The sequence below is a fragment of the Mucilaginibacter limnophilus genome, from assembly GCF_004005815.1.
In the GTDB taxonomy this organism is placed as follows: Bacteria; Bacteroidota; Bacteroidia; order Sphingobacteriales; family Sphingobacteriaceae; genus Mucilaginibacter; species Mucilaginibacter limnophilus.
In genome coordinates, this window is record NZ_SACK01000008.1 from 1 (window position 1) to 115,343 (window position 115,343).

101 protein-coding genes, 1 tRNA gene and 1 rRNA gene are annotated in these 115,343 nt (G+C 43.5%); 32 read left to right on the forward strand and 71 right to left on the reverse strand.

Annotated elements, in window-relative coordinates:
• Positions 1-61, reverse strand: a 16S ribosomal RNA gene (locus EOD41_RS16040); the annotation flags it as partial.
• Positions 62-992: 931 nt separating this feature from the next.
• On the opposite strand from EOD41_RS16040, the gene EOD41_RS16045 reads away from it, so the two are divergent.
• From EOD41_RS16045 to recN, 7 genes are all read left to right on the forward strand, one after another.
• A complete protein-coding gene (locus tag EOD41_RS16045) occupies positions 993-1,922 on the forward strand; it encodes an outer membrane protein assembly factor BamD (RefSeq protein ID WP_127706778.1) in 930 nt (309 codons plus the stop codon).
• A gap of 7 nt (positions 1,923-1,929) precedes the next feature.
• Entirely contained in the window at positions 1,930-2,256 is a 327-nt protein-coding gene (locus tag EOD41_RS16050) for a DNA-directed RNA polymerase subunit omega (RefSeq protein WP_127706780.1), read from the forward strand.
• Positions 2,257-2,323: 67 nt separating this feature from the next.
• Positions 2,324-3,529 carry a bifunctional phosphopantothenoylcysteine decarboxylase/phosphopantothenate--cysteine ligase CoaBC gene (coaBC, locus tag EOD41_RS16055; protein WP_127706782.1) on the forward strand — a complete coding sequence of 402 codons (1,206 nt, stop codon included), beginning with the start codon at positions 2,324-2,326 and terminating at the stop codon, positions 3,527-3,529.
• Complete coding sequence (gene porD, locus EOD41_RS16060; RefSeq protein ID WP_127706784.1) at positions 3,526-4,422, forward strand: type IX secretion system protein PorD; 897 nt, start codon at positions 3,526-3,528, stop codon at positions 4,420-4,422. Before coaBC ends, porD begins: the two co-directional genes overlap by 4 nt.
• A 227-nt stretch (positions 4,423-4,649) precedes the next feature.
• On the forward strand, positions 4,650-5,036 hold the full coding sequence (locus EOD41_RS16065) for a BlaI/MecI/CopY family transcriptional regulator (RefSeq protein ID WP_127706786.1): 387 nt from the start codon (positions 4,650-4,652) through the stop codon (positions 5,034-5,036).
• 5 nt (positions 5,037-5,041) lie between these two features.
• Positions 5,042-7,075: a M56 family metallopeptidase gene (locus EOD41_RS16070; RefSeq protein WP_127706788.1), complete on the forward strand. Its 2,034-nt coding sequence runs from the start codon at positions 5,042-5,044 to the stop codon at positions 7,073-7,075.
• Positions 7,076-7,149: 74 nt separating this feature from the next.
• The gene (gene recN / locus EOD41_RS16075; RefSeq protein ID WP_127706790.1) at positions 7,150-8,805 is read left to right on the forward strand and encodes a DNA repair protein RecN; all 1,656 of its coding nucleotides are present in this window, start codon (positions 7,150-7,152) and stop codon (positions 8,803-8,805) included.
• Positions 8,806-9,092: 287 nt separating this feature from the next.
• Here the strand turns inward: recN and ahcY are convergent, their stop codons facing one another.
• Positions 9,093-10,409 (reverse strand): adenosylhomocysteinase, encoded by a 1,317-nt coding sequence (gene ahcY / locus EOD41_RS16080; RefSeq protein WP_127706792.1) that lies wholly within the window; start codon positions 10,407-10,409, stop codon positions 9,093-9,095.
• Positions 10,410-10,551: 142 nt separating this feature from the next.
• Between ahcY and EOD41_RS16085 the strand changes: the two genes are divergently transcribed.
• On the forward strand, positions 10,552-10,863 hold the full coding sequence (locus EOD41_RS16085) for a hypothetical protein (protein ID WP_127706794.1): 312 nt from the start codon (positions 10,552-10,554) through the stop codon (positions 10,861-10,863).
• 90 nt (positions 10,864-10,953) lie between these two features.
• Positions 10,954-11,364, forward strand: coding sequence for a BrxA/BrxB family bacilliredoxin (locus EOD41_RS16090; RefSeq protein ID WP_127707214.1), 411 nt, complete (start codon positions 10,954-10,956; stop codon positions 11,362-11,364).
• A gap of 135 nt (positions 11,365-11,499) precedes the next feature.
• Here the strand turns inward: EOD41_RS16090 and EOD41_RS16095 are convergent, their stop codons facing one another.
• Both EOD41_RS16095 and EOD41_RS16100 read right to left on the reverse strand, forming a co-directional pair.
• Positions 11,500-12,870, reverse strand: coding sequence for a 3-keto-disaccharide hydrolase (locus EOD41_RS16095; protein ID WP_127706796.1), 1,371 nt, complete (start codon positions 12,868-12,870; stop codon positions 11,500-11,502).
• 143 nt (positions 12,871-13,013) lie between these two features.
• Positions 13,014-14,333, reverse strand: coding sequence for a Gfo/Idh/MocA family protein (locus EOD41_RS16100; RefSeq protein ID WP_127706798.1), 1,320 nt, complete (start codon positions 14,331-14,333; stop codon positions 13,014-13,016).
• 182 nt (positions 14,334-14,515) lie between these two features.
• Between EOD41_RS16100 and EOD41_RS16105 the strand changes: the two genes are divergently transcribed.
• Both EOD41_RS16105 and EOD41_RS16110 read left to right on the forward strand, forming a co-directional pair.
• Entirely contained in the window at positions 14,516-16,999 is a 2,484-nt protein-coding gene (locus EOD41_RS16105) for a M1 family metallopeptidase (RefSeq protein WP_127706800.1), read from the forward strand.
• A 71-nt stretch (positions 17,000-17,070) separates the two neighbouring features.
• Positions 17,071-17,409 (forward strand): hypothetical protein, encoded by a 339-nt coding sequence (locus EOD41_RS16110; protein WP_127706802.1) that lies wholly within the window; start codon positions 17,071-17,073, stop codon positions 17,407-17,409.
• A gap of 58 nt (positions 17,410-17,467) precedes the next feature.
• Here the strand turns inward: EOD41_RS16110 and cdaA are convergent, their stop codons facing one another.
• The 14 genes from cdaA to EOD41_RS16180 form a co-directional block, all read right to left on the reverse strand.
• Complete coding sequence (gene cdaA, locus EOD41_RS16115; RefSeq protein ID WP_127706804.1) at positions 17,468-18,259, reverse strand: diadenylate cyclase CdaA; 792 nt, start codon at positions 18,257-18,259, stop codon at positions 17,468-17,470.
• A 237-nt stretch (positions 18,260-18,496) separates the two neighbouring features.
• Positions 18,497-19,312 carry an enoyl-ACP reductase FabI gene (locus EOD41_RS16120; RefSeq protein ID WP_127706806.1) on the reverse strand — a complete coding sequence of 272 codons (816 nt, stop codon included), beginning with the start codon at positions 19,310-19,312 and terminating at the stop codon, positions 18,497-18,499.
• A 144-nt stretch (positions 19,313-19,456) separates the two neighbouring features.
• Positions 19,457-20,827, reverse strand: coding sequence for a hypothetical protein (locus EOD41_RS16125; protein ID WP_127706808.1), 1,371 nt, complete (start codon positions 20,825-20,827; stop codon positions 19,457-19,459).
• Between the two features lie 53 nt (positions 20,828-20,880).
• The gene (locus EOD41_RS16130) at positions 20,881-21,627 is read right to left on the reverse strand and encodes a heavy-metal-associated domain-containing protein (protein WP_127706810.1); all 747 of its coding nucleotides are present in this window, start codon (positions 21,625-21,627) and stop codon (positions 20,881-20,883) included.
• A 79-nt stretch (positions 21,628-21,706) separates the two neighbouring features.
• Positions 21,707-22,267: an AraC family transcriptional regulator gene (locus EOD41_RS16135; protein WP_240663458.1), complete on the reverse strand. Its 561-nt coding sequence runs from the start codon at positions 22,265-22,267 to the stop codon at positions 21,707-21,709.
• Positions 22,268-22,390: 123 nt separating this feature from the next.
• Positions 22,391-24,664 carry a beta-glucosidase BglX gene (gene bglX / locus EOD41_RS16140; RefSeq protein WP_127706812.1) on the reverse strand — a complete coding sequence of 758 codons (2,274 nt, stop codon included), beginning with the start codon at positions 24,662-24,664 and terminating at the stop codon, positions 22,391-22,393.
• 20 nt (positions 24,665-24,684) lie between these two features.
• Positions 24,685-26,442 carry a discoidin domain-containing protein gene (locus EOD41_RS16145; protein ID WP_127706814.1) on the reverse strand — a complete coding sequence of 586 codons (1,758 nt, stop codon included), beginning with the start codon at positions 26,440-26,442 and terminating at the stop codon, positions 24,685-24,687.
• Between the two features lie 7 nt (positions 26,443-26,449).
• Complete coding sequence (locus EOD41_RS16150; RefSeq protein ID WP_127706816.1) at positions 26,450-27,802, reverse strand: glucoamylase family protein; 1,353 nt, start codon at positions 27,800-27,802, stop codon at positions 26,450-26,452.
• 17 nt (positions 27,803-27,819) lie between these two features.
• On the reverse strand, positions 27,820-29,502 hold the full coding sequence (locus tag EOD41_RS16155; protein WP_317133205.1) for a glucoamylase family protein: 1,683 nt from the start codon (positions 29,500-29,502) through the stop codon (positions 27,820-27,822).
• Between the two features lie 75 nt (positions 29,503-29,577).
• Positions 29,578-30,408 carry a LamG domain-containing protein gene (locus EOD41_RS16160; RefSeq protein ID WP_240663460.1) on the reverse strand — a complete coding sequence of 277 codons (831 nt, stop codon included), beginning with the start codon at positions 30,406-30,408 and terminating at the stop codon, positions 29,578-29,580.
• A gap of 19 nt (positions 30,409-30,427) precedes the next feature.
• On the reverse strand, positions 30,428-31,897 hold the full coding sequence (locus tag EOD41_RS16165; protein ID WP_240663462.1) for a RagB/SusD family nutrient uptake outer membrane protein: 1,470 nt from the start codon (positions 31,895-31,897) through the stop codon (positions 30,428-30,430).
• 39 nt (positions 31,898-31,936) lie between these two features.
• Positions 31,937-35,002, reverse strand: a complete 3,066-nt coding sequence (locus EOD41_RS16170) for a SusC/RagA family TonB-linked outer membrane protein (protein WP_127706820.1) — start codon at positions 35,000-35,002, stop codon at positions 31,937-31,939.
• Between the two features lie 258 nt (positions 35,003-35,260).
• On the reverse strand, positions 35,261-38,143 hold the full coding sequence (locus tag EOD41_RS16175) for a ligand-binding sensor domain-containing protein (RefSeq protein ID WP_127706822.1): 2,883 nt from the start codon (positions 38,141-38,143) through the stop codon (positions 35,261-35,263).
• A gap of 314 nt (positions 38,144-38,457) precedes the next feature.
• Entirely contained in the window at positions 38,458-38,649 is a 192-nt protein-coding gene (locus EOD41_RS16180) for a hypothetical protein (protein ID WP_127706824.1), read from the reverse strand.
• A 43-nt stretch (positions 38,650-38,692) separates the two neighbouring features.
• Here EOD41_RS16180 and EOD41_RS16185 point away from each other — a divergent pair, with 43 nt between their 5' ends.
• The gene (locus EOD41_RS16185) at positions 38,693-39,637 is read left to right on the forward strand and encodes a TIGR01212 family radical SAM protein (RefSeq protein WP_205780576.1); all 945 of its coding nucleotides are present in this window, start codon (positions 38,693-38,695) and stop codon (positions 39,635-39,637) included.
• Between the two features lie 209 nt (positions 39,638-39,846).
• Positions 39,847-41,076, forward strand: coding sequence for an acyltransferase family protein (locus EOD41_RS16190; RefSeq protein WP_127706826.1), 1,230 nt, complete (start codon positions 39,847-39,849; stop codon positions 41,074-41,076).
• A 3-nt stretch (positions 41,077-41,079) separates the two neighbouring features.
• On the opposite strand, the gene EOD41_RS16195 is transcribed toward EOD41_RS16190, so the two are convergent.
• Positions 41,080-41,550, reverse strand: a complete 471-nt coding sequence (locus tag EOD41_RS16195) for an SRPBCC family protein (RefSeq protein ID WP_127706828.1) — start codon at positions 41,548-41,550, stop codon at positions 41,080-41,082.
• A gap of 187 nt (positions 41,551-41,737) precedes the next feature.
• Positions 41,738-42,211, reverse strand: coding sequence for a ribonuclease H-like YkuK family protein (locus EOD41_RS16200; protein ID WP_127706830.1), 474 nt, complete (start codon positions 42,209-42,211; stop codon positions 41,738-41,740).
• Positions 42,212-42,549: 338 nt separating this feature from the next.
• On the opposite strand from EOD41_RS16200, the gene EOD41_RS16205 reads away from it, so the two are divergent.
• Positions 42,550-44,598 (forward strand): M13 family metallopeptidase, encoded by a 2,049-nt coding sequence (locus EOD41_RS16205; RefSeq protein ID WP_127706832.1) that lies wholly within the window; start codon positions 42,550-42,552, stop codon positions 44,596-44,598.
• Between the two features lie 77 nt (positions 44,599-44,675).
• On the opposite strand, the gene EOD41_RS16210 is transcribed toward EOD41_RS16205, so the two are convergent.
• The 6 genes from EOD41_RS16210 to recJ all read right to left on the reverse strand — a co-directional run bounded on the left by EOD41_RS16210 (position 44,676) and on the right by recJ (position 53,559).
• Positions 44,676-45,194 (reverse strand): hypothetical protein, encoded by a 519-nt coding sequence (locus tag EOD41_RS16210; RefSeq protein WP_127706834.1) that lies wholly within the window; start codon positions 45,192-45,194, stop codon positions 44,676-44,678.
• 384 nt (positions 45,195-45,578) lie between these two features.
• Positions 45,579-47,258: an energy-dependent translational throttle protein EttA gene (ettA, locus tag EOD41_RS16215; protein ID WP_127706836.1), complete on the reverse strand. Its 1,680-nt coding sequence runs from the start codon at positions 47,256-47,258 to the stop codon at positions 45,579-45,581.
• Between the two features lie 323 nt (positions 47,259-47,581).
• Positions 47,582-49,825 (reverse strand): ATP-binding protein, encoded by a 2,244-nt coding sequence (locus EOD41_RS16220; protein WP_127706838.1) that lies wholly within the window; start codon positions 49,823-49,825, stop codon positions 47,582-47,584.
• Between the two features lie 228 nt (positions 49,826-50,053).
• Entirely contained in the window at positions 50,054-50,875 is an 822-nt protein-coding gene (locus EOD41_RS16225) for an N-acetylmuramoyl-L-alanine amidase (protein WP_127706840.1), read from the reverse strand.
• Between the two features lie 25 nt (positions 50,876-50,900).
• Entirely contained in the window at positions 50,901-51,746 is an 846-nt protein-coding gene (gene ypfJ, locus EOD41_RS16230) for a KPN_02809 family neutral zinc metallopeptidase (protein WP_127706842.1), read from the reverse strand.
• A 115-nt stretch (positions 51,747-51,861) separates the two neighbouring features.
• Entirely contained in the window at positions 51,862-53,559 is a 1,698-nt protein-coding gene (recJ, locus tag EOD41_RS16235; RefSeq protein ID WP_127706844.1) for a single-stranded-DNA-specific exonuclease RecJ, read from the reverse strand.
• Between the two features lie 110 nt (positions 53,560-53,669).
• Between recJ and EOD41_RS16240 the strand changes: the two genes are divergently transcribed.
• Positions 53,670-54,440 (forward strand): MBL fold metallo-hydrolase, encoded by a 771-nt coding sequence (locus EOD41_RS16240; RefSeq protein WP_127706846.1) that lies wholly within the window; start codon positions 53,670-53,672, stop codon positions 54,438-54,440.
• On the opposite strand, the gene EOD41_RS16245 is transcribed toward EOD41_RS16240, so the two are convergent.
• The 5 genes from EOD41_RS16245 to EOD41_RS16265 form a co-directional block, all read right to left on the reverse strand.
• Positions 54,437-54,859 (reverse strand): response regulator, encoded by a 423-nt coding sequence (locus EOD41_RS16245; protein WP_127706848.1) that lies wholly within the window; start codon positions 54,857-54,859, stop codon positions 54,437-54,439. The genes EOD41_RS16240 and EOD41_RS16245 overlap by 4 nt on opposite strands.
• 283 nt (positions 54,860-55,142) lie before the next feature.
• Complete coding sequence (gene gcvP / locus EOD41_RS16250) at positions 55,143-58,052, reverse strand: aminomethyl-transferring glycine dehydrogenase (RefSeq protein WP_127706850.1); 2,910 nt, start codon at positions 58,050-58,052, stop codon at positions 55,143-55,145.
• A gap of 272 nt (positions 58,053-58,324) precedes the next feature.
• A complete protein-coding gene (locus EOD41_RS16255) occupies positions 58,325-59,044 on the reverse strand; it encodes a pyridoxine 5'-phosphate synthase (protein ID WP_127707230.1) in 720 nt (239 codons plus the stop codon).
• A gap of 331 nt (positions 59,045-59,375) precedes the next feature.
• On the reverse strand, positions 59,376-62,084 hold the full coding sequence (locus EOD41_RS16260) for a GH92 family glycosyl hydrolase (protein WP_127706852.1): 2,709 nt from the start codon (positions 62,082-62,084) through the stop codon (positions 59,376-59,378).
• Positions 62,081-63,643, reverse strand: a complete 1,563-nt coding sequence (locus EOD41_RS16265; protein ID WP_127706854.1) for a sialate O-acetylesterase — start codon at positions 63,641-63,643, stop codon at positions 62,081-62,083. Before EOD41_RS16265 ends, EOD41_RS16260 begins: the two co-directional genes overlap by 4 nt.
• A 342-nt stretch (positions 63,644-63,985) precedes the next feature.
• Between EOD41_RS16265 and EOD41_RS16270 the strand changes: the two genes are divergently transcribed.
• The 3 genes from EOD41_RS16270 (at position 63,986) to EOD41_RS16280 (ending at position 67,412) form a co-directional block, all read left to right on the forward strand.
• Entirely contained in the window at positions 63,986-64,717 is a 732-nt protein-coding gene (locus tag EOD41_RS16270) for a GntR family transcriptional regulator (protein WP_127706856.1), read from the forward strand.
• Positions 64,718-65,139: 422 nt separating this feature from the next.
• Positions 65,140-66,648: an ArnT family glycosyltransferase gene (locus tag EOD41_RS16275; protein WP_164849954.1), complete on the forward strand. Its 1,509-nt coding sequence runs from the start codon at positions 65,140-65,142 to the stop codon at positions 66,646-66,648.
• Positions 66,649-66,686: 38 nt separating this feature from the next.
• The gene (locus tag EOD41_RS16280) at positions 66,687-67,412 is read left to right on the forward strand and encodes a glycosyltransferase family 2 protein (RefSeq protein ID WP_127706860.1); all 726 of its coding nucleotides are present in this window, start codon (positions 66,687-66,689) and stop codon (positions 67,410-67,412) included.
• Between the two features lies 1 nt (position 67,413).
• On the opposite strand, the gene EOD41_RS16285 is transcribed toward EOD41_RS16280, so the two are convergent.
• From EOD41_RS16285 to EOD41_RS16335, 11 genes are all read right to left on the reverse strand, one after another.
• The gene (locus EOD41_RS16285) at positions 67,414-68,223 is read right to left on the reverse strand and encodes a glycosyltransferase family 2 protein (RefSeq protein ID WP_127706862.1); all 810 of its coding nucleotides are present in this window, start codon (positions 68,221-68,223) and stop codon (positions 67,414-67,416) included.
• On the reverse strand, positions 68,223-68,972 hold the full coding sequence (locus EOD41_RS16290) for a glycosyltransferase family 2 protein (protein ID WP_127706864.1): 750 nt from the start codon (positions 68,970-68,972) through the stop codon (positions 68,223-68,225). The genes EOD41_RS16285 and EOD41_RS16290 overlap by 1 nt, the downstream gene beginning before the upstream one ends.
• On the reverse strand, positions 68,956-69,771 hold the full coding sequence (locus EOD41_RS16295) for a DUF5672 family protein (protein WP_164849955.1): 816 nt from the start codon (positions 69,769-69,771) through the stop codon (positions 68,956-68,958). Before EOD41_RS16295 ends, EOD41_RS16290 begins: the two co-directional genes overlap by 17 nt.
• A complete protein-coding gene (locus tag EOD41_RS16300; protein WP_127706868.1) occupies positions 69,771-70,640 on the reverse strand; it encodes a glycosyltransferase family 2 protein in 870 nt (289 codons plus the stop codon). The genes EOD41_RS16295 and EOD41_RS16300 overlap by 1 nt, the downstream gene beginning before the upstream one ends.
• 11 nt (positions 70,641-70,651) lie before the next feature.
• On the reverse strand, positions 70,652-71,542 hold the full coding sequence (locus tag EOD41_RS16305; protein WP_127706870.1) for a hypothetical protein: 891 nt from the start codon (positions 71,540-71,542) through the stop codon (positions 70,652-70,654).
• Between the two features lie 3 nt (positions 71,543-71,545).
• Entirely contained in the window at positions 71,546-72,967 is a 1,422-nt protein-coding gene (locus tag EOD41_RS16310; protein ID WP_127706872.1) for an MBOAT family O-acyltransferase, read from the reverse strand.
• Positions 72,968-73,145: 178 nt separating this feature from the next.
• Positions 73,146-74,165 (reverse strand): asparaginase, encoded by a 1,020-nt coding sequence (locus EOD41_RS16315; RefSeq protein WP_127706874.1) that lies wholly within the window; start codon positions 74,163-74,165, stop codon positions 73,146-73,148.
• 40 nt (positions 74,166-74,205) lie between these two features.
• Positions 74,206-74,973: a TatD family hydrolase gene (locus EOD41_RS16320; RefSeq protein ID WP_127706876.1), complete on the reverse strand. Its 768-nt coding sequence runs from the start codon at positions 74,971-74,973 to the stop codon at positions 74,206-74,208.
• A 47-nt stretch (positions 74,974-75,020) separates the two neighbouring features.
• Positions 75,021-76,004, reverse strand: a complete 984-nt coding sequence (locus EOD41_RS16325; RefSeq protein WP_127706878.1) for an FKBP-type peptidyl-prolyl cis-trans isomerase — start codon at positions 76,002-76,004, stop codon at positions 75,021-75,023.
• A 57-nt stretch (positions 76,005-76,061) separates the two neighbouring features.
• Positions 76,062-77,030, reverse strand: a complete 969-nt coding sequence (locus tag EOD41_RS16330) for an FKBP-type peptidyl-prolyl cis-trans isomerase (RefSeq protein ID WP_127706880.1) — start codon at positions 77,028-77,030, stop codon at positions 76,062-76,064.
• A 6-nt stretch (positions 77,031-77,036) separates the two neighbouring features.
• The gene (locus EOD41_RS16335; RefSeq protein WP_127706882.1) at positions 77,037-78,047 is read right to left on the reverse strand and encodes a DHH family phosphoesterase; all 1,011 of its coding nucleotides are present in this window, start codon (positions 78,045-78,047) and stop codon (positions 77,037-77,039) included.
• A gap of 191 nt (positions 78,048-78,238) precedes the next feature.
• On the opposite strand from EOD41_RS16335, the gene EOD41_RS16340 reads away from it, so the two are divergent.
• Positions 78,239-78,658 carry a nucleoside-diphosphate kinase gene (locus tag EOD41_RS16340; RefSeq protein ID WP_127706884.1) on the forward strand — a complete coding sequence of 140 codons (420 nt, stop codon included), beginning with the start codon at positions 78,239-78,241 and terminating at the stop codon, positions 78,656-78,658.
• Positions 78,659-78,727: 69 nt separating this feature from the next.
• On the opposite strand, the gene EOD41_RS16345 is transcribed toward EOD41_RS16340, so the two are convergent.
• Positions 78,728-79,018, reverse strand: a complete 291-nt coding sequence (locus EOD41_RS16345; protein WP_127706886.1) for a DUF721 domain-containing protein — start codon at positions 79,016-79,018, stop codon at positions 78,728-78,730.
• Entirely contained in the window at positions 79,005-80,111 is a 1,107-nt protein-coding gene (recF, locus tag EOD41_RS16350) for a DNA replication/repair protein RecF (RefSeq protein ID WP_127706888.1), read from the reverse strand. Before recF ends, EOD41_RS16345 begins: the two co-directional genes overlap by 14 nt.
• 141 nt (positions 80,112-80,252) lie before the next feature.
• On the opposite strand from recF, the gene EOD41_RS16355 reads away from it, so the two are divergent.
• The 5 genes from EOD41_RS16355 (at position 80,253) to EOD41_RS16375 (ending at position 83,619) form a co-directional block, all read left to right on the forward strand.
• Positions 80,253-80,930: a tetratricopeptide repeat protein gene (locus EOD41_RS16355; RefSeq protein ID WP_127706890.1), complete on the forward strand. Its 678-nt coding sequence runs from the start codon at positions 80,253-80,255 to the stop codon at positions 80,928-80,930.
• Positions 80,931-81,053: 123 nt separating this feature from the next.
• On the forward strand, positions 81,054-81,551 hold the full coding sequence (gene ribH, locus EOD41_RS16360) for a 6,7-dimethyl-8-ribityllumazine synthase (RefSeq protein WP_127706892.1): 498 nt from the start codon (positions 81,054-81,056) through the stop codon (positions 81,549-81,551).
• A gap of 227 nt (positions 81,552-81,778) precedes the next feature.
• Complete coding sequence (gene ytxJ, locus EOD41_RS16365; protein ID WP_127706894.1) at positions 81,779-82,111, forward strand: bacillithiol system redox-active protein YtxJ; 333 nt, start codon at positions 81,779-81,781, stop codon at positions 82,109-82,111.
• 119 nt (positions 82,112-82,230) lie between these two features.
• Complete coding sequence (locus tag EOD41_RS16370; RefSeq protein ID WP_127706896.1) at positions 82,231-82,827, forward strand: GDSL-type esterase/lipase family protein; 597 nt, start codon at positions 82,231-82,233, stop codon at positions 82,825-82,827.
• Between the two features lie 66 nt (positions 82,828-82,893).
• Complete coding sequence (locus EOD41_RS16375) at positions 82,894-83,619, forward strand: esterase family protein (protein ID WP_164849956.1); 726 nt, start codon at positions 82,894-82,896, stop codon at positions 83,617-83,619.
• A gap of 9 nt (positions 83,620-83,628) precedes the next feature.
• Here EOD41_RS16375 and EOD41_RS16380 read toward each other — a convergent pair whose 3' ends face one another.
• The 4 genes from EOD41_RS16380 to EOD41_RS16395 form a co-directional block, all read right to left on the reverse strand.
• Complete coding sequence (locus EOD41_RS16380) at positions 83,629-84,213, reverse strand: Crp/Fnr family transcriptional regulator (protein ID WP_127706898.1); 585 nt, start codon at positions 84,211-84,213, stop codon at positions 83,629-83,631.
• Positions 84,214-84,250: 37 nt separating this feature from the next.
• Positions 84,251-84,610 carry a cupin domain-containing protein gene (locus tag EOD41_RS16385; RefSeq protein WP_127706900.1) on the reverse strand — a complete coding sequence of 120 codons (360 nt, stop codon included), beginning with the start codon at positions 84,608-84,610 and terminating at the stop codon, positions 84,251-84,253.
• Positions 84,611-84,702: 92 nt separating this feature from the next.
• Positions 84,703-85,329, reverse strand: a complete 627-nt coding sequence (locus EOD41_RS16390; protein ID WP_127706902.1) for an alpha/beta hydrolase — start codon at positions 85,327-85,329, stop codon at positions 84,703-84,705.
• Positions 85,330-85,331: 2 nt separating this feature from the next.
• Positions 85,332-86,267, reverse strand: coding sequence for a ring-cleaving dioxygenase (locus EOD41_RS16395; protein WP_127706904.1), 936 nt, complete (start codon positions 86,265-86,267; stop codon positions 85,332-85,334).
• 157 nt (positions 86,268-86,424) lie between these two features.
• Between EOD41_RS16395 and EOD41_RS16400 the strand changes: the two genes are divergently transcribed.
• Positions 86,425-87,645, forward strand: a complete 1,221-nt coding sequence (locus EOD41_RS16400; protein ID WP_127706906.1) for an MFS transporter — start codon at positions 86,425-86,427, stop codon at positions 87,643-87,645.
• Here the strand turns inward: EOD41_RS16400 and EOD41_RS16405 are convergent, their stop codons facing one another.
• Both EOD41_RS16405 and EOD41_RS16410 read right to left on the reverse strand, forming a co-directional pair.
• Entirely contained in the window at positions 87,646-88,524 is an 879-nt protein-coding gene (locus tag EOD41_RS16405; RefSeq protein WP_127706908.1) for a polyphosphate kinase 2 family protein, read from the reverse strand.
• Between the two features lie 42 nt (positions 88,525-88,566).
• Positions 88,567-89,883, reverse strand: a complete 1,317-nt coding sequence (locus EOD41_RS16410; protein WP_127706910.1) for a gluconate:H+ symporter — start codon at positions 89,881-89,883, stop codon at positions 88,567-88,569.
• A gap of 214 nt (positions 89,884-90,097) precedes the next feature.
• Here EOD41_RS16410 and EOD41_RS16415 point away from each other — a divergent pair, with 214 nt between their 5' ends.
• From EOD41_RS16415 to EOD41_RS16425, 3 genes are all read left to right on the forward strand, one after another.
• The gene (locus EOD41_RS16415; protein WP_127706912.1) at positions 90,098-93,556 is read left to right on the forward strand and encodes a methylmalonyl-CoA mutase family protein; all 3,459 of its coding nucleotides are present in this window, start codon (positions 90,098-90,100) and stop codon (positions 93,554-93,556) included.
• Between the two features lie 72 nt (positions 93,557-93,628).
• Positions 93,629-94,441 carry a DUF4846 domain-containing protein gene (locus tag EOD41_RS16420; protein ID WP_127706914.1) on the forward strand — a complete coding sequence of 271 codons (813 nt, stop codon included), beginning with the start codon at positions 93,629-93,631 and terminating at the stop codon, positions 94,439-94,441.
• Positions 94,442-94,458: 17 nt separating this feature from the next.
• Positions 94,459-95,031: a pentapeptide repeat-containing protein gene (locus tag EOD41_RS16425; RefSeq protein WP_127706916.1), complete on the forward strand. Its 573-nt coding sequence runs from the start codon at positions 94,459-94,461 to the stop codon at positions 95,029-95,031.
• Position 95,032: 1 nt separating this feature from the next.
• On the opposite strand, the gene EOD41_RS16430 is transcribed toward EOD41_RS16425, so the two are convergent.
• The 19 genes from EOD41_RS16430 to EOD41_RS16520 form a co-directional block, all read right to left on the reverse strand.
• On the reverse strand, positions 95,033-95,299 hold the full coding sequence (locus EOD41_RS16430; RefSeq protein ID WP_127706919.1) for a hypothetical protein: 267 nt from the start codon (positions 95,297-95,299) through the stop codon (positions 95,033-95,035).
• Positions 95,300-95,303: 4 nt separating this feature from the next.
• On the reverse strand, positions 95,304-95,588 hold the full coding sequence (locus EOD41_RS16435) for a hypothetical protein (RefSeq protein WP_127706921.1): 285 nt from the start codon (positions 95,586-95,588) through the stop codon (positions 95,304-95,306).
• A 12-nt stretch (positions 95,589-95,600) separates the two neighbouring features.
• Positions 95,601-95,813, reverse strand: a complete 213-nt coding sequence (locus EOD41_RS16440; protein WP_127706923.1) for a hypothetical protein — start codon at positions 95,811-95,813, stop codon at positions 95,601-95,603.
• A 5-nt stretch (positions 95,814-95,818) separates the two neighbouring features.
• Complete coding sequence (locus EOD41_RS16445; RefSeq protein WP_127706925.1) at positions 95,819-96,061, reverse strand: hypothetical protein; 243 nt, start codon at positions 96,059-96,061, stop codon at positions 95,819-95,821.
• A 58-nt stretch (positions 96,062-96,119) separates the two neighbouring features.
• A complete protein-coding gene (locus tag EOD41_RS16450; RefSeq protein ID WP_127706927.1) occupies positions 96,120-96,458 on the reverse strand; it encodes an MGMT family protein in 339 nt (112 codons plus the stop codon).
• A gap of 3 nt (positions 96,459-96,461) precedes the next feature.
• Positions 96,462-97,109 carry a tRNA (guanosine(46)-N7)-methyltransferase TrmB gene (trmB, locus tag EOD41_RS16455; RefSeq protein WP_127706929.1) on the reverse strand — a complete coding sequence of 216 codons (648 nt, stop codon included), beginning with the start codon at positions 97,107-97,109 and terminating at the stop codon, positions 96,462-96,464.
• 121 nt (positions 97,110-97,230) lie between these two features.
• Positions 97,231-97,692: a hypothetical protein gene (locus tag EOD41_RS16460; protein ID WP_127706931.1), complete on the reverse strand. Its 462-nt coding sequence runs from the start codon at positions 97,690-97,692 to the stop codon at positions 97,231-97,233.
• A gap of 5 nt (positions 97,693-97,697) precedes the next feature.
• On the reverse strand, positions 97,698-98,045 hold the full coding sequence (locus EOD41_RS16465) for a phage holin family protein (RefSeq protein WP_127706933.1): 348 nt from the start codon (positions 98,043-98,045) through the stop codon (positions 97,698-97,700).
• Between the two features lie 52 nt (positions 98,046-98,097).
• Positions 98,098-98,364, reverse strand: coding sequence for a YtxH domain-containing protein (locus tag EOD41_RS16470; RefSeq protein WP_127706935.1), 267 nt, complete (start codon positions 98,362-98,364; stop codon positions 98,098-98,100).
• A 153-nt stretch (positions 98,365-98,517) separates the two neighbouring features.
• Entirely contained in the window at positions 98,518-99,561 is a 1,044-nt protein-coding gene (locus EOD41_RS16475; protein WP_127706936.1) for an AI-2E family transporter, read from the reverse strand.
• Between the two features lie 70 nt (positions 99,562-99,631).
• Positions 99,632-99,838 carry a histidine kinase dimerization/phospho-acceptor domain-containing protein gene (locus EOD41_RS16480; RefSeq protein ID WP_127706938.1) on the reverse strand — a complete coding sequence of 69 codons (207 nt, stop codon included), beginning with the start codon at positions 99,836-99,838 and terminating at the stop codon, positions 99,632-99,634.
• A gap of 2 nt (positions 99,839-99,840) precedes the next feature.
• Positions 99,841-101,268 (reverse strand): sigma-54-dependent transcriptional regulator, encoded by a 1,428-nt coding sequence (locus EOD41_RS16485; RefSeq protein WP_127706940.1) that lies wholly within the window; start codon positions 101,266-101,268, stop codon positions 99,841-99,843.
• 119 nt (positions 101,269-101,387) lie between these two features.
• Positions 101,388-102,164, reverse strand: coding sequence for an enoyl-CoA hydratase-related protein (locus EOD41_RS16490; protein ID WP_127706942.1), 777 nt, complete (start codon positions 102,162-102,164; stop codon positions 101,388-101,390).
• Positions 102,165-102,169: 5 nt separating this feature from the next.
• Complete coding sequence (locus tag EOD41_RS16495) at positions 102,170-102,592, reverse strand: cobalamin B12-binding domain-containing protein (RefSeq protein ID WP_127706944.1); 423 nt, start codon at positions 102,590-102,592, stop codon at positions 102,170-102,172.
• A 138-nt stretch (positions 102,593-102,730) separates the two neighbouring features.
• The gene (locus EOD41_RS16500) at positions 102,731-105,259 is read right to left on the reverse strand and encodes an ATP-dependent Clp protease ATP-binding subunit (protein WP_127706946.1); all 2,529 of its coding nucleotides are present in this window, start codon (positions 105,257-105,259) and stop codon (positions 102,731-102,733) included.
• Between the two features lie 341 nt (positions 105,260-105,600).
• Complete coding sequence (locus EOD41_RS16505) at positions 105,601-106,173, reverse strand: biliverdin-producing heme oxygenase (RefSeq protein ID WP_127706948.1); 573 nt, start codon at positions 106,171-106,173, stop codon at positions 105,601-105,603.
• A gap of 126 nt (positions 106,174-106,299) precedes the next feature.
• On the reverse strand, positions 106,300-106,566 hold the full coding sequence (locus EOD41_RS16510) for a hypothetical protein (RefSeq protein WP_127706950.1): 267 nt from the start codon (positions 106,564-106,566) through the stop codon (positions 106,300-106,302).
• 48 nt (positions 106,567-106,614) lie between these two features.
• A complete protein-coding gene (locus tag EOD41_RS16515; RefSeq protein ID WP_127706952.1) occupies positions 106,615-108,273 on the reverse strand; it encodes a glutamine--tRNA ligase/YqeY domain fusion protein in 1,659 nt (552 codons plus the stop codon).
• Between the two features lie 85 nt (positions 108,274-108,358).
• A complete protein-coding gene (locus tag EOD41_RS16520; RefSeq protein ID WP_127706954.1) occupies positions 108,359-109,453 on the reverse strand; it encodes a carboxypeptidase-like regulatory domain-containing protein in 1,095 nt (364 codons plus the stop codon).
• 125 nt (positions 109,454-109,578) lie between these two features.
• Between EOD41_RS16520 and EOD41_RS16525 the strand changes: the two genes are divergently transcribed.
• Positions 109,579-110,001 carry a hypothetical protein gene (locus EOD41_RS16525; RefSeq protein WP_127706956.1) on the forward strand — a complete coding sequence of 141 codons (423 nt, stop codon included), beginning with the start codon at positions 109,579-109,581 and terminating at the stop codon, positions 109,999-110,001.
• 49 nt (positions 110,002-110,050) lie between these two features.
• Here the strand turns inward: EOD41_RS16525 and EOD41_RS16530 are convergent, their stop codons facing one another.
• Together EOD41_RS16530 and EOD41_RS16535 are read right to left on the reverse strand one after the other, a co-directional pair.
• Entirely contained in the window at positions 110,051-111,103 is a 1,053-nt protein-coding gene (locus tag EOD41_RS16530; RefSeq protein WP_127706958.1) for a TerC family protein, read from the reverse strand.
• A complete protein-coding gene (locus EOD41_RS16535; protein WP_127706960.1) occupies positions 111,103-112,074 on the reverse strand; it encodes a polyprenyl synthetase family protein in 972 nt (323 codons plus the stop codon). The genes EOD41_RS16530 and EOD41_RS16535 overlap by 1 nt, the downstream gene beginning before the upstream one ends.
• A 309-nt stretch (positions 112,075-112,383) precedes the next feature.
• On the opposite strand from EOD41_RS16535, the gene EOD41_RS16540 reads away from it, so the two are divergent.
• The 3 genes from EOD41_RS16540 (at position 112,384) to EOD41_RS16550 (ending at position 115,089) form a co-directional block, all read left to right on the forward strand.
• Positions 112,384-112,471, forward strand: a tRNA-Ser gene (locus EOD41_RS16540).
• Between the two features lie 373 nt (positions 112,472-112,844).
• Complete coding sequence (locus EOD41_RS16545; RefSeq protein WP_127706962.1) at positions 112,845-114,062, forward strand: site-specific integrase; 1,218 nt, start codon at positions 112,845-112,847, stop codon at positions 114,060-114,062.
• A gap of 16 nt (positions 114,063-114,078) precedes the next feature.
• Positions 114,079-115,089: a PDDEXK nuclease domain-containing protein gene (locus EOD41_RS16550; RefSeq protein WP_127706964.1), complete on the forward strand. Its 1,011-nt coding sequence runs from the start codon at positions 114,079-114,081 to the stop codon at positions 115,087-115,089.
• Positions 115,090-115,343 lie beyond the last annotated feature (254 nt).

Consider the following 115,343-nt stretch of genomic DNA (forward strand, 5'->3'; position numbering starts at 1 on the left):
CTTGCATGTATTAGGCCTGCCGCTAGCGTTCATCCTGAGCCAGGATCAAACTCTCCATTGTATAATGTTTTGTTTGTCTCACTGACCCTATTAACTCAATCAATAGAATCTGTAAAAAAATATATCTTTTACAATATCCAACTAACTTTTAAAAATCCTTATTGGCTTTTCTCTGGTTTCTACTCTTCTTAGAGTAGTTTAATTGACAGTACTATGTTACTCTTTGTGCCTCGTCTGCTTTCGCTTTCTCTGCACTTAACATAGCCCGCTACGCTACATGATTATCTTTCCTTTAAAGAACTTTATTTCCTCCCCGTCACGGTTCGGATTTGTATTTTGTTTCCAGTTTTACCTGGTTACTTTTTCAATTTGATTTCGAAAATCGCTTTCGAAATTTTCTCTTTTCAGAGTTCCCTTTGTTTTGGGAATGCAAAGGTAAGAACCTTTTTTTAATCTGCAAATTTTATTTTTTTATTTTTTTTTATTCTTTCAAATTTGCTTGTTTCAGTACCTAAAGAGCGTCCCGCGTTTCTTCGTTTGCGGGCTGCAAAGGTAGGTACATTTTCGGCTTCTGCAAACCCTTGCTAACTTTTTATTACCTACTATATCGCAACATGCTGTTTATCAGCCCGAAAAATTTATAAAAATTTAAAACAAAATCTTAGAAAGTTCATTTACGAGCCGAAACAAGCTTTTTTTATATTAAAGCGGCCATAAACGACAAAATTGCATTTCTATTTATACATCCTATATATACAGTACATGCACTATATATAATATCAAAGCGTTTAAGTGTGGCTGCGGCAAAGCATAGTATATATAATTAAGAAAAGCATTTAAGTGTAATTGCTATCAAGCATAATATATATAATATGACAAGGGTTAAAAGATGTTAAATAACAAACCCCACGCTATATATATAATATAAGCGCATTATATTCGCCGCTAAATAAATAATTGACTGATTTATAAGTATTGATTATCTTTGCAGGATGTTTAAAAAACAACTATCGTTTGTGGCGGGCTTGCTGGCAGTTTTAATAATTGCCCTTGGAAGTTGTAAAAGCAAATTTGAGAAACTAAAAGCGAGTAACGACAACTCGAAAAAATACAAAGAGGCATTGCGGTATTATAATGAAAAGAAATACGGCAGGGCGCTTGAACTTCTTGACGACCTTGTACAAAGGTATCGCGGTCGGGAGGGATATGAGGATCTTTTTTATTATTACGCCTATTCGAACTACAAGTTGCGCGATTATACATCAGCCAGGTATCACTTTAAAACATTTGCAGATACTTACCCATCAAGCAGCCGTGCTGAAGAGTGCCGCTTTATGTCGGCTTATTGTTACTATCTCGATTCGCCGATATACTCGTTAGACCAGGAAAATACCAGCAAGGCTATTGAAGCTTTACAGTATTTTATTACGCTGTACCCAAAAAGCGACCGTGTGGCCGAGGCAGGAAAATTGATACAAAATCTTCGCGATAAACTGGAAGAGAAATCATACCAGAATGCTAAGCTGTATTTAACTATTGAGGATTACCAGGCCGCAGTTATTTCATTTAACAATACCCTGCGTGATTATCCTGATACCAAATACGCCGAAGAGATTGAGTTTTTAACTGTAAAGGCCCAATACCTGTTTGCTAAAAACAGTTTGGAAACTAAACAGGAAGAACGCTATGCCCAGGCTATAACTTATGCTGACGAGTTTTTAGAAAAACATGCCGACAGCAAATATGTTAAAGATGCGGCCGAGTACAAAAAGGACAGCCAAAGCGGTATAGAAAATGCTAAACGCGTACTGGCACAGGTAAGGTTCAATCCTAAAAAGGCAAAAGAACTTGCAGAAAAAGACACAACGGTTCAATCACAACCGCCATCAGTAAAAGATCAACATCCGGAATTAGAAAATTAATAAAGATATGAGCACTAACACAAACAAGCCCGCTGTGGCAAGCAGCACCGTTACCCGCGATCTTCGCGAGCTGGACAAGGGTACCGATAATATATATGAGTCGCTGGTGATCATGGCGAAACGCGCCAACCAGATCTCAAACAATATTAAAGAAGAGCTTCACCAAAAGCTTTCTGAGTTTGCATCGTCAAACGACAACCTTGAGGAAGTTTTTGAAAACCGCGAGCAAATCGAGATCTCTAAATACTACGAAAGACTGCCGAAACCAACGCTGGTAGCTGTTCAGGAATTTTTAGAAGACAAGATTTACTACCGCAACCCAACAAAAGAATAATAAACGCCCCGCAAGGGGCATTTTTATTTTACGGCTTTTCCATTGTAACCTATATTTTTGCAGCAGTATGCTACAGGGTAAAAACATATTGTTGGGCGTGTGCGGAAGCATCGCCGCATATAAATCGGCGTTGTTGGTTAGGCTGCTTGTTAAGGCAGGCGCCAATGTACAGGTGGTGATGACACTTGATGCCGCCAACTTTATTACACCGCTTACCCTTTCTACCCTATCAAAAAACCCGGTACACATTAATTACTTTAATACCGATAACGGTGAGTGGGATAATCATGTGGCTTTAGGCCTTTGGGCGGATATCGTGCTGATAGCTCCCGCAACTGCAAACACCCTGGCAAAAATGGCCAACGGGCTTTGCGATAACCTGCTTACTGCGGTTTACCTTTCGGCTAAGTGCCCGGTATATTTTGCCCCGGCTATGGACCTTGATATGTGGAAGCATCCGTCAACTGTGCAGAACGTTCAGAAGCTTCAGTCGTATGGCAACATACTTATACCGGCAGGTACGGGTGAACTGGCCAGCGGATTGTATGGCGAAGGGCGTATGGCCGAGCCTGAGGAAATAATAGATTTACTCTCCGCAGAAATAAAAAAAAAACTTCCGTTAGCCGATAAAAAGGTGCTTATAACCGCCGGCCCTACTTATGAGGCTATCGATCCGGTTCGTTTTATCGGTAATCATTCATCTGGTAAAATGGGCTTTGCCATTGCCGATGAATTTGCCGCCGCAGGTGCAGATGTCACGCTGATAACCGGACCAACAGCACAAAAACTTCAGCATAATAACATTCAGCGTATTGATGTAACCACCGCTGCAGAGATGCTTGAAGCCTGTACCTTACATTTCCTACAGGCAGACGCGTGTGTAATGAGCGCAGCTGTAGCCGATTATACGCCTATTGAAGTTGCTCCGCAGAAAATCAAGAAACAGAACTCAGGTCTTACCATCGAACTAAAGAAAACTACTGATATTTTAAAAACGCTGGGAGAAAGTAAGCAGTCCGGGCAGGTGTTGGTTGGATTTGCCTTAGAAACCGAGAACGAGGAGGAGTACGCAATACAGAAGCTGCAAAAGAAAAACCTCGACCTCATCATCCTCAACTCACTTAACGATGCCGGTGCCGGTTTTAAAGGCGACACAAATAAAATAACGATGATAGATGCTTCGTTGCAAAAAACTATATTTGAGTTGAAAACAAAAACCGAAGCCGCCCGCGACATTTGCCTGAAAGTTACGGAGCTGATAAACCGCTTATGAAGAAACTGTGCCTGTATATTGTATTCTGTTTAATTAGCTACACCGCCGCCGCACAGGATTTAAACGCCCGGGTGCAGGTGCTGACTCAAAAGATACAGGTAACCAACAAGCGCATATTCGAGGTGATGGAGACCGGGATACGCGATTTTTTGAACGGCCGCAAATGGAGCGCCGACGTGCTTTTACCCAATGAACGTATTGATTGTAATTTTGTGATCACCATTAATTCATGGGATAACAGCAGTAATTTTAGTGGGGAAATACAAGTGCAGGCATCGCGCCCGGTATTTAATTCGGCATATACTTCGAGTTTGGTTAATATTAACGACCGTGATTTCGATTTTACTTATACCGAAGGGCAAACCATTGACTATACCGACCAAAACTTTCAAAGCAACCTGAGTGCCGTACTGGCCTTTTATGCTTATATTATTGTAGGCCTGGATAACGACAGCTTTTCGCGCTTTGGCGGAACCCCATATTTTGCTGCTGCGCAAAACGTGGTGATAAACGCGCAAACAGGCTCGGCACGTGGCTGGAAAGCTTTCGACAGTAACCTTAACCGCTATTGGCTGGCCGAGAACTTAAACAATAAGATATATGCCAACCTGCGCAGCTTTTATTACGATTACCACCGCAACGGGCTCGACCTGATGGCTGATAATGCACTGCGCGGACGACAGGCAATTGCCGCTTTACTACCATCGCTTAGCGATGTCGACCGTAAACGTTTAGGCTCCTACTTCCCTTTGATGTTCTATACAACCAAAAGCAACGAACTGGTATCTATCTTCAGCCAGGCAAGTCCGCAGGAAAAAGCAACAGCTTATAATATATTGATACAGGCCGATCCCTCAAATGGCATGAAGTATCAGACGTTGCAGGGGCGGTAGGAAGAAGTCTCACCCTAAATCCCTCTCCAAGGGTGAGCGACTTTAAAAAATGTCATGCTGAACTTGTTTCAGCATCCCTCATGCAAAGTGCTTTATTAACAGTCCTGTGAGATCCCGAAACAGGTTCCGGATGACCACTAACCCCATACCCTTTACACTTTTTAACAAAATAAATTTGCATATACGAAACTAATCGTATATAATTGTACGAATTAATTCGTAATAAGATGCCGACTGAGATAAAACCAACCGAGAGCGAACTGGAAATTTTGCAAATTATGTGGAACAAGGGCCAATGTACAGTGCGCGATGTGCATGAAGAACTTGAAAAAACAAAAGATGCAGGATATACCACTACGCTTAAGTTGATGCAGATAATGTTTGAAAAAGGGCTGGTTAGCCGCGATAGCAGCGAAAAAACGCATAAGTACACTGCGTTATTTACACGTGAGAAAGCACAAAAAACAGCTTTAGACAAAATTATTGCAACGGTTTTTAAAGGTTCTGCGTCTGATTTGGTAATACAGGCGCTTGGCCAGCATCAAACCTCAAAAGAAGAGATAGACGCCATTAAGCAGTACCTTGAACAATTTGAACAACGCAAAACCAAGTAATCAATATGGAGACCTTGTTAAACAACATCAGTCAGGTTTTAGGCATTACCGTTATCCACTCGCTTTGGCAGGGGCTTTTGGTTTATTTGTTGCTGCAGATTGTGTTAAGTTGTGCGCCTTCGCTGTCGTCGGCCAAAAAGCATAATTTGGGTATGCTGGCACTGCTGGCGATGGCCGGATGGTTTGTTGTTACTTTTTTTAACGAGGTTAGCCATGTTGACTGGCTGGCAAAACAGGCTCTTGATAATGTGGCGCCGTTTAATTTTGTACCGTCGCCGGTGAGCAGAGTAGTAAACCAGCCTGACAGTTACCAGTACATTATTAAGCAGTACCTGCCATATATCACGGTGGTATATCTTATTGGCTTGTTGCTTAACGCGCTTAAACTATGCTTTGCATGGCGGAATATCATTCAGGTTAAACGGTCGCTTACTGTGGTTGACGAGCTGCAGCAAGCGGTTAAAACCTATACCGAACAATTGAATATCAGCAAAAACGTATCGGTAAATATCAGCCGCATGGTTGATGTACCGGGCGTAATCGGCTTCATGAAACCAATCATCCTGCTGCCCGTAACCCTAAGTACATCGCTGAGCAGCGCAGAAGTTGAGGCCATCTTATTACACGAACTTGCACACATAAAACGCAACGACTATCTGTTCAATCTGCTGCAGCAGGTTATCGGTGTGTTGATGTTTTTTAATCCCTTTGCCATACTGGTTAACCGCATTATTAACACCGAGCGTGAAAATAGCTGCGACGATCATGTGGTAGAAATGACCGGACAGCCGCTGGTATATGCCCGGGCGCTTTTAAAGCTTGAGCAATATAAACCCAATTTGCAGCTGGCCCTTGCCGCTACCGGCAAAAAGTATGTTTTACTTAACCGTATTGAACGTATCATGACAACAAGAAAATTAACCGCCAATGTGCGACATATATTAGCTGTAATATTGCTATTCACTTTAAGTTTGGGCAGCATAGCCTGGCTTAATCCTGAAATAAAGAACAACAAAATTGTAATAAACCCTATTGCCATTGCCCGCAATTTATTTGCCGACACCGTTCCGGGTAAGAAACCTGTTAAAAAAGGTGTTAAGAAGAAAACTACAACAGGCGTTTACAAGATTAAAACAGAAAAAGGTAAAACAGTCATTTATTCTTTTGATGATGACCCTGAGTTGGCAAGGCTTTCTGCCGAAGTAGAAAAACATGGCGAAGCAATCGAGAAATTTTACGAAAGTGCGGAGTTTAAAAAACTTAGTGAGGAAATGGAAAAAAACGGCGAGGCCATAAGCGCTTACTATGATTCGCCTGAAATGCGCAAGCTGATTGAAGAGCAGGAAAAGTTGTCGGAAGAGTTTGACAAGAAATGGAGCAATAATCCTGAAATGGAGAAGCTGGAAAAACAGCTTGATGAAGCCGGTAAACAGATTGACCAGTATTACGATGCACCTGCATTCAAAACCCTAGAAAAACAACTTGAAGCCGCCAGCACCCGTCTTGAAAAATCAAACTTCGGTTCTGCAGAATTTAATAAAAACAGGGCTGAAGTGAGCAGGCTGAGCAAAGAAGTAGGCGCATACGCACAGAACCCACAAATAAAAGCGCAACAGGATAAGGTTAGAGAGCTTGGTCAAAAGGTGCGTGATTACTATCAAAGCCCTGAATTTAAAGCACAGCAATCAAGAATAAGAACTCTTGGGGACAGTATTGGCAAACTGCACAACAACGCGGCTATTAAACAACAACAGCAGGCATTACGCCAGTTAGGCGAAAAAATGCGTGCTTATCGTGATAATCCGCAAATAAAACAACAGCAAAAATTGCTTGCCGAAGCAAGTGCAAAGCTGCGTGCCTATACCAATAGTCCGGCGTTTAAAGAAAAGCTCAAACAGCGCAATGTGATCATCCGCTCTTTTGATGCATCTGATGAGGCGGTAGCTGATCCGCGTGCTACGCCGGATGCCGAAGCAGTACCAGATGTACCGCCTGCACCGGATATTGTAGCACCAGCTTCGCCGGTAGACCCTAAATAAAAGCTATTTAATTTAGCATTTCACAATAGCTAATTGTAATTTAGTATCCTCAAACCTTGAGGATACTTTTTTTTATGCTGCAAAGGCTTACCATTAACAATTACGCGCTTATTGACAACCTCGATATCAGTTTTGATAACGGGTTAAACATACTCACCGGTGAAACCGGCGCCGGAAAATCAATCATTTTAGGTGCGCTTTCGCTAATACTTGGTCAGCGGGCCGAAAGCCGGTATTTTTTCAATCAGCAAAAAAAATGTGTAATTGAGGGGCAGTTCAAGATCGACGGCTTTCATCTAAAAAGTTTTTTCGAGGAAAACGACTTCGACTATGAAGCCGAAACCGTTCTGCGCCGCGAGATAACCGCCGATGGTAAATCACGTGCCTTTGTTAACGATACGCCGGTTAATCTTACCTCGCTTAAACAACTTGGCGAACGGCTGATCGACATACATTCACAGCATGCTACGTTAGAGATTAACGATGCGGGCTTCCAGTTACTGGTGATTGACGCGCAGGCGAAGAGTGATGCCCTGCTGAATACCTATCAGCAGAGATTTAAACAATACAAAAACGAAACGGCACGGCTAAAGCAATTAACAGAAGAAAACGACAAAGCCAAAGCCGACCTTGACTATTACCAATTTCAATACGATGAGCTGGAAAAAGCAGATCTTGTTGCCGATGAGCAGGAACAGCTTGAACAAGAGCTATATGCACTTAACCACGCCGAAGAAATAAAACGGAACCTGCTGGCAGTGGCATATGTACTGCAGGACAGCGAAGCCGCAGCGCTTAACCAATTGAAAGAAGCAGCACAGCAGCTATCAAACCTGAGCAAGTATAACCCTCAGATTGAAGAATTGCACACGCGCCTTGGCAGTACCATTATTGAAATTAAAGATATTGCCGCTGAAGTTGAAAATATAGAGCAGCGCACATTTACCGACGAAGCACGTGCTGAAGAGATAAACACCCGTCTCAGCATGATCTATAACCTGCAGAAAAAGCACCGTGTTACCACCAATGCCGAATTGCTGCAAATACAGGATGATCTTTCAGGCAAATTACAACAGGCGCTATTTGGCGACGAAGCCATTGAAAAACTGCAAAAAGAGATAGCTGCCATAAAAGCTGAACTGCAAAAATTAGCAGATGAACTGTCGGACAAACGTGCAAAAGCAATCCCTGCGATTGAGCAACAAGTAGTGGCCACACTTGCCGAAATGGGCATGAAGGATTCGGTGTTAAAAGTGGAGCTTTCTACTGTAGCCGACTTTACTAAAACGGGCACCGATAATGTCCGCTTCCTGTTCTCGGCTAATAAGGGACATGCACCCGGCGAAATGAGCAAGGTTGCATCAGGTGGTGAGCTGTCACGGTTGATGCTGGGCATTAAATCGCTTATCGCACAAAATACCGCATTGCCTACGATAATTTTTGATGAGATTGACACCGGCGTTTCAGGCGAGGTAGCATCAAAAGTAGGTACCATTATGGAGCGCCTTGCTGCCAACCTGCAGGTGATCACCATTACCCACCTGCCGCAGATAGCCGGTAAAGGCGAAAGTCATTACTTTGTGTATAAAGATAACGAGTCGGCTACGACATACACACGTATTAAAAAGTTAAATCAACAGGAACGTATTCTGGAAATAGCCAAAATGCTGAGCGGTGATAAACCCGGGGAGAGCGCTATTCAAAATGCTAAGGAATTGCTGGGAGTGTGATAGTCATTACTGTTCGAAGCAATAACGATGTGTAGCGTCATCCCGAACTTGTTTTGGAATCCCTCAGGACTGTCAACCGATTTGCATGTGAGATGCTGAAACAAGTTCAGCATGACGTTTGGACGTTTAGTTTAACTTTTGTCATGCTGAGGAACGAAGCATCTATCGGCAAATAGATGCTTCACTACGTTCAGCATGACAAAAGCTTATAACAAAAAAGGCATGGTTATCACCATGCCTTTCTTATTCTATCTTAATTCCTGAATCTTAATTCTTGAATCAAAATATTAGTAACGGTAGTACTCCGGTTTGAACGGGCCTTCAACAGTTACACCGATATATTCTGCCTGGTCCTGATCTAACACTTCCAGTTCAACACCAATTTTGGCAAGGTGCAGGCGGGCTACTTTCTCGTCAAGGTGTTTTGGCAGAGTGTAAACCTGGTTCTCGTATTTATCACCGTTAGTCCAAAGCTCTAATTGAGCAAGCGTTTGGTTGGTAAACGAGTTACTCATTACAAAGCTTGGGTGACCAGTTGCACAACCTAAGTTTACCAGGCGGCCTTCGGCAAGAACAATAACATCTTTGCCTTCAATGGTATATTTATCTACCTGTGGCTTTATCTCGATTTTGGTATTACCATAAGCACCGTTTAACCAGGCCATATCAATTTCGTTATCAAAGTGTCCGATGTTACAAACGATGGCTTTGTCTTTCAATGCGCGGAAATGTTCTTCACGAACAATATTTTTGTTGCCGGTAGCAGTTACTACGATGTCAGCTTCGGCTACAGCGGTTGAAAGTTTTTTCACTTCAAAACCTTCCATAGCGGCTTGCAAAGCGCAGATAGGGTCGATCTCGGTAACAATTACACGAACACCTGCATTACGAAGTGAATCGGCCGAACCTTTACCTACGTCGCCATAACCGCAAACAACAGCCACTTTACCGGCCATCATTACATCGGTAGCACGGCGGATAGCGTCAACCAATGATTCACGGCAGCCGTATTTGTTATCGAATTTCGATTTGGTAACCGAATCGTTCACGTTGATAGCAGGCATTGGCAGGGTACCGTTCTTCATACGCTCGTACAGTCGGTGTACGCCGGTAGTAGTTTCTTCAGAAAGGCCTTTAATTTCAGCAACCAGTTCAGGATATTTATCCAATACCATGTTGGTAAGGTCGCCGCCATCATCCAATATCATATTCAATGGCTTGCGTTCTTCGCCAAAAAATAAAGTTTGCTCAATACACCAGTCAAATTCTTCGGCGTTCATGCCTTTCCAGGCATATACAGAAATTCCGGCAGCAGCAATAGCGGCAGCGGCGTGATCCTGAGTTGAAAATATGTTGCATGACGACCAGGTAACTTCAGCGCCCAGCTCAATCAAAGTTTCAATTAACACGGCCGTTTGTATGGTCATGTGCAAGCAGCCTGCAATACGCGCGCCTTTCAATGGTTTTGAAGGGCCGTACTCCTGGCGAAGCGCCATAAGGCCCGGCATTTCTGCTTCAGCCAATTCTATTTCTTTGCGGCCCCAATCAGCCAGCGATAAGTCTTTTACTTTGTGTTTTACGTAGGCAGTCTCTACAGTCGACATATAATTCAAATTTTGAAATGCAAAAATACGCATTAAGATTTTCTTAATGAAATGGTTGTGTTAAGCGTTGATTATATATGATTTACAGATTACATGCCAGATTGCAGAACATAGCGGAATGTTATTTGTTGAGCATTAACTTATGTTAGAACACGCGCTCATCATCGCCATGATAGTCCTCTTCATCCATGCCTGCAGCTGGCGCGGGATGATATTTGATGGTATAAAAAAAATTATTGAGCCGAAAGGGCATTTGTATAAACCCATATATGGCTGTCCTATCTGCATGACACCATATTACGGTACTATTATTTACCTTTTATTTTTTAAAGTATCCTTTGCTGATGGCTTGCTTACCGTAGCCGCAGCCAGCGGATTAAATGTTGTATCGGTATTGCTGATAGATATTAAGGACGCGCTATGCCATCCGAAAGAAGACGACACAAAGCCGTAAAGTCAACAGAATGTTATTATTACGCCTGCCACAGATATATTATTTTTGATTTGATATTTTTGTAAAAAATTAACTTAGGTAATAACTATGATGTACCCTGAATATTTAGTAGCCCCAATGCGTGCCGAATTAACCAACGCGGGCTTTGAGGAACTGAAAGACGCGCAAGCGGTAAAAGAAGCTATTGAAAGCGAAGGCACCGTGCTTGTTGTGGTAAACTCGGTTTGCGGATGTGCCGCTGCCAACGCCCGCCCTGCTGCCCGCGCTGCTGTAAAATACGAAAAGCACCCTGATAAACTGGTAACCGTTTTTGCCGGCATGGAAAAAGAAGCTGTTGATACCGCACGTAACTACATGCTGCCTTATCCACCGTCATCGCCATCAATGGCATTATTTAAAGACGGCAAATTAGTGCATATCATCGAGCGCCATCAAATTGAAGGCCGCCCTGCACAAATGATTGCCGATAACCTGGTTTACGCTTTTGATCAGTACTGCTAAGGTTTTTTAGTCCGAAAGTCGGAAAAGTCCGGGAGTCGGAAAAGATCACCAAATAATAAAAAAACCGCTGCACAACAGCGGTTTTTTTATTAGCTTAATTTTCTTCCGGACTTTCCCGACTTTCGGACAAAAGAACTACTTCAACTCTTTAATCTTAATACTTTTAAAGCTTACAGCATTACCATGATCCTGCAGCAGGATGTGTCCTTGCGGCGCTTCGCCGAAGTTTTGCCAGATTTTGTATTTGCTGATGGCTACCAGGTCTTTAAATTCTTTTGAACCACGCTCGTACTCCAGCACCTTTACGCCATTAAGGTAATGCTCAACATGGTTGTTCGGATAAACCACTACCCTGCCGGTGTTCCAGTTGCCGGGCAGGTGTACAAAGCGGGCTTGCTTGTTGGCTTTTATTAAATCATACAATGATGCCAGCGTGCGGTTACCGTCGCGGCCAAGTTTGGCATCGGGATGGCGCTCATCGTCAAGCACCTGGTACTCCAGGCCAATAGCCGAGCCTTGTGTTTTTTCGTCAAGCGTAACAAAGTATTTTACACCGCTGTTGGCACCTTCGGTAAGTTTAAAATCGAATGAAAGGTCGAACGCTTTATATTGATCATTGCTTACAATATCACCGCCGTTGGTTGCTTCGCCGCCATCTGAAGGGGCAACGCTGATTACGCCATTAGTTATCGACCAACCTTTTGCCGGGAAACCACCGCCTTTGGCACTGCGCCAGCCGTTTGAAGTTTTTCCATCGAACAACAGCTTCCAGCCGTTTTGTTGTTCATAAGCCGACAGGTTGTTTGCTACAAGATTTACTACAAAAATGTCTTTATCAAATGTCTCGGGTTTCAAGCTTGTAGTTTTTATCTGAATATTTTTAAACCATACCTTCTTGTTGGCTTGTGCCTCGGTAGTTATGCCATGCACCTGTAAACCGATAAAGCCTGAAGCGTCAACCGTATCAATCACATAGCCTGCGGGTACACCGTTTATCCAGGTTTTAGTTTCGTTGCCAATGCATTCTATTTTGATATGATTGAATTCGCCAACTTTAAATTTCCCTTTAGCAGCAGGGTTCAGATCAAGCGGATATAGCCAGTCGCGGCGGCCTTCATCGTAGATGCCACCTGTCCAGTCGCGCGGCGAAGGGTCAAATTCGCACTGGCGGCCATATACCCTGCCTTTGCCGCCGTATCCGGCAGCATCGTAATGACTGCGTGTTTGCACACCAGAGTTGCTTACATTGCTTTCCATTTTAACATCAAGCTCCAGCACAAAATCGCCGTATTCTTTTTCGGTTACCAGGAAAGTGTTGCCCGAGTTCATTACGGTAGTTCCCTGTATGGTACCGTCAACCACCTGGTAATCGGCAGTACCGGCCAGGCGTTTCCATCCGTTTAAAGTTTTTCCATCGAACAGGCTTGTATAACCTTTTTTTATTTGTGCCGATGCCGTAGTAGCAGCGGCTATTAACATCAGTGCAAGTATCTTATTGGTTTTCATGGTTGGTTTGTTGGTTATATTTTCTTATGTCATTTCGACCGTAGGGAGAAATCTTCTAAAGCAACCGGCTCACTGCCATGACTAAGAAGATTTCTCCTCGTACCTCGTCGAAAAGACATTGAGTATTAATTTTATGAGGTGTCTTAAACTTTCAAATCCCATCCCGGCGCATACTCGCGGCTCCAAAGTTTCGTCGCTTCCGCGTCATTCAAAATGTGGCCGTTTTTTGTATCGATGTTCAGCACTCGTCCTACACGCTGCGCGATGTTACCAAGCTGTGGTATTAATGTCGACTTGTGCCCTTCAGTTACCGGCTGGGTAAGTTTGGCACTGCCCTGTATGGTTTGAATAAAGTTTGCCAGGTGGGTAGTATCAAGCAACTCGGTCGGACTCAGTTTATTGGTTGGGTCAACCACGGTATCATCCTTTATTTCTTTTACAATCTTGTTGTTTCCATCCAGTACCTGGTAACCATTACCGCCGCCATAGTAAATGGTGCCGTTCTCACCGTAAAAAATCACGCCCCGGCCATCGCCCTGGTAATGCTGATTACAACTGCGGCCCTCCCATGACAGCGCGGTATTGTTCGGAAAATTTACCAGTATGGTTTGCGTATCAGGTGTTTCCCAGTCATCTTTAAAGGCGAAGCGCCCGCCTGATGAGGTTACCCGCTCAGGGAAATCAGTACCTAAACCCCAGCGCATCACGTCAATTTCATGTGTGCCATTGTTAAGCGCCTCACCTGTGCCCCAGTTCCAGAACCAATGCCAGTTATAGTGGATCAGATTATCCTTATAAGGTTGGCGTGGCGCAAAACCCTGCCACAAATCATAATTCAAATTTGCCGGAACTGCCACCTGCTTGCCTACGCCAATGCTTGCCCGGCGATTGGTATACCATCCGCGGGCAAAATACACACGCCCGATAATGCCCTGGTGCAGTTCGTCAACCATTTTCTGCACGTTGCTGAACGAACGACGCTGGCTGCCCATCTGTACAAAGCGGTTGTACTTTGTTGCCGCGGCAATGGCCAGTTCGCCTTCGTTAGGATTGTGGCTCAACGGTTTTTCAACGTACACATGCTTACCGGCCTGACAGGCAAGTATGGTTGCGGGCGCATGCCAATGGTCGGGAGCAGCTACAACTAAAGCGTCAAGGTCTTTTCGCTCAAGCAGTTTGCGTATATCGGTATAGCCTTTGGGTTTTTTGCCGGTGGTTTTCTCAACGTCGGCAATGCATTTGTTTAATACGTTGCTGTCAACATCGCATATATAGCCAATTTCCACATCAGCAACGCCTGCAAACTTTTGCGCCAGGTAACCGCCGCGGCCGTTAACGCCCATTATGCCAATAACAACCTTTTTATTTGGCGAGCCGGTATAAAAGCCTGATGCCAGTGACGGGCCTATCAAAAACGTAGAACCGGCGATTGATACATTCCGGATAAAATTTCTTCTGTGCATGGTTTATAAGCATTGGTTAGGTAAACATAGCAGTAAATATATGTTATTACATATCAGCTTTTGTAACAATTTGGAAACGTGTCCGTCTTAGTAATCGCTATATTAACCTTTGTAATTTAACGGTTTGCATTGCGTAGCTTTAATAAACTGTTAAATTTGTTTTTTTAACACCTCATTTTTATATGAAAAGAACCCTGCTTGCAGGCGCTTTAATTACCGCCTGCATTGTACCGGCCCTGGCACAACAGCCGAAACCCAAGGCCGAAGACCCGCTGATGAAAATTTACCGGGAAACACCTGCCAAAGTCAACGATTTGATACACACCAAACTTGATGTGCGGTTCGATTACAAAAAACGTTACCTGTACGGAAAAGAATGGATAACCATTAAGCCGCATTTTTATGCTGTTGACAGCCTGAAGCTTGATGCCAAAGGCATGGACATTAAAAATGTATCGATTGTTAACGGTGCCAAACTTGTTCCGCTTAAGTTTAGCTACGACAGCCTGATGCTGAACATCAAGCTCGACCGTACTTACCGTAATAATGAAAAATATGTTGTGTTTATCGACTATACCGCCAAGCCTGATGAACTGAAAGTTGAAGGCAGCGCGGCGATCAGCGATGCTAAAGGCTTGTATTTCATCAACCCTGACGGTACCGAAAAAGACAAACCAACCCAGATATGGACACAAGGCGAAACCGAGTCGTCATCAGCATGGTTCCCTACTATTGATAAGCCGGGGCAAAAAACCACCCAGGAGCTTACCATGACCGTTCCTGCGAAATACGTAACGCTGTCAAACGGCCGCCTGGCATCACAAAAAGTAAATGCCGATGGTACCCGTACTGATACCTGGAAAATGGAACTGCCACACTCGCCATACCTGTTTATGATGGCTGTGGGCGATTTCAAAATTTACAAAGACAAATGGAAAGATAAAGAGGTAAGCTATTACCTTGAACCGAAATACGCGCCTTATGCGAAAGAAATTTTCGGATTTACGCCTGAGGCTATCGACTTCTTCTCGAAAAAACTGGGTGTTGATTATCCATGGAACAAATACGCGCAGATTGTAGTGCGGGACTATGTAAGCGGCGCTATGGAAAACACCACCGCTACCCTGCACGGCACTTATGTACAAGGCACTCCGCGCGAGCTGATCGACGCGTATTATGATGCCGGCCGCAGCACTATCGCGCACGAGCTTTTTCACCAGTGGTTTGGCGATTATGTTACCGCCGAAAGCTGGAGCAACCTAACCGTAAACGAATCGTTTGCCGATTTTAGCGAAACCCTTTGGGCAGAACATAAATACGGTAAAGATGAGGGCGGCGCGCATATTTACGACGATCTGCAAAACTACCTGCGTAACCGCAGTGCAAAAGAAAAAAACCTTGTAAGGTTTTACTACCATGATAAAGAAGACGTGTTTGACGTGGTTACTTACCAAAAAGGTGGTACTATATTAAACTACCTGCGTAATTATTTAGGTGAAGACGCTTTCTTTAAAGGACTAAATATTTACCTGAAAACAAACGCGTTTAAGAACGGTGAAGCGCACCAACTACGTTTGGCTTTTGAAGAAGCCAGCGGCCGCGATTTAAACTGGTTCTTTAACGAGTGGTATTTTAACTCGGGCCACCCGGTATTAAACATTACTTACAACTGGGACGAAGCTACTAAAACCCAAAAGGTATATGTTGCCCAAACCCAAACCGGCGACGCGTTTAAACTACCTATAGCTGTTGATATTTATGCAGGCGGTAAAAAAGAACGTCATAATGTATGGCTAACTACCAAGGCCGACACCCTGTCGTTCAAGGTAGCATCTAAACCTAACCTTGTTAACGTTGACGGCGACAAGGTGCTTCCTACGCAAAAAACTGACAAGAAATCGCTTGAAGAGTTTGCATTCCAGTATGCTAACGCGCCTTTATACCTTGACCGTTTAGAGGCTATCAATGCTGCGGCCGCAAGCCAGGGCGACAAAAACGCGCAGAAGATCATCATCTCTGCCCTTAAAGATAAATATTACGGCCTGCGCATTGAGGCTATTGAAGCTGCTAACATGAACAGTGACGAAGTACGTAACCAGGCACAACCTGTTATTATGCAGCTTGCCCGTACCGACGAAAATACGCTGGTACGCGCCGCGGCAATTAAAGTGTTGGGTAAACTTAAAGCTGCTGGTATGCTGACGCTGTTCCGCGAAGGTTTAAGCAGCCAATCGTACGCTATACAAGCTGCATCGCTCGAAGCTATTGCTGCAATAGAACCTGCTGAAGCGTTAAAAGCTGCAAAAGGATTTGAAAAAGATAACAAAGGCAAGCTTACCCAGGCACTGATAAACACTTATGCGACTTACGGTGGCGAAGAGCAATGGCCTTTCCTGTACGAGAACTTTACACAATTGAGTCCACAGGCTCAGTTTGATGTATTGCCAAAAATTGGTGAGGTTGCCGGTAAGGTTAACAACCCTGCTTATGCGCAGCAAGCTATCAGCAAGTTGAAAGACCTTGGCGTTAAGTACAAAAAATATGGTGTAGCACCATACGTAATTAATGTGCTTAACAACATCAAAACAAAACGTGCTGAAAAGAAAGACGACGCATCAGTTAAAGCTGCTGACGATGCCGTAAAAGCAATAAATGATGCCAATTAATTAATAATCGTGCAACATTAAAATAAAAAAGGTGTCTGTTTATCAGGCGCCTTTTTTATTTTTATATCGATATGAAAAAACTTGCTTTTGTTTTGATGCTTGGCATAGCCGGAGCAGCTGATGTTAAAGCGCAACAGTTTCCTAAATTGAAGGACTATAATAATCCTTACAACCTTAGTCCTTTATTTTCAGACAGCCTTGCAAAACTGCCGAAGTACACGCTTCCTAAACTACAGGCAGAGCAATCACCTGCTTTGAACGAACTGTACACTTACGATAAAATGCCGTATGTAAAACCACGGGGCAATTACAAAACACCTGTTGTTGATCCTGCCACACCCGGCGTAAGGTATACAATGCTGGTAAAAAAGATAGGTAATTATCAGCAGCCCGAGATCAAATTACCATAGCTGGTGTTTTTAACTTGCAATAATGACTAATGACCATTGACTACTGATCAATGACCAATTAAAAATCTTTGTTCAGTAGTTTTTCCAGTTCGGCAAAGCTGATGTTCATTTTAACGCGACCTTGCTTGGCGTAAGATATTTCGCCGGTTTCTTCAGATACAATAATTGCTGATGCCTCATTGGCTTCGGTAATACCAATACCTGCCCGGTGGCGTAACCCAAATTGGGCCGGCAGGTCGGTTTTCTCTGTTAATGGCAGAATACAGCTTGCCGATTTTATCCTGTTTTCGGCAATAATTACTGCCCCATCATGCAAGGGGCTATTCTTTTGAAATATACTTTCAAGCAGGCGTTTTGATATGCGGGCATCCATCAGTTCGCAGCTGTTTTGGTACACCTGCTCATCGTATATTCTTGCAAAAACTATAAGCGCGCCGGTACGGGTTTGTTTCATGCTTTTGCAGGCGTCAATTATGGGTTTTATACGGGCATAGTTATTTTTCTCAACTTCAGCTTTGCCGAAAAAATATTGCCACCAGGCCCGGTTTCGTTGCAGCGAAGCATTCTTGCCCACCAGTAATAAAAAGCGCCGTATCTCCTGCTGAAACACCACCACAATGGCAATAATTCCCACATTCATGAAATTGCCTAAAATGCCGGTAAGCAATTGCATTTGCAAGGCGCGTACCACGAAATACAGGGCACAGATAACCGCCAAGCCGATAAAGATATTGGCAGCAATAGTACCTCGTATCAGGTTGTACAACTGGTAAATTAAAGCAGCTACCAGCAGTACGTCGATAACATCAAATATGGTGAACTTAAAGAAGTTGATATCTAAACCCTGCATTACTACGAAGGTAGTGAATTATAGTAATTAGAGAATAGTGGGGAGAGATTAGTGAAATGTTATGACATAAAAAGCGTCGTTGCAAGGATGAATTCTAAACCTTCTTAAGGTTACTTGTCATCCTGAACATAGTGAAGTATCTATATTCGACAGATGCTTCGTTTTTCAGCATGACAAGTGAAAAGTTCAGAGATTGCTTCGTTCCTCGCAATGACGCCTTTTGGTATTGTTAACCTCTTATTCTTTTTCCATTTGCTCGATAACTGCTTTTGTTACACCGGTGAACGAGAAGCCGCCATCGTGAAACAGGTTTTGCATGGTTACCATGCGGGTAAGGTCTGAGAACAGGGTTACGCAGTAATCAGCACACTGGTCGGCGCTGGCGTTGCCAAGCGGACTCATTTTTTCAGCATAATTAATAAAGCCGTCGAAACCTTTTACGCCTGAGCCGGCAGTAGTGCGGGTTGGCGACTGTGATATGGTGTTTACACGTACTTTCTTTTCAACGCCATAGAAGTAACCGAAGTTACGGGCGATGCTTTCAAGTACTGCTTTATTATCGGCCATATCATTATAATCAGGGAACACACGCTGAGCGGCGATGTAAGTTAAAGCCACCACGCTGCCCCACTCGTTAATAGCATCCTGCTTGCGGGCAACCTGCAATACACGGTGAAGGCTTAATGCTGATATATCAAACCCTTTGTGGGTAAACTCGTAGTTGTTTTCAGGATAAGGAACGCCTTTGCGCACGTTAATGCTCATACCGATAGAGTGCAATATAAAATCGACACCGCTGCCAAAATGCTCTTTTGTTTTGGCAAACAGGTTCTCTATGTCTTCCATGCTGGTAACATCGGCTGGGATAACCGGTGCGTTTACCTCTTCGGCCAGTTGGTTGATTGCACCCATACGCATCGCAATCGGGGCATTGGTTAATACCAGTTCGGCACCCTCGGCATAGCAGCGCTGGGCGGTTTTCCAGGCAATTGATTTTTCATCCAAAGCACCAAAAATGATACCTTTTTTGCCTTTTAATAGATTATAAGCCATGTTTTAATTTTTTATAATTGAGGTCAAAGTTAGTGTTTTACTTGGTATTAGCGGCAGGTTACCTATTACAATGTATTGCGCCTGCCATCTAACCGCAAAGTAAGCAGTTTGAACTTATTTTCAACCTCAAAAAAGCACAATTGTTTACTTGTGCAGTGTTGGCCTTATCTGTATATATACCTGTCCGCTCATAGGGTTACTGCCATATAACGGATGCAGCTTTTGGGATAGTAAGTTAATTGATGCCTGTATGCCGCCGATGTATTCTATCGGGCCGGTTTTAAAAGGCCTGCGGTTGGTGCCTAATGTAAATTTATGAACATTAAACAAGACATTGCCAAACTGTTCTTCAAGTGCCAGTTCTTCAGCCGACTTTTGTACAAACTCGTACCTGCCGTAAACAGCCTGCTTGTTTAACTGGCGGGTACCTTCCAATAAAAACGAATGTTCATCGCCATGGCCACTGTGGTTTAGCCCCCATATTGCGCTACCTGTAAAGTACCTGCCTTCGTTATCAACAGGTGAAGCATATATTGCCGATGCGGTGTAGCGCCAAACATCCTCGTGCGGATGCAATAGTTCAGGGCTTTTAATATAACCCTGCGAAACCTGGAACGCCCATGCTCTATCGGGGTTGTACGACAAGCGCCATGAATAGCTATCGAAACGCATCTTATCAAAATCATAGCGGTCTTCATCCGGTTCGCGGCCGGTGAAGGTTGAGCCCTCCAGCTTAACCTTATCCAACCTTACACCTAAAGTGGCAACACCATAAGTAATGTGCGTAGCATCTTGCCAGTGGTGACCTAAAACGGCATCCGGATCATTCAAAGCGATAATGCGGTGCATAAACGCCGGCGGACCAAGAGCCGGTTCGCCGGGATAGCCAAAATATCCAAACACATCAACCTTATTGCTCAAACGCTGTGTATAGCCAATGGTAAGGCCTGAGAAAAAGTCGTGCGGATGCTGACGGTCGACAAGTGTTTGCCCCTTGTAACTTTCGCCGCTTTGAAACAGCAGCGGATAGCCGCGCTCGGTTACGGTAAGAGGGTCGGCGCTAATCATGGCGCTGAAGTTCAGCAGGCCGTTTTTGCCTACTTTATGATTATACATGGCCATAAACCAGTTCGGCGCGTCAAACTGCGTGTCACTACGCGAAGTTTTGCCGTTAAGCTGCTGGTTGTTGTATCGCAGAAAAACACTTCCATGAAACATCCACATACCATTTTTGGTGTGTTTCATCAGCATATACATAGGCGTGTTATCAGGCATCCATGACGTACCCGAGCCGTTCCTGTTCATGGGTAACGACAGCGAGTACGAATGGTTCATACCCTGCATATTATGACGCATGCTGTCCATATTCATTTTGCTGTGATCCATGCCTTTCATGGTGGTATCATGCCGCATGGGTACAGGCTTTTGTGTAATATCCGCCTGCATGTGATGCTCGTGCTGGGCAAAAGCCCGGGCATTGCTTATTACAAGCAGTATAAAAAATAGCTTTTTCATAGTTGAGGTTTAAAAAGTCCCTCTTGTTTAAAAGGGGTTTATGGTAAGATTATTTACACCATGGCAATTACCATGGCGGCGCTCATCACTATCATCAGGGCATCTTCAATAATGGTAACGGTGCTCATGGGCAGGTTAAACACCGCACCGAGGCAGGCGCATTGTATGCGATGTTTATTCAATACACTTTGCAAAACACCGACAATGCTTACAGTCATCACCACAAAAGTGATAATACTTATAAGTACTATGTTGAAGTTTATTGCGTATGCAACGCCCAGCCCCAGTTCAATAAAGGCATAAACATACCCCCAACCGCGCCACTTTTTAGCAACGATATCGTACATGGAGTAACTATCGGCAAAGGCGCTCAGGTTAAGCATTTTGAACAGCGAAAAAATCAGGAAGAAACCGCTCATGAAAACCGTCATGCTTTTCATCCAGTTAAATGAGCCGTTTAAACCACCAAGCAGCACTGAAATAACGGTAATATAACCGAAGATCAGCAGAATGGGTTTATAGGTTTGCAGCCATGTCCGCTTGTCTTCTTCATCGCTAAATGATACAGGCGTGGCAGCAACATGCTGATGCATGTCTTCTGTAAGTTGATATTTGGGATAATCTTTTAAGGCGCTTTGCAAAACAGGCGTAGCTACATGCTCATTCATGCTGATATCAGCTTTACCTTTTTCCAGGTCAATATCAACTTCGGTAACACCCGGCACTTTTTCCAGCAGGCCTTTAACTTTATATTGACAGCCGGTGCATGTCATCCCGGTAATGTTATATGTATGTGTCATTGTTTTTAATTTGATAACACAAATTTACTGCCGCCGGGTATCGAAGCCGTTATATTATTTTAGGAAAGCATTGTAATATTTACAGGTCTTCGATATTGATGCGATGGTTTTGCTTTTGCGCTTTAAAGAAGGTTGGCGTTAAGCCGGTTTGCTTTTTAAATTGATTTGAAAGATAAGCCACACTGCTATAGCCCAACTTATAGGCGATTTCTGAAAGGGTTAGCTCATCGTATCGAAGCAACTCCTTTACCTTTTCAATTTTTTGGGCAATGAAATATTTCTCAATGGTAGTTCCTTCAACTTCTGAGAACAGGTTGCTGAGGTAAGTATAATCGTAGTTAACCTGTTGGGTGATGTAGTCAGACAAGTTAAGGTTTTGTTGCTCTTCACTGTGATGGATAAGGGTTACAATGGCGTTCTTCACCTTTTCAATCATTTTGCTTTTACGGTCATCAATAATTTCAAAGCCGAGCGTTTTTAAATTTTCGCTTAACTTTTCAATCTGTTGTGCTGATGGCTCGCCCTGTACTTCCACCTCACCAAGTTCCACACTGGTGGCTTTAATGCCAGCTTTTTCCAGCACGGCAGCTACGGCCATTTTGCAGCGTGCGCAAACCATATTTTTAATGTAGAACTTCACTGAGGCAAATGTATTTAATCGATAGGTATAACGAAACATCTGAGTAACAGCATAGCGTAAAAAAATGCCCGGCAAGCCGGGCATTCAGTCAATTAATCAAACACATTATAGAACAAGAAAAGCTTATAGCAATTTAAAGTCGGCTTCTTTTACGTTATCTGAGCTGGTGCCGATGAACACTTTGTAATCGCCGGGCTCGTTGGTAAACTTCATGTCGATATCGTAAAATTTAAGGTCGGCACCGCTGATAGTGAAGGTCACATCTTTGCTTTCACCTGCTTTCAGGAATATTTTCTGGAAGCCCTTAAGCTCTTTCATCGGGCGGGTAACCGAACCTACCATATCACGTATATACAGCTGTACGGTTTCTTCACCGTCGTACTTACCGGTGTTGCGCACGTTAATGGTAGCAGTAAGGCTCTCGTTATTTTTTATGGCGATCTTGTTAAGCGTAACATCACCGTAAGCAAAGGTAGTATAGCTTAAACCATGGCCGAAAGCATACAGCGGTGTATTTGGGATATCCAGATATTTAGAGGTATACTTTTGCTTTTCATCAATTGGACGGCCGGTACTTTTAGCACTGTAATATATAGGTATCTGGCCTACGCTACGCGGAAATGTCATGCTCAGTTTGCCTGAGGGATTGTATTTACCAAACAGCACATCAGCAATAGCGTCGCCTGCTTTGGTACCGCCATACCATGTTTCCAAAATAGCAGCCATGTTGTCGTTCTCCCATTGCAAAGTAAGCGGGCGGCCGTTCATCAGTACCAAAACAACGGGTTTGCCGGTAGCACGCAGGGCTTTTAACAGTTCAACCTGGTTTGACGGCAGGCTAATGTCGCTGCGGCTGGCAGCTTCACCACTCATACCGAAAGGTTCACCTACAAAAGCTACAACTACATCAGCATCTTTAGCAACATCAACCGCGTCTTTTATCAAATCAGCAGGTGATTTCGGATCAGCAACAATTTGCGCGTCATGCGGATTTAGCCGACCAATGAGTGCAGGATCATCCAGAACATTGCAACCTTTGGCATAGGTGAACTCGTTGTTAGGATATTGTTTTTGCAAGGCATCCCACAATGTAACCGCTTTTTTCGGGTCGCCGGCGGCGCTCCAGTTGCCAATAAGATCACGCTGATTTTTAATCATCGGGCCAACAAAAGCGATTTTCTGGTTAGCCTTCAACGGCAACACCTGATTATCATTCTTCAGCAACACCATGCTTTTTCTCGCCGCTTCAAGTGCAAGCTGCAGTTTTTGAGCATTCATAATCTCTTTATCAGCACGTGCCTGGCTAATGTTGCGGTACGGGTCGTCAAACAAACCCAGTTTATATTTCGACTCAAGTACACGGCGGCAGGCAAGATCGATATATGATACATCAAGCTTTTTCTCCTGTACCAGCTTTTTCAGGTGATCAAGGAAATATTCGCTCACCATATCCATATCGTTACCGGCAACAAGCGCTTTTTTAGCAACGGTTGCCGAATCACCTACGCCATGGTTTGATAGTTCCATAATGGCGGTATAATCGGTAGCTACCATACCGTTGAAGCCCCATTGCTTGCGCAGCAAATCTGTTAACAGCCAGTGGTTGGCAGCGGCAGGTACGCCGTTAATTTCGTTGAACGAGCTCATTACAGTAGCCACACCCGCGTCAACAGCGGCTTTATATGGCGGCAGGTAAGTTTCGGTCATTTTACGCATGCTCATGTCAACAACATTATAATCACGACCTGACTCAACGGCGCCATACAGCGCGAAGTGTTTTACGCAGGCCAGTACAGCCTCGTCCGACCGCAGATTATTACCCTGATAACCACGCACCATGGCACCGGCTATTTTTGATCCCAGCCAGGTATCTTCACCTGCGCCTTCGCTAACACGTCCCCAGCGCGGGTCGCGGGCAATATCCACCATTGGCGAAAATACCCAGTTTATGCCATCGGCTGTTGATTCAACAGCTGCAGCATGCGCAGTTTTTTCTATCAACGGCAAATCCCAGGTAGCTGCAAGGCCAAGCGGTATCGGGAAAATGGTACGGTGACCGTGTATCACATCATAACCAAAAAGCAGCGGAATTTTAAGGCGAGATTTTTTGATGGCCAGCTCCTGTAGTTTGCGTACAGCATTTGGCGTATAAGTGTTAAACACACCGCCCACCAGGCCTTTTTCAATTTTTTCTTCAACGCCCTGACTCAAAATCGGGCCGGTTACATCAAATCCAATTGACGGCAAATTCAGCTGACCGATCTTTTCTTCGAGCGTCATTTTGGCCATCAGGTTTTTAATGTAGGCGTCCATTTTAGCATTGCCGGGCGCCTGGGCCAAGGCGCTGTACCCGCTAAACGCGAGGCACGATGCAATGATTATTTTGGGTAACTTCATAATGTATTGGTTGTGGTAAATTATTCTGACTTTATAATATCGGTTTGCTGCGAAACACCATTTTCATTAATCGCCTCTATGCGGAAATAATATGGCAGGTCTTTATCCATGGTTTTCACAAAATATTGGTTGGCATTGTGCACCATTATGCAGTTGTAAAGTTTATCAGGATCGGTACCCATGTAAATATTATAAGCATAAGCATTGTTAACCGGCTCCCATTTCAGCCATGCGCTGCGCTTGTCTTTTTCGGTACGCAACACAATAAAGTTTTTCACTGTTGATGGCTTCGCGCCGCCGCCATTACCAAACACCCGCAGGCCGCTTATGGCGAATTTGCCGGTAGGCATGTGCTGATTTACCAGTTTGATATAACGCGCTTTTACAGGCGAGCTCAGCTCTACATAATCATGCGGAACATCTGTTTTGTTGTTGCTTTTATCAACAAGTGTCTTCCAGTTTTTACCATCAGTTGAGTAAAGCAGTTTATACTGATGATATACGCCTTCTGATTTACCCAAAAACTCCGCGTCCTGATCGGCATAGTTTAATTGCACCGCATTTACTGTGCTTACATTGCCAAGATCAGTTTGTATCCATTCGCCGGCATTAGCCGTTGCAGCGCTCCAATAGGTTTTAATGTCCTCATCAACTGCGTTGTTGGCTGTGTATGCGCCAAGCGTTGATGATACCGTTACCGGCTTGTTGAAATTAAGCAGCATCCATCCGGTAAAGCGGCTTTTAAGGTGATTGGCCTTGCCATCGGGCAGGTAATGCGGGTAATCGCCGAAAACGGTATTGCAGTACATCACATCATCTTTGTCAAAACCTGCGGGCCAAATACCAATGCGGCGCTCGAAATTATTTTTTACCGAGATCACCATGGTTGATACGTGCCAATAGTTGTTCCACTTGTCCTGGTAGGTAGCGCCATGACCGGCACCGGGTGCAAAGCCGCCCGGTTTGTAGCTCATAGGCATAGGCTGCGGCTTAAATGGACCTAATGGCCCCTCGCCTACTACCACACCATCGGCATAGCCACTAAATTCGGTACCCGGAGCACCATATTGCAGGTAGTATTTGCCGTTATGCTTGGTCATCCATGCACCTTCCATAAAGCCATCCAGAAATATATCGTCGTAGTTTTCGCCGAAACGCTGCCAGCCATATTTCCACGATTGCAGCAGGTACATTTCTTTACGGTAGCCTTTCAGGTGGAAAGTAGTCGGGTCAACCTCGGCACCATATATTGGAAACACATTGCTGCTTCCATTATACATGTAAAGCTTGCCATCGTCGTCCCTGAAGAAAGCCGGATCCCAGCCACCGGGTTCAAACTTATGTATAGCTTCTTTCCACTCGTTGGCTTTTGGATTAGTGCTCATCCAGATAGGGAAATTGTCTGAGTAAGTTGAGCCGAACACCAGCAGCGTATCACCCTGTACCCAAACCGCCGGTGCACAAAGGTCATCGTACACTTTATGTTCCGGACGTAAAAAATGACGGGCTACAAAATGCCAGTTGTACATATCGCTGCTCCACCAATAGCCCCATTGGTTGGTACCAAACAGGTAATAATCGCCTTTGTAGGTAACAATCACCGGGTCGGCAGTGGCTCGGTGCTTACCAGCTGTTGCAAAATTTGGTATAGGGGTATAACCGTAATCCACATTTATTGGGTTACAATACGTGAGCTGTTTTTTTTGCGCTTGCGCAGATCCGGTAAACAGCAGAAAGCCGGTTAATAATGTAATTACAGGTAGTGTATATTTTATCATGCCGATACTATTTTAATGCCGGACTTTGAAAATCCAATCGTTTCAAACCATTCTGCACTTCAGGCGCGCTCATAAATAACTTCCAGAGCAAACCTGTACGGTAGTTTTCTATCATTGCCACAATTGGTCCCTGGTCAATTGCCAGGTATGATTTTGCATACCAGTTCTTGCTTTCGTTAAAGGCGTCGACAAAACCATATTCGCCCCATATCTTATCACCCAGATCATAGTAAAAATGGCGCAGGGCTTTCATTGATTGTTCCGGCGTATATGGAAATGCAGATAAAGCCGCTGTTGGTGTTATCACACCAAGGTCATTGGTCGGCGAATGGGCGTTGTAGCCTTCGTGGTTATCGCTGGCAGTTAATCCCCAGCAGTTTTCGCCGTAGCCTTTAAATTTTAATGGATTATCTACGCAATACGCATAGTTTATTTTGGTATGATTTACGTTTTGCTCCCAGTAATCGGCATAGCGGTCTTTCAATCCTTTGGGGTTTAACCCTAAAAACGAGTAATGCGTAAAGAACAGCGGGCCGCCGTAATCAAAACCAAGCGGCAGTTTAATGCCATAAAAAGTCTTTCCGTTTTTAAAGAAATCGCTTTGCGCCCAGCCGCGATTGTATATTCTTTCGGCATCAACCGGATAGCGGTCGGCGCAAGCGGCCAGTACATAAGTAATTAAACATTCGTTAAAACCGCGGATAGGGAAGTTCATGGCCCAGCCATTGTTTGGCGACCAGTGCCAGTACAGGTTATCACGCTCGTGCGTGTACCAATCCCACTCGATATCGCTCCAAAGCCAACCTATGCGGTTGCGCAGTTCAGCCTCTTTTGGTGAGTTGGCATTAAAGTATTGCTTAGCTGTAAGAAGGCCTTCAAAAAGGAATGAGGTTTCCACCAGGTCGCCGCCATCGTCTTTACGGCCGAACGGAATAGTTTTACCGGTTTCACCGTTAAGCCAGTGCGGGAATACGCCATGATACGAATCGGCCTTTTGCAGAAACTTAACCATGCGCATCATACGGTCGACAGCCTGCTCACGCGATATCCATTTACGTTCGGTAGCCACTATCAGCGCCATAATGCCGAAGCCGGTACCGCCGGTGGTTACCACTTCGTCGCCGTAGTCAAAACTTTCGTTGCTGCGTTCGCGTGCAAGGCCGCTTACCGGGTGCCCGAAATCCCAAAAATAACGGAACGTTTGGCGCTGCACCACGTCAAGAAGGGCGCTGTCACTTAAATTTTTTATGATACCAACCGGCTTTATTGGCGTTTCGGTTGCCTTTACAACCTTTTTCGATTGTGCAAAGCTGTAGCCTACGCCCATAAAAATAAGGGCTGTTAACAGTAATTTCTTCATTGTAGTTTAGATATATCTTATATACCGGGGCCGCTAAAACCCATATCTTTTAATCCTTTTTTTACCTCGGGAGCGCTCATGAACAAATTCCAAAGCAATTTGCTCCGATAGTTCTCTATCATCACCAATATCGGTCCCTGATCAATAGCCAGATATGAATTGGCAAACCAAGGTTGTTCAAGGCTGAAAGCATCGTAAAACCCATACTCGCCCCAAAGCTTATCACCTAATTTATAGTAAAAGAATTTTAACGCCTTCATTGATTCTTCGGGCGTGTAAGGCATTGATGATAATGCCGCGGTAGGCGCTATAACGCCTACATCATTGGTTGGCGAACTTGCCGTATAGCCTCCGTTAATATCGCTGGCGGTTAATCCCCAGCAGTTTTCACTATAACCATAGTAACCTTTAGGGTTGGCTACCGAATAAGCACGGTTGATAAGCGTATGTGCTTTTGTTTGTGTTTCATAGTTAGCATAAGCATCGCTTAGGCCATTTGGATTTAAACCCAGGAATGAGTAATGCTCAAAAAACAGCGGACCGCCCTGTGCAGGGCCAAGCGGCAGTTGAGTGCCATAAAAAGTCGCGCCATTTTTGATGGTGCCGTTACCTGCCCAGCCTTCATCATAAACGGCTTTTGGTATAGCATGTGTGTTTGACGATGCGGCAAGCACATAAACAATAAGCGCTTCGTTCCAGCCTTTTATCGGCATGTTCATGTCCCAGTTGAAGTTAGGGCTCCAGTGCCAGTACAACACATTTTGATTACCTCGACGAAACCAGTGCCACTCAACACCGTTCCACAATTCATTAATGTCATTGCGCAAAGTGGTTTCGGCAGCCCCTGCGCCATTGAAGTACTGACGTGCAGTTAGCAGTCCCTCCATCAGGAAACCGGTTTCAACCAAATCGGCGCCGTTATCTTTATCGCTGAAAGGCTGCACCCTGCCGGTATTTCCATTAAGCCAGTGCGGGAACGCGCCGTGAAATTTATCAGCGGTTTTTAAAAAGCCAACGATTTTTTGCAAACGTTCAAGCCCTTGTGTACGACTGATAAAGCCGCGGTTTATACCGGCAACTATACCCATAATGCCAAAGCCCGAACCACCAGTTGTTACGATATCGCCTGAAGTATTACGTTCGCGCGCCATGCCGCTTGTTGGATGGCCAAAATCCCAGAAATATTTAAACGTTTGGCGCTGTACCAAGGTGAGCAGTTCATCGTCAGATATTTCAGGGAATTTATTTACCGGGTCTACCTCTGTAAGCAATTGCACAGTTACACCTGTTTGCAGCTTACTATCTTTAACCGATTTAAGGTTAGTGCTTACTGCTACATTGTAACGGGTAAGGTTTTGCAGCGGTTCAGATGGTTTTATAACAATGGTTTTGTCGCCATCTTCGTAAGTAGCATCATAAGCCACATTTGTTCCGCCCTGGGTTTTTAGGGTAACCGTATTAGCTACAGTGATTTTGTTGAGCGCTTCAGAAAAAGATATTTTTATTTCAGGTGAGGTATTAATGCCTTTATAGGTAAACCCGGCAGAGGTGCCGTTAACCTTTAAAGCACTGAAGCTGAAAGATGCCGGTATTACGGGATCAGGGTTTGGTTCAACATTGCTGTCCTTGCTTTTACTGCACGATACGCAGGTAAACAGAATTACGGAATAAAAAAGTATCTTTTTAAAAGTCGTCATCATTTACACACTTCCCTAAACAAGCTGCCCACCCTTTTTGAGGTGGGCAGCCTTATTTGAACAGTTTGTTATTATTTGTTATTTACCGCGGCCTTCAAGTTTAGTTAAAGCTGATATTTCTTCAGCTGTTAAGGCTTTGTCGTATATCCTTACTTCATCAAGCTGGCCTTTTAAATAACTTGCCCAATCTTGTTTGGTTGTTGCAGAAGTTAAGCTTGGGTCGGTTTGAAAATGTACAGTACCAAACACCATTTTGCTGGCGTTTTGGAAAGCTATCGGACCAAAGCCGGCTTGCTCACTTTCGGCAAGTTTAGAGCCGTTTAAATAAACCACAAACTTTGATACGCCATCATAAGTAACTGCTATGTTTATCCATTTTCCCCATGGATTTACCACGTCGTAATTACCAAGCCATGCTTCTTTAGCTCCACTTCTTACATGTACCTTTAACAAGCCCTTGTCGGCTGTTGCGCCATTTTCAAAAAAGATGGTTAGGTTACCCCAAAACTCTGTACTGTTTGATATATCCATCACACCAACAATGCCGTCAGTATTTTGCGGAGTGTTAACCCATGTGCTAACGGTAAAAGCCGACATATTTTGAACAGCGGTAGGTGTATTTGATACTACATATGAATCATCTGCACCCTGCATAGCCTGGCCTTTAACGCCGCCGGCAAATGTAGCACCGGTTGCAGTACCGGCAGTACCTGATATACTATCGGTAAGGTCACCGTTGAATGACCAATATGCTATCAGGTTCGAAGGCGCTATTTCATTAGCACTTGTATAGCCGCCAATATTAAGCGGAGGCGCATAGGTTGACGGATCAAACTTTTTTTGACATGCTGAAAACGCTAAACCGGCTCCCAGCAATGCCATGATATATTTGTTAGATAATTTTTTCATGATCTTCTCTTTATTAAGATTAATAACCGGGATTTTGGGTTAATACACCTGCGCTTTTTTCAATTTCTGTTTCAGGCACTGGCCATACTTCGTTTTTATTTTCCTGCCACCCTTTAGGGCCAAATACTTCTTTAGCCCTGCCTTGTCTTATCACATCGAAATAACGGTCAAATTCCATAGCTAATTCAACATGACGTTCATGCCATATTGCCTCACGCAGTTCTTGCTGGCTTGTAGTTGTTATTTGAGGTAAAACCCCTGCAGCAGCACCCGTTCTAGCACGTGCACGAACTTGTTCTAATGAAGCCAGAGCAACATCAGTTTGTCCTAATTCATTCGCAGCTTCGGCATTCATTAATAACACTTCAGCATAACGTATTACACGAATATTTTGCTGAGCACCTTCATTGTAACCAGTTACATATTGACTAAAAGGCACGTATGATTTTTGATTATACATTGGATTTGGCGCAGAAGCTGATATCGGATCTCCTTCAGGTGTGGTTTCACCACGAAAAATAATTGTCGCATCACGACGTGGGTCGCCAGGCTCATATGCATCAGCCAAAGCTTGCGTAGGAACGTTGAATCCCCAGCCACCACCAACCTGGGCCCGCACACCTTGCACCTGCGAATATTGAGAGTTTGAGGCAGCAGGGTTACCCTGTACAATTTCTGCTTGTATTTCAAAAACCGACTCCTGGTTGTTTTCATTATTTGTTCTGAAAAGCTGCTCATAGTTAGGAAACAATGAGTATCCTAAGCCTTTAACCTGGTTGGTAAGGGTTAGCACATCATTCCATTTTTGCTGGTACATGGCAACTTTAGCGTGTAATGACAGCGCGGCCCCTTTAGTAGCACGGCCTATATCGTTACCAGAGTATGATTGTGGCAATGCAGCTGCAGCTTCAGTCAGATCGTTTTCTATAGCTGCATAAACCTCCGCTTTAGGTGTACGTGGAATATTAAATTCAGCCGCTTCTTCGGGTACTTTTAAACGCAATGGTACATCTCCAAAAGCCCTTACCAGCCTAAAATATTGATATGCCCTAACAAATTTTGCTTCGGCCAGATAACGTGCCTTTAATGAAGCATCCATTTGTATTCCTGGTACATTATCCAATACCTGGTTACATAAGTTGATAGTAAAGTATCTGCCATTCCAAAAATCAGATAACTGGCCCTGTGTTGATGTAACGGTAAACTGATCATACATGTTCATGAACGGAACAGATCCGTCGCTTGGGTCACTACCTGTTTCGGTGTCGTCTGATCCAAGACTTTCAAGTGCAATAGGCGCAAACGCGACTTCTGTCCACGAGCGCAAATTGGCATATATAAAATTTACTGCTTTTGTTGCATCAGCTTCTGTTTGCCAAAATTGGGTTTCAGCCGGCTGTCCTTGAGGCGGCACATCTAAAAAGCTTTTTTTACAGCCGGTTGCAGCTATCAGAAAAGTAAAAGCTAATATTGACGCTTTCCTTCTCATTATATTTTTATATAATTTCATTTTCTGTTTTAATTAATGTTAAAAACCTACGTTAACACCAAAGTTGTAAGTAGCAAACAACGGATATACGTTATTATCAACGCCGGCTACTGTAGGTTCGCCACCTACTTCAGGGCTAAATCCTCTGTAGCTGAAGAAATTGAAAGCATTTTGCGCATTTGCAAATACTCTAACCCTGCTTAGTTTCCACTTACCTATTAATGATGAAGGCAATGTATAACCCAATTGCAGGTTACGTATGCGTACATAACTGCCGTCTTCTACATAAAATGAGTTCGACCTATTGTTTTGGCCGCCCGCTATATATGTTGAAGGATAAGTGTTAGATGTACCCGGGCCATGCCAACGGTTTTCAAAAAAGTCTTGAGTAAAGTTTTCAGTACCAAAACGAGCGCCAATGTTAGCGTTGTATAAATCAACGCCGGCTACACCTTGCAGGTCAATGGTAAGGTCAAATTGTTTATAGGTAAAATTTGTATTGAATCCATATACAAATTTGGGATTAGGATTACCTAATACAACCCTGTCTTTATCATCAATTTTGCCATCGTTGTTTACATCCTCATATTTAAAATCTCCCGGACGTGCGCTTGGCATTATAGGGGTGTTATTTTTTGCATAGCCTGTAACTTCTTCAGGTGTTTGGAAAATACCTACAACCTTAAGGCCGTAAAATTGACCAATTGGAGCACCTAAAACTGTACGGGTATTGTTATTTGCGGAACCAACCGTACCAACTGCTTTATCTATAGCGGTTGCACCTGACTCAACAGTTAATACTTTGTTGTCATTGATACCCAAATTAGCACTTAAGCTGTATGAAAAATCTTCGCCTACTTTATCTTTCCAGTTTACTAAAAACTCAAAGCCTTTATTTTGAATAGTAGCCTGATTAGATGTTATTGAAGTACCACCTGATGTGCCTGATTGCAAACCAAAATCTCCGCGGATAGGCGCATCAAATATTGCTCTTTCAGTTCTTCTGTCATAATAATCAACTTCAGCATATAACCGGTTATTCAATAATGACATTTCAAGACCTATATCAGTACCTGCACTTTTTTCCCAGGCAACAACCGGCGGTACTATTGTAGTTATTGATGCCCCGGGACTTGTAAATCCACCCGGACCAACATACATGCTGCCATCGTTTTGAGTTACAATCCTGGTAGCAATATTAGCCGGAACTGACATGTTACCTATTTTACCCCAGCTACCACGCAGCTTTAAGGTATTGAACAAAGACTGATCTTTCATAAATCCTTCTTCAGAGATAACCCAACCTGCACCTATTGAAGGGAAATAGCCCCAACGATCGTCACCTGAATATTTCGAAGAACCGTCAGCTCTTAAAGTAGCATTCAACAAATATTTGCCTTTGAAAGAATAATTGATACGACCGAAATATGAACTTACAGTATTATATAAAGGATAGGCTGATGGAAAGCCCGGATCAATATCCTGTACTTTGATGTTAGTACCACGGGTAATGTAATATCCATTACCATTATCAGGAACATTTTCTGCAGAAGTAATGGTTTGATTAAACCTGTATGATTGTGCGCCCTGGCCTACCAATATTGTTAATGAATGATCGTTATCGAAAGTGTTTTGATAGGTTAAAGTATTTTCCCATATCCAGTTTCTGGTCCTTCCATCTGTAAGTGTAAGACGGCTTATCGAATTACGTTGAGAAAAAGTGGCCGCGTATACCGGTGCATAATTGGTTACGTGATTATCGCCATAATCGCCGCCTATGCTGGTATGAAAGGTAAAATGCTTAGCAAATTTTAAATCGGCATATACATTCCCTGTTCCACGATAGTTTCTTGATTTTTGATTAAAAAAGTCAAGCGTAACCTGAGGGTTAAACAACGCCGAGCTGGTTACATTAAAATCATTAGGATCGCCGTATGTACCATCTGAATAATATACCGGAGCAATTGGTACTGCTGAATAAACCTGGTGAAAAATTTCTCCCGGCAGATCATTCGAGTTATTCATAGAACCGGTAAGGGTATATCCTACTTTCAAGAAATTAGTTAGATCAAAATCGTTCTTAACACGTAATGTATACCTGTCAAACGAGTTACCTTCAACAGTACCATTCTGTTTTAAATAACCGAAAGAAACGTTGTAAGTGTATTTCTCGCCACCACCGTTAACTGATAAGTTATGATTGGTAATTAGCGCGTTTCTAAATATCTGACGGTTCCAATCAGTACTTCCAAAGCTGTTTGGATCAGCATAGCGCCCTTGAGCAGCGCCACCTTGTATATCAAGTTCATTTACCAACGTGGCATATTGAGGACCGTTGGCAAGTTTTACTTCATTTGTAATTACCTGATTACCCACAATCCCGTCATAAGTTACACTGGTTTTAGCATTTTTTGATCCTTTTTTGGTGGTGATAAGTACAACACCATTAGCTGCCCTGATACCGTATATAGCTTGCGAAGAAGCATCTTTCAATACACTCAGATTTTCAATGTCATTTGGATTAAGGAAGCTGATATCATCATACCATACACCGTCAACAACATATAATGGATTTACGCTTCCATATACTGTACCGGTACCACGTATGCGTATTTGCGGTGACGCACCCGGCGCACCTGAATTGGTGATTTGAACACCCGGTACCCTACCTTGTAAAGCGCTTATCGGATTAACAGAAGGTTGTTTGGAGATGTCTTCTCCTTTTACTTGATTTACCGAACCTGTTACATCAAGCTTACGTTGTGTACCGTAACCAACTACTACTACCTGCTGCAATTCAGTTGCCTGCGATGCCAGTTTGATATCAATTGTTGTCCGTCCGTTAATTGCAATGGTTTGTGTTGCATAACCTATGTAGCTTACTTGCAACTGTCCATTTGAAGGTGCGGAAATTGTATAACTTCCGTCGGGACCGGTTTGTGCACCGGTTTGCGTTGATGGTACTGCTATGCTTACGCCAATCAGGGTTTCGCCGGTTGTAGCATCGGTTACTGTTCCTTTAACAGTAACATTTTGCGCCATGGCCCGATTAACGAGAAATAGAGACAATACCCCACATAATGAGATAGTAATTATTCTCTTCATAAAATGGTTAATTAAGTTAGGTGTACTAATAATTGTGTGCTGCACTCCAAAGGTGAGAAAGAGAGGTTGAAAAGCAGCAATTTTGTAACTTCACATTACTACATCAACCTTAAATTAATTGCTCAAATTAAAATTTAAAGTTATTTAAACGGTTGAAAATCAAATTTTTAATAATTAAAGTAACCTACTCAAATGTAAGTTTGACACATACGACTTTCATGTTAAGAAAATCGATTTATGAGAGGTGTTGATGTAGTACTAAAGAGCCATAAGAAACTCAACGAGGTTCTGATCGTGCTCTAATCCGAGCTTTTTTCGAAGCCTATAACGCCGGATTTCGATGCCTCTTAAAGAGATGTTTAACAACGATGCCATTTCTTTACTGTTCATGTTCATGCGCAAGTAGGCGCATAGTTTAAGGTCGTTAGGAACAAGGTCCGGATGCTGCGCTTTTAGCTTTTTGAAGAAGTTCTCATGAGTTTCATTAAAGCTATTCTCGAACAATACCCAGTCACGTTCGTCATTCATCCCATCGTCAATTACCTTTTGTATTTTTCGTAATTGTTCGGGCGGAAGCTTTTTACCACCGGCATCTTTTAGTTCGGTTATCTCATCGTGTATACGCTGCAGCAATTCATTCTTATAAACAATATTCATAGCCGAATTTGCCAACTCACGGCTTTTACGGTCAAGATCATTCTGTAACTGCTCATATTTCAGCTTAACCATGCGTTGCTCCTGAGCCGCTGCTTCTTTTTTCACGAACTCCTCTTTCTCCGCCTGAAGCTTCTTCTGCAAACGCTGCTGGTGCTTTCGTATCTTAAACTGATAATATCGTTTTGCAGCATAATAAATAATCACCACCAGTATCAGGTAACCAACAAAGGCAATTCGCCTCAAGTACCATGGTGGCTTTACACTGAAACTGAGCGTTGTTATGTCTGATACCTGCTCGTTCACCCGGGCGCGAACCTGCAGCTGGTAATCACCCTGACTAAGACTGGTAAACTCCTTTTGCGTTTGCGTTGTCCACTCCGACCATTTATCCGAATATCCCTTCAGGTAATACTGAAACTCAACCCGCGCCTGGCGGTAGTAAGGCAGCGAGAAATTTACCCTCAGGTTGTTCTCTTTATAAGGAAGCTGTATGTCGTTCCGTCGCTTAACTGTTCTTATTTTATCTCCAAAGCGCTCAATTTTACGTATCAATACTGCGGGAAGGGGCGTATTGCCTGTCAGCCCCTTGCCGTCATCGTTATAGATTGCAAAGCCATCATCAATACTAATTAAAAACAGGTTGTTGCTGATGCGGCTGATGCTCTCGTAATACTTAACCATACGCCCGCTTAGTACACGAAAGCTGGTTGAGTCAAGCTTTAACCGGCCGTTAACTGAGAGATCGGCCAAGGCAACACGGCCATGATCGATAAACCAGTATTTTTGCCAATTTGCTGATATAATCTTGTTAGCTGTACGAAACGAGCCCAGCATGTTGTTCAGCTGATTGTACCTGAAAAACTTGTCGGAAATCTCATCGTATATGTAAAAGCCCGCGTTGCTCGAAAAAAGTATCTGGTTGTTCAGGTTAAACACGTTAACATTATAACCGCCCGGCAAACCATTCTTGTCGTCGTAATATTTTACCGATGCGGCCGTCCTTCCGTCCGCATTAAGCCGTATCTTGTAGACACCTTTGTATGCATGGCTTACCCACAGCTGGCCCTTGTTGTCTTTCTCTACATAGCGCGACGGCGCCGAAAAATTTTTCACCTTATAATCAAACACCCAGTTGCCTCCTGCATCTTTACGGTACACGGCCAAGCCGGTGTAAGTACCCTGCACCAGTTGATTATCGTTCAGCTTGCGGATACTCCAGCCCCCGTTTTCTGACGATATTTTGCTGATCTTATCCCCTTCTACCTGGTAAGTTCCTTCATTATGACCGCATAGCAGCTTGCCATCAAGCAGGCTTAAATCCCACACCTGCCCCTGGCTGCCTGCCACAAACTTAAAGTTGAACGACTGGAACGGCCTGTTATTCTGCGCTATCCAATCGCTGTAAAAAAGGCCCTGATTGGTGCCCAGATAGATCTTGTTGTTATGGATGATGCTGGAGTACACCGTACCGAACTGCCCGCTTTTGTCGAAATAAAAATATAGCGGCGAGATGATCTCAATCCTGTCAATACCGTTATCGAGACCTGCCCAAAGGTTTTGCTCTTTATCAAGGTAAAGGCTTAAAACGGTATTGTTTTGCAACCCGCTCGACTTGTTGATGTGCTGCACCACGTTGCCTGCCCCGTCAATAATGATAATACCGTTAAGGATGGTGCCGAAGGCAAAGTAGTTGCCCGGTATGGCCACGCCGTTGTTTATTTGGTAGCGCTTTATAAAGTCGTCGGCTTGGGTTGCCCATGGGGTAACACTGGCGCCATCGTAAATAAACAGTCCGTTTTTTGAGGTAGCTATAAGGTACCGGTTGCCGCCAAACGGCAGTATCGACAGGATGCCGCTTTTAAGCACGTTACTGCCGGAAATGAAGGCCAGTTTGTCGTTTTGCAACTCGTACAAACCCTCGTTTAGCCGCTCAACCAGATAGCGGTTGCCCGCCTTGAACAAAAACAGGTAAGGTTGAAACGGCAGCGGCGGATTAACCACGCTGATGCGACCGTTACGGTAAATGTAAATAGTGCCGAACGACTGGAACAGTATCCTGTCTTCATCAATATGTATCTTCCAGATTTCTTCTTTAAGCGGAAACTTTTTGGGGATGAGCTTCACCAGCGAGGTGTACCTGAACACGCCGTCTTTCCCGGCCGACCAGTACCCGATCTCTCCGAAAGCGCCTGTGTAAATTTTGCCCTTACCATCGGCGGCTACGGCGCGTACGATGAGGCCGTTTGGCAGGCGGTACAGCTGCCAGTTATGTCCATCGTAACTAAGCAACCCTTCCGAATTGGCGAAGTACATTATGCCGTTGCCATCGCGGGTTTCGGCCCAGTTTTGGTTGCCCGCCTGGTACACCGTTTTAGGGTAATTTTGCACGTACGGCACGCCAATACTGCGTATGCGGGCGCCAAAGGCTACCACCGGCAGCAGCACGGCAATTATAATAAATTGAAATACTGTTGATAAACGCATATATGAAGCCAGTCCCCTCGTAACGGAACGTATAATCGGTTAACCGCTAAAATTAATCAAAAGTATAACATTTACTTATTTGCTAAAAGGGTGGGGGTGTGGGTAGGTGTTGACGTTAACAGAGTAAACACCGTCAACAGCGTAAACACCCGTCAACAGCGTCATAATTTTGGCACCAGATTCGGCGTAGTAAGGGCTCTGCTCTCGAGAGGAGCCTGATGCATGGCCTTTACTGCATTGGGCTTAGTATAACATTTTCCAAATCGATCAAACTCACACCCTTGCTTGCAAATTACCGGCTAAGCTGCGGTTCTTCACGGCCTGCGCTGGGTCGAGCCAGTGCGTGCCATGCGGGTTGATGGTGAGCATTTTATCAGTGATGAACCGGGTATAAAACCGGGCATTGAGTAGTAGCCAAGTTCGCGGTGGTTATGCCGTCGGCGTTCAGTACTGATTTTTGAAACCTGCCCATGTTTGGCCATAAAGCTACCAATTAAGGTTGACACAGTGTAAACATGGCTTCGGTATAAAATACGTATCTTTGCGCCTGTGGAACAAGCAGTAATACAGCAGGGATACAAGGGCTACAACAACTACGGTGCGTGGCTGAGGGAGAAATACAACGGGCAGCGCGTGTTCAAGGTGATTGTTGACGGCGGCTTTACCTGCCCCAACCGTGATGGCAGCAAGGGCTATGGCGGCTGTACGTATTGCAATGTTGATTCGTTTACACCGTCGGTTAGCCGCAGCACCCCTAATTTGCGCGAGCAAGTTGAGCAGGGCATGGAGCGCGCTATAAAGGGTAACAAGGCCGATAAATTTATTATCTACTTTCAGCCCAATACCAACACCTATGCGCCCACTCACTACCTGAAAATGCTATATGACGAAGCGCTGAGCATCAATACCGAAAACATCGTCGGCCTAAGCATAGGTACCCGTCCTGACTGTATCGATGCCGAAAAGATTGCCCTGCTGGAAAGCTATACCGACAGGTTCGACGTGGATTTGGAGATGGGTATGGAATCCATCTATAACGAAACCCTTAACCAGATAAATCGCGGCTGCAGTCATGAAGACCTGCTTAACGCCCTGAAACTGGTGGAGAACAGCAAGCTGGATATCTGTGTGCACACCATCTTTGGATTCCCATGGGAAACTAAGGAAATGATGCTGCGCTATGCCGAGGAAATAAACCGCCATCCGCAGATAAAATTTGTAAAGTTTCACCATCTGCACATTGTTGAAGGCAGCGTTATGGGTGTAAAGTATAAACGTGATCCGTTTAAACTGTTCAGTCTTAATGAGTATGCCGACTTCCTGTGTGAACTGTTGCCTCTTGTTCGCCCCGATGTGGTGGTGCAACGCCTCTTTGGCTTAAGCGACCGCGAGTTGCTTATCGCCCCTAACTGGCAGTTAAAGAAATCAGAAATACAGCATTTTATTGATAAAAGGATAATTGAGCGTGGCGTAGTGCAGGGAAGCGCTTTTTGATATCGAATTTCAAATTTCAATTTTGAATGTTTAGTATGATATGGAAATTTGATGTTCCATCATACGAAATTCAATATCTGCCTTAGTATCAGATTCGTTTAAAATTCGAAATCGAACGTTCGAAATTCGACATCTCAAAACCTTGGTATTGTGTTTGCAAATCAATTAGTTGTAAACTATTTGAATAAACCCTTACTAATTCCCCCGTTTTGGCTCAATCCCGCTTACAAAATTACATACCGGCGCTTACAGGCGTACGTGCGCTGGCGGCTTACCTGGTTTTCATTTCACACTATTCGTATGTGTTTGATGAAAATTTTCCCCAAACCGTGAAACGTTTCTTCGGGGAATTCCACATTGGGGTAACCATTTTTTTTGTGCTTTCAGGATTTTTGATCACTTACAGGTATTATAATCACTTTCATTTAACTACCGATTGGTTTAAACAATACCTTAAGAACCGCGTGGCGCGCATATACCCTATGTATGCCCTGCTTACCATAGCGGCGTTTGTTTACTTCTATTTTACCGGAGATCAGGCTATTACAAAAGGCAATAATCCCATAGCCATGCTGATAATGAACATTACATTCCTGCGTGGTTTCTTTTACAATTTCTGGGATACAGGTATAGCGCAAGGCTGGTCGTTAACGGTTGAGGAGTGTTTTTACTTTTCGGCTCCGTTTGCGTTTCTGATCATGAAGAAGTACCGTCAGTTCTGGCTGCAGCCATTGGTAATTACCTTAACGGGGGTATTGCTGGTGCTTATCTTCCGTAATCTTAACTTTTATGGCTTCTTCGGCAACTTTACTTTTGTGATGCTGTTCACCTTTTTGGGGCGTTGCTTCGAGTTTTTTATAGGTATACAACTGGCGTTATATATGCTGCGCAACGGGTTTGAGCGTGGCAACAAAATACCCTACACCTATCTTGGATTCATCGCCATTTTTGTTTGTGTGTATATAATGGCGTTGCAACCGGTGCCCGCGGGTTGGGCTGCAGGCCTGCAGCATCCGGTTGGTATTTTTACCAATAACTATATATTACCTATCTGTATTGCGCTGTTTTTTTACGGCCTGCTTACCGAGGGCTCTATCATGAAAAAGGTACTCAGCAATAGCTTTGTCGAGCTGCTGGGCAAAAGTTCGTATATTTTTTACCTGGTACATTTGGGCTGGATGTACACTCTGCTGCATACTTGGATGAACAACGGTAACGACTATGCTTTCGAACTGTACGATAAGTGGCAAAAAGACTGGATATCACCTTTTCAAAACGATCAGGTTAACTTATTGATCGCGTTTGTTGTGCTGAACATCGTATCAATACTGCTGTTCAAGTTTATCGAAGAGCCGCTTAATCATCGCATCCGTCACTCAAACTTCCTGATAAAATACAAAAAGCGTGAGGCGGAAGTGATTCACGAAGTAGTAAGCTAACAATTACATCTTGCCGAAACGTTGCTCTATCGCTTTTTCGCGGTAGCTGAAAATATGGTTGATCTTTCTGCGTACCAGCAGCCTGTCGGCTAAGGTACCTACTGCCCCATAAGGTATGGCGTAGGTAAGTCTGTCTGTCATGCGTATCCCCCCTTCAATTACTTTAAAATGGTGCTCGTGGTGCCACATGGCATACGGACCAAAACGCTGCTCGTCAACAAAATATTCTTTGTCAGGATGAATGTGGGTAATCTCGGTTGTCCAGTTCATTTTTATACCAAACAACGGTGCTATTTTGTACATGATCAGCATCCCCTCGTACATTTTGGTATCCTTTGTAAAGTCGGACGTGATATTGAAACCCATCCCGGGCGGCGTTATTTCAGCAAGATTTAAAGGCGACGAAAAGAAGTCCCATGCCTCATCAAGGGAGATAGGTATATTCTGCTCCCATTTCAGCGTATATGTTTTCACATTTGTTAAACGGGAGAGAAGCGAAATAGTTTAGAGTAGGTAGTTGAACTGCCTTGTTGTAATCTCTCTAATCGTAAAGAATTCTTCAAACGTCATCCCGAACTGGTTTCGGATCCCTCGGACATGTATGAGGGATGCTGAAACGAGTTCAGCATGACATGTCAAAACCACTTACTATTTACCACACTTACTGCACCATTTTATTAGCGCAATATGAGCTGGCGAACGCTTCCGGTTTAGCTTTAAATACAAAACCCATACTCAGGATATAGCCCATGGCCTCGTGTAACGCCTGGTTGCTTTTGAACATCGGGTTGGTATTAATGTCGGCGTGTACCTCAAGGTCAACATCATACAGGTCGAGCAGGTCGCACAGTTTGTAAGCCGTGTCAATCGACTTTTGCACTTCTGATAGCATACGCTCTTTAATGCTCATTTTTTGCGAAGTACGCTCCTGATGAATGAACATAAAACCGCCGCGCTGCTCGCGGATGAATACGATAACAGTAGCAAAATCAGTAACAGCGCCTTTCACTTGCGAGTCGGTACCAATGCATACTTTCAGTTTGTTGCCTAACAGTGTTTCGCGGGCAATGGCTTGTTCAACCTCTTCCAGGATGGGCGTTTGAATTACTTCGCCGCTAAATTTTCTCCAGGTCATATAAAATGTTTTAGGTTAATTTATATCGACCTGATTTACAGGTCTGTAAAAATAAGCTATAACATTTTGTAAAAACAGTCGCGCGGTGTTATTTATTTGTTAACATTTGTGTGATATTAACAGGTTATGTGGCATGGCGCAAGCGATTGGTGTTTCATAAGTGGCAATTGCACGAGCAGTCGCAGTTAAAATTTGCAATTATTAGGGATCATTAGTTGCTTTAATCAGGTGGTGTGCAATAGTTAAGCAATTTGCCAAAGTAACATTTTAACAGCCTTAAGCGTCAAATATTTCTGATGGATATATAAACCCATATATTTAACCAAATTTTAGGACAAATGAGATTAACCAAATGGGCATTACTGGCCATTGCAGCGGTTAGTGCTGCGGGCTGTAATAACGACAAAAAAGGCGCGCTGACTGAAGCGCCTGCACGAACCGTATTTTTTGATAAAACCGGCATGGATACCACCGTTAGCCCGGGCGAAAACTTCTTTTTATACGCCAGTGGAACGTGGATGAAAAAAACAAAGATACCGCCTTCGGAAACTGGCTGGGGATCATTTTATACCCTTTACGATGATAACCAGAAAAATCTTCACCAGATACTGGAAGGTCTGTCAAAAGAAGAGAACGATAAAGGCAGCGCCGCGCAAAAAGTAGCCGACCTGTACAAAAGCGGCATGGATACAGCCTCTATCGAAAAATTGGGCTATGAGCCTGTAAAGCCCTTGCTTAACAAAATACAAGGCATAAAAACCTACAAAGATGTGATTGCGGTTTCGGCAGACGGTTATAAAGATGGCAACGGCTTTTTGTTAGGATTCTATGTAAGCCCTGACGACCGTAACAGCGGTAAAAACGTAGCGCACTTTGATCAGGCCGGCCTTAACCTGCCCGAGCGCGATTACTACCTGAGCAGCGATGCTTCGAAAGCAGATATTCGCAAGGCATACGTAAAATACATCACAACCCTGTTTACTTACGCAGGTGAAACTCCTGAAGCGGCTGCTAAAAAGGCTGATAATGTACTGAAAATTGAAACTGAAATAGCCAAATCGCATTCTACCCCGGTTGAGCTGCGCGACCCGGTTAAAAATTATAACAAGTTTTTAGTAGCCGATCTCCAAAAACAAACGCCGGATATCGACCTCAAAGATGTTTTTAAACGCATGGATATTAATACCGATACTGTGCTTGTTGGTCAGCCCAAATACTATGTAACGCTTAACAGCTTGCTTAAAAGCCAGCCTGTTGACGCGTGGAAAGACAAATTACTGTTTAACGCGCTTAACCGTGCGGCACCTCACCTGAGCAAGAAATTCAGGGACGCTAATTTTGATTTCTTCAGCAAAAAGCTTTATGGACAGCAACAGCAAAAAGAGCGTTGGAAAGACATGGTGTCAACTGTGGATGGTGGCTTAGGCGAGTTACTTGGTCAGCTGTATGCCGAAAAGTATTTCACTTCAGACGCTAAAGACCGCATGCTGAAATTGGTAAACAACCTGCAGTCGGTTTATAAAGACCGTATTGAAAAGCTTGACTGGATGAGCCCTGAAACAAAAAAGAAAGCGCTTGAAAAGCTGAACTCGTTCACCAAAAAGATCGGTTATCCCGACAAGTGGAAAAAATATGATGATGTAGAGATCAATCCATCAGCATATTATGCTAACCTGCAATCGGTAGAGAAGCATGACTACAAGGAGATGATTGACAAGCTGAACAAGCCTGTTGATAAAACCGAATGGGGTATGACGCCGCCTACTGTTAACGCTTATTACAACCCGTCGTTCAACGAGATCGTTTTCCCGGCAGGTATATTGCAGTTCCCTTTCTTTGATAAGGATACCGACGATGCCATAAACTACGGTGCTATAGGCGCGGTTATAGGTCACGAAATGACCCACGGCTTTGACGACCAAGGGCGTCAGTACGATGCTCAAGGCAACCTGAAAGACTGGTGGACTCCAGCCGACGCTACTAAGTTTAAAAACAAGGTACAGGTAATGATAGATCAGTATAACAAATTTACTGTGCTTGATGGGCTGCATGTAAGCGGCAGCCTAACACAGGGTGAAAACCTTGCCGACATTGGCGGTTTGGCCATTGCTTACCAGGCCTTCAAGAACACCGGGCAAGGCAAAGGGAACGAAAAGATTGACGGCTTTACGCCTGATCAGCGTTTCTTCTTGTCGTTCGCACAGGTATGGCGTATCAAAAACAGTGACGAAACCATGCGTGTACGCATCAGTACCGATCCGCACTCGCCTGAAATGTTTCGCGTGAATGGTACGGTTTCAAACATGCCGGCCTTCTTTAAGGCCTTTAATGTTAAGCCCGGCGATAAAATGTACCGTGCTGATAAAGACCTGGTGAAAGTTTGGTAATTACCAGATATTCAAAAAACAAAAAAGCCACCCATACAGGTGGCTTTTTTGTTACCGGCCGGGTTAATTAATAACGTTTAGTATGAAGAAGCGTTTATGTAGTATTCCTCAGGACATACAGAGTAACCATACACGGTGTTTGGATTAATGCTGTTTATAACCAAATGCGTTATGGCTGTTTTATGCCAGTCGTAATTGGCATAATATGGAGGCACAGGAAAACTTGTGTTACGGTTGTTCCAGTATTGATAGGTTGAGCCCATATAAAACGGCAGATTTAATGAGTAGCTGTTATTATCAATATTGTACATGGTAACCGTGATGTATGCGTTGTTCACCGGAACTGTGATAAGGTTGCCGTTCACATCGGTAAGCCAGTATTTAAACTGCTGGTCATAGTACGAATCGTCGGGGTACGCGTACGTTCCAAGATGAAACGTGTTTCCAAATATCAGGTGCAATGTAACGTCGCAAGTGTATTGGCCTTTTAGTCCAATAGTTTCAGGTTTTACTTTGAGGGTGATCTCTTTTGCAGAAACAGATAAGGTAAAGCAGCTTAACAGTGTAAGCAGTAATAATGATTTAATAGTTTTCATTGGTTGGTTTGTTTTCGGTATATGATAAGAGGGCCGGTAAGCAGATTTTAGGTAATGAAAATTGGTTTGTTTAATTGGTAGGCAGCGGTAGAACTGCGAAGGCAATTTAGAGATATTGTTGATAAAAGCAAAAACGTTTTAGTGATTTTTGCAAATAAAAAATCCCTTTGTTTTGAAGAGGAATAAAGCGTAGGATTATGAAATGTATATAATAAGCGTCATTGCGAGCGATAGCGTGGCAATCTCTAAATCAACTTTGTCATTCTGAACGTAGTGAAGAATCTATTCGTTGATAGATGCTTCGTACCTCAGCATGATAAGAAAAAGTTCAGAGATTACTTCGCCGTTTCCTCCTCGTAATGACGCTTTCGGATAAATGGGATGTTACCCCAATTTTTTATACTTGATCCTTTTCGGACCAACATCACCAAGGCGCTTTTTCCGGTTTTCTTCATACTCGGTATAGTTACCGTCGAAGAAATACACTTGTGATTCACCTTCAAACGCCAGGATGTGGGTACAAATACGGTCGAGGAACCAGCGGTCGTGGCTGATGATTACGGCGCAGCCGCCGAAGTTTTCCAGCGCTTCCTCAAGTGAGCGTAAAGTATTTACGTCAATATCGTTGGTAGGCTCATCCAGTAGCAGTACGTTACTCCCTTTTTTAAGTGTAATGGCCAAATGCACACGGTTACGCTCGCCACCCGATAACACATTTATCTTTTTTTGCTGATCGGCACCGTTAAAGTTAAAGCGCGATACATAAGCCCTTGAATTGATAGGACGATTGCCTACCATAATATTATCGGTGCCTCCGGTAATGTTTTCCCAAACAGATTTATTCGGGTCAAGGTCGTCATGCATCTGGTCTACATAACCCAACGCCACGGTTTCACCTACGCGGAAAGTACCGGCGTCAGGCTGCTCCTGTCCGGTTATCAGGCGGAACAATGTTGTTTTACCTGCACCGTTCGGACCTATGATTCCAACAATACCTGCAGGCGGTAACGAAAAACTCAGGTTTTCAAACAACACCCTGTCGCCGTAAGCTTTTGTAACGTTATTGGCTTCTATCACCACGTTACCCAAGCGCGGTCCCGGAGGAATGAAGAGCTCCAGTTTTTCTTCACGGTCTTTGGTTTCCTCGCTGGCCAGTTTCTCATAATTTGATAAACGGGCCTTTGATTTGGCATGACGGGCTTTTGGCGCCATCCGTACCCACTCCAGTTCGCGCTCAAGGGTTTTCTGGCGCTTGCTTTCGGTTTTTTCTTCCTGGGCAAGGCGTTTCGCTTTTTGATCAAGCCATGATGAATAGTTTCCTTTCCAAGGAATACCCTCACCGCGGTCGAGCTCCAGTATCCAGCCCGCAACATTGTCAAGGAAATAGCGGTCGTGCGTAACGGCTATAACGGTGCCTTTGTATTGTTTAAGGTGCTGCTCCAGCCAGTCTATCGACTCGGCGTCTAGGTGGTTGGTAGGCTCGTCAAGCAGCAACACGTCAGGCTCCTGCAGCAACAGGCGGCACAAAGCCACACGGCGGCGCTCACCACCCGACAGTACAGCTATTTTGGTGTCAGGTTCAGGGCAGCGAAGGGCGTCCATAGCGCGCTCAAGCTTAGTGTCAAGCTCCCACGCATTAACAGCGTCAATTTTATCCTGAAGCTCTCCTTGGCGTGTCATCAGTTTATCCATGGCGTCCGCGTCGCTGTAGTATTCTTCCAGTCCGAACTTCTCGTTTATCTCTTCGTATTCTTTTAGAATAGCAGTTATAGCGGCAACGCCCTCTTCAACCACTTCACGCACGGTTTTTTCAGGGTCAAGCTCAGGTTCCTGACTTAAAATACCAACAGTATAACCTGGTGAGAACACCACCTCGCCCTGGTACGATTTATCGATACCCGCGATTATTTTTAATAGTGACGACTTACCGGAGCCGTTTAAACCGATAACGCCAATTTTGGCACCATAAAAAAATGAGAGGTATATATTTTTAAGAACCTGCTTTTGCGGGGGATAGATTTTGTTAACCCCGGCCATTGAAAATATTATCTTTTCGTCTGCCATGCGTAATTGTGTAAGGAAGCAAAGATGTAGTGAAAATCTGCCTTTAGCAAATATTTTTAAGGTTTGTAAAACGGTATGGAGAAGGTGATGTACAGGGTATTTTGGCTCGCTGTATGTTTATACGCATTAATTTGCTTTATTCTATCGGGCTATGTTTATTCAGATATTTTATTTCATACGAACTTGGGGCAGGTGCGGGCTGAATTAAAGAAAATCTTGTATAGTAGGATGCATTCGGGAGAAGATTTCTCCTCGTACCTCGTCGAAATGACAATCGTGGAAAAAGAAGAAGTTACTATAATTTGCGATAAGAGTTTATCAGCCTAATTCATATTATCCGTAGCCGGGTACCTACGGAACGCAACGTGGAAGGTAGCCCCCTTGCCAGCTTCGCTGTCAACCCAAACACGGCCGTGGTGCTTTTCGATTATACGCTTTACAATGGCCAGCCCAACGCCTGATCCTTCAAAGCTGTTGGCGTTTCGTGAGCGGCTGAAAAGTTCGAATATCTGCTCTTGGTCGGCTTTGTCAATGCCAATGCCATTATCGGCTATTGAATATTGTACGGTATGCTCATTCAATACTTCACCGTTTACAGTAACGGTTGGCTGTTCGGCCTTGCCCGAGTATTTTACAGCATTGCCCACCAGGTTTGAGAACACCTGCAGCACCATGGTTTCGTCGCCATGTATTTCTGGGGTATTTTCTATCTTAAGCTGCACGTTTGTGGTTCTATGGGCCACCAGCAGGTCGCGGCGAAGTTCATCAAGCAATTTCTGCATGTTAATGGCCTTTACTTTTAGCTTTGCCTGCCCAATACGCGAGTAATTCAGCACCTCGTCAATCATCTCCTGCATTTTAAACACATTACCTTCAATACGGTCCATCATGCTTTTCATCTGCGGCTCAAGCTCAAAACGGCTGCTTATAAGTTGCGAATAACTTTTTATAGCGGTAAGCGGGTTCTTAAGGTCGTGAGAAATGGTATAACTAAACGTATCCAGTTCCGCATAAGCCTCTCTCAGCTTTTCGTTCAGCATACGCAATTCGGTAGCTTTACGGTTAACCGAGAAGTTCACCTCATCGCGCAGCAATAAAACAGTGTCAACATCTGATTTACGCCAGCTTTCAGATGTGTTTTTTACATCCTGTGTCCATGCCTCAAATGAGTTGCGCGGCGAAATGTGCGACATGCCCTTACTGTCTACTTCAACAGGTTTATCGGGGTTTCCTGCCCAGGTTACCGTTGTGATAACTTCCGGCCTGAACCACAGCATGTACTCATCCATTTCGCGCGAAAGACGGCAGGCCAGCAAACCACTGGCATTTTTAACATAGTCTTTTGCTTCTTCAAACTGGCCCGACAGGTTGTTGGTAGTGTAAATATTCGCTTCCACACGTTCGTCAAGCCAGACAATTAATTTTTCAAGAAAAGCATTATCCGGTATAGAGCCAACAGTGTAAAACTGGTTTTCGTAAAACAACGCAGCGCCCGAACAATTTACCACCTCAGCTAAAGTAGCATCCTGTTTTATCAAAGCATCTTCAACCGGTACATTGCGCAACAGGTTACGGGTAAGTTGTTCAACCACCGCGCGCGACCGTTGCATACGGTGCTGGTCTTCTTCCTGCTGGCGGAAACTGATGGCTGACGACAATACCTGCCCAACCAGTTTGGCCGACTCGCGCTGATTAAAATTTATAAAGCGCGGCGAATAGTTATGACAGGCTATTAATCCCCAAAGCTTATCCTGATCAAGAATAGATACGCTGAAGCTTGATGCCACCCCCATATTTTTAAGGTACTGTATGTGTATTGGTGATACGGCGCGCAACGCGCTTGGTGTTAAATCAAGCGATATACCTGTTTTACCGTCAACATTGGTAAGTATGGCAGCAGGCTCGGCATGTACATCGGCAATAAGACGTACTAAATTTTGTTTGTACAAATCGCGCGCCTGCTTCGGAATATCAGACGCCGGGTAGTGAAGTCCCATCCAGCTTCCCAGATCATTGTTTTTCGCTTCAGCAACAACTTCTCCGTGCCCGTCATCATGAAACTTGTACACCATTACGCGGTCGTAATGGATAATTTGTTTTACTTGCTCAGCAGTATTACTCAACAATTTGTCGAGCTGCTTATCACCTAATATCTCCGAAAGTGAACGGCCAACCATTTGCTGCAGGTCGCCTTCAAGGTTTGATAGCTCAGGCTCAAATTCCAGCAAAAAGTATTCTTCTGTGGGGTTGATGATTACATTCAACGGGGTGCCTTTTACCAATATACGGTAAGCGTTACCTATTTTACTTATGTCGCGGTTATTAAACTGCACCACCTGTTTTACAATTTCAGATAGCTGCTCCCCTTCATCAACAAAGTCGTCAAGAGATTCGGCGTTTTTACCAAGCAATACATTAGCGGTTATCCCTAAAAATGCCTCAACGTTTTCGCTGCAAAAGCAAATTTGAAGTTTTTTATCTATCGCGATTAGAAAGCCGTGGCTTTGAACACGTCCGGGTATCCGGATTGGTTCGTTTTCGCAATTGGTGAGATCAACCTGAGACATAATTTAATTCAAAAGGTAGTTAATGCGCCATAACGCATTTAAACATAAGTAAATAATTTTTATTAATAAATTATTGGGTACAATTACGCAAACTTTTTTGGCTTTATCAAAACAATCACAACAATAATACTTTACTGCTTTACTGCTGTTAGCATATCGCTCATAATGTTAGTGTATTAGCTTAATAAACATGTTTGTTAGCAGTATTTTAAAAACGAAAAAGTTTAATTAATATTTCTGATACAAGTTATACAGGACGTTCAGGCCGAGTTGCGAAAGCTGCGGGAGGTTATCAACCTGCACAAAGTGTTGTTTAAAAGCAGCGATTGCGGCTGTAGGGTTGGCAGTATCGTAACCGATAAGTCGTAAAGCCGTGGCAACGTCGAAATTTTCTGGGGCCAGTTCGAGTACGTCGTCGCTCCAGTAGCCGAAGCCTTTTTGTGCAAGCAGTTTCCACGGAAATTGTTTACCGGGGTCAATCTTGCGTGCCGGGGCAATATCCTGGTGACCAATAAAATTTGCCGTAGGAATGTTATATGTTTTTTTTAGATGCGCCAGCAAAGTTAACAGGCTATTGATCTGCGCAGTAGCGAAGGGTTCTTTGCCGTTATTGTCAAGCTCAATGCCTATTGACGAACTGTTAATATCAGTCACGCTGCCCCATTTGGCCACGCCGCCATGCCAGGCACGCAGGTAATCGTTAAGCATATGGTACACCTTGCCATCCTTACCTACTACGTAATGGGCACTCACCTGTGTTTTGGTCATGGTGAAAGTTTTCAGTGTTTGCGCCGCCGAATCCTGTGCCGTATAATGGATCACCACATAATTAGGCTTGCGCAGATTAAAGTTCACTGTGCCTACCCACTCCGACGGTATTTTTATTCCTGAACTATCCAGTAATGAAACCGGCTCGTCACTTTGCAAAGTCTCTGCAAATGTTTCCGCCTGTTCTTTATACACCTTGTTGGTAACTGCATACGGGCCTTTGGGGGAGCAGGCGGTTAGGATAAGGACAGTTAGTAAGAGTAAGAGGTGGTGTTTTGGCATGATGGCTAAGGTACGCAAAGTTTTCCTACCTCAAACTCGGATCATTAAACGTATCGCCCTGGCTTATATCCCCCGTTTGGTAGCCTTTGTTGAACCAGTATTTACGTTGTTCACTGGTGCCGTGGGTGAAGCTGTCAGGTTCAACGCGGCCGCTGCTTTCCTGCTGCAGGCGGTCGTCACCTATCTGGTTGGCGGCGTTCAGGGCTTCTTCTATGTCACCGGCTTCAAGCACATTTTTAGTACTTTGTTCGTAATGGGCAAACACGCCGGCGTAAAAGTCGGCCTGCAGTTCAAGCATTACCGATAGTTTGTTGTATTCTGTCTCGCTTACACGACCACGTGCTTCTTCCAGTTTCTGACTGGTGCCAAGCAACTGCTGTACGTGATGACCAACCTCATGCGCTATCACATAAGCGCGGGCAAAGTCGCCGCCGGCGCCGAAACGGTTTTGCAGTTCGTCAAAAAATGAAAGGTCGATATATACTTTACGGTCGCCGGGACAGTAGAAAGGTCCGGTTGCAGATTGTGCGAAGCCGCATCCCTGTGTGCTAACGGCTCCTTCAAAAAAATGGAGTACAGGTTCTTCGTAATCGCGGCCCATCTGGCTGAAGAGCTGGTTCCAGATATCTTCGGTATCAGCAAGTACCACACGTACAAACTGTTTTTGCGGATCGTTGGGGTCGCTGCCTTTTGTTGTGGTTTGTTCAGTAGATTGTTGCCCCTGGTTGAGCACCTGAGATGGATCAATGCCGGTGAAAAAGTATATTGCCGCAGCAATTATGCCTACAAGGCCGCCGCCCATTGCCAATCCGCGACCACCGCCGCTGCCTTCTTCAGTATTACCGCTTTCGCGTCTTCCAAGCCATTTCATAGTTGAGGGAAATTCTAAAATCTAAATACTAAACTCTAAAAGCTAAGTTGAGAACATCAAATAATAAAAAAGGTTGTTCTGATTTTTTTAGAATTTAGAAATTAGATTTTAAAATTTAACATCTTATTCCCTTAATATTCAACTGTATCGACCGTTTATCTCGCCAGATGTTTTCTTCTATGCTATAACAAACATCAAAAGGTTGGCCTGCGCGTAGCTGTTCAAGGCACTCGCCATGATTAAAGGCAATACAATCAAACGCCGGTGAACCGGGCTGCATAATGCTCATTTTAATATGGTTACTACCCACAAGAGCAGGTGTGCCATTTAGTTGAACATTCCTCGATAAAAATACAGGCGACATGTTGCCCGGCCCGAATGGAGAGAACTGGTTAAGTACTCTGAAAAATTTGCCGTCGATTTGATTTAGTGTGATCTCGGCATCGATATTTATTTGCTGTACCAACTGCTCGGCCGTAATTGTAGAGCTTACTACTTCTTCAAACCTGTTCATAAACGCCTCAACGTTTTCAGGCTTCATGGTAAGGCCGGCGGCATATTTATGCCCGCCAAACTGAATAAGAAGGTCACTACAGCCGCAAAGCGCTTCGTAAAGGTCATACCCAAACACTGACCGTGCCGACCCAGCCACATGCCCGTTGGAACGGGTAAGCACTACTGTGGGCCGGTAATATTTTTCGGTAAGCCGTGATGCTACAATGCCTATCACACCCTTATGCCAGCGTTCGTTAAATACTACTGTTGATTTTCTATTAATCAGCACTTCGTTCGACCCTATCATGCCAAGGGCCTCGTCAGTTATATTAAGGTCGTGCTCCTTGCGTTCAAGGTTTTTAACGTTTATAAGCAGCCCTTTTTCTTTTGCTTCGTTCTCATCGCAGGCCATCAGCAGCTGCACGGCATGCTTGGCGTCGTCAATACGTCCGGCAGCGTTTATGCGCGGACCAAGCAGAAATACAATGTCTGATATGGTATAGCCGCTGCTCTTGCCTGCAACTTCCATCAGGGTTTTTACGCCGATGCATGGGTTGTTATTCAGTTTCTGCAAACCGAAATAAGCCAGCACCCTGTTTTCGCCGGTAATATGGACAATGTCGCAGGCTATACTTATGGCGGCAAGATCGATATACGCCATCACCTCATCAAAAGGGATATCATTTTTTTCGGCATACGCCTGAAGCAGCTTGAAGCCCACACCGCAGCCCGATAGTTCCTTATATGGATATGGGCAATCTGGTCGCTTAGGGTCGAGTACAGCAACAGCCGCGGGTATAGTATCGCCGCAGGTATGGTGGTCGCAAATAATAAAATCAATACCCAGGGTATTGGCGTAATCAATTTTATCTATTGATTTTATACCGCAATCGAGCGCGATGATGAGTGAAAAACCATTCGCAGCAGCAAAGTCAATACCTTGGGTTGATATACCGTAACCTTCGTTGTAACGGTCGGGTATATAATAGTCGAGATTATTGTAACGTTCGCTGAAAAAACCATACACAGTTGATACTGCGGTAGTACCGTCAACATCGTAGTCACCGTAAATCAAGATCTTTTCGTTGCGGGAAATTGCCAGTTCGATACGGCTAACGGCCTTTTCCATATCAGCCATCAGAAAAGGATCATGCAGGTGGCGGATATCAGGGCGGAAGAACCAGCGGGCCTCGTCGTAGGTGTTGATACCCCTGTCAACAAGCAGTTTACTTAAAACGGTGTCGATATTCAGTTCGGCAGCCAGCCTTTTTACATTCTCCTCACTAATATCCGGCCTCATGGCCCACCGTTTATTCATATCTTTGCACCGTAAAAACAGTAAATATAATATTTTTTTGCAAGGTGCGTGGCGTTTAACGCAAGGCGAAATTACACCATCTGCCACCCGCCTTGCCCCAAGCATATACCATGGAAATATACACGCTGGGCGAAGGCTCATACTCAGTTGACAGCACCAAGAAATTTATTCCTTTTAACCCGGAAACCGACGATAAAAAAAGCCGGCCAGGATCGTTGTTCATTCATGTAAATCCTTTCCTGATAAAAACGGCAAGCGAACTGATATTGCTTGATGCCGGATTGGGATTTAAGGATACCCGCAACGAACTCCATCTGCATCAGCACATACGCAACGCGGGTTTTGATCCGGATGAGGTGACGCTTGTATTGATGTCGCACCTGCACTACGACCATTCGGGCGGGCTGGTAATTGAGCGTAACGGCAAACTCGAACCGAGTTTTCCGCAGGCAAGGCACGTGGTACAAAAAGGGGAGTGGGAATTTGCTTTTAGCGGTAAGTCGTCATCATACCACATAGAAATATTTGAGGCGCTGAAGGATAGCGTTGACTGGACCTTTACCGAAGGCAACGGCGAACTGCAGTCGGGTATTACATATCAGCATTCCGGCGGGCATTGTCCATATCACCAGGTATTTTTGATTGAAGAAAACGGCCAGAAAGCATTTTTTGGAGGCGACGAGCTTCCTGAACCCGAACAATTACTGAGGCGCTTTGTGGCTAAGTATGATTACGATGGACATAAAGCCATGGAGCTACGCGAAGAGTATGGCAAGCAGGCATCTGCTGAAGGCTGGCAATGCTTATTTTACCACTCTAAAGGAACAACCGTTGGTACCGTTAAGCAGGAAGATGATCACTTTACCGTACAGGCTGTTTAGTCTTCTTTTCCTACGTTAAAAATTTCTTTTATACGTTCAACGTTAAGCGGCTTCGAAATAAAATCCTCAACCAGCGGGTATGATTTTGCTTTGCTGATATCGTTGCTGAATACTGAAGATGATATAATGAATATCTTGGTTTTTTTAAGCGGATCGATACCAAGGCGCATGTATTCGTCCAGAAATTCCCATCCGTTCATGATAGGCATGTTAATATCCAGCAAAATGTAATCAGGGAGGCTGCTTGGATCTTTCTTTTGAAGAGTTACAAGCTGATCAATAGCGAAACGTCCGTTCAGGCATGCCGTTATATCAGTATTCAATATCGCTTTTTTAATAAGCTTTATCGAAATAAAATTGTTGATCTCGTCATCGTCCACTAACAGAACGCTTATGGTTTTGTTGCTTGTAATTGTCATAGTTGTTATACGGGCACAAAAATAAAAGGTTATATTCCTTAAAGTTGTATTTAATTAAATATTTGTATAATACGTGTGTAAACTTTAAATGTTTCCACAAATACAACTTGAAGAACAAAACATTATGCTACAGCTCTAAATATAAGAAGTTGGTATCTCCTAATCTTATTTTCCCTTTTACACTGGCCATTTTTTTATAATACGTACAAGGAGTGTGAAAAATTACACACTCCTTGTACAATCGGGCAAGTGCCCGTCTTTTTGACATAGCTTTGCTATAGTATCAAGTGCCGAATTCAGGTGTGGTTACTTCACTTTCCTCAAACTCGTACTCGGTAAGCGGAGGGCATGAGCATATCAGCGTGCGGTCGCCGTATGTATCATTCACCCGGCCTACTGATGGCCAAAATTTATAAGCGGCCACATATGGCAGCGGGAAGGCTGCTTTTTGACGGGTATATGGGTGCTCCCAGTCGTTACCGGTAACTACAGCCGCAGTATGCGGAGCGTTTTTAAGCGGATTATCAGTTTTGTCCGAAACACCGCTTTCCACATCCTTTATTTCATTACGGATGGCTATCATGGCATCACAGAAACGGTCGAGCTCGTGTTTCGGTTCAGATTCCGTAGGCTCAATCATTACTGTACCCGCAACCGGGAACGATACTGTAGGCGCGTGGAAGCCATAGTCCATTAAACGCTTGGCAATATCAGTCACCTCAATGCCATAGGCTTTAAACGCGCGGCAATCCAATATCATTTCATGCGCGCAACGGCCTTTACTGCCGGTGTACAACACAGGATAATGTGCTTTTAGCCTTGTTTTAATATAGTTGGCGTTCAATATAGCGTATTTGGTAGCGCTGGTTAAACCTTCGCCGCCCATCATGGCTATATAAGCGTGTGATATAATTAATATAGATGCCGAGCCCCAAGGCGCTGCCGATACAGCAGGGATAGATTTTCCTTTGTCGATATCAACTACAGCGTGACCAGGTAAATAAGGCACCAGGTGTTTGGCTACGCCGATTGGGCCCATGCCCGGCCCGCCGCCGCCATGCGGAATACAGAAAGTTTTGTGCAGATTCAGGTGGCAAACGTCGGCGCCAATCGTAGCCGGACTTGTCAGGCCTACCTGCGCGTTCATGTTAGCTCCGTCCATATAAACTTGACCGCCGTTGGCATGAATTATTTCGCAAACCTCGATGATACTTTCCTCAAACACACCATGTGTGGATGGGTAAGTCACCATCAGGCAGGATAGTTCGTTTTTATACTGTTCGGCTTTAGCTTTTAGGTCGGCTACATCAATGTTACCATTATCATCACACTTTACCACCACTATCTTCATACCTGCCATGGCCGCCGAAGCAGGGTTGGTACCGTGTGCCGATGATGGTATCAATGCGATGTTACGATGCGTATCACCCCTGTCGTTATGGTAAGCACGAATAACCATCAGGCCTGCGTACTCACCTTGCGCACCCGCGTTTGGCTGTAAGCTCATGGCCGCGAAGCCTGTAATTTCACTCAACCACGCATCAAGCTCGGCAAATAGCTGCATGTAACCCCCGGTTTGGTCCACAGGGGCAAACGGGTGTATTCTGCTGAACTCAGCCCAGGTAACCGGCACCATCTCTGTAGTGGCGTTCAGTTTCATGGTGCACGAGCCAAGCGCTATCATGCTATGGCAAAGCGACAAATCTTTGGTTTCAAGCGATTTTATATAACGCAGCATTTCATGTTCCGAATGGTGCGAATTAAATACCGGGTGGGTTAAGTAAGCCGAAGTGCGCTGCAATGCCGCCGGAATGGTGGTTTGCAGATTACTTTTCAGCTCATCAATATTTACATCGTTAAGGTTTTTGCCTTTTACTTTGGCAAAGAACCTTACTATTGTTTTTACATCTTCAGGAGACGTAGTTTCATCAAGTGAAATAGTAACTATTGAACCATTGTAGTTCAGGTTCATTTCGTTGTTTAAAGCCTCGCCGTGCAGCGGGCCAACCAGTTCGCCAAGGTCAAACTGCAGGGTATCAAAATAAGCGGTGTTAAGCTGTTTGTAGCCTAACTCTTCCAGCGAGTTCGACAACAAAACAGTCAAGCCGTGAATACGCTCAGCTATCAGCTTCAAGCCTTTTGGACCGTGGTAAGCAGCATACATACCGGCCATTATGGCCAGCAGTGCCTGCGCGGTACAAATATTTGAAGTTGCTTTATCCCTGCGGATATGCTGCTCGCGGGTTTGCAGCGCCATGCGTAGTGCGTAGTTGTTGGCGCTATCGATAGTAACACCGATTATACGGCCGGGCATACTGCGTTTATATTCTTCTTTTGTTGCGAAGAATGCTGCGTGCGGACCGCCAAAGCCCATCGGAATACCGAAGCGTTGTGATGTACCTACCACAATGTCGGCACCCCATTCACCCGGAGGCGTTAACAGTACCAGGCTCATTAAATCGGCAACAACAGTTAGTTTGATGCCTTTTTCATGTGCTTTGGCCGCAAAGTCTTTATAATCATACACCTCGCCGTTCTTTGCAGGGTATTGTACAATAGCGCCGAACATGTCGTCAGATAGTTCAACGTTTTCATGACTGCCAATTACCAGCTCGATGCCAAAAGGTTCCGAGCGGGTTTTCAGAATATCTATGGTTTGAGCGAAAAGCTCGTCGCTTACAAAAAATTTGGTTGCTTTTTGATTTTTACGCAAGCTGTATTGCATAAACATGGCTTCCGCAGCGGCAGTGCCTTCATCAAGCAGCGACGCGTTTGCAATTTCCATCCCGGTAAGGTCGATCACCATGGTTTGGAAATTTAGCAACGCCTGCAAACGGCCCTGTGCAATTTCGGCCTGGTAGGGAGTGTATTGTGTGTACCATCCCGGGTTCTCCAATATATTACGTTGGATAACACCCGGTACAATTACGTCGTAATATCCCTGACCGATGTATGATTTGAAAACCTTGTTTCTTGAAGCGGTTTGCTTCAGTGTGTTTAGATAATCGAACTCACTTTTTGCCGGCGGAAGGTTAAGCGGTTGCTTCAGCCTGATGGGTGCCGGTATGGTTTGCTCAATAAGTTCGTCGATAGAATTTACCCCTACTGTTTTCAGCATTTCTGCTGTGTCAGCTTCATTTGGGGCAATGTGGCGAAACTGGAATTTCTCCTGGTAATCAGTGTTCAGTTGCATTTAATGATGGCCCTGTTAATATTGCGCAAAGGTACAATTAATTAACCGGATGTCAATTATGTAACCTGTTATTGACACTGGGTTTACATGGTTACTTCAACTGCTGATTTGCGGGATTATTTGATTGCACAGATTAAGAAGTTCTATCAAATGTCATTGCGAGCGATAGCCTGGAAAGCTCTGAATTTTGCAGGCGGATTGTATGTGTAGAGATTACTTCGTTCCTCGCTATGACGCGCGTAAAAATCAAGTCAATCCTCAAATCACACAAATCATGATTTAAGACAATGTAAGTACTGCTCTATGGTGCTCTCCAAACCGTAATATAACGCGTCGCATATCAACGCATGACCAATACTTACTTCATCCAAACCAGGCAAGTTCTTAGCAAAAAACTCAAGGTTGTCAAGACTAAGGTCATGCCCGGCGTTTATGCCGAGGCCGGCTTCTTTTGCAATTTTTGCGGCAGCTACATATGGCGCTATGGCCAGTTCGCGGCCCTGGTAATAGTGATGTGCGTAGCTTTCAGTGTACAGTTCAATACGGTCGGTTCCGGTAGTGGCGGCGGCTTCAACCATTTGCGGTACCGGGTCAACAAATATTGAAACGCGAATCCCCGCTTCTTTAAACGGTGCTATCGCGTCTTTAAGATATTGCTGGTTCTCGATAGTATCCCAGCCATGGTTTGAGGTAAGCTGCTCCAGCGCGTCGGGCACCAGTGTTACCTGATGCGGTTTTGTTGCGAGTACCAGATCAACAAACTTCTTTTCGCGGCTATTGCCTTCGATATTAAACTCGGTAGCCAGCACTTCTTTAAGCAGATGTACATCGCTGTAACGAATATGCCGCTCGTCGGGGCGGGGGTGTACGGTAATGCCCTGTGCGCCAAAGCGTTCGCAATCCATAGCCACCTTTAAAACATCCGGGTTGTTGCCGCCACGTGAATTGCGCAACGTAGCTATTTTGTTTATGTTGACAGACAAACGTACCATAATCGTGTCGGCTGAATTTTCCTGCAAATATCTATTTAATTACTGTTTAAACAGTAAAATGTATTTTTAGATTGAAAGATTTGAAGATTTGATGATGTAACACCATCTATGTCATTTCGACTGTAAGGAGAAATCTTCTGAAACTTTTGTATGACGAAGAAGATTTCTCCTCGTTCCTCGTCGAAATGACATGGGATAACGCCCATCTTAATTAAACAAAAAAGCGTTCACAACTTTTAAAGTTATCAACGCTTCCCCTTAATGTCATTCTGAACGTTGTGAAGAACCTATTCATCAATAGACGCTTCGTTCGTTAGCATGACAAATATTACTAATTCGCTACCGGCAACCCTGCTACGCCCCAGGCCTTATTCGGTTTTGGTCCAAGCCATAGCTCCAGCTGCCCGCCTTTTGCATATTCGGCATGGGTGAACCAGAATTTGTTAAGCGCCTTTCCGTTCAATGTGGCTTTTTGTATGTAAACGTTGTCTTTTGAATTGTTATGTGTAGTGATGACAAACTGTTTACCAGGGTAATATTCCGGGTCGAGTTTGATCACCACCTTATCAAATATCGGGCTTGTAATATCATACACAGGCGTAGTAGCTACGTTACCCTGCAGATTAAATAACCCGATAGCCATCAGTACGCTTAAACCGCCCATTTGCCCCTGATCTTCATCCTGACCGCCATAGCCTATGTCAGGAGTAGTACCACCGTAAGCTTTATCCTGTACACGGCGCACCCAGTACTGCGTAAGCCATGGCTTACCGGCATAGTTGAACACATGCGCGTCGCTAAGGCCAGGCTGATTGGCATAGCTGATATAGCCGCTGCTGTAATCGAACACAAAATCGCTTGGCTCGGCTTTTTCAAAGGCGTGGTTGAGCTTTTCAGTCAGCACATCATTACCGCCCATTAATCTTGCCAAACCCGGGATATCATGCGATACGCACCAGGTGGCCTGCCACGCGTTAGCTTCAATCCAACCGGCGCCGCTAAGCGGGTTCTTGTGCGCAAATTTTCCTTCCCTGTTTTTTGGGAACAGCAGCTTTTGCTCAGGGTCGAACAAATTTTTCCAGCCTTTAGAGCGCTTTGTGAAAAAGTTATAATCATCTGTTTTACCCAGCTTTTTTGCCATTTGCGCTATCGCAAAGTCCTGAAAAACGGCTTCAACAGTGATACCGGCATTATCAGGCCAGTAACCTTTTTCAGTATAAAACTTAATATCATCGGCAGCGCCAAGCATACCGCCGGGAAGCGCGTTGCGTTTAACAGCGTCAAAAGCTGTTGGGATATCATATTTGGTGAGCAGGCCTTTCATATAAGTTCCTACTATCAGGTTAGTTGCCGGGCAGCTTGTCATGATATACGAATAACCGCCGCCTGCAGGGCCACGCGGCAGCAGTTTCCCGTTCTCGGCATATTGCAGCATCGATGCTGACATTTCATCCTGCACTTCGGGCCATGCAAGGCCCCAAAGCACATTCAGGTTCCATTGGGTAAGCCACCAGGCGTCACTGTTGTACATATTGTAACGTGGCTTACCGTCTTTACCTTTCGGTAGCGTACGCACTTTGAATACGTTGTTGGTGAAATTGCCATCACGTGTCCCTTCGGTATTATCAGGATAATCGCCGTTTACGTCATTGTTCATGTGCCGTCCTAAAAGAACATGCCACAAGTCGGTATAAAATTTTACTTTCTGGTCGGTTGTACCGCCGGTAACCTGCATGCGGCCCAGCCAATCGTTCCATACCGTGCGCGACTCGTTACACACCTTGTCAAAATCCCAGGTTGAGCACTCAACGGCCATGTTGTTTTTAGCATTTTCAACACTGGTGTACGATAAACCTATTTTCATCAATATCTCGTCACCCGCCTTAACGTCATATTGTGCGGCAACGCCTACGCTATCTCCTTCAAGCACATTTACATCAGCGATTTTGTTGCTCCCTTTCCAGCCTGCAAGGGCTTTGTAAGGCTTATCAAACTTTATACTGAAGAAAACCCTTACATCTTTTGGTCCTCCCCAGTACCTTTTTATTGAGCTGAACGAACCTTCAAACTCTTTATCGCTGATCTTTTTAACACGAGCGTTAGCCATAGTACTGTTTGACACGAAACCACCAAGGTTGGTAATGATCTGTACAGGAAGATCATCAGTATAGCGGAATTTATAAAAGCCTACCCTATTGGTACTGGTTTGCTCAACCCATACTTTATGATTGCGCAGGTAAACACGGTGGTAGCCCGGCTGCACCAGTTCGTCGTCATGGCTGAACTCTGATTTCCAGCCTTCTTGTCCTTTGGTAACAGGGGTTGATTGTAAGGCAGGCATTACTTCAATGCCCGACAGCATCCAGTCGTGAATCTGCGGAAAGCTTAATATTTCGTTCTCGTTGTAGTTATAACCACCGCCACCCTGGTTCTTGTTACGTGTCATAGGTGCCGAAGCAAGCATACCAAACGGGCGGCAGCCTGTGGTGAAAAAGAAAAAACGGCCGCGGTTTGTTTCAATATATGGGTCAACCCAACTTACATAATCGGCATATTGCTTTGATGATGGGAACACTTCTATCTCTGAGAAGCCGATGTCTTTTCCTGTACCGTCGGTTACAACAAATTTTACCCATTTTACCGTGCGCGCTGTAAATTTCACTACCCGTGCTGTGCCATTATTGGGTATCTGGTTTGCCCAAACAAAACTACCGTCGCTGAAAACGAGTTTAGTTGTGGCCACATGCTCGTTAAGTTCAGGGCGATCATACAATATTACTTTGCTGATGCTTTGCGGCTTGTCCCATTCCAGTTGTATCCACGGGAAACGCACATAGCCCCAATCGGTAGTCTGCCCTTCGCAGGCCCACTGGCCTTTTCCGGTTACACCGATAATACCATCGGTAACATTTTGTGCAGCATACTTAGAATTTAAACTGGTTGAGGCGGTAACCTTTGCCTGGGGCGCGATATTATCGGGCCCGGCAATGGCTGACGTGCAGGCAAGCAAAGCGCCGGCAAGTAAAATTGTGTATCTCATAATTCTTCGTTAAGGCGTTTATAGTCGACTTTTATTTTGGCGCCGCTGCCATCATCTGCCCAACCGTCGGTACGGAAAGGCTCGGCCGGCAACCCGGCTTTATTCATAAAGTTTGTAACAGCTGTGTTAGTGAAGGCATAACGTGCAGCAACCGGCTTGGTAACTTTTGCTGAGCTCAGCACCACTTCATCACCTTTTATAACCGCTGTTGCGGGATAAAAAACGGCATCCTCACCGGCAATAAAAAACTCAGCAGGAGCTTTTTTGTCGGCAGTAGCTAATCCCCCATCAAGCGTCTTGCTTTTGTATGATACGATGATCTGGTTGCCATCAACCCTAATCTTGTTAAGCTGCGGGCCAAGGTATTGTACGTTGCCGAAGCCGTAATCTTTATTCAGCGCGATTCTTGCCAAACGCAGGCCAATTGGTTTTTTACGGCGCGGGTGCAGGTTGCGCGGCGCGTCCGGATCGTCGGTAGTTACTACCATTTCGGTGTTTTTAAGCTTACGTACATTTGCCTGCGCTTCGCGGAAAATGGCGTAATCAAAAGCTTTCGGATCTTCATTGTTCCAATAAAACGAAGGCACTTGCACAAGGTAGAACGGCAAATCGCCCTGGCCGAAATCACTGCGCCAGCCTTTTATCATAGCCGTTAGCAGACGTGTGTATTTGTTTTTGTCATTACGGTTAAACTCGCCCTGATACCATATAAAACCTTTAATGCTTAAGCCTGCCAGCGGATGTATCATTGCATTGTACAGCAAGGTTGGGCGGGTAACTTTTTCAAAGGTGAAGCCGCCATCAATTACTTCTTTTGATTTGGGGCTGTTATCGTACTCACGCAGGTACTTGTTATATAGCACGGTGTCGGCTTCCATTATTTTACGGTTTGTCCACGCCTGAGCGGTTGACGCGCCTATGGTTGACAGCACCACCCCTACCGGCAGCTTAGTGTTTTTGTGTATCTCGCTGGCAAAGTAATATGCTACAGCGCTAAAACGGCCGGCAGTTTCAGGTGTGCATATTTGCCATTTACCTTTTACTTCGTCAAACGGCTGCGCCTTAAAGTTTAAATCGGTATAAAAAAGCCTGATATTAGGAAAGTTCGCCTTAGGTACTTCGTGCTGCCAGTCGATAACGCCATTGTTCTTGCCCTCTTCTCCCTTAAGCGAATATTGCATATTTGATTGACCGCTTGCTATCCATACCTCTCCTATCAGCAGGTTGTTAAGGGTAATAGTTTTTGCACCATCGGTTATCACCAGTGTATGCGGTGTAAAATCGCCCGGTTTTGCTTTAGGCACTTTTATGGCTCCCCGCCAGTGGCCTGCGGTATCGGCCTCAATGGTGGTTTGCTTGCCTGTCCAGTCGCCTTTTATGGTGATCTTGTCGCCCGGGCTGGCTTTGCCCCATATAGTGAACGGTTTGTTTTGCTGCATCACCATATTGCTTTGAAACAAATTGGCGGTTTTAAAGGCAGCAGTGTCGGCAGTAGCGGCAAAAACCACAGCGTTAATACAAACTGATAAAAAAAGCAGAAGGGTAAATTTAATTTTCATGATTACGATTTGATTTTAAGGAAGAAGGTTTCACGCCAATGCAGTGATAAACGGCAAGTCACTTTAAAAAGCACCGGTTTTGGCAACCCCATAAACAATTTAATTGGTTAATATATCCGCAAATGTAATCAAGACGTGGTAAACCCGCTTGCTTAACTGCTATGTTGTAATTATTTTACAAAACAATTTAGCAGCGCAATTATAAATTAAATTTTTCATATTATTGTATGTACATAATAACATGTATTTGTGTCTATACATATTTTATAGTATGTTTGCTCTACATGTTGCAATTATTTAATTTGCTGTTTATTTTAAACTCAACCAATATCAACCCAAACAATGCAATTCAAAATCGATCATAAAAGTCCGATTCCGCTACATATTCAAGCAGAAAACCTGCTGCGCGAACTTATTGACGACCCGCAGTACCAGGGCGGCAAGTTTTTGCCGAACGAGGTGAACCTGTCAAAGCAACTGGCTATTTCACGCACTACTTTACGCCAGGCGCTTAACAAGCTTGTTTACGAAGGTTTGCTTACCCGTAAAAAAGGCGTGGGCACTAAAGTAGCACAGCCCTCGGTTAGTTCAAAATCAATGAATTGGCTTAGCTTTTCGCAGGAAATGAAAGCAAGGGGTATTCCTATTAAAAATTTCGAGCTGCACCTAAGTTGGGTTTTTCCTGAGGAAAAGGTTGCTAATTTTTTCGAGATAAAAACTGATAAAAAGATATTAAAACTTGAACGCCTGCGCGGCCGCAACGAAGGTCCGTTTGTGTACTTTGTGTCCTATTTCCACCCGCGTGTTGGCCTTACCGGCGAAGAGGATTTCACCCGCCCGCTTTATGAGATACTGGAGAAAGAGCACATGGTGATCGCCCAGTTATCCAAAGAAGAAATAAGCGCGCGGGCTGCTGATAAGCTGATATCAGGTAAGCTTGATACCGAACTGGGTAGCCCTATATTGTTGCGTAAAAGGTTTGTTTACGATCAGGCCGACCGTCCAATCGAATACAACCTGGGTTACTACCGCGCCGACAGCTTTGTTTATACTGTAGAAAGTCGGCGCGAATAATACTATCAGCAGAAATGGCAATACTGATACTTCCTGTTTGCTTTGTCGTCATAACTTTAAATCTTGCTTTGTATTCGGATGCTATTATAAATAAGCGCGAGCTTTTATTAAAAGCAATATTGAGTTTCTGCTTCCTTGTGGTTTTATTTACTGAGGTACTAAGTTATTTAATTGCTCTAAACTTTAAGAGTATACTTATTTGCTGGAGTGCAGTATTAATAGCAGGCATCAGCAATTTGATTTGGCATAAAAAATATCTTAGCCGTCAGTGTACTACAATTTATGATGGCTTAAAATTCGAATTAAATAACATCTCTTTACCAATGAGATGGATAATGGGCTGTAGTGCGCTTTTAATAATAGCTATATTTTTCCAAGGAGTTATCTACCCCCCCAATAATTGGGATTCGATGACCTACCATATGGCAAGGATATCAAGTTGGATAAGCCATAACTCTGTTGAGAATTACCCTACGCATATTATTCGGCAACTATACCAGCCACCTTTTGCGGAGTTTTTAATACTACACATAAATCTTTTATCGGGCAGTGATTTTTTTTCCAATTCGGTACAGTTCTGGTTCATGCTTTTCACATTAGCAGCCATTACCACTGTAGCTAAATCTCTGGGACTGAATGCCAAATTTCAATATTTAACCGCCTTATTGGTTATTTCTTTACCTGAAGTTGTTTTACAGTCATCAAGTACCCAAAACGATCTGGTGATAACTTTTTTTGTTATCGCTGCGATGTATTTCGCCATAAAAGCGGTTACCTACCATAACTTACACTATTACCTTCCTTTTGGACTGGCTACAGGATTGGCAATGTTAACCAAAGGCACTGCTTACATATACCTCTTCCCTGTATTATTAATTGCAGCGTTGTATGTGTTATATAAAATTGTAAAATACAAAATCTATATACACCTGGTTTATGGCATAACTGCTCTGATTATTGCTGCTACAGTTAATATTCCACATTGGCAACGAAACTATACCTTAACCGGCAGTGTGCTGGGTGTTGACAAAAATGAAAGCAGGTTATATGCTAACGAACACATGTCAGGCATGTTATTGCTTTCAAATCTCATAAAAAATGGCGGACTGCATATTGGGATAAAGGGAGACAGCCATATATCAAACTTTACTGATACAATCATCCATAAACTGCATAGTGCCGTTAACATTAATGTTGACGACCCTGCACTTAACTATCTTAAAATAAAATACAGTACTCAAGCATCTGCTGCACATGAAGACAGTGCAAGGAATCCATTTCAATTCATACTTATTATTATTGCATTTATCGTGGTCACCTACCATGCTTTAAAAAATAGAAAGCATGCGGTAGCAGCAGTTTTGATGTTTACTATAATATTACAGGTACTACTTTTTTGCGCTTATCTCAAATGGCAGCCCTGGCATTCTCGACTGCATATTACTATGTTTGTTTTAGCGCTGCCTGTTATTTGCTATGCTGCTTCAATTAGTAATTTATTCAAAAAAACAGTCAAGATTATACTTCCAATAATATTGCTGTACGCAACGCTTATTGTTATAGATAACAACCTTCGCCCACTTAAACCTGCTTATTTGCGTCAGGACAGATATCAAAAGTACTTTGTAGCTAAACCCGATGCTTATTATGAATATTTAACCGTAAAAAAACAGATTGAACAATCGGATTTTAAAAACATCGGATTAATTATTGGTGCTGACGACTGGCAGTATCCGCTTTTTGCTGATTGCTATTCGCAAACTATCAACCCGGTGCACATTAATGTAAGTAATTACACAGTAAAAGCCGGCAAGCGCGGAAATATAGATTGTATTGTATCTACAACCATTAATAAACCTAAAATAACTTACAGAGGAAAGGATTTTTACAATCAAAATCCACAGAACAAGATCATAAGTATTTACAAGTAAAATATTTTTTATATATTTAGTTTTTCCCGATCCCCTAAATGTCATTTAACAAACTGTCGATCATTGTCCCGGCATATAACGAAGGCCGCACGATACACCTTATCCTTGATAAAATTAAAGAAGTTGACCTTGTTAATAATATCAACAAAGAAGTGATTATTGTAAACGATCATTCAACAGATGATACCGAAGCTGCTATTCACCGTTACATTGCCGCTAATCCGGAACTTGACATTAAGTACTATTTTCATGAAGTAAACAAAGGTAAGGGCGCCGCGTTGCATACCGGTATCAGCAAGGCTACAGGCGAATATCTTATTATCCAGGACGCCGACCTGGAGTATGATCCGCAAGAATATAACCACATTTTGAAACCGGTAGTTTCAGGCTTCGCGGATGTGGTTTATGGCTCACGCTTTATGGGCGGTCGGCCGCACCGTATATTGTTCTTCTGGCATACTATAGGTAATAAATTTTTAACCACCTTATCAAACGCATGCACCAATCTAAATCTTACAGACATGGAAACGTGTTACAAGCTATTTAATACCAAGATCATACAATCATTAACCTTGCGTGAAAAACGTTTTGGTTTTGAGCCTGAAGTAACCACTAAAATTTCGCGTGTGCCAAAAATCAGGATATATGAAGTTGGTATTTCTTACTACGGCCGTACCTATGAAGAAGGTAAAAAAATAGGCTGGAAAGACGGTTTCAGGGCGATATACTGTATTCTGAAATACGGCATGTTCGGCGCTCAGTAAATCAGCGTTTCTTATTAAAGTATTTGTGCCAGGCGTACTTCAGCATTGAGCGGAAAGGCTTTTGCTTGTCGCGTTCGTAGGCGTGCACTTCATCAGTTAGTGTTAAAAACACTTGTATAACCAAATCGGGATGCTTCCTGTAGATGTATTCGCATGCGGCTTTATAACGCGCCACACTATCGGCATTGGTTAAAGAGGCGTTGCGGACGCGGTAATCAAACAATATTTCGTCCACATAAAAAAACCTGAAACCGGCTTTGTAAGCGCTTATCCAAAGTTCCCAGTCTTCCTGCCCTTTACGCAGCACCTCGCCCTCATCAAAGCCACCGGTAGTTTCCCAAACTTGCCGGCGCACCATGGCACACATGTCGATATAATTACGCGCCATCAGTTTAGATAAATTCAGTTCGCCGGATTTAAATAACGGCTTCGATGAATCGCCGAAGAATTGGGCGTTGCCATAAACAATGTCAGCTTTTCCGGCATCCAGTATTTCTAAGCCTTTTTCTATAAATCGTGGCAGTATCTTATTATCACTATCCAAAAAAAGAAGGTATTTGCCTGATGAATTACGAATAGCCGTATTACGCGCCGCACCGGGACCTTTATTTTCTTGTCGTATAACTTTGATGCCCGATTGCTTTTCTAACGCCAATAAGGCTTCCAACGATTGCAGGTCAGTCGAGCCATCGTCAGTAATTATCACTTCGCACGTAATATCTGTACGGTTTAAAAAAGTCTGCACGCTGTTAACGGCGTCGTTAATATAATTGCCCGCGTTGTAAAAGGGTATAATTACAGATACATCCATTAAAACAGCTTCCTTTTAATTTTACGAAACAATTTATTGATATAATAATACGGCAAGTATAAACTGCTTTTATACTTAACAACCAGTTTTTTACGGTCGGCAAAGTTGGCCAGGTACTCGGGGTGCTGCTGCCACTGCCCGCTTACGCCACTTGTGTTAAATTTAGCAATAACCCTCGGTATATATTGTGAGAACACGCCCCAGGCAAAAATCTTCAAATTAAAATCCCAGTCGGCACATACCTTATACCGGGTATCGTAAAAATCAACATTAAAAACCGCGCGATGATAAAATATCGCCTGGTGGCAAATGCAGCGTTCTATTACCAAGTCCCAAAAGTTATAATTTATATAGCGTTCACGTTTGCCTTCGGTTGTAACCACATCCCCAAACACCACCTGCACATTGGGCAAACTATTTATTACGTCTACAATATCCTTCAGCACATTTTCATCATGCAATTCATCATCGCTGCCTAAAAAATACAGCCAGTTACCTTTTGCCTGCCATATACCTTTGTTCATGGCATCATAAATGCCATTATCTTTTTCGGACGTTACCTTAATAGAAGGATTTTTAAAGGACTGGATAATTTCCACCGTATCATCATCAGAAAGCCCATCTATCACCAATATCTCAAACACCGGAAACGTTTGCCTGAGCACACTCTGCAGGCAGCTACTTATAGTTGCAGCGCTGTTGTATGCCGGTATAATTATCGAAAAGCGTATGTCATAACCGGTATCCATAGCTCTCTATAAAAGGTTTCCAAAAAGGCAGGTCATAACGCCACCACGCATGGCAGCCCATAGGCAATTTACCCTCGTTTATGCGGTAAAGCACATCAGGATGCGTTTCAAAGCTAAAGCGGCAGGCATCTTCAACAGGCGCCATTTTAAAATTGTCTTTGGCCAGGTAATCATGTATCAGCTTATCTTCATATAAAAAACCGGCCCTTTGTATGGTAGCATTCTCGTTATTAAAAATGCTTTTCATTTTCGCCAATACGCGTAATACTTTAAATATTGGTTTCTTTAACTTCATAATGAAGCCCTGCTTTCGTATGGCTGAATGTTTTTTCTGATCGATGTAATAAACGTTTTTTAATCCGGCTTGTATAGCGGATATCTTTCGTAACGAAAACCCAGAATTACCAATGCCGGTTATTTCGGTGCCCGCTTCGTTAAGCCATGGCGCGCCAATGTAATCGTAACCTTTGTTGCACCAGTGATTTAAATCGTCGGTAAACACAAAGGCATCTAATTCATAAGTAAGCATGTACATATATTGGCTGAACAAGCTGTAAAAGTACTGACTAAGTTTCAGCTTGTTATAATTGAGCTTACTGGCAAACCATTCAGGGTTGATATATTTTATTTCAAATTCAGGTACTACCGCGTTATACGCAGTCATATCAAGTCCTTTAGGAGCTATCACATAAATAGGATGATTACCCAACACGCGAAAACACTGCCTGAACGACACCAGTTCATAATATTCCGGGTTCGGGCTGTGTACAGGTATAACTATGCAAACCTTGCCGGCCATTACCATGTTACCTTTTCACGAATATACCTCTTGATAAAGCTGTTTAAAACACCCTGCTTCTGTTTACCGGCTTGATTTGAAGCCTTTATCTGCCTTTGCCAAAAGCGTACGGTACGCAAAAATTCTTTCAAACTGAACTTTACTTTGGCAAGGTCAATGTTTTCAAGAACATGAATACCTTCAGTAAGCCAGTAATTGTTTTCCCGGGCTGTGCGCGACAGGTTATGGTGGTACCATCTGAAATAATTAAGCTTTTGGGCATTGAACGCCATATCAGCACGCTGCAATAATTTAACGTAAAATATCCAGTCGCCGCAGGCTTTATATTGTTTTATTCCGCTGATAATTTCTGCCGCTATATCCCGGCGTATAATGGCCGAGCTGACATTCTGAACAGTGCATTGTATGCTCATGTAACCGCTTATCTCATCGGTACCTTTGCGAAAAAACGATTGCCGGTGTATGGAAAGGTCCTCTCCGGCGTTGCCCTTATCATCAACCCAAACAGAACCGCAAAAAACAATACCCGCGCTTTTATACTGCCCTGCAAGGGTTATCAATGTCTCAAGAAAGTTGGGCCCGGCATAATCATCACTCTCGGCTATCCATATCCACTGTCCGGTGGCTTCGGCTATGCCCTTTTCCCATTGTGTAAATGGGCTGCCGCTGTTGGTTTCATTACACAATATCTTACTTACCTTTTCATTCCCCCGATAGGTTTCGATGATTTCCTTGCTGTTATCTGTTGAACAATCGTCAAGTATAATAACTTCAAAATTGGTATATGTTTGCGTAAGTATGCTGTCTATCCGCTGGCGCAGGTAGCGTGCATGATTATAATTAGGTATTATAACTGATACCTGTGGCATACTAAATAACGTTAATGCCCACGCGCGCTGTTTAACTCTTTAGAAAATACTCGTGCGTAACGTATGGCCGACGGCTTGTCAAGGTGCAGCTGATCGTGCAGTTGTGTATACTGGCTAACATCGGGTATTTCAAAATAATTGTACTTGCCAGGCGGGAAATATTTCTTAAATGCGTCCATAACCGCCTTGCTTTGTTTGCACTTAAATACGTCGGGATGAGTTGGCGTGGCGTAGAAATATATCCTGGTGCCTCGATCCTCCAACCATTTGAGTTCGTTTTTAAGCTGTGTAAAACTGCTTATTAATGCGGCGGTATCAACCATATTACGGCGGCGTTTCAGTTCACGATAGTGTGCTTCTTTATCAATGGTTGCCTTTGGGTTTGATTGAAATACACGAAGTACCGGGTTAAATATCCAGTCGCTGAAAAATTGCACCCTTGCAGCGCTGTGTCGCTCTACAAAGCCGGCCGCCTGCCCTACAGGCTGATAACAATCGCGCAGAAAAGGAAAATATTTTTTACTGTAAAAATGTATATCACCAAAAATGTAATCGTTAAAGTCGGTATTAACGGGTTTTAAAACTGCGTTTTCTTCAATAAAAATATATTTAGGAGCGATGTTATTTTCTTTGAGTGTGATAATGCCATTAACCACGCTCATTCCCGGATATACCAGCATATATACATCACCGGGCAATGTATTTGGCTCCATCATAGCGGTTAGCGAAGTGCCGATAATCACATCCTTTTTGTGCAGCGAATCTGTGTATGAATAATTTTGGGTACGTATGGTGTTATCCTGCCACTGGTGCTGAGATACAGGCACCGCGTTACCATAACTTACATAAGCGGCATACAGTAATAATAAAGCTATGGCGAATAATACTGATCGTTTTATCATAACTTAAAAATTAAAATATATAAACGGCGACGATTGCGCACCATTTACCACAATAAAGAACAACATTGGCCCGTAAACCAAATAATCGGCTTTGTTAAACACATAGTGTACAGGCCTTGTGTTTTTGTATTTATACAGCAAGTGCATTAATACAATTGGCGATGAGTACAGGCACAGGTAAGTGATCAGGCGGTAATCATCCTTATAATCGGTATTATTAAGGAATAATATAGCGTAATCAATTGCTCCTTGTAACGTAGGGAATCTAAACAACGCCATACATGGTACAATTACAAAAAAATATGATATTACCCAGCCCAGCACATTGCGCACTTTGGTGAAACCCCAACTTTTAGTACCTTTTTTTATCAGGTGCTCTATCACCAGCGCGCTGCCATGTATTGATCCCCATATAGCAAACGACCACTTTGAACCATGCCATAAACCTGCAAGTACCATGGTTAAAAAGATATTGATAAGCGATACTACCTTACCCCTTCGGCCTCCGCCAAGTAAATTGGTGTAAACATAATAACGCAAAAATGACGACAGTGTAATATGCCATCTGCGCCACAGTTCACTAAGCGACGATGATACAAACGGATAATCAAAGTTTTCTTCCAACTGGTAACCAAACAAACCGGCAAGGCCCAGGGCTATATATGAATAGCCGGCAAAATCGGCAAACAGCTGAAAGGTGAATCCTAATATCAGCACAAATAATGTTAACGACGACAGGTTATCCATTGCCGGGCTTTGCAGCCAGGCCGTAAAATATTGCAGGTTATTGGCCACTACCAGTTTTAAAAAGAACCCCAGCACCAGCTTGCGAAAGCAATACTGCCAGTTAATGTTTTTAATATGCTTGGTTTCTATCTGCGGAAAGAAATGGTTGGCACGAAGTATAGGCCCCGCTATAAGGTGTGGAAAAAATGAGATGAACAGGAAAACATTTTTTACATGGGTAAAAAAATTCTGTTTTACCGGTTTATATCCGGGGGAGTTGCGTGCCTTATAGGTATCAAATAAAAGGCTTATTCCTTCAAAAGTGTAAAACGATATCCCTATAGGTAACCCCATTATCATGAAGAAATTATATACTTCTGATGTTTCGTTAGTAAAGGTTGATACCAGCATTAGCCCGTACTTGAAGAACACCAGCACGAGCACATTAAGTGTTATACCGATAGTTACAAAGGTTTTTCGTGTTTTAAAACTGTTTGAATTGGTTATCAGCCAGCTAAACAGCACATTCATCGATGCCGAAAAAAGCAGCAGTATTAAAAACGTAGTGCTGTTGAAGTAGTAAAACAGCAGGCTTGCTGCAATAAGTATTTGTGTTTGATACTTTTTTAAAGGCTTTATATAAAATAGCGCGAATACTACCAGTAAGAAGTATACAAATTTGGCGTCGGTAAAAAGCATGCCTTAGTATCGGTTTATCAAAAGTTTAATAATATAATTGGTTATGTACAGCTTGCTAAGTGCCTGCTGTATTATTATGCACCTAATATATTATTAAATATTTTAACCGTAAAATGCTTGCTAAAAAGATTTTGCATTTTGAGACACAAGCATCAAATATCACACGAAATATTACCCGTTATGATATGGTAAGCTCGCCCCGAAGATCGGTTTCCAGCAGTTCTTTTACTACTTTCGGATCGCTATGTTGACCAAGCAGATACATGGTTTTGGTAACTGCCGCTTCAAAGGTCATATCATAACCATTGGCTATGCCGATATCCTTTAGCTGCTTGCTGGTTTCGTAACGGCCAAGTTCAACTGTACCAACCTTACACTGCGAAATGTCGAGTATCACCTTACCGCTGTCGACAGCGTTTTTAAGCAGATCGATAAACCAGGCGTCGGTTGTTGTATTACCGGCGCCGAAAGTTTCCATTATAATACCCCTTACGTCGGATGCCAGGACAGTTTCAACTACTTTCGGACTGATACCCGGATAAAGTTTCAGTACCGCTACATCGCTTTCAAGTTCATTATGAATGGTTAATTGGCCATCGCCTGGTTGGCGTATATCATTTACGCTGAAACGCAGGTGCACACCCGACTCGGCCAGTATGGGGTAGTTTGGCGAGCGGAACGCCTCGAATTTTGATGAGTTGTATTTGAATGCCCTGTTCCCTCTGAAAAGCTTATAATCGAAATATATACATACTTCCGGCACACGGGCTTTATCATTTTTTTTGGCTTTGGCTATCTCAATAGCCGTCATCAGGTTTTCCTTCGCATCAGTACGTACCGCGCTTATGGGCAACTGAGAGCCTGTAAAGATTACCGGCTTATCCAGATTTTCGAGCATAAAGCTAAGCGCCGACGCGGTGTAGGCCATAGTATCCGAACCATGCAGAATTACAAAACCGTCAACACTGTCGTAGTTTACCTGAACTAAGCGTGCCAGTTCGCTCCAAATTGCCGGGCTCATGTTTGATGAATCAATAATGGTATCAAACGAGTGCACCTTTATTTTACAATTAAGGCGTTCAAGTTCGGGCACGTTATCCATTATCTGCTCAAAATTAATTGGGCGAAGCACTTTGGTAGTCGGGTCACTCATCATACCTATTGTCCCCCCGGTATAGATGATCAGTATCTGGCTCATTAAATATTATTCTGGTTTATCAATCAGTTTGTTATTATCCTTATACACCAAAAATCTTTTCAGAGTTACGCGTTGTTACAGCTGCAACGGTTTCCATATCGGTATCGTGTATCTCAGCTACTTTTTGGGCTACGTAAACTAAATAAGAACTTTCGTTTGGCTTACCACGGAACGGGGTGGGTGTAAGGTACGGAGAATCTGTTTCTAAAACGATGTTTTGCAAATCAATTTTCTCAATTGCCTTATCAAGCCCCGAATTTTTGTAAGTAACCACACCTCCTATTCCGAGATAAAATCCTAAGGCTATCACTTTCTCTGCTTGTTCGGTATTCCCGGTAAAGCAATGGAAAATGCCGCGCAGTTTCTCATCCTGCTCTTCTTCCAATACTTTGAACACCTCGTCAAATGCGTTGCGGCAGTGTATCACTATAGGCAAATCAAGCTGCTTTGCCCAGGCAATTTGCTGTTTAAAGGCTTTAATTTGTTCGGCTAAAGTAGTTTTATCCCAATACAGGTCGATGCCAATTTCGCCAACGGCATAAATTTTACGCTGCGGCTCAAACGCCATAATTTGTTCAAGCTGTGCTTCCCAGCCTTCTTTTACATCACAAGGATGCAGGCCAAGCATTGGGTAACACATATCCGGATAAGCATCGGTAAGCGCGAATACCTGCGGCACCGAATCAATATCCACGTTTGGCAAAAACAGCCTTTTTACATTGTTGTTGATACATCGCTGTATCAGCTGCGCACGCTTAATCTCATTTTTTTCGTAATATAAATGCGTGTGCGTATCGGTTAAAACCATGCTGCAAAAATAAAAAAGCCCTCTGATTTATGTCAGAAGGCTTTTCGCTAATTTTTCTTTTTACTTACAGGTGTTTTTTTAGCTGCAGGTTTGCTAACTGATGGCCTTTTCTTCAACGGACGTTTCATTACCGGTCCCGGCGCGGCTGCTTTCGCCCGCTTTATCTTTACCAGTTCTACATCAAACACCAGTGTGCTGTATGGCTTTATGGCCTGGCCTGCGCCGCGGTCGCCATAACCCAGTTGCGAAGGAATGATCAGTTTTGCCTTAGCACCTTCGCCAAGCAATAACAAACCTTCTTCCCAACCCTTTATCACACCGTTTTGGCCAAGTATCACTTCAATGGGTTTATACTCACGGCCCGGCTGGCTAAGGCCAGCTTTTTGAGCTTCAGACTCAATGCTCGAATCAAATACTTTATCATCAAGCGTCCGACCAACATAATTTACCAGTACAGTATCACCCGCTTTAGGTTTGGCTTTCGCCGACGGCGCGGTTATAATATATTTTAATCCTGATGCTGTTGTAACCGGCTTAAGTTTATTGGTTATGATGTATTCGCCTGCTTCGGCAGCCTCTGCGGCTTTTAGTTTTTCAAGCTCGGCATTACGCTCGGCCATAAAGGTTGCCATCGACTGTACTTTTTCCATTTTTATCAAAGTGACTATCTGCGAACCTTTGGTTATAAACGGCGGACGCTCGCTTTCACGTCCTTTAAATATCGAATCAGTAGGTATTTTCACCATCGCACTGTCACCGGCAGACATCTGGACAAAAACATCCATTAGGTCCATCACATTTTGTGAAGGCTTTATGCGCAACTGGATAGGCCTGCCCATTTGGTAACTGCTAAACAATACCGAATCTTTTTCGGTACGTTGTATAATATTAAAGCTAATAATATCGTCGATTTTCGCCTTGTCGCCGGGTGCATCGGTTATCAAAGCAAAGCTTGTCCCGTTTATTTGTTGCTGTGCTTTGGAAGCAAATACCGTTGCCAGCAGCGCCGCAGCTAAAATGTATTTTTTCATAGAATAAAAAAGCCTTCCTGATATAACATCAGAAAGGCTTGAAATATTGTTAAACGATTATTTTGTAGCCGGCAGTTGGAGTTTTGGAGCAGCTGGCTTTGGCGCGTTCGGGTTTGGTTTAATGATGTTCACCAGTTCAACTTCAAATACAAGCGGCATAAATGGCGGAATCACATTTTGAGCGCCTTGTTCGCCGTAAGCCAGGTTTGATGGGATAACAAATGTAGCTTTTGAACCTTTGTTAAGCAATTGCAAACCTTCATCCCATCCCGGTATAACTTTATGTTCGCCAACGGCTATACGTATAGGGGCAAATTGACGCATCGGTTCATTCATTTTAGCTTTTACAGCTTCTTCTTTGATATTGGTATCAAATACTTTACCTGTGCTTGCCAGTTTACCAACATAATTCACCTCGGCAGTATCCCCAACAGCAACATTAGGGCCGCTGCCTTTTTTGCTGATAACATAGTTAAGGCCCGAAGCTGTTTTGTTTACTTTCAAATCATTGTCAGCGATATATTTTGACATAATAGCTGGCTCACGTTTTTTTGAAGCTTCACCTAAACCTTTAAAGTAATCAGAGATACGGCCCTGGAAAACCTGTTCGCTCAGTTTACCTTTCTGAATTACTTTTTCAACTTTAATGTTGTAAATAATGTATTTGCCTTTAAGGCCCGGAGGTTTTGGCTGGCCTTTTTTGAACATCGAGTCGGTATTGATTTTGATGGTAGCGCTATCCCCTTCGCTAAGTAATGCTAAACCGCTGTAGATATCACCTTTGCTTTGTGGTTTTTGCATCAAAGATGGCATAGGGCGGCCAGAATCATAAGTTGAACCGAGTACCGAATCGGCATCGTTTTTTGCTATGAGGTTAACACTTATAAAATCGCCTTCTTTAACGGTTGGTCCTTCTTTATCAGTATGGATCTCATAAAGCAGGCCACCCGGTGCCTCTTTAAGTCCACCATTGCAACTTGCCAGCCCAATTGCAGCAAGCGCTAAAAACATCAGATTTTTTTTCATTCTTCTTTATTGTATTAATAACTTTTTATAGTCAGGTAAAATTGATTTAAATTTTTCTATAACGGCTTGAAGCGGCTCATCGCTGCGGCCGCCTGCAGCATTGCGGTGACCGCCACCTGCAAAATATTTTTTACAAATTTCGTTAGCCGGAAACTCTCCTTTTGAACGTAAAGACAATTTTACTTCATCAGTGCGTTCAACAATAAAAGCTGCAAGGCGCACATTGCTTATTGATAGAGCATAATTTACTATACCTTCAGTATCTCCGGTTTCAACTTCGTACTGTTCCAATTCAGCTTTTGTAACGCTTACAATAGCCGTATTGTATTCGTTAAGCACCTCAAGCTTATTCACTAGGCAATTTCCTAAAAAGCGCAAACGGTTTTCACTCGAACTGTTGTAAACAAGTTCATTTATCCTCCAGTTAACTGCACCGGCATTTATTAATTCAGCCGCTATTATGTGAACTTCTGCCGTGGTTTTTGGCAGCTTAAATGATGCCGAGTCTGTTAAAATACCGGTGTATAAACAAGTCGCCACATCTTTATTTATCAGAGCCTTATTATTAAGGGCATCAGCAATAAACATATAAACTAACTGCGCTGTTGCACAGGCATTTATATCCCAGTAACGAAAATCGTCAAAATCCTCGGGCTCCAGGTGATGATCTATCATTAGCTTGGCGGCGCTGCTGGCACGTACCGAGGCCTCCATGGCGTTGATGCGTGAAAGCGCGTTAAAGTCCAGACAGAATATCATTTCCGCCTCAGCTATAAAAGTATCAGCAAGCTGTGTATTTTCAGTATATATCAGAACTTCCTCGTTGCCGGGCATCCAGTTTAAAAAGTCGGCATAGTCTGAAGGGGTAATAACTTTAGCATGGTGGCCCTGCTGTATCAGGTAATTATATAATCCCAGCGACGACCCCATAGCGTCCCCATCGGGCTTATGATGGGTAGTTATCACAATTTTGCGGGGCTGCTCAAGCAAACGGGCAACCGAGGCTATATCCAACATCCTGACTTTTTAAAGGATTGCAAAGCTAAAATAAATTTCCAACGCATTGATATACTTAACAAAACATTTTTTAAGGGCCAGATTAACGGGATGTTAACAGCTATGTAATGCAGATAAACGTAATTTGTATAAAAATTTAAAACACAGCCTTTAAAAGCATATTTTTGCGGAAAATTTTGATAACAAGATAAATGGAAACCAACAAAACTTTTACCATGATAAAGCCCGACGCGGTAGCTAACGGCCACATTGGTGCAATATTGGATAAAATAATTGAAGGCGGCTTTAAAATTGTCGCTTTAAAATATACAGCTTTAACAGCTGAAAAAGCAGGCGAGTTTTATGCTGTGCACAAAGAACGTCCTTTTTACAGCGGCTTGGTTAACTTCATGTCATCAGGCCCGATAGTAGCTGCTATATTAGAGAAAGAAAATGCTGTGGAAGATTTCCGCAAGCTTATCGGCGCTACCGATCCGACCAAAGCCGAAGCAGGCACTATCCGCCAGCTTTTCGCAAAATCAATTGAAGCAAACGCCGTTCACGGTTCAGACAGCGACGAGAACGCCGCTATTGAAGGCAACTTCTTCTTCTCAGCTTTCGAGCGTTTTTAAGCCGTATCTACAAAGCATAAAAAATCCCGTATCTGTTTCAGTACGGGATTTTTATATTTATAACTTATACTAAATAAATACCATCTCCTCTATCAGTTTCGAGCCCACTTCTTCGTTTATTTTATCGATGATCTGGCTGCGTACCAGCACCAGTTCATTCCTGATTACCGACGACTCGATGCGTACGAACAGTTTCTTATCGCTGATGTAGATCTCTTTGGTCCGATTGGCTACCGGCTTGCCTACAAAATGCGCCCAGTTGGAGATAACACCCGTCTCATCGTACTTGCGTTTTATTTTATACACCTGCATCATCTGCTCAATGGCTTCCTTAATCGATTTGTCGTTAGTTTTGCGCATCGGCCTCTCCTTCCTTTATATAAAACAGCTTTACATCAACAGCAATATCTTTAAATATATTTTCAACCCTGGCCATGCTGGTATCAGTAATAAACACCTGGCCAAAATCGTGGTTCGATACCATTTGCATCAGCTTGATAACGCGGCTATCATCAAGCTTGTCAAAAATATCATCAAGCAGCAGCAGCGGCTTAAATTTTTTTTGTTGATAAAGGTAGCTATACTGCGCCAGTTTAAGAGCAATTAAAAACGACTTTTGCTGTCCCTGCGAACCAAACTTTTTCATGGGCATGCCATGGATTGAAAAATGCAGATCGTCTTTATGTATGCCCGCCGTAGTGCGCTCCAGCACCCGGTCTTTCTCAACCGTTTTTTTTAGCAATGCAGCGAAATCTTCGTTTAACAATTGCGATTCGTACACAAGGCTCACCTGTTCGGCATTGCCGCTTATAAACTCGTAATGCTTGTTAAATACCTCAACAAAGCTTTCCATAAATGCCCGGCGCTTTTCAAATATCCTGCTGCCCGAGGCTGCCAATTGCTCGTCAAATACTTCCAGCAATGTGGGGTCGTAGCGGCCGGTATCGGCAATGCGCTTTAATAACGCATTGCGGTTTATCAGTGCTTTATTATAGTTGATCAGTTCGTCAAGGTAATGATTATCAGTTTGCGATATCACGTTATCAATAAACTTGCGGCGCTCCTCGCTTCCTTCAATTATTATACTGATGTCATACGGTGATATCATTACCAGCGGCAGCAGGCCAATATGATCGGCAAGGCGGGTATAATCCTTTTTATTCCGTTTAAATTGCTTCTTCTGGTTACGCTTTACCGAGCAGGCAATATTTTCCTGACGGCCATCGCGCTCAAACGTGCCTGTGATAATGAAAAAATCAGTTCCCTGCTTTATTTGCTGACTATCGGCCGGGTTAAAATAACTTTTGCACAGGGCAAGGTAATGTATAGCATCAAGCAGGTTAGTTTTGCCCGCGCCGTTATTACCTGCAAAGGCATTTACTCCCTCGCTAAGCGTAAGCTCTGCCTGAGTATAGTTTTTAAAATTGATTAACGATAGTTGCTGAAGGTACATAAAACAGCCTCAAATTTAACATTATCTGCGCATGCTTCCTTAACATAATCAGCCTAAAAAACGCGGCGTAATTATTTGAAGGAAAGGTGTTGATAAAAACTTTGAAAACTGTATTTTTGCAAACTTAATTTTAGAATAGAAATGTCGACAACCCAGGCGAATACCAAAATTGTGAACGAAGATAAACCGGCAAAGCAGACAGGCAATTTTGTACGCGAAAACAGGAAAAGTTTATTGGTTATAGCAGGCGTAATAGTGCTGCTTGCTGCCATTTACCTGATATATTTAAAGGCATACCTTGGTCCGCGTGAAGTTGAGGCTGCCGACCAAATGCACGTAGCGCAGGATTTTTGGGCTAAAAAAGACTGGGATAAAGCTATAAAAGGCGATGCAGGCTACCCTGGTTTCGAAAAGATCATCAGCGAGTACAGCAATACCAAGGCTGCTAACCTGGCTTACTTTTATGTGGGTGTAGCTTATCTTAACAAAGGCGAGTACCGCAAAGCTATTGATAACCTTACCAGCTACCGCGGCGATGATTATATTGTAGCTGCCGAAGCATTAGGCGCTGCCGGTGATGCTTACGTTGAGCTTAAGGACTATGACAATGCCGAAACCTATTTCAAAAAAGCGGCCGATAAAGCGTCAAACGCATTCCTTAGCCCGATGTTTCTGAAAAAATTAGGTTTGGTTTACGAAGAGAAAAAAGACAACAAAGCCGCTGCAGATACTTATAAGAAAATCAAAACTGATTATCCTGAAAGTGCAGAAGCACAAAATATTGACGAATACATAGCACGCGTTGAAGCGCAGCTATAATATAATACGTTGAGAAGTTTTAAAGTTGAAATGTTGCGAGGTTAGCCTTGCAACATTTTTAGTTTAAACCCAACTTTACAACCTTAAAACATTAAAACTTAACAACTTTACAACAAAAAGTCCATGGCAACCCAACTCAAAAATTTATCCGACTTTTCGGCAACTGAAATCCCATCGGCATCACCATACAAATTTGCCATTGCGGTAGCCGAGTGGAACGCCGAAATAACCGGTGCTTTATACGAAGGAGCCTATCAAAGCCTGATAAGCAACGGCGCGCTGGCCGATAACATATACAGCTATAATGTACCCGGAAGTTTCGAACTGACATCGGCCGCTGATTTGCTGCTAAAGAACAATCCGGAGCTTGACGCTGTGATTTGCCTTGGCTGCGTTATACAGGGCGAAACCAAACATTTCGATTTTATTTGCGATGCCGTTGCAAACGGATTAAGTAATGTTGCTGTAAAGTATTCAAAACCTGTTATATTTGGTGTATTAACAACCAATAACCAGCAACAGGCTGTTGACCGCGCAGGCGGGAAACATGGCAACAAAGGCGACGAAGCTGCCATAACAGCTATTAAAATGGCTAAACTGGCTGAAACATTGAAAGGCTAACAGCGTTTAATTTGTATCACATGAAAAAGATAGCTTACATTCTATTAGTAACACTTGCCCTTGGCACCATGGCATCGTGCTCAAACAGATTATGCCCTGCATACGATTCGTATCCAAAAGGCCGCCGCTAACAGCACAGTGTCATTTTTGCTTTTGAGGCAAACCATTGCGGATATTTAGCTGTATTTTAGTTTGATAATATTTTAATTCAAACTTTAAGGATACGTATGGAATGGATACCGCTTGAAACGGCCGCGCAACTGGAAGAGATAAAACAGCACCCGGGGTACAGCATTATTTTTAAGCATAGCACCCGCTGCTCTATCAGCATGATGGCAAAGAGGAGATTTGAGTTGGACGGTGATAACTTGCCCGCGGAAATGCCGGTATATTTTTTAGACCTGATACGTTACCGTGATATTTCAAATAAAATAGCCGAAGATTTTAAGGTGTATCATGAGTCGCCGCAATTGCTGCTGATTAAACATGGCGAATGCATACTCGATCAGTCGCACGGGCAAATATCCGTTGATGAAGCGCTGACGATGGTAGTCGCTTAAATAAATTTAAGATTAATACAAAAGGCAGCCTCGAGCTGCCTTTTGTATGCTATAAGATATCCTGTTAATTTAATCGCTTGTAAATCCAGGCAGTATTTACCAATAGTTACATTTACAATATGTTTTGGTACGAAGACGAGGTAAAGCAGCTTGAAATAAAAAGCAAGCAAGTTGCCGATATAACAAAAACGATATTTTACGGTAGCTCAACCATACGGTTATGGAGTAGTTTGCTAACCGATCTACCCCAATTGCAGGCCGTTAACCTTGGCTTTGGTGGCTCAACTCTTGCCGCGTGTGTATGGTTTTTTAACAGGGTAATGCAAGGTTACAAACCTGAACGATTAATTGTTTACGCCGGAGACAATGACTTAGGCGATGGAAGAAATCCAGAAGAGTTATTTATCTTTTTTCAGCAGCTTACGGTAGTAGTAAAAGAGCGGTTTGGTGACATTCCGTGTTACTTTATTTCGTTAAAGCCAAGCCCCAGCCGGTGGAATATTGCCGACAAATTTGTTTATGCAAACAGTTTAATTAAGGCCGAAATAGTTACCCGGTTGCCAAACTGGAAATTCATCAACCTATATACGACTATGCTTAACCCCGATGGGAAGCCAAAAAAAGAATTGTTTATGGATGATGGGCTGCACCTGAGTAAAAAAGGCTACGAACTATGGGCGAACGTTATAACAGAAAGCGTAAATAGTAATTTTTAATAAAACGTTTATCGCCAGTTAATCTGATTAAAGGATATTTCAGGCGAAGATAGCTATGCCGATGAGATGAACAGAGAATACCACAAATGGTATAGTGAGCGGTTGCACCGTGATATGGAGCTGCTGGTTTTTGGCCATAGCGGCAAAGCCATACTGTTTTTTCCTACCCGTATGGCCCGGTTTTATGACTATGAAAACTGGGGTATAGTCGACGCTATATACGATAGGATCAACAACGGCGAGCTGCAGCTATTTTGCGTTGACAGCATTGACAATGAAAGCCTTTATAACACACACATCCACCCGGCCGACCGTATCTGCAGGCATATACAATACGAGCAATACATTTTAAACGAAGTACTCCCGCTAATGCAGCAAAGAAGCGGTGGAGATATTGAAGTTGCCGGCTGTAGTATGGGCGCTTACCATGCCGCCAATATCGGATTAAAGCATCCGCATATTTTCAAGCGTGTGGTTTGTATGAGCGGACGGTATGATCTGACCAACACTATCCAGACCTTCAGGGATCTTTTTGACGGTTATCGTAACGAGGATATTTACTTCAATATGCCCGGGCAATACATAGCAAACTTATCAGACCCGGCGTTGATAAGTTCAATCGCTGCTATGGATATTGTGATAGCCATTGGCGAAACCGACCCTTTTATTGATGACAACCGCTACTTTAGTCAGTTGTTATGGAACAAAGGCATTCCTAACCAATTTTACGTATGGAGTGGTTTTGCGCACAGGCCAAAATACTGGCGGCATATGGTAACGTTGTATTTGTAAGGCTGAAAATTATGCCTTTCTTACCATCCTTGCCTGCATCCTACTAAAAAACTCTGGCGTTACGCCGATATAAGAAGCAATATCTTTTTTAGACATGCTGTTAACGAGTGATGGATATCGTTTGCAAAAATTATTAAAGCGTTCTTCGGCAGGAAGGCTGAGGTTATCCATCAGTCGTTGCTGGTACGCAACCAGTGAGTTTTCGGTAATGATACGAAAGAAACGCTCGAACTTTGGAATGTCATGATAAAGTTGCTCCTGATTGGTTTTTGACAGTAACAGTACTTCTGTTTCTTCGTTGGCTTCGATATTTAAAGTACCTGGTTTCTGGCTTAGCAGACTGTACATATCGGCTATCCACCAGCCTGGCGGCGCGAAGTTCAACACATGCGCGTCGCCGTTCTGATCTACCGTATAACCTTTAAGGCACCCTTTTATAGTAAAAGCCGAGTTTTTACAAATATCGCCATCCTCAAGCAGAAAGTCTTTACGCCGCAAATGGCGCGTGTAAAGCAGCGAGGTAAAGTGCGCGCTTTCAACAGGTGTTAGCTGAATATATTTTGAAATGCTTTGCAGAATAAGTTCGAACGACATACGGTTAAATTGCCACAATGTAGCAATTTAACTATAACTAATCGAACGTCACAAATATCGATCGCCGCTCAGTAGGCTTCAGGTTGCGCGTACGGTGGCCTTTGCCTTCTGTATCTTCCACTTGTAAAACTTCGCCTGCGCCAAAAGTTCTTTTGCCGCCTGTGGATGTTTCAATTTCTAACTCACCATCCAGCAGAATAATGAACTGCTTTTGCGGCGCGTTGTGAAAGTCGTAATTATACGTTGGCAATACTGTGCGGAAGAACAAGCCGGTGACATTTACTTTCTCAGACAATGCGCCAATGGTACCGTTTGGATGCAGCGGGTATTCGATATCTTCAAAACGGCTATCGCTATTGGCATCGGTATAAATTCTTGTTACTTTAAAGATTTCCATACATTTTGTTTAGACAAATTTGTCATGCTGAGCGACAGCGAAGCATCTATAGGTAACAGATTTCTCCCTACGCTCGAAATGACAAGAACAAGTTATACCGAAAACACCAATTGATTAGCCAGCTCTATTTCTTCTTGCAAAATGGTATGCGGCCTGCCCGGGTAAACCTTAACTGTTACTTCGGCATTCAGTTTTTTCAGTATCTCAACGGTTTCGTTAACCCTGGTTAACGGCACATGCGGATCCGGGTCGCCGGTACCGATAAATACTGGTGTACCTGCAAAATCACCCTGGTAACGAGACATGATAAGCTGTTTACCAATCAATCCACCTGTAAAAGCTGCCGCGCCGCCAAAGCGCTGGGCATTACGGGCAATATATTCAAGCGTTAAACATGCGCCCTGTGAAAATCCTGTGAAATATATCCTGCGTGCTGGAATGCCATCGGCTTCTATTTTTTTAACCAGGTCGTCAATCACTTCCAATGCCGAATCAAGCGCCGGCTGGTTCTGGCTTTCTTCGGCCATAAAGCTATACGGGTACCAGCTTTGGTTGCCGGCCTGCGGCGCGTAAATAGCCATATCCGCTACATTAAGCCCGTCAGCCAAACTGATAATATTTTGAGCCGTGCCGCCACGACCGTGCAGCATAACCAGCGCTCCCCTTGCATTTTCAGGGGAAGCGCCGGCGGTAATATATTGTTTTGTGTGCTGATACATTGTTAAACAAGTTTTGGTAAAGTGGTTTCAAGGCTTGCGCGATACTCTTCGTACTGTGCAGGCAATTTTAAATGGCTGCCCAGTTCGGCAACTGGCTCATCAACCGAAAAGCCCGGATTATCAGTAGCTATTTCGAACAACACGCCACCCGGCTCACGGAAATACAGTGAGTAGAAATAGTTACGGTCAATCTTTTCGGTAATATGCAAGCCCAGCGCGGCAATTTTGTCGCGGTACTGCATTAACACTTCATCATTTTTTACCCTGAAAGCTACATGGTGTACCGATCCGCCTGCAACATGTCCTGCAATTTCGCCGGGTACTTCTACCAGGTCAACAAGGTTAGCGTTGTCAACCGCATCGGTTACAAAACGGTAACGGTTTACATGCTGCTCAAGCAAACGGTAACCAAACACATTAGTTAAAATATCCGCAGTAGGCTGCATTTTATTTGTGGTGATAGTAACCGTATGAAAGCCTTTGGTCGCATTTTCGGCCTTTACCTCATCAGTTTCCCATGGCAAGCGGTTGTCTGCTGTTTTTGATTCAATCAGCTCGAGTTTCAAACCGTCAGGGTCAAGAAAAGTCAGGTATCGCTCACCAAATTTTTCGGCAGGTTTGTTATAGATCACATTACGTTTTTCAAACCTGTCCTGCCAAAAGCCCAAACTACCTTCAGGTACCGAATAACCGATCTCGGTTGCCTGCCGGCTGCCCCTACGGCCGCTCTGTATATTCCCCCAGGGAAAGAAAGTCAAGATTGTTCCGGGTGTACCTACCTCGTCGCCATAATATAAGTGGTAAGTTTCAGGGTCGTCAAAGTTCACCGTTTTTTTAACCAGGCGAAGGCCTAAAGTTTTTGTGTAAAAATCAAAATTACGTTGGGCGTTCCCTGCTATTGCAGTGATGTGGTGTATGCCGTTAATTGTGTTTTCCATTGTCGTATTCTTTTAAAGTGTGATAGTTCGTTTTGTTATTTGATATAACAAAGGTAAGGCGCTTATTCACCGGCACACTTGATGTAGGATAAGAAATGCAGCAACCTAAACTTTACTATAAAAACTGTAATATTGCTGTGTTACTTAACCTTACAACATGAACAAACCATCGGGCTCGCTGTTCCAGCTGGCCGTTATTTTAAGCGCTTTGGGATTTTTTGTTGATATATACGACCTGCTGCTGTTCACCATTGTACGCAAGGCAAGTCTTGCCGATTTGGGCCTTAATGCAGCTCGAATACTTACACAAGGCGAACTGCTTATAAGTACACAAATGATAGGCATGTTGCTTGGCGGCATATTGTTCGGCATACTTGGCGATAAGAAAGGACGGCTGAAAGTGTTATTTGCTTCGATACTATTGTATTCAATAGCTAATATACTTAACGGTATGGTTACTACCGTAAATCAATATATCATATTGCGTTTTATAGCGGGCGTAGGTTTAGCAGGCGAACTGGGCGCAGGTGTAACACTGGTAAGTGAGCTTTTGCCTAAAGAAAAGCGTGGCACCGCGGCAGGACTTATTGCAGGTTTTGGACTGATGGGCGCAGTAACAGCTTTCTTTGTACACGAGCAGGTAAGCTGGCGTGGTTGCTATTATATCGGCGGCGCTTTAGGTATCATATTATTATTGCTGCGTTTCCAGATCAAAGAAAGCAGCTTGTTTAATAATATGCACAGTTCAAATGTATCAAAAGGGAATTTCCTGATGTTTTTTACCAATCGCAGGCGTTTTGTACGTTACATGCAGATCATCCTGATTGGCATACCCGTGTGGTATATCATTGGTGTGCTGATCACCTTTTCCGACAAGTTTGGGGAAGAATTGGGTATAACCGGTGTTGACCCGGCACGAGCGGTAATGTTTTTGTATCTGGCTATTGCCGTAGGCGATGTAAGCGTAGGCTGGCTGAGTGAAAAGTTGCGCAGCCGCAAAAAGGTTTTCTTTATTTTTTACGGGATAACCATCCTGTTTACCATATTTTTCTTTTTGCAGCCCTACAAAAGCACTACCTTATTTTACTGGATTTGTGTCGGCCTTGGTTTCGGCTCGGGCTTTAATGTGATATACCTAACCATGGGCGTTGAGCAATTTGGCACTAACCTGCGCGCTTCGGCAGGTATAAGCGTGCCAAACATGGTACGTGGCTCGGTGCCGCTTATTATATTGTTGTTTAAATCGCTGCGCGATTGTTTTAGCAGTTACCTCACAGGCGGATGGATAACCGGGCTGATACTTTTTAGCATAGGTGTTGTAGCCGCCGTATTTTTAGAAGAGACCCATGGTAAAGAATTGGACTTTGTAGAAGAATGATCACTCCTTTTCTAATATCGCCTTCGCTTCATCCAGCTTTTGCCGTTCTTCTTCAGGCAGCGTAGGGTAATCCAGTTTCATCTTTTTCATGGTCTCTAAAATTATTGTGGACACGGCTATGCGGGTAAACCATTTTTTATCTGCTGGGATAATATACCAGGGGCAATCTTCAGAAGCAGTTTCTTTAATGGCCTCTTTATAAGCCTGCATATAATCGTCCCAACGCTGCCGTTCCTCTATATCACCAAATGCAAACTTCCAGTTTTTTTCAGGGGTATCTATCCTGGCTAAGAAACGCTTTTTTTGTTCTTCTTTAGAGAGGTGCAGGAAGAATTTAATAATCACCGTTCCGTTTGCGGTTAAATGCTCTTCAAAATTGCGAATGCTTTTATAACGATGCTCCCAAAACTTAGGCTTGATGTCATCTACCTTATCAATTCCCGGGATGTTCTCTTTTAATACCAGTTGTGGATGTACTTTAGTGATCAGCACATTCTCGTAGTGTGAGCGGTTATGTATGCCAATGCGGCCACGCTCAGGCAGAGCCCTGTAATGTCGCCACAAAAAATCATGATCAAGCTCTTCACTGCCGGGTTGTTTGAAGCTGTACACCTGGCAGCCCTGCGGGTTAAGTCCGGACATGGTATGTGCGATAGCGCTATCCTTTCCAGCACCATCCATTGCCTGAAAAATAATTAAGAGTGAATGCCTGTTAGAAGCGTAAAGCGCGGTTTGCAAATCAGCAATTTCTTCAATAAGGTCTCTCAGTACTTCATCTGCATTTTCTTTTTTATAACCGGCGGTTTCGTCAGTAGCATAATCATCCAGCGAAAACTTATCTGTGTTGCTTACTTTAAACAGCTCATCAATATCTTTCATACCTATACAAAGTATAAAAGCTGCTATAAAGTTTTGTTCATATTACGGCAACACCGCATTAAGCAGCAACACCCCCGCCAGTCCCGCGGTTGATACTATTGCCTCCATAACCGACCACGACTTTAGCGTATCTTTAATATTGAGGTTAAAATATTCTTTATACAGCCAGAAACCGCTGTCGTTAACGTGCGAAAACATGAGGCTGCCGGCACCGATACTTAGTACCATCAGGTTAGGGTTAACATGCGTCTGAACAAGCAAGGGGGCAATAATACCGGCAGCAGTCAACCCGGCTACTGTGGCCGAACCTACGCAAGCGCGCAAAACAGCGGCTATCAGCCAACCCAATACCAGTGGCGGCAAGTCGACATTCTTGAGCATAGCAGCTATTTCAACGCTTGCGCCGCTATCGGTAAGTACCTGCTTAAGCGCCCCCGATCCGCCCATTATCAATACCACCATTACAATGTCTTTTACGGCATCGGTATAAGTAGCCATAACTTGTCGCATGTTTCGTCCGCGGTTTATACCTAAAGTAAAAGTGGCAAACGCCAGTGCTATAAGCATAACCGCCGAGGGCTGGCCTATTAACGCCACTATTTTCCCAACCGATGAGGTGGTATCAAACAGATAAGGATACAAAGACGATGCAGCAAGCAGTAATACCGGCAGCAAAGCGGTGAAAAAACTTGTAGCAACACCGGGCGCATCAATTACATCCGCATCTTTTGACACGAACGTATCCAGCGGCTGCGATTTGATACCTTTTAAAGTTGAAGAAAAGACCGGCCCTGCAAGTATTATAGCTGGAATGGCTACGATGATGCCATAAATAAGCGTAAGCCCCATGTCGGCATTAAACTGTAAAACCAAAGCCGAAGGTGAAGGATGTGGTGGCAGGTAGCCATGTGTAACTGACAATGCAGCAAGCAAAGGTATTCCAATGGCAACTGTCGGCAACTTATAACGATAGGCTATTGACAATACCAGCGGCACCATCAACACAAAGCCAACACCATAATAAAGCGGTATACCGATAACAAAACCGGTAAGTACCATGGCCCATTTAATGTATTTTATGCCAAAGATACGCATCATCGTTCCGGCTATTTGTGATGCGGCGCCGCTTTCGGCAATGAGCTTACCCAGCATAGCACCGGCAAAAACGATAATTACAAGCGAGCCAAGCGTATCACCCAATCCCTTCTCAACAGATTGCACTACCTTTTCAGCCGGGATGCCTAACATCAATCCTGCTGCAATGGAGATAACCAGAAAGCATAAAAAAGCATTTACCCTTGCTGCCGAAATAAGCAGGATAAGCGCCGCAATAGATAAGGTAACAATAAGTAATGTCATTCAGATTGGTTATAGAGCCGCAAGCAGCGCTTTTAAGTATCAGGCTTATACCGGAGTTATCCGGATGGTTATGCTATTATAGAGATTAAAATCTTACCTGCAAAGTATTAATTGCCACCTGCCTATCTGTCAATCAACTTTGTTACCTGTTTGAGTGTAAGAAATACTTTCGGCTTACATTTCTGTATATTTGAATAACCAATTCTACCTGTAGATGCAAGTTGTTGCTCCATATACTTCAAAATATAAAATCCGTTTTGTTACCGCTGCTTCGTTGTTTGACGGGCACGACGCTACCATAAACATTATGCGCCGCATACTACAAGCCAGCGGCGCCGAGGTGATACACCTGGGGCACAACCGCAGTGTAGAAGAAGTGGTGAATTGCGCCATACAGGAAGATGTACAGGGCATTGCCCTTACCAGCTACCAGGGCGGTCACCTTGAGTACTTTAAATACATGCACGACCTGCTGCACGAGTACGGCGCAGGACACATAAAAATTTTTGGCGGCGGTGGTGGCGTGATACTTCCGCACGAAATTGCCGAACTGCAAGCTTATGGCATTACCCGCATTTACTCGCCCGATGATGGTCGTGAAATGGGATTGCAGGGGATGATAAATGATATGTTGCAGCGGTGTGATTTTGCTACGGTTACCCAACTTAACGGCAAAGTGGCACAACTGAAGGATAAGGATGCGAAAGCTATTGCGGGGTTGATTACGCTGGCGGAGAATAGCGAGCTTGGCAGCATTGATAGTCTCACCCTAACTCCTTTGGAGAAGACGGGGGATGAGGCAATCATTCTCGGCATTACCGGCACCGGTGGGGCTGGCAAGTCGTCGCTGGTTGATGAACTGGTGCGGCGGTTTCTACTGAACACGGATAAATCGGTAGCTATAATTTCCGTCGATCCCAGTAAGCGCAAAACAGGCGGCGCCCTGCTTGGCGACCGTATCCGCATGAATGCCATTAACAGTCCGAGAGTATACATGCGGTCGCTGGCTACACGGCAGGCCAATCTGGCGCTGAGCAAGCACGTTCAGGAGGCGGTTGATATATGCAAGGCAGCAGGCTACAGTTTGATAATTGTAGAAACGTCGGGTATTGGGCAGAGTGATACTATGATTACCGACTATTGCGATGTTTCACTTTACGTAATGACACCCGAGTTTGGCGCGGCTACCCAACTGGAAAAGATTGACATGCTGGACTATGCCGATGTGGTGGCTATAAACAAGTTCGACAAGCGTGGCGCACCAGATGCCCTGCGTGATGTGCGCAAACAGTACAAGCGCAACCACATGCTTTTCGACGCTAAGGATGAAGATTTGCCGGTGTTCGGCACCATGGCTTCGCAGTTTAACGACCCGGGCATGAACGCGCTGTTTAGCGCACTAATGAAAACCATACGGGCTAAAACGGACGTTGAGTTAATTCAGGGGAATATTACCGGAATTATAGGTGAATCCGAAAAAACATATATTATACCGCCTGAACGTACACGCTACCTGGCTGAAATTGCTGAAAGCAGCGAGGCATATAACCGCTGGGTGGATAAGCAATGCGAAGTGGCGCAGGCGTTGTATGGGATTAGCTTGGTTAGTAGCCTCACCCTAAATCCCTCTCCTTTTGAGGCCGGAAATGAGGCAATGAAGGAGCCAGATGATTTAGAGCGGGTTAAAGCATCCCTCGAAAATAAACTGCACCCAGAATGCCGACGCTTAATAAACCAATGGCCTTTAGTAGTTGAAAAATACAAAGCCGAAAATTTTATTTACAAGGTTCGGGACAAAGAAATTAAACAGCCTCTGTATTACCAAAGCTTGTCTCAATTGCAGGTGCCAAAAATTGCCTTGCCGCGTTATAAGGCTTGGGGCGATATTTTGCGTTGGCAGCTTACCGAAAATGTTCCGGGGGAATTTCCGTACACCTCTGGAGTGTTCCCGCTGAAACGCGAAGGAGAAGACCCAACCCGCATGTTTGCCGGTGAAGGCGGACCAGAACGTACCAACAAGCGCTTCCATTACGTATCATTAGGGCAACCGGCGCACAGGCTGTCTACAGCGTTCGATTCGGTAACTCTGTACGGCGAAGACCCGCATACCCGTCCCGACATTTACGGTAAGATAGGCAACGCCGGAGTAAGCATTGCCACGCTCGATGATGCCAAAAAACTTTATTCAGGGTTTGATTTGTGTAACCCTTCAACCTCGGTGTCCATGACAATCAATGGCCCGGCGCCCATGCTGCTTGGTTTTTTCATGAATGCCGCTATCGACCAGCAATGCGAAAAATACATCACCGAAAACAAGCTTGAACATTTGGTGGAAGCTAAGTTTAAGGAGTTGTATGACGATAAGGGGTTGATGAGGCCGGGGTATGGGCACCCCTCCCAACCCTCCCCAAAGGAGAGGACTTTAAAAGTCTCCCCTGCCGGGGGAGATTTAGAGGGGGTACTCCCACCCGGCAACAACGGTCTCGGCCTTATGCTGCTTGGCCTAACCGGCAACCAGGTACTCCCTCCCGACATCTACGAAAAAATTAAAGCCTACACACTAAATACCGTACGTGGCACGGTACAGGCTGACATATTAAAGGAAGACCAGGCACAAAACACCTGCATATTTTCAACCGAATTTGCATTGCGGATGATGGGTGATATTCAGCAATACTTCATCAGCCAAAAGGTGCGTAATTTTTATTCAGTATCTATATCGGGCTATCACATTGCCGAAGCGGGGGCTAACCCGGTTACGCAGTTGGCTTTCACCCTGTCGAACGGGTTTACTTATGTTGAGTATTATCTGAGCCGGGGTATGCATATCGATGATTTTGCGCCTAATCTGTCGTTCTTTTTTTCTAACGGTATCGACCCGGAATACTCGGTTATTGGCCGGGTAGCACGGCGCGTATGGGCTAAGGCTATTAAGAATAAATATAATGGGAACGACAGATCTCAAAAGCTGAAATACCATATACAAACCAGCGGCCGCTCTCTGCACGCGCAGGAAATTGATTTTAACGATATCCGTACCACCCTGCAGGCTCTGTATGCCATTTATGATAACTGTAATTCGCTGCATACTAATGCGTATGATGAAGCTATAACTACGCCTACAGAAGAGTCGGTACGCAGGGCAATGGCCATCCAGCTGATAATAAACCGCGAGCTTGGTCTTGCTAAAAATGAAAACCCTTTACAGGGTAGCTTTATCATTGAGGAATTGACCGACCTTGTTGAGGAAGCAGTAATGCTTGAATTTAAACGACTTAACGAACGTGGCGGCGTACTGGGCGCTATGGAAACCATGTACCAGCGCAGCAAAATCCAGGAAGAGTCATTGTACTACGAAACGCTTAAGCACACCGGCGAATACCCTATTGTTGGCGTGAACACCTTCCTCAACAAAAAAGGCTCACCAACCATTACGCCGGGAGAGGTAATACGTGCTACTGAAGAGGAAAAACTAAGCCAGATACACAACTTAAAACACTTCCGACAGCGTAATAAAGACAAAGCAAACAATCTTTTAAAACAGCTTCAGCAGGCTGCCATTAATGGAGATAACATTTTTGAAAGACTGATGGCAGTGTGCAAGTATTGTTCGCTTGGACAAATAACCCATGCTTTGTATGAGGTTGGCGGGCAGTACCGCAGAAATATGTAGTCAATAAATAATATAATACTTTCTACAAAAAGTTTACGTTTATAGCATATCCTTGTCATCAATGTAAACCTTATGCGCAAAGTCCTTATTGTTATTGCCTGTCTGCTACTGACAGTTGTTGTTTTTGCAAAACTTTACCATATAATTTTTTCACTGCAAAGGCAAATTATTAACCCAAAAGGCATAACGGTAATAACCCGCTTTAACGCGCCTGCAGGATACACTATTATTAAGCCTTTGCCCGGCTCATTTGGTGAATACCTGCAGCAGTTGCAACTTAAAAAAGCTGGTATGCCTGCACTCAACTATAAAGGCAACATTGCACGTACTGACGCTTACACTGCCGCCGTGGTTAACCTTAGTTTAGGCAATTCGGATTTACAACAGTGCGCCGATGCGGTGATGCGCCTGCGTGGCGAATACCTGTTTCATAAAAAGAAATATAAGGATATCGCTTTCAATTTTACCAATGGCTTTAAGTGCGATTTTGTGCATTATGCTGATGGATACCGGTATCAAAACGATAAGTGGGTGTTAAAAGCAAAAAAGGATTACAGTTATAATAATTTTCTTAGATACATGGACCTCGTGTTTTCGTATGCCGGAACGCTGTCACTGCAAAAAGAATTGAATACGGTTACTGATCCAAACAACTTACAAATAGGCGATGTGTTTATAAAAGGCGGTTCCCCAGGTCATTGCTTTATTATCATGAATATTGCTGTAAAAGACAACAAAAAGGTGTTTCTACTGGCGCAAAGCTATATGCCGGCACAGGATATCCAGATTTTGCAGGATGAAGAGGGCCCATGGTTCAGTTTAACAAAGCAGGCAAACATAATGTATTCAGATTTGATTGACGGAAGTTACTTAAAGCGGTTTTAACTTCATTAATTTGCATCATGGCTACTAATATTATTGAAGACGAAACTTTTAGTGAGATAACCATTATACAACTCCCTTCAGGCGGTACATTTGAAAATTGCAAGTTTATCAATTGCAACTTTGCAGATGCCAATTTCTTTAAAATGTCTTTTATGGATTGCCGGTTTGAAAGCTGCAACTTGTCGCTTGTTCACCTAAGTGAAACCGGCTTACAGGATATTTTCTTTAAAGATTGTAAACTAAATGAGGTTGATTTCAGCCGCTGCCTTGATTTTTTATTTAGTGTTAGTTTTGAGGATTGTATTCTGGACAATGCCATTTTTCATAAAAAGAAAAACAAAGGGTCAAGGTTTGTTAACTGCTCCATGATTGAAACAGACCTTACTGAAGCCGACCTAACCGACGCTCAGTTTATAAACTGCAACCTGCATCGCGCATCATTCAGCTATACGCAGCTTAAGAACGCAGACCTGCGCACCTCTTACAATTACACTATTAACCCTGACGAGAATAACATAAAAAAAGCCCGGTTCGGCATACATGGCCTGCCGGGACTGTTAACAAAATACGATATAAGGATAGAAGGCTGACTTATTGGGGCTTTTTGCCACTGTCAACAACCGTTTCATCTTCGTCGCCGTGACCCTGCGCATCGGTACCATCAGGCTTAATGCTGTCCAGGTCAGTTTGCCCTGCCGGTGGATCAACACCCGGGCCACGCCCCTCAAGTGTATCTGTACTTTCCATACTGGCCGAATCAAGTACAGCGCTGTCGCCCGATGCCGATTTACCATTCCCGCCACAGGCAGACAACGCCATGACTGCCACAAGGCTCATTATTAAAAAATGCTTTTTCACAATGTTATTGTTTATCGCCGCTTTCTACACCGGTCTTCTCCCCGTCGCCCGTACCCGCCGGACTTCCGCCATCAGGTTTTCGGCCTTTCGGCCCGCTACGGCCAACATCCGGATCGGTACCTGCGCCACCATCAGTTAAAGTATCATCAGGCGCATTAGCGGTAGTATCTGCAGTAACCGTGGTATCAGCAGCGGCGGCTGTATCGTTTTCACCCGAATTGCTATTGCCGCCGCATGACGCAAAGGCTATACTAACACAAGCGGCTATTATTAAAAAATGCTTTTTCATAAGTAGATGTGTTTATTGATTTTCGCCGGGTACGTTTTTAGAGGTATCCGGCAGTGCTACAGAATCAGATGTAGCAGTGCTCATATCCTTGTCATCCCCGTGACCTGTACCGCTTGCTGTGGTATCGTCGGCTCCACTTTGGCTGGCGCGCGGATCACTGCTCCCACCACATGATGCAAGCGCCAAACCGGCGCAAAGGCATCCTATTAAAAATATCTTTTTCATAAATGTTATTGTTGTTTTTTTGCAGCTGAATCAGCATTAGGACTTGTTAAAGCATCGGTGCCACCGGTGCTTGAATGATCAACACCAATACTTGAGGTATCAGTTGAGCGGATAACGGTATCAGCCGTCATGGTATCGTTATTGGCGTTTGCCGAGCTATCGCCTGCTGCGCCTTGCTGGTTGCTTCCGCCACATGCCGAAAGTGCCAGCACACCGCCTAAACAAGATATTAAAAATGCTTTTTTCATAGTAACAGATTTTAGTAAACAACAGCAAGTTGTGGCTACTGTTTAAAAAATCTGTTAATTAATCAACGGTGAGTTCAATTGAGGGGTCCCAAAATACTTTTTTAAAGTTTTGTACTTTACTGTCTTCAACCATAATGCCCTCGCTGGCCAGCATGTCTTCCATCTGGCTAAAGCTATCGAAATGAAACTTGCCGGTAAGCAAGCCCTGGCTGTTTACCACCCGATGTGCCGGTACCGGTGGGAAGGCCTTACCCGCGGCGCCCATTGCATATCCCACTATACGCGCTGAACCTTTTGAACCCAAGAACTGAGCAATGGCGCCGTAAGAGGTTACCCTGCCTGCAGGAATTAACCGCACCACCTCATACACCCTGTCGAAAAAGTTTTCTTCAGCCATCGCTTAAAATGAAAATTTCAGGTAGTTGATGTTTTTATTGCTTTCGAGATATTTCTTTTCGTAGTAGGTTTTTATAGACAGCACCTCATCAGCAAATTCTGAATGATACAGGTCTTCAGTTTTGACATGCAGGTTTAAGTTCAGTTCCGCTATTTTTTCAGCAGTATAAGCATGCAGCCCGTCATTATCGGTTTTAAGGTTTACAAACCCACCGTGTTTTAGTATTTGCTTATACTTGTCAAGAAAGCGAGGTGATGTTAATCGTTTTTTTTCGCGGCTTAATTGTGGCTGCGGATCTGGAAAGGTAATCCAGATCTCGTCAACTTCTTCTTCTGCAAAGTAGTCAAGCAGAGTTTCAATTTGGATGCGCAAGAAGCCTACATTAGCAACGCCTTCTTCTAAAGCGGTTTTGGCGCCGCGCCAAATACGGTTCCCCTTGTAATCAATACCGATAAAGTTTTTATCCGGGAACATCTTCGCCAGGTTAACCGAGTATTCGCCTTTACCGCATGCCAACTCAAGTACTACCGGTTTTTCGTTCTTAAAAAAGTTTGAAGCCCATTTTCCTTTGTACTCTTTACCGGCATCTAACTGTACTACATTACTAAAGGTTGCCACCTCGGCAAACCGTCTTAATTTATCTTTGCCCACTTAAAAAATTTAAAGCGCAAAAATAATATTTTCCAATAAAGCGGTCGCCATTTTGAGCGATAGCGAAAAAATCTATCTTATACAGAGATAGATACTACACCTTCGCCATGACATTATTGTATTAGTAAGTTTCGCTGTAGGGTGGTATGCGCGGATCTGGTTCAACAATAACCACAGCCGGGGGCGGTGGTGTTTTCTTTTTACCAAGGTTGCTGAAAAGACCTTTCACTTTACCCCATACGCTGGTTACCGAATCTTCACTGATGTAGTTTGATGCTTTTTGCGATATCACACCTACCAGTGCTTTTACAATAAAGTTTGACCCTTTGAATACGGTTTTGTTTAGTGCCAGCGGCAGTACAAAACGTGATATCAGGCCAAGGAAATCCTGCTTAAAAAAGCCTGCGCTTTTGATGCCGTCGGCTGTGGGGGATTTTGGAAACAGTGTTAACACACTTGCAAACAAGGCTGAAGGGCTGCTGAAACGCTGTTTCAACAGAATTGATTGCTCATGTTCGGCAACTTCAAGTCTTGCTATTTCACTACGCAGATCGTCGATGGTTTTTATAGTAATGCCTGTCATTGCCTTTATGATTTAAAGAATTTCTTAATAAACCCATTGATAATAGGCCGTTCGAAACTGTTTTTTGCTGCTAAAATTATAAATACGATGATAAGATAAAATGCGGCCACAGTACCAAAACCTTTCCAGTAGGAATGAAACACATCCGCCAGAAACAACGCAAGCGTAAAACTTGCGAACAGGAAGGTTACTGATGCTATAAGTACAACTATTACATCAATAATTATACTTGCGGCTATTGACGTGCCTTTTTCAATAGCTTTATACTTGGCCAGCGTAAATCTGGTTTCGGCATATTCCTTCAACTGGTCAACTATTGGCCGTGCATTGGTGGTTTCCTTTTTATCTTCCATAGGTAGATTGTAAGCCCCGGAAAAAACCGGGGCTATAGATGTTTGATTTATATTATGCGTGTTCCAGATCGTCCTGGTATTCCTCTTCAGCGCCTTTTATTTTCGACTTGATGTTTTCAACAACCCTGTCTTTAAAACCAACCAGGTTATCAATTTCAGTTGCCGCAGTGTCTTTAATAGATTCTCCAAGATTTTTCAGCGATTCGCTTAGTTTATCGCGGGTTTCTGATCCTTTTTCAGGAGCAAATAACAAGCCTAATGCCGCTCCTGCTGCTAATCCTGCCAGCAGGGCCACTACTGTTTTTGTGTTGTCGTTCATACCATAATAATTTTAAGTTGACAATTTTGTTTTCGAAATGCTTAAATATCTTGCAAAAAAAGGCAAAATGTATACTACCGTGTGAAGATATTGATTATTTAACGCCATTTTAACCTAAAGCGTCTAAAACCAGCAGGAATAAATATGACAGGATTACATGTCGGGACCGGTACGGATACGATCGAGCCTTTCAGCGGCCATGCGGTTTGTTTGATAAATTTCAACAAGCAGCAGAAAATAGGACAAGAGTAACGGACCGAACACAAGGCCAAGTATCCCGAACAGCGGCAACCCGATAAAAACACCAATCAATGATATCAGCGGGTGAGTATTCGCAACACGTTTATTGATCACCATACGTAAGATATTATCAACATTACCAATAAAAATAACGCCGTATAACAATAGCAGCACGCCTGATACTGGATGCCCGTCTGCCATTAACATTAAGCCTGCAGGTATGGTTAAAGTTGGCGCACCTACAACCGGTAAAAACGATATAAAAATAGCAATCACGCCCCAAAACACCGGATCAGGTATACCAGCGAAATAAAACCCGTTGGCCAGCAGAAAGCCCTGTACAACTGATATTATACCCTGCCCAAGCACATTTGAGTAGGTGGAATTTCTAAGCTCTTGTGCAAACTTTAACGCATGTTGCTCTCGAAACGGAGAATATCTCAGTAGCCCTGCCTCAAACGAGCGCATTTGCACAAACATAAAGTATAAGATGAAATACATGAATAATAAAATCAGCACGATATGGATTGCACCACCTATTATTGACGGGAACAGGCTGGTTGCATAATCGCTGAGCCTGGTAAGTACATCGTCAGTAAAGTGCGGCTGGTTAAGGTTTGATCCGGCAAAGTCATCCAACTTTTGCAGCCAGCGCTGTATTTCAACAGTATTCTGGCTGAAGGTGGATATCTTACTGACCACCATAAAACTAAGTATCAGGAAAGGAATAACTATCACAATAAGGGATAACACAATGATACCTACTGCGATCACCGGGCCATTCCATCCTTTTTTTTCAACCAGATAGATATAACTCGACCGAAAGATGCTGTAAAGTACAATTGCTCCGAGTATAGAACTGAATAATCCGCTTAGTGCATAAAACAGGAAACAGCCAAGCAAAACAATGGTTGCCAGTACAATGTTGTTACGCTGTTTATAGTTAAAGATCGACATAGAAGGAAGCGGAAAAAACTATCCTTAAAACAATGCAGATAAAAAATGTTTTCCTGCGGTAAGTTAAATTTTACTGCTGAGGGTTTTGCAGCAGCTCACCTATCTTTTTACAGCTGTTGGCAATGGTATCAATATAAAAGCGGTAATCATCCGAAGGTTCAGCTACCTCATATTTCAGCTCTTCCAGGCATAACTGGATGTTTGATAGCTGATTGTTTATATCGTGTCGCAGCCTGTTTAACTCCTGACTAATGTTTTCTGCATCGTTACCAGCCATAATTATTTGCCCATATTTATGGCCTTCATTTTATTATAAAGGGTTTTACGGTCAATTTTCAGTATTTCGGCAGCCTTGGTTTTATTGAAGTTTACTTCACGCAAAACTTTTAATATGGTTTCATATTCAGCTTCAAGCGCAGCATTTTTTAGGTCGTGCTTATTTTCCCTTACCTCGGGCGCCGATGCGGCAGTCTGTGGCGCGGTGTAAGGTGTATCGTAAACCGGTATTTTATAATTCGATATTTCCAGCGGAAGCGCCTTTAGCTGTATTTCTTCACCTTCGGTAAGCAAGGTGGCACGGCGAACAATATTTTTCAGCTCACGGATGTTACCCGGCCAGCGGTAGTTCATAAAACATTCTACCACTTCCTGTGAAAAGCTGGCTACATTACGGCTAAGCTCTTCGTTAGCTATGCGAAGGAAGTGCTCGGCAAGCAGCATGATGTCATTACCACGCTCACGCAATGGCGGCATGTATATGCTGAACTCATTGAAACGGTGGTAAAGGTCCTCACGGAAACGACCCTTTTGTATGCCATCCTGAAGATTCTCATTGGTAGCTACAATAATACGCACATCCAGGTCGATCTCTTTGGTGCTGCCTATGCGTTTTACCTTACGTTCCTGTACCGTACGCAACAAAGCGGCCTGTATGTCATACGAAAGGTTGCCCACCTCATCAAGAAACAGCGTACCACCGTTAGCCATTTCAAAATGACCTATTTTGGTGTACAATGCCCCGGTGAACGAACCTTTTTCATGCCCGAAAAATTCACTGGCGGCAAGTTCCTTTGTAAGTGAACCGCAGTCCATTGCAATAAACGGCTTATTTTGCCGCGGGCTGCTCATGTGGATACTTTTGGCAACGGCTTCTTTACCGGTACCACTTTCGCCCAGTATAATAACGCTGTATCCTGTGGGTGCAACCAATTCTATCTGCCGCACCAATTCTTTTGAAGCCCGGCTTGTGCCTACAACAAATTCGCCGGCAAGCAACTGCTTTTTGCCAGGTTTAACAGCTTTATCTGTGGTATTAGCTACTTCTTCATCTTCCTGCTGAAGGGCATATTGGGTTTCAATAGCCTTATTAATAGTATTAAGAATCTCGTCGGGATAAAGCGGTTTGGTTATATAATCGTACGCGCCCATTTTAATGAGCTCAACCGCCATTTTTATATCTGAATAACCGGTAATAATAATTACACCGGTTTTTGGATAATGTATTTTAATATTGCGCAGCATCTCGCGGCCATCCGTATCATCCAAACGATAATCACAAAGTACCAGGCTGAAATCGTTGCTTTTCAGCGCTTCCATACCGTTTGATCCGTTTGAAGCGGTAACAACATCAAATCCGTTACGTGTCAGAAACTTCGACAGCAACAGCGCTACATTCACTTCATCATCAATGATGAGTATCTTCTTCATTTCAGGGCAAATTACTATTTAACAGGCTATTTTAAAAGCCCTCATCAATCTCTTACAAAACTTATACGCTAAATTATTACCCTAAGGTTATATTTTAGCTAATATTAACGCTTCTGATTTTATTGTCCTTTAAATTCTGGCTTGCGTTTTTCCAAAAAAGCAGCTACACCTTCTTTCATATCGTCAGTATCAAAGCATTTGCCAAATTGTTGTATCTCAGTAGCAAAGCCTTCAGATGTATGCGAAGCGTTAACGGCTTTAATAGCTGCAGCCACTGCCAAAGGCGCACGTAATAATATCTTCTGCATAATGTCTTCGGCTTTGGGCAGCAGTTCAGTTTGAGGCACTACATAATTGACCAGGCCATGTTGTAAAGCTTCATCAGCGGTTATCATATCGGCTGTTAAAATCATTTCCAGCGCTTTGCCTTTACCTACCAAATGAGTAAGGCGTTGCGTGCCTCCGTAACCCGGAATAAGGCCTAATGTCACCTCAGGCAAGCCTAACTTAGCGGTATCTGCCGTGATACGAATATGGCAGGCCATAGCCAGTTCAAGTCCGCCGCCCAGCGCAAATCCATTTATAGCGGCGATCACAGGCTTGTTGCCGTTTTCTATGAGGTCGAAAACTTTTGTATGTACTTCCTGTGCTCTTTCCGTCGCACTTTTGTTATTAAGCACTGAAAATTCGGCAATGTCACCACCCGCGACAAAAGCCTTTTGTCCGGCACCGGTTATGATTATACCGCCAATATTGTTATCAGCAAACGCGCTTGAAAAACAAGTGCTCAATTCGGAAAGGGTAGCCTGGTTAAGCGCATTAAGCTTGCTTTCGCGATTTATGGTTATATATAATATGCGGCCTTTTTGTTCGGCCAGTATATTTTCAAATGTCATAGCTATTAAAAGTTTCGGTGCTGCTGCACCCATCCGGTAATATACTCAACAATATCCTTTGTGCTTGTTCCCGGAGGAAAAAGTTCACCTACACCCATTTCCTTCAATGCGTGCATGTCGTCGTCAGGGATGATGCCGCCACCGGTAATTAGCACATCGTCCATTCCTTTTTCCTTCATCAGCTTTAATATCCGCGGGAAAGCCGTCATATGCGCTCCGGAAAGTATCGATATGCCAATAGCATCCACATCTTCCTGCAGGGCGGTATTAACCACCATTTCGGGTGTTTGCCTGAGCCCGGTGTAAATCACTTCCATACCGGCATCTCGCAGCGAAGTAGCAATAACTCGCGCACCACGATCGTGCCCGTCAAGGCCAACTTTGGCAACCAATACACGTATAGGGCGATTAAATGCGGTTACTGGCATTTATAATAGGTTTAGTTGTAAAAGTAGCAGATTTAATTAAAAAAACTGAACATAATGGCAGGTTTGTTTATTCACCCCTACTGTAAAACAAAAAAGCCCGGCATTAAGCCGGGCTTGATATCTGATGGAACAGCAGTATTACTTTTGCTCTTCTTCTGTTGTGCTTTCGCTTTTCTTGTCAACAATGCGAATCTGGTCGGCTTCTTTATCGTAATCCACTTCCATTACATCGCCTTCAGTAAGTTCACCTTTCAGGATCTCTTCTGCGATAGGATCCTCAAGGTATTTCTGGATAGCGCGTTTTAACGGACGTGCACCGAACTGTGAATCGTAACCTTTTTCGGCAATGAATTCTTTAGCGTTATCGGTTAGCGCAATCTTGTAACCAAGACTGTTTACACGGCCAAACAGGTGAGCAAGTTCGATATCGATAATACGGAAGATCTCTTCTTTACCCAATGAGTTGAATACGATCACATCATCGATACGGTTAAGGAACTCAGGGGCGAATGCGCGTTTTAAAGCGTTTTCAATTACACCGCGTGAGTGAGCTTCAGCTTGAGTAGTTTTGGCTGTTGTGGTAAAGCCCACACCTTGTCCAAAATCCTTCAACTGACGGGCACCGATGTTCGATGTCATGATGATGATGGTATTCCTAAAGTCAACCTTACGGCCTAATGAGTCAGTAAGCTGGCCTTCATCTAGTACCTGTAACAGGATGTTGAATACATCAGGGTGCGCTTTCTCAATCTCGTCAAGCAATACTACCGCGTATGGTTTACGGCGTACTTTCTCGGTTAATTGACCGCCTTCTTCGTAACCTACATAGCCCGGAGGAGCTCCAACCAAACGAGACACGGCAAATTTTTCCATGTACTCGCTCATGTCAATTTGAATAAGCGCATCCTCGGTGTCAAACATAAAGCGGGCAAGCTCTTTGGCAAGCTCGGTTTTACCAACACCGGTAGGGCCCAGGAATATAAACGAACCGATAGGCTTCTTAGGATCTTTCAATCCGGCACGGGTACGTTGTATAGCACGGGTAAGCTTTTTAATGGCGTCTTCCTGACCGATGATCTTGCCTGAAATTGTATCAGACATGTTCAGCAGTTTCTGGCTATCGGCCTGGCCAACTTTCTGGACAGGTATGCCGGTCATCATAGCTACCACCTCAGCAACGTTGTCTTCGCTTACGGTGTAGCGTTTTGATTTTGTTTCGGCTTCCCATATCTGTTTAGCCTGATCAAGCTCTTCAAGCAGGTGCTTTTCTGTATCACGAAGCTTGGCCGCTTCTTCATACTTCTGGCTGCGAACTACTTTATTTTTTTCAATCTTGATCTGCTCAATCTTTTGCTCAATATCCAGAATGTTTTGTGGCACGTGGATATTGGTTAAGTGCACACGTGAGCCTGATTCGTCAAGCGCGTCAATCGCCTTATCAGGTAAAAACCTGTCGGTAATGTAACGGGTTGTCAGGTTAACGCAAGCCTCAATAGCTTCCGGAGTATAGGTTACGCCATGGTGCTCTTCGTATTTTTCTTTGATCCTGTTCAGTATCTCGATGGTTTCATCAGGGGTAGCCGGTTCAACCATTACCTTTTGGAAACGACGGTCTAAGGCGCCATCTTTTTCAATATACTGACGGTATTCATCAAGCGTAGTAGCGCCAATGCATTGTATTTCGCCACGAGCTAAAGCAGGTTTGAACATATTCGATGCATCAAGCGAACCTGAAGCACCGCCGGCACCTACTATGGTGTGTATCTCGTCGATAAACAAAATCACATCAGGTGATTTTTCCAGCTCGTTCATCACGGCTTTCATACGCTCTTCAAACTGACCGCGGTATTTTGTACCTGCAACCAGCGAAGCAAGATCAAGCGTAACCACACGTTTGTTGAACAACACGCGTGATACTTTACGCTGAACAATGCGCAATGCCAAACCTTCGGCAATGGCTGATTTACCAACGCCCGGTTCGCCTATCAAAATAGGATTGTTCTTTTTACGACGTGATAATATCTGCGATACCCGCTCAATCTCCTTTTCACGACCAACAATCGGATCAAGGCGACCTTCTTCAGCAGCTTTGGTTAGGTCGCGACCAAAATTGTCAAGCACCGGAGTTTTTGATTTAATATCTGACACTTTTTTAGGTTGACTGAATGATTCTTCTTCTTTAAAATCATCGTCGCCACCTGTTGATGAGCCCGGCATCTCGTCGGTCACATCATTTTTGTGTGTTTCTACAGCGGCTTTAAACACCTCGTAGTTCACATTAAATTGCGACAGTATCTGTGAGGCGATGTTATCTTCGTCTCTGAGGATAGACAACAGCAGGTGCTCTGTACCTATCACATCGCTTTTAAATATTTTGGCTTCCAGGTAAGTAATCTTTAAAACCTTTTCGGCCTGTTTTGTCAGCGGAATGCTGCCAATGTTTACGTTAGTTCCAGTTGTTCCTTTTACTGCATCTTCAACAGCGCGGCGAAGTTTAGCGGTGTCAACGCTGAAACTCTTCAATAATTTGATAGCCACACCATCCCCATCGCGGATCAAACCGAGTAACAGATGCTCGGTACCGATATAGTCATGTCCAAGACGCAACGCCTCTTCCCTGCTATACGATATCACATCTTTAACGCGTGGTGAGAATTTAGCTTCCATATAATACCTTTCTTGTAAAATGAACGTCTCTAATTTATCAATTCAGTTGCAATTGTTAAAGACGTGATGTGTAACATTTATCAACAACACTGCCAATATTTTTGGTGGAGGTAAAACAGACAATGTTATGATAATGCAATCTATTAATTTTAACTATACCGAACAATTTTATAACCAAAATTTCCGAAAAATTGGCAAATCACCGCTCAGGTCTAACAGTTAGATACCTCAGTTGTTGAAAAGTTTAACTCAAAGTGCTTATTTTTTTGCACAACAGGCATATACAGCAATATCGTCAGGCCGGTTATGACATTAAGGCACTTTGTGTGTTTAAACAGGAGTTACGCCTGTGAAATGGCAGTTGCTTCCGCAACAAACACTTGCTTAAAATTGACAAAAGTTGCCGTTGCAGAATCAATTACTTCCTGTTCTTCATCAGGCGTAATTGCCACTTGGTTTAGGGCTGTTGTGAACTGTTTCCACATTACACCGTTATCAGCGCCATACCCGCTAAAAAATGAAATGCCTTTTGTAATACCGGCCTTTGCAAGCATTTGTACAATGATAGTTCCGCCTAAAACCGAGCCTTCCATTACATACAAAGCACCCATGGCCTGCTTAGCGTTATTTATTTCAGGCACAGTAACATCAGGGTGTTTATTAAGGTCAGCGCCAAGTTCTTCAATATCAGCTAACAAACGGCCGGACTTACGCCTTTTGACATAATCAACCAATACCTCTCCTGTAATATACGGCGCTATTGCATCTTCAAGCGCAGCAAAGTAAGCATAGAAGTATTGTAGCAACGCGGCATAATCAGCATCGTCTCTAATGTTCTTTAACTTTTGCACCACAATTTTTTCTAAACCGGCGTGTGCTTCCTGTGTATGTTGTTTTATTGTAGCGCTTACCATAACAAATGCTTTAAAGATGCAAACGTAATCTAATTAATAAAATTGGCTTTATTTCCCGAAAATTCGTTTACATCACATAACTGTTACGATAAGCAAAAAGCAGGCCTTGCCTGCTTTCAATTCTTTTCAACGGGATGGTTCCTGCTCTTTAGTGCCCCGCACTGTATGCCCTTCGTCCATCAGATAAAGCTTTCCTTCACGAAAGTAGTAATACCTGTATTTCTCGTAATAAGGCTCTTTATAAACCGTACGATATTCAGATGTCTCAACCATCTGAGCATATTGATGCTCTTTAGTAAATTGTTGCTCTGTCATACCAACAACTACCTGTGGTATTTTGCATCCAACAAATACAGCAACAAAAAGTAATAAGGGTAAAAGTATCTTTTTCATAATGGTATGAGCCGGCTTAAACCATAAAGTTTAACCGGCACTTGCCATTTATTTTTTCACCCAGCCGTCTTTAAGTGTAACCGTACGGTTAAACACTAACTTATCAGTCGATGAATGTTTATCAAGCGTAAAGTACCCTTTACGGATAAACTGGTAACCTTTTCCGGGAATAGCAGTTGCCAGGTCAGGTTCAATGTATGCGGTTTCAATAACCTTTAAGCTATCAGGATTGATGTATTCTTTAAAGTCTCCTTCTTCGTTTGACGGATCTTCAACGCGGAACAGCCTGTCATACAACCTCACTTCGGCGGTTTTAGCATGCTGCGCACTTACCCAGTGAATGGTACCTTTAACATTAATGCCGCTTGTATCATTTCCCGATTTTGATTCGGGTATATAAGTACAATGTATCTCTGTGATGTTTCCATCGGCGTCCTTAACCACACTTTCACCTTTAATAATATAAGCATGTTTTAGCCTGACACTAAGGCCTACTCCCAGGCGGAAGAATTTTTTTGGCGGCTCTTCCATAAAATCTTCACGTTCTATCCACAGCTCACGGCTGAAAGGTATATCACGGCCACCTTCTCCACCTTCAACCTCAGGGTTATTTTCGCCATGCAACGTTTCTGTTTGCCCTTCGGGATAGTTAGTTATTATTAATTTCACCGGATCAAGCACAGCCATACGGCGCCATGCGGTTTTATTCAGGTCTTCGCGGATGCAAAACTCCAGCAGGCTCACATCTATCATATTTTCGCGCTTGGCTACTCCAATGCGGTCGCAAAACTCACGCAAACTGGCAGGTGTATAACCACGACGGCGTAAGCCGCTGATAGTTGGCATACGCGGATCATCCCAGTCTTCAACATGCCCCTCTTTTACCAGCTGCATTAGCTTACGCTTGCTCATCACCGTATAATTCAGGTTAAGCCTTGCAAACTCATACTGGCGCGATGGGAATATTTCCAGCTTATTTATAAACCATTCATACAATTCACGGTGAGGGATGAACTCAAGGGTACAGATTGAATGTGTAATCTGCTCAATGGCATCCGACTGACCGTGCGCAAAATCATACATAGGATAAATACACCATTTATCGCCGGTACGGTGGTGTTGGGCATGCTTTATACGGTACATCAACGGGTCGCGCATATGCATGTTTGGCGAGGCCAGGTTGGCCTTTGCCCGCAGCACCTTGGCGCCATCCGGATACTTGCCATCCTTCATTTCTTCAAACAAACGCAGGTTTTCCTCAACGCTACGGCTGCGGTATTCATTTGGCGTACCAGGCTCGGTAGGTGTACCTTTTTGCGCGGCTATTTCTTCGGCAGTACTATCGTCAACATAAGCCAGGCCTTTCTTAATCAACGTAACTGCAAACTCATACAGCTTATCGAAATAATCTGAAGCATAAAGCTCGTTTTCCCACTCGAAACCAAGCCAGCGCACATCTTCTTTAATGCTTTCCACATATTCGGTATCCTCAGTAACCGGGTTGGTATCATCAAAGCGCAGGTTGGTTTTTCCGCCGTATTTTTTTGCCAAACCGAAATTTAAACAGATTGATTTGGCGTGGCCTATATGCAAATAACCGTTAGGCTCGGGCGGAAAACGAGTATGTACCCTGCCACCATGCTTGCCGGCACTTATATCTTGTTCAACAATCTCTTCTATGAAATTTAACGATCTTTCTTCGCTCATGTAATATAATATAGAACCGCAAAGGTAACAAAATAAGGCGTGTTATGCTATTTAAAGGCAGCGTCTTACTTCATAAATAAGCGACTCACTTTGCAGGCGGTGTATAATCAACCGGCAGCATTTCTGCCATACGCTGGCCTGCCCATGCCCCTTCAAACACCACACCGGCCGGGTTTACCATTACGCCGTTGCTGTCAAAAAAACCATACTCATCTTCAAAGCCAATAACTGATGTCGCATAATCAGGCGCATCCGCAGGCTGATATGCTGGTCTAAAATCATGGCGTTCGCGTTTTTTAGTATACATAACATATAAAAAATCACTAAACGATAACGCGTAAATGCCTTTAATATCGGTTAGCTTAGTAAAGTCGGTTACAGCAAGCGGCGTTTTTACCAATAGTTGCGCATTGCCAAATAAAGCACGACCAGCGCTGTCTTTCTTCCTGATAAGCCGCCGTACTTCGAAGCCATCTTCGGTTAAACGATTGCCCAACACCGATCGCAAAAAGTGCATAGACGAACCCTTAAAAACATCAAGTCTCTTCTTTTGCCAGCGTTTAACCTGCGAAGGTGTGCCTTTCATATCGGTAAACAGCGGGGAGCCTTCATAATACACAAGTCCGGTTTTAGCGTTTCGGATAAATTTATTCAGCAGATACTTTATGCGATAACCAAGCTCATGATTTTCAATTTCCAGAAAATCATATGATGAACCTGTCAGCACAACCTTATGATCTTCGTATTGCAAGGTCAGCACCTCTGGATTTAATATTTTACACTTTTGAGCCAGTTTCGACGGACCAAGAAACTCACGTTTAAACAGCTCATACTTTTCTACCCAGTTTTTATCGGGCGTAATACTTACTTCTTTTAATTCGATTGCCTTTGGTTTTAATTTGATATCAGTAAGAACAATATCACTTGACGCCATTAAAACATTAGTGCGGTAGGTTTCAAAACCAACCACTGAAACCGCCAACTCGTATTGTCCCGGCTTAACATTGTTAAGTGTAAAAGCGCCTTCGTTATTGCTGCTGTTACCTACAGTGGCATTAGCCAGAAATATGCTTGCACCAGGCACAGGTTTGTTATCCTCAGCATTAAGCACCCTGCCGGTTATTTTTTGCGAAAAAACCAGTAACGGACTTAGAAGAAAAAACAGCAGAATCAGCTTCATAACTAAAAATTTAGTTAAATATAAGTCTTGCAAATGAAAGTGTGTATACCATTTTTTAAATTTTGTTAAACCTTTAGGAGAGATATTGCGTCTTATCTATATACAAACAATAACATACACTTATTATGAAAAGAATTTTGACTTTTGTTTTATTTATTGGCGTTGCCATGGTAGCATCGTCGTGTAAAAAAGAAATAACCCAGGTTGTGCAGCCTAACATTACTATTTTTAGAGATGTCCGCACCTCTGATTGGGTGCTGAACAACACAACCACAAATCCGGGAACTACAAACACCTGGTCAGTTGATTTGGATATACCTGAGCTTGATGACTACACAAGTGAAAATGGTGCCGTGCTTGTTTATATTGCTGAACCAGGCGGACAGTGGCAACAAATACCGCAAGTATATAATGGCCAGTCTTTCAGCTTTTATCATTCAGCCGGCGGCATAACAATTGACGCTCAAGCATTTGATGGCGACTCTCCGGCTTTAGATAACCCCGGGGCACTGGATGTAAAGGTGGTTTTAGTAGATTCGATGCCGTAATCTAAAAAATTAGGAAGAAAGCCCTGAACAAAATTCAGGGCTTTCTTTTTTATACGTGTTTATGTTTTCTTTTCGGGAATATCAGTGACGCCGCAATACTGGCTCCTAGTATCGCTAATATGGCTATCAGCGAATGGGTAGTGGTAAAGCCCCATTCTTCAAAGTAATGACCGCCAAGCATTTTCAGACCGATAAAAACCAGCAAGAACGACAAACCTGTTTTTAAGTAATGGAATTTGTGGATGATGTTCACCAGTAGGAAGAACATCGACCGCAGGCCAAGTATGGCAAATATGTTTGAAAAGAAAACGATGTATGGGTCCTTGGTTACGGAAAATATAGCCGGGATAGAGTCAACGGCGAAAATTACATCAGTAAATTCAATAATCAGCAATACCAGGAAGAGTGGAGTAATAAGCTTTTTACCCTGTATTTTTGTAAAAAATCTTCCGCCTACAAAGTGAGGATGTACGCCAAAATGTTTCGAGGCGAATTTTACTACAGGGTGATTCTCCGGATCGATCTTTTCTTCCTGATTACGGTTTATAAACATTGTGACACCCGTATATATAAGGAATCCACCAAAGATGTACAGCACCCAGTGAAAGCGGTCGATAAGCGTTGAGCCAAGAAAGATAAAGATAAACCGCATTACTATTGCACCCAGTATGCCCCATACCAAAACCTTGTGATAGTACTTTTCAGCTACACCGAAAGCCGAAAATATTAACACCATAACAAAGATGTTATCAACCGACAATGCGTATTCAACCACATAGCCGGTTATAAATTCCAGTCCGAGATTTTTACGGTATATGGCAAGGCTGCCCTCAAAATCAGCCGGGTTAAGTTTAAGCTTATGAAAGTTATCAATGTTTTTTTGCTGCAGTTGCGCAAAGTTTTCAATGCCATGCAGCAGGTGCCCGTAATTGATTATAAGTACATAGAAACCAATAGCAAGCGCTACCCAAACGCCGCTCATTATACCGGCTTGTTTAATGCTTATAGGCTTATCCTTTTTAGCGAAAACACCCAGGTCAATAGCCAGCATAAGGCCTATAAAAACTATAAACCCAATTATAAAAATAAGTTCGTTACTCATTATTTAGTACGTTCGGTAGTAAACAGCACCAGTTGTTCAAGGGCACGGCGATATTCACCGTCGGGAAAAGTATTCAGTATTTCAAACGCTTCGTCCTGATATTTTTTCATTTGGGTTTCGGCATATTGCAGGCCGCCGGTATTTTTCACAAAATCTATTATTTGTGATATTTTTTTAGGGTCGTCGTTATGATTTTTCACCAGGCTTATCATGCGTTTTCTTTCGGCGGTTTCGCAGTGCTTCAACGCGTATATCAGCGGCAGCGTCACCTTTTTTTCCTTTATATCAATTCCTAAAGGTTTGCCAACATCATCTGTGCCAAAATCAAACATATCGTCTTTTATCTGAAAAGCGATACCTATTTTCTCACCAAACAGGCGCATTTTTTCAATGGTGTCTTCATCCGCACCTGCCGATGCCGCCCCGCAGGCACAGCACGCTGCAATAAGTGATGCCGTTTTCTGACGGATTACCTCGTAATATACCGGCTCATCAACATCCATGCGGCGCACTTTTTCAACCTGCAGCAACTCACCTTCACTCATTTGCTTTACCGCCTCCGAAACAATTTTCAGCAGTTTGAAGTCGTCGTTATTAATGGAAAGAAGCAGCCCTTTAGATAGCAGATAATCGCCTACCAGTACGGCTATTTTATTTTTCCATAAGGCGTTTATCGAAAAGAAGCCGCGTCGCTGATATGAGTTATCTACCACATCATCATGCACAAGGGTAGCGGTATGCAACAGTTCAACCAAAGCCGCTCCCCGGTGGGTTGATTCATTTATACCACCGCAAATGCTTGCCGAAAAAAACACGAACATAGGCCGTATCTGCTTGCCTTTGCGTTTTACAATGTAGTGCGTAATACGGTCGAGCAGTGGCACCGAACTTTGCATAGATGCTTTGAACTTTTCTTCAAAAGCGTCAATATCAGCAGCTATGGGTTTTTTAATTTCGTTAATGCCGGGCATTTAAACTCAACAGTATTTTAGTGATGCAATGCCTGTGGCATTTCAAGGGGCAAACATAAGGTAAATTCGGTATAAAAGCACCGTGCGGATTTTTTTTACATCGACATTAAACCTTCTTACAAGTAGGCCATCAAACCAATAAACAGCAACATCCGGGCATTGAGTGCCGTAAAAGTATTTATTTGCCCGTCCATCCATATATAGTTTTTTTAGTATCAAGTTTATGTGGAGCGAGGCCTTGAAAACAAGGCTTCGCTTTTTTAATTTATACGGCTATATTAATTACCTTTGCGGGATTTGCAAATAAACGGAGAGGTGTCTGAGTGGTCGAAAGAGCACGCCTGGAAAGTGTGTATACATCAAAAGTGTATCGAGGGTTCGAATCCCTCTCTCTCCGCCGATTTTCATACTGAAATGAACTAAAAGCCCGTTTTTCGCATGAAAACGGGCTTTTTTATTTTTTCACCAAGCTTTTTTATACGCCAATTCATAAGTTTTTGGTGCGTAATTCGGTGAGTCATTCCAACTTTTTGATTGACTCACCAAAAAGGGCTTAAAGCGCTGACTAACAACCAGTTCAAAAAATGAACATGTTAAACTGTTTCATTCGTCAATTTGGCTCTGGTGCGTAATTCGGTGAGTCATTTCGATTTTTCGGGTGACTCACCAGAAAGGGCTTAATTAATTGACTGACAGCCAGTTCAAAAAATGAACATCTTGTCTTAAAGTGGCCGTAAATCTAAATTTGTTTAACCATTTAGTGAGTCATTATGAAGACAATTTTTAGTGTACTTTTCTACTTGAAAAGTCCAAGAAACTACAGATCCGGTCCTAAGCCTGTTTACATGCGCATCACAGTAGATGGCAAGCGGTGCGAACTCAGCACCGGCCGTGAATGCGAACCGTCACAGTGGATTAGTTCCGCAGGACGAATGAAAGGAACCAAGGAAAACGTCAAAGCCTTTAACAATTATTTGGATACGCTTCGGGCCCAGGTGGATGACGCCCACAGCGCCATGATCAAAGCGGATGATGTGATCACGGCAGAGCGTTTAAGGGACAAATTCCTGGGAAAAGACGAACATCCCAGAATGCTGATCGAGATCTTTCAGGATCACAACGATCGTTACGAAAAACTAATCGGTAACGGCGGATCAAAGGGAACGTTGAGCAGATACCGGATCTCGCTAGCGCATACGCAGCGCTTTATTAAATGGCGGTACCATCTAAACGACATTCCGGTTCGTAAGATCGACCATCAATTTATAACGGATTACGATTACTGGCTGAGGTCTGAAAGAAATTGCGGAAACAATTCAGCAGTGAAATATATCAGAAACTTTAAAAAGGTCGTATTGATATGCCTTGATAACGGCTGGATCGACCGGAACCCTTTTATGAAATACAAGGGAAAGACCAAGCGCGTGCAACGTGTATGTCTCGAACAATCGGACATTGACCGGCTGATGTATAAAGAATTCGCATCGAGCCGCCTGGAACAGGTAAGGGATATCTTTTTATTCAGTTGTTTCACCGGGCTGGCTTATGTAGATGTTAAAAAGCTGCACCGTGACCATTTGACCAACCGTTACGACGGTGAGATATGGATCGTTACCAACCGGCAAAAAACAGATGTTCCCACTCGTGTGCCACTATTGCCACAAGCTATTGATCTGATGCGAAAGTATGAATACCACCCTAAGTGTGCGAATACAGGTCTGGTCTTTCCAGTACCGTCCAATCAGAAAGTAAACGACTATCTGAAAGAAATTGCTGAGCTATGTGGTATTAAAACCGAATTGACATTCCATATAGCCCGCCACACTTTCGCGACAACCGTAACACTCGCCAATGACGTGCCTATTGAAAGTGTTTCCGTTATGCTCGGCCATACGAGTATCAGAACCACGCAAGAATATGCCAAGGTGCTCAACGTAAAATTGAGTAAGGACATGCAAGCACTTAAATTGAAGATTGCGAAGGTTTGAACGTAAATAAGACAGGATGAAAAAAGAAAAGGAAATCAAACCGCCGATCATAACTGATATACAAGCGATCTTTGATCGTGCCCGGCAGGCAGCTATACGTTCCGTCGACTTTGAACGGGTGATGATGTACTGGCAGATCGGTAGAAGAATAATTGAGGAAGAGCAGGGTGGTGAACAACGGGCAATTTATGGGGAACGTCTGATCCCATATATTTCTGAGCAACTGATGCCAACATTGGGAAGTATCTTCTCAACACGAAATCTCATATATATAAGGCAATTTTATCGCACCTTTCCAATTGCGAACGCACTGCGTTCGCAATTGAGTTGGACACATTATCGATCACTTTCTGCCATCAGCAGCATTGAAAAACGTGAATTCTACCTGAGCGAAACCATCAAAAATAACTGGACGGCCAGGCAAATGGAGCGACAGATCAACAGTCATTTGTTCGAGCGCTTACTTTCCAGCACCGACAAAGAGACTTTATTGTCGGTCGCCAGAAATGAAAAGCAGCCAGCTGACCCCAAAGATATTGTTAAGGACCCTATGATATTAGAGTTTCTTGGCTTAAAGCCGGAATCCTCTTATTATGAAAAAGACCTGGAAACCGCGTTGATCACCCATTTACAGGAATTCATGCTGGAGCTTGGAAATGGCTATTCATTTGTTGCAAGACAAAAACGCATACATCTGGATGGTGATGACTTCTTTATCGACTTGGTGTTTTATAACAGGCTACTACAATGTTTTGTAATAGTTGAATTGAAAACGCATAAGCTTACTCATCAGGATATCGGACAGTTACAGATGTATGTAAACTATTATGATCGTATAGAAAAGCTTCCGCATGAAATGCCGACCGTAGGCATTCTATTGTGCCTTGAAAAAAATGATACCGTTGTTAAGTTTTCGCTGCCTGAAAATGCCAACATATTTGCGTCTAAGTATCAGCTTTACCTCCCCACAGCCGACCAATTGCAGTCCGAACTGCAAAAAGAATTGAGCAAGCAAAACGTTCAGTAACAGGATTCCCCAATTGTGAACGCGGTGCGTTCACAATTGGGGAATGTTAGATAATGCCTACTTCATCAATTAAAAATCATCCATTTTATGATGTGGGTTGTTGTTCCAACCCTTCCGGTCAAAGTAGTTCTACTTTAAATCTATCAGAGGAATAAACGTAATGCTTTACAGGATGACACTTACGTCCTCTAATAAATGGTAACTGTCAGATTAAATCGTGACTATCTCATTTGATGTATGTTTTAAGTACATCT

Bases quoted from the DNA above. Each gene is read 5' to 3' on its own strand.
- EOD41_RS16045 (WP_127706778.1), top strand. From the start codon at position 993: ATGTTTAAAAAACAACTATCGTTTGTGGCGGGCTTGCTGGCAGTTTTA.
- EOD41_RS16050 (WP_127706780.1), top strand. From the start codon at position 1,930: ATGAGCACTAACACAAACAAGCCCGCTGTGGCAAGCAGCACCGTTACC.
- coaBC (WP_127706782.1), top strand. From the start codon at position 2,324: ATGCTACAGGGTAAAAACATATTGTTGGGCGTGTGCGGAAGCATCGCC.
- porD (WP_127706784.1), top strand. From the start codon at position 3,526: ATGAAGAAACTGTGCCTGTATATTGTATTCTGTTTAATTAGCTACACC.
- EOD41_RS16065 (WP_127706786.1), top strand. From the start codon at position 4,650: ATGCCGACTGAGATAAAACCAACCGAGAGCGAACTGGAAATTTTGCAA.
- EOD41_RS16070 (WP_127706788.1), top strand. From the start codon at position 5,042: ATGGAGACCTTGTTAAACAACATCAGTCAGGTTTTAGGCATTACCGTT.
- recN (WP_127706790.1), top strand. From the start codon at position 7,150: ATGCTGCAAAGGCTTACCATTAACAATTACGCGCTTATTGACAACCTC.
- ahcY (WP_127706792.1), bottom strand. From the start codon at position 10,409: ATGTCGACTGTAGAGACTGCCTACGTAAAACACAAAGTAAAAGACTTA.
- EOD41_RS16085 (WP_127706794.1), top strand. From the start codon at position 10,552: ATGTTAGAACACGCGCTCATCATCGCCATGATAGTCCTCTTCATCCAT.
- EOD41_RS16090 (WP_127707214.1), top strand. From the start codon at position 10,954: ATGTACCCTGAATATTTAGTAGCCCCAATGCGTGCCGAATTAACCAAC.
- EOD41_RS16095 (WP_127706796.1), bottom strand. From the start codon at position 12,870: ATGAAAACCAATAAGATACTTGCACTGATGTTAATAGCCGCTGCTACT.
- EOD41_RS16100 (WP_127706798.1), bottom strand. From the start codon at position 14,333: ATGCACAGAAGAAATTTTATCCGGAATGTATCAATCGCCGGTTCTACG.
- EOD41_RS16105 (WP_127706800.1), top strand. From the start codon at position 14,516: ATGAAAAGAACCCTGCTTGCAGGCGCTTTAATTACCGCCTGCATTGTA.
- EOD41_RS16110 (WP_127706802.1), top strand. From the start codon at position 17,071: ATGAAAAAACTTGCTTTTGTTTTGATGCTTGGCATAGCCGGAGCAGCT.
- cdaA (WP_127706804.1), bottom strand. From the start codon at position 18,259: ATGCAGGGTTTAGATATCAACTTCTTTAAGTTCACCATATTTGATGTT.
- EOD41_RS16120 (WP_127706806.1), bottom strand. From the start codon at position 19,312: ATGGCTTATAATCTATTAAAAGGCAAAAAAGGTATCATTTTTGGTGCT.
- EOD41_RS16125 (WP_127706808.1), bottom strand. From the start codon at position 20,827: ATGAAAAAGCTATTTTTTATACTGCTTGTAATAAGCAATGCCCGGGCT.
- EOD41_RS16130 (WP_127706810.1), bottom strand. From the start codon at position 21,627: ATGACACATACATATAACATTACCGGGATGACATGCACCGGCTGTCAA.
- bglX (WP_127706812.1), bottom strand. From the start codon at position 24,664: ATGAAGTTACCCAAAATAATCATTGCATCGTGCCTCGCGTTTAGCGGG.
- EOD41_RS16145 (WP_127706814.1), bottom strand. From the start codon at position 26,442: ATGATAAAATATACACTACCTGTAATTACATTATTAACCGGCTTTCTG.
- EOD41_RS16150 (WP_127706816.1), bottom strand. From the start codon at position 27,802: ATGAAGAAATTACTGTTAACAGCCCTTATTTTTATGGGCGTAGGCTAC.
- EOD41_RS16155 (WP_317133205.1), bottom strand. From the start codon at position 29,502: ATGATGACGACTTTTAAAAAGATACTTTTTTATTCCGTAATTCTGTTT.
- EOD41_RS16160 (WP_240663460.1), bottom strand. From the start codon at position 30,408: ATGAAAAAATTATCTAACAAATATATCATGGCATTGCTGGGAGCCGGT.
- EOD41_RS16165 (WP_240663462.1), bottom strand. From the start codon at position 31,897: ATGAGAAGGAAAGCGTCAATATTAGCTTTTACTTTTCTGATAGCTGCA.
- EOD41_RS16170 (WP_127706820.1), bottom strand. From the start codon at position 35,002: ATGAAGAGAATAATTACTATCTCATTATGTGGGGTATTGTCTCTATTT.
- EOD41_RS16175 (WP_127706822.1), bottom strand. From the start codon at position 38,143: ATGCGTTTATCAACAGTATTTCAATTTATTATAATTGCCGTGCTGCTG.
- EOD41_RS16200 (WP_127706830.1), bottom strand. From the start codon at position 42,211: ATGACCTGGAGAAAATTTAGCGGCGAAGTAATTCAAACGCCCATCCTG.
- EOD41_RS16205 (WP_127706832.1), top strand. From the start codon at position 42,550: ATGAGATTAACCAAATGGGCATTACTGGCCATTGCAGCGGTTAGTGCT.
- EOD41_RS16210 (WP_127706834.1), bottom strand. From the start codon at position 45,194: ATGAAAACTATTAAATCATTATTACTGCTTACACTGTTAAGCTGCTTT.
- ettA (WP_127706836.1), bottom strand. From the start codon at position 47,258: ATGGCAGACGAAAAGATAATATTTTCAATGGCCGGGGTTAACAAAATC.
- EOD41_RS16220 (WP_127706838.1), bottom strand. From the start codon at position 49,825: ATGTCTCAGGTTGATCTCACCAATTGCGAAAACGAACCAATCCGGATA.
- EOD41_RS16225 (WP_127706840.1), bottom strand. From the start codon at position 50,875: ATGCCAAAACACCACCTCTTACTCTTACTAACTGTCCTTATCCTAACC.
- ypfJ (WP_127706842.1), bottom strand. From the start codon at position 51,746: ATGAAATGGCTTGGAAGACGCGAAAGCGGTAATACTGAAGAAGGCAGC.
- recJ (WP_127706844.1), bottom strand. From the start codon at position 53,559: ATGAATAAACGGTGGGCCATGAGGCCGGATATTAGTGAGGAGAATGTA.
- EOD41_RS16240 (WP_127706846.1), top strand. From the start codon at position 53,670: ATGGAAATATACACGCTGGGCGAAGGCTCATACTCAGTTGACAGCACC.
- EOD41_RS16245 (WP_127706848.1), bottom strand. From the start codon at position 54,859: ATGACAATTACAAGCAACAAAACCATAAGCGTTCTGTTAGTGGACGAT.
- gcvP (WP_127706850.1), bottom strand. From the start codon at position 58,052: ATGCAACTGAACACTGATTACCAGGAGAAATTCCAGTTTCGCCACATT.
- EOD41_RS16255 (WP_127707230.1), bottom strand. From the start codon at position 59,044: ATGGTACGTTTGTCTGTCAACATAAACAAAATAGCTACGTTGCGCAAT.
- EOD41_RS16260 (WP_127706852.1), bottom strand. From the start codon at position 62,084: ATGAGATACACAATTTTACTTGCCGGCGCTTTGCTTGCCTGCACGTCA.
- EOD41_RS16265 (WP_127706854.1), bottom strand. From the start codon at position 63,643: ATGAAAATTAAATTTACCCTTCTGCTTTTTTTATCAGTTTGTATTAAC.
- EOD41_RS16270 (WP_127706856.1), top strand. From the start codon at position 63,986: ATGCAATTCAAAATCGATCATAAAAGTCCGATTCCGCTACATATTCAA.
- EOD41_RS16275 (WP_164849954.1), top strand. From the start codon at position 65,140: ATGGCAAGGATATCAAGTTGGATAAGCCATAACTCTGTTGAGAATTAC.
- EOD41_RS16280 (WP_127706860.1), top strand. From the start codon at position 66,687: ATGTCATTTAACAAACTGTCGATCATTGTCCCGGCATATAACGAAGGC.
- EOD41_RS16285 (WP_127706862.1), bottom strand. From the start codon at position 68,223: ATGGATGTATCTGTAATTATACCCTTTTACAACGCGGGCAATTATATT.
- EOD41_RS16290 (WP_127706864.1), bottom strand. From the start codon at position 68,972: ATGGATACCGGTTATGACATACGCTTTTCGATAATTATACCGGCATAC.
- EOD41_RS16295 (WP_164849955.1), bottom strand. From the start codon at position 69,771: ATGGCCGGCAAGGTTTGCATAGTTATACCTGTACACAGCCCGAACCCG.
- EOD41_RS16300 (WP_127706868.1), bottom strand. From the start codon at position 70,640: ATGCCACAGGTATCAGTTATAATACCTAATTATAATCATGCACGCTAC.
- EOD41_RS16305 (WP_127706870.1), bottom strand. From the start codon at position 71,542: ATGATAAAACGATCAGTATTATTCGCCATAGCTTTATTATTACTGTAT.
- EOD41_RS16310 (WP_127706872.1), bottom strand. From the start codon at position 72,967: ATGCTTTTTACCGACGCCAAATTTGTATACTTCTTACTGGTAGTATTC.
- EOD41_RS16315 (WP_127706874.1), bottom strand. From the start codon at position 74,165: ATGAGCCAGATACTGATCATCTATACCGGGGGGACAATAGGTATGATG.
- EOD41_RS16320 (WP_127706876.1), bottom strand. From the start codon at position 74,973: ATGGTTTTAACCGATACGCACACGCATTTATATTACGAAAAAAATGAG.
- EOD41_RS16325 (WP_127706878.1), bottom strand. From the start codon at position 76,004: ATGAAAAAATACATTTTAGCTGCGGCGCTGCTGGCAACGGTATTTGCT.
- EOD41_RS16330 (WP_127706880.1), bottom strand. From the start codon at position 77,030: ATGAAAAAAAATCTGATGTTTTTAGCGCTTGCTGCAATTGGGCTGGCA.
- EOD41_RS16335 (WP_127706882.1), bottom strand. From the start codon at position 78,047: ATGTTGGATATAGCCTCGGTTGCCCGTTTGCTTGAGCAGCCCCGCAAA.
- EOD41_RS16340 (WP_127706884.1), top strand. From the start codon at position 78,239: ATGGAAACCAACAAAACTTTTACCATGATAAAGCCCGACGCGGTAGCT.
- EOD41_RS16345 (WP_127706886.1), bottom strand. From the start codon at position 79,018: ATGCGCAAAACTAACGACAAATCGATTAAGGAAGCCATTGAGCAGATG.
- recF (WP_127706888.1), bottom strand. From the start codon at position 80,111: ATGTACCTTCAGCAACTATCGTTAATCAATTTTAAAAACTATACTCAG.
- EOD41_RS16355 (WP_127706890.1), top strand. From the start codon at position 80,253: ATGTCGACAACCCAGGCGAATACCAAAATTGTGAACGAAGATAAACCG.
- ribH (WP_127706892.1), top strand. From the start codon at position 81,054: ATGGCAACCCAACTCAAAAATTTATCCGACTTTTCGGCAACTGAAATC.
- ytxJ (WP_127706894.1), top strand. From the start codon at position 81,779: ATGGAATGGATACCGCTTGAAACGGCCGCGCAACTGGAAGAGATAAAA.
- EOD41_RS16370 (WP_127706896.1), top strand. From the start codon at position 82,231: ATGTTTTGGTACGAAGACGAGGTAAAGCAGCTTGAAATAAAAAGCAAG.
- EOD41_RS16375 (WP_164849956.1), top strand. From the start codon at position 82,894: ATGAACAGAGAATACCACAAATGGTATAGTGAGCGGTTGCACCGTGAT.
- EOD41_RS16380 (WP_127706898.1), bottom strand. From the start codon at position 84,213: ATGTCGTTCGAACTTATTCTGCAAAGCATTTCAAAATATATTCAGCTA.
- EOD41_RS16385 (WP_127706900.1), bottom strand. From the start codon at position 84,610: ATGGAAATCTTTAAAGTAACAAGAATTTATACCGATGCCAATAGCGAT.
- EOD41_RS16390 (WP_127706902.1), bottom strand. From the start codon at position 85,329: ATGTATCAGCACACAAAACAATATATTACCGCCGGCGCTTCCCCTGAA.
- EOD41_RS16395 (WP_127706904.1), bottom strand. From the start codon at position 86,267: ATGGAAAACACAATTAACGGCATACACCACATCACTGCAATAGCAGGG.
- EOD41_RS16400 (WP_127706906.1), top strand. From the start codon at position 86,425: ATGAACAAACCATCGGGCTCGCTGTTCCAGCTGGCCGTTATTTTAAGC.
- EOD41_RS16405 (WP_127706908.1), bottom strand. From the start codon at position 88,524: ATGAAAGATATTGATGAGCTGTTTAAAGTAAGCAACACAGATAAGTTT.
- EOD41_RS16410 (WP_127706910.1), bottom strand. From the start codon at position 89,883: ATGACATTACTTATTGTTACCTTATCTATTGCGGCGCTTATCCTGCTT.
- EOD41_RS16415 (WP_127706912.1), top strand. From the start codon at position 90,098: ATGCAAGTTGTTGCTCCATATACTTCAAAATATAAAATCCGTTTTGTT.
- EOD41_RS16420 (WP_127706914.1), top strand. From the start codon at position 93,629: ATGCGCAAAGTCCTTATTGTTATTGCCTGTCTGCTACTGACAGTTGTT.
- EOD41_RS16425 (WP_127706916.1), top strand. From the start codon at position 94,459: ATGGCTACTAATATTATTGAAGACGAAACTTTTAGTGAGATAACCATT.
- EOD41_RS16435 (WP_127706921.1), bottom strand. From the start codon at position 95,588: ATGAAAAAGCATTTTTTAATAATAGCCGCTTGTGTTAGTATAGCCTTT.
- EOD41_RS16440 (WP_127706923.1), bottom strand. From the start codon at position 95,813: ATGAAAAAGATATTTTTAATAGGATGCCTTTGCGCCGGTTTGGCGCTT.
- EOD41_RS16445 (WP_127706925.1), bottom strand. From the start codon at position 96,061: ATGAAAAAAGCATTTTTAATATCTTGTTTAGGCGGTGTGCTGGCACTT.
- EOD41_RS16450 (WP_127706927.1), bottom strand. From the start codon at position 96,458: ATGGCTGAAGAAAACTTTTTCGACAGGGTGTATGAGGTGGTGCGGTTA.
- EOD41_RS16460 (WP_127706931.1), bottom strand. From the start codon at position 97,692: ATGACAGGCATTACTATAAAAACCATCGACGATCTGCGTAGTGAAATA.
- EOD41_RS16465 (WP_127706933.1), bottom strand. From the start codon at position 98,045: ATGGAAGATAAAAAGGAAACCACCAATGCACGGCCAATAGTTGACCAG.
- EOD41_RS16470 (WP_127706935.1), bottom strand. From the start codon at position 98,364: ATGAACGACAACACAAAAACAGTAGTGGCCCTGCTGGCAGGATTAGCA.
- EOD41_RS16475 (WP_127706936.1), bottom strand. From the start codon at position 99,561: ATGTCGATCTTTAACTATAAACAGCGTAACAACATTGTACTGGCAACC.
- EOD41_RS16480 (WP_127706938.1), bottom strand. From the start codon at position 99,838: ATGGCTGGTAACGATGCAGAAAACATTAGTCAGGAGTTAAACAGGCTG.
- EOD41_RS16485 (WP_127706940.1), bottom strand. From the start codon at position 101,268: ATGAAGAAGATACTCATCATTGATGATGAAGTGAATGTAGCGCTGTTG.
- EOD41_RS16490 (WP_127706942.1), bottom strand. From the start codon at position 102,164: ATGACATTTGAAAATATACTGGCCGAACAAAAAGGCCGCATATTATAT.
- EOD41_RS16495 (WP_127706944.1), bottom strand. From the start codon at position 102,592: ATGCCAGTAACCGCATTTAATCGCCCTATACGTGTATTGGTTGCCAAA.
- EOD41_RS16500 (WP_127706946.1), bottom strand. From the start codon at position 105,259: ATGGAAGCTAAATTCTCACCACGCGTTAAAGATGTGATATCGTATAGC.
- EOD41_RS16505 (WP_127706948.1), bottom strand. From the start codon at position 106,173: ATGGTAAGCGCTACAATAAAACAACATACACAGGAAGCACACGCCGGT.
- EOD41_RS16510 (WP_127706950.1), bottom strand. From the start codon at position 106,566: ATGAAAAAGATACTTTTACCCTTATTACTTTTTGTTGCTGTATTTGTT.
- EOD41_RS16515 (WP_127706952.1), bottom strand. From the start codon at position 108,273: ATGAGCGAAGAAAGATCGTTAAATTTCATAGAAGAGATTGTTGAACAA.
- EOD41_RS16520 (WP_127706954.1), bottom strand. From the start codon at position 109,453: ATGAAGCTGATTCTGCTGTTTTTTCTTCTAAGTCCGTTACTGGTTTTT.
- EOD41_RS16525 (WP_127706956.1), top strand. From the start codon at position 109,579: ATGAAAAGAATTTTGACTTTTGTTTTATTTATTGGCGTTGCCATGGTA.
- EOD41_RS16530 (WP_127706958.1), bottom strand. From the start codon at position 111,103: ATGAGTAACGAACTTATTTTTATAATTGGGTTTATAGTTTTTATAGGC.
- EOD41_RS16535 (WP_127706960.1), bottom strand. From the start codon at position 112,074: ATGCCCGGCATTAACGAAATTAAAAAACCCATAGCTGCTGATATTGAC.
- EOD41_RS16545 (WP_127706962.1), top strand. From the start codon at position 112,845: ATGAAGACAATTTTTAGTGTACTTTTCTACTTGAAAAGTCCAAGAAAC.
- EOD41_RS16550 (WP_127706964.1), top strand. From the start codon at position 114,079: ATGAAAAAAGAAAAGGAAATCAAACCGCCGATCATAACTGATATACAA.